Raw genomic sequence first — 98335 nt, forward strand, 5'->3', positions numbered from 1 at the left:
AGGGTGCGGCTATAAGGCCGCGCGCCAAGGCTCGCCCCTACGACGCATATAGATGCGCTACTCCACCCAATAGCATTTCGGTAGCCATCAATGGCAACCCTACGACTTTCGTGCATGGTTTTCGTAGGGTACGCATTCATGCGCACTGGGATTTAGCATTTTTCGGCATTGCGCTGAAGATATATCATAACTATTCTAACGCCTGTCAGATGAGAATGATTTTCGATAACATTTGATTCATGCGCGGACTTCTGACGTCCGGTACGGGGCAAAATTATGGATAAACAATCAGCATCGGCCAGCAGTGCGCTGGCAAACTCATACCACTCAATTTCATTGGCAGCGGCGCGAGTGGTGATTAATGCCGCCTTTGAGGCTGCCGCTGAGTATGGCTGGCATATCAGTGTGGCAGTGGTGGATCGTGCGGGCGAAATCGTGAGTCTGGATCGCAGCGACAAGGCTATAGGCATCAGTCCCACCGTTGCACTGGGTAAGGCGCGTACAGCAGCACTACTGCGCGCGCCATCGAAGGAGTTTGAGACGTTTATTAATGCAGGCAGCCCCAGTTTTCTGGCCACGCCCGGTGTGACACCGCTGGAAGGCGGTATTCCACTCTGGCTGAACGGCGAAGTCGTGGGTGCAGTAGGCGTGAGTGGGGCGCATGGTGCCAATGACTCACAGGTTGCGGAAACGGCTGCCGAAGCGCTGGCGGTATTGTAAGGACACAACAATGGCAAGTTTGCAGAATAAGCATCTGGTGGTATTTGGCGGCAGCTCTGGCATTGGGTTAAAGGTGGCACAGCAAGCAGCAGCACTTGGCGCCGAATTTACGCTGGTTGGTCGGAATGAAGAGCGTTTGCAACAAGCGCAGTCGCTGTTGCTTGAACAGGGCGAGAACGTGTCGATCCTGGCAGTGGATGCGCATGACCACGCGGCGTTGCGTGAGGCCTTTGGGCAGATCAAGCCCTTCGACCACCTGGTTTCAATGGTGGGTGATGCGATGGGGGGCGGTTTTCTCAATGCTGACATGTCGCTGATTGAGAAAGTCATTCACTCCAAATTTCTGACGAATGTATTGATTGGCAAACTGGCGGCCGAGAAGATCCGCGAGGGGGGATCGATAACCTTTACGGCGGGCACGGGTGGGCGGGCGCAGAATGCCTGTGCCAGCTATGTCGGCAATCAGGGCATCGTTTCGCTGGCACAAGGTTTGGCAGCGGAACTGGCACCGAAAGCGCGTGTAAACTGTGTTGCACCGACTTGGACAGTCACGCCATTCTGGCGACATCAGGATGAAGAGCAGGTTGAGCAAACGCGTCAGCACTTTGCTGAGATTATCCCGCTGAAGCGCACGGCAGAAATTGATGAACTCGCCAGCGCATACCTCTTTCTCATCCAAAACGACTTTATCACTGGACAACAAATTGCGGTGGACGGCGGCATTATGCTGAGCTGATCCACAGGAGATGACACTTGCGAAACACCACTAACGATCGTGCGCCGCAGCGCGTACGCAATGAATTGCGTTTTCGTCATATCACCGTGGCGAGTAAAACCTTAATCGCCGGCGTTTTCTGGCGTATCGAATTTACCGGCAGCGATCTGGCGGGCTTTAACTCGCCATCGTATGACGATCACATCAAGGTGTTTTTCCCGGAAAACGCGGGCAGTGCGCTGGCTCTGCCGCAGATGACCGAGGAAGGCATTGTCTGGCCGGGCGGGGTGCGTCCTACCGCGCGTGATTACACCCCGCTGACCTTTAACGGCGTTGATACGCTGACGCTCGACTTCTACATCCATGATGGCGGCGTGGCCAGCAGTTGGGCCAATGATGCTAAACCGGGTGACCAAATCGCCATGGGCGGTCCTCGGGGTTCCTGCGTGGTACCGGTCGATTACGCCTGCCAGATTTATGTCTGCGATGAAACCGGTCTGCCCGCGTTCAAGCGCCGTTATGCTGAAATGCAGGCGCAGCAGATTCATCTGCTGGCGTTTGCCGATGAAAACACCGGACGTGATTACCTGGGAGACTTGCCAAACGTGCAGGTGACCTGGTTAGGCAGCGGTACGATGCAGGTGGATAATTTGGGCCCGTTGATTGCGCAACTGGATAAGATCTCGCTGCCAGCAGAAGAGTATTTTATCTGGCTGACCGGTGAAGGTGAGGCGGTGAAGCTGCTTAGCGACTACTTCACGCAGCGTCGTGGTGCTCATACCGACTTCGTGCGTGCAGTGGCTTACTGGCATCAGAAATAACTGACTTCACCGCGCCCGCTGCCGCCTGTGTTGAATTTTGCCAGGCGGCAGACTACTATCAACCTCCCTTAATTGACCTCAGGGAAGGCAATGAAACATCAGCGGGATTTTCCATGGCAGTCCGAAAATGCACAGCGTGCAATCTGTGCAGGTGCGCGTAAAAAGCGACGAGAAAGGATGCTGGACGCCAGTGATATCCGTTTATTGATGTTGCACTTCCTGGCGAACGGATCGGCACATGGCTATGAGCTGATCAAGTCGGTTGAAGAGCTGTCGAAAGGGGAGTACTCGCCAAGCCCAGGCATTATCTATCCCAACTTAACGCTTCTGGAAGAGATGGATGCTATCCGCGTCGTGGATGCCCATGCGTCTCGTAAAGCCTATGCGCTTAACAACGGTGGTCGGGCATTATTAGCCGAGAATGTCGACAATGTTGCGACTATTATTGAGCGCCTGACTTCGTTAGCCATTCTGGTGAATAATCGCAGTATTCCGAAAATGGAACAGGCCATCCATAATATTCGACATACCTTGAATCATCGTCTGGCGCAGGAAGATATTTCGCCTGAAGCGCTTGAGGTGGTGATTAATGCGTTGAACGAAGCCACCGAAAAAATCGCCAATAGTTAACAGCATAACAGCGCGATTTATCGCGCTTTTTTTATTCTTTCATGTGTTAATTTTTCTGTTTTAAATTAATAAAAATAAAACAACTCAACATGAATTATTACAGCCATACCAAAAAGGTTTAGCTGATAAATATAAACGGTAGTTTCCCCCCTTTTTATTTAGCGCTACTTTTTCTCCATTGCAGTTAACGCGTTTATGGAGAGAAATATGTCTGAAACCAAAACCCCAGCCGTACACGATCTGCGCTCGGCGATTGCCTTACTGACCGGCATCAAAGGTGAGTTTGTCAGCACTGATACTGAAGTCGATCCCCACGCTGAGCTTTCGGGTGTTTATCGCTATGTCGGGGCGGGTGGCACTTGCGAACGTCCTACGCGCAAAGGCCCGGCGATGATGTTCAATAAGGTGAAAGGCTTCCCGGATGTGCGGGTGGTAACCGGATTGATGTCAACGCGTGAGCGTGTCGGCCATCTGCTTAACTGTCCGCCAGAAAAACTCGGCTTCCTGCTGAAAGATTCGGTTCATCATGCCATCGCGCCAGTGGTGACCAGCACCAAACCGGCTTGTCAGGAAGTGGTGCACTACGCCGAAGATCCTGGCTTTGATCTGCGTACTTTGTTACCTGCACCGACCAACACCGAAGAGGATGCTGGTCCGTATTTCACCATGGGCATGTGCTACGCCTCCGATCCTGACACCCATGAATCCGATATCACCATTCATCGCCTGTGCATTCAAAGCCGTGACGAACTCTCAATGTGGTTAACGCCTGGCCGCCACATTGATGCTTTCCGTGAAAAAGCCGAGCAGGCCGGGAAGCCACTGCCAATCTCCATCAGTATCGGTGTCGATCCCGCGATTGAGATCGCCGCCTGCTTTGAACCGCCCACCACGCCTCTTGGCTTCAACGAACTCAGCATTGCCGGTGCGCTGCGCGGTTATCCGGTTCAACTGGCCCCTTGCGTTAGCATCAACGAAAAAGCCATTGCTCATGCGGAGATCGTGATTGAAGGTGAACTACTGCCAAACGTGCGTGTACGGGAGGATCAGAACACCAATACCGGCAAAGCGATGCCGGAATTTCCGGGCTATACCGGCGAAGCCAAAGCCGAGTTACCGGTGATCAAAGTGAAAGCCGTGACCCACCGTAAACACCCGATCCTGCAAACCACGCTTGGCCCCAGTGGTGAACACGTCAGCATGGCGGGTATTCCAACTGAAGCCAGCATTCTCGATATGCTGGATCGTGCAATGCCTGGCAGGGTGTTGAACGTCAATGCGCACACTTCCGGCGGTGGCAAGCTGTTGGCGGTGATCCAGTTCAAAAAGTCATCGGCGGTGGATGAAGGGCGTCAGCGTCAGGCAGCCCTGATCGCTTTTGCCGCTTTCTCTGAACTCAAGCATGTGATCCTGGTGGATGACGATGTGGATGTGTTCGACACCGACGACATTCTGTGGGCAATGCAAACTCGCTATCAAGGCGATGTCGACACCCTCACCATTCCTGGCGTACGCTGCCATCCGCTCGATCCTTCCCAGGTGCCAGAGTACAGCGCGAGCATCAGCCAGCAGGGTGTGACCTGCAAAACCATTTTTGACTGCACCGTGCCGTGGCATATGAAAGCGCATTTCGAACGTTCGAAGTTCAAAGAAGTCGATGTGAAACGTTTTCTACCCGATTTTGAGTAAGTGAGGTGGCAGTGAGCAGAAGGCGGATTATCGTCGGCATCAGCGGCGCGTCAGGGTTTCAGTACGGCATGAAGGCGTTGCATCTGCTGCGCGATCAAGATGTCGAGGTGCATCTGGTGGTGACCAAGGGCGCAGAAGTGACACGCTCAATGGAAACCCACTGGCAACGGCAGGATGTGGTGGATTTAGCCGATGAGGTTCACAGCATCAGCAACCTGGGGGCTTCTATCTCCAGCGGATCTTTCAAGACTCTCGGGATGTTGATTGCGCCCTGCTCAATGAACTCGTTGGCCTCGATTGCTCATGGGCTGACCAGTAATCTACTGACGCGTGCAGCTGATGTGATTCTCAAAGAACGGCGTCGGTTGGTACTGATGGTGCGTGAAACGCCGCTCAATCTGGCACACATCCGCAATATGCAGGCGGTGACCGAGATGGGCGGCATTATCTACCCTCCGGTTCCCGCCTTCTATCAGCAGCCGCAGTCGGTGGATGAGATGGTGCATCACAGTGTGGCGCGCGCCCTTGATCTGTTCGATCTCGACGTGGGCAATCTCAAACGCTGGGGTGAAAATAACAACAATAAGTAAGGAGAAAATTATGGTAGTGGGACCCTTTGTCAACGGCAGTGCCGTGCTGATTGGCGGGCTGGTGGGCGCTTTTCTCGGCACCAAAGTGCCTGAAAGGCTGCGCGTCGCGTTGCCAATGACCTTCGGCCTGTCGTCGATGGGCCTCGGAATTGTGCTGATCGGTAAGATCCACAGTATGCCTGCGGTGATCCTGGCGCTGATCCTCGGAGCCGCCATCGGTGAACTGGTTTATCTGGAGGAGAAGATTGGCCGGTTGGGAAATCTGGCGAAAGGGCTGGTGAGCCGCTTTCAAAGCCAGCCCGCCGAAGGCGGCCTGAGCGGTGAAGCGTTCACCGAGAAGTATGTGGCGATCATGGTGCTGTTCTGTGCCAGTGGTACCGGCATTATTGGTGCCATGACCGAAGGCATGACGCACGATGCCAACATCCTGCTGGTGAAATCGATCATGGATATCTTCACGGCGGCGATTTTTGCCACGCTGCTGGGGTATGCGGTGGCGGTTATTGCTGTGCCACAGTTGCTGGTACAACTGGTGCTGGCTTCAGCTGCTGTGCTGATTATGCCGCACACCACGGTACCGATGATGAGCGACTTCACGGCGGCTGGCGGGTTTGTAATGCTGGCAGCAGGCTTCCGTATCGCGGGGATTAAATCCTTCCCGGTGGCCAACATGTTACCGGCGTTGGTGCTGGTGATGCCGGTGAGTCATTTGTGGAGCAGTTATATCCACTAAGCTTGCGTTCAGCGCGGTTGGATCGATTTTGACCATGTTAAAATAAGCGCGAATAAGGCGTGGAGGCACCATGGATCTGAAACGATTGCACTATTTTTGCACGATAGCGGAACAGGGCTCGATCAGTAAAGCCGCGAAGCTATTGAACATCGCACAACCGCCGTTGGGAAAGCGCCTGCAGGAGCTGGAAGAGGAGATCGGTTCTCCCTTATTTACCCGCACATCGCGCGCCATGGTGTTGACTGAGGCGGGCAGTTTTCTCTATCGTCGCGCCTGCGATATTCTCAGCCAGGTCAACAGTTTGCAGCGACAGACAGTGACCATCGCCACACGTAAACAGCGCCGCGTTACAATCGGTATCTCCTACCTCTATCTGCGCTACTTCACGCCGATCCTGATGGATTATTACCAAAACCGCCCCGAATGGGACATCAACGTCGTGGTATCTGATTCCAGTCATCTGGAAGCAATGCTGATCGATCACAGTGTGGATATCGCTCTGATGCAGATACCTCAAGACCGTCAACCCTGGTTTGTACGCGAGTTGCAACCTATCGATACAATTACCGTGGTTTCAGCACATTACAGCGCCATGCTGGCGGGAAAAACCCTCAATTTCGCCGATCTCAGCGGTATTCCACTGATTTTATTACACCGTATTGGCGGCGAGGGTACCTATGAAATGCTGCGCAATAAGCTGTTCAGCAGTCTGAGTCAGGTCAATATCAGCATCAAGGTGTCGGAACCCCGGCTGGTGCTGGAGATGATGGAGCAGGGGTTTGAAGGAGCGGCGTTTATGCCACGCTCAGAGTTTGTGCCCAGCCAGCAAGGTAAATACATGGTATGCCCGTTAGCGGAGTCATTTGCCATCTATCATCCCGCCATTGTGACGCTGAGTACTGCGCAGGATCGTCTGTTATGGCCGCAGAAACATGAGGCAGAGGGCTAATTTGTAGGGTCGCCATTAATGGCGACCCTACAAATGTATGGTGCGGAATGTTGTGGGCGCATTCACGCGCACCTCGATTAGCCAGGCTTCTTCTTATCCACATGCCCCAGCTCGCGGTCGGGCCAGCAGAAATCGCGCACGCGCTGCTTCAGCGCCGCCGCATCCGGGAATCCGCCTTCCTGCTTACGCTCCCAAATCACCTGACCATCGATACTGATTTCAAACACACCACCAGTACCCGGTTTTAACGTCACTGCGCTTAAGTCTTCAGCAAAAGTATGTAACAACTCCTGCGCCATCCACGCCGATCGCAGCAGCCAGTTGCACTGAGTGCAGTAGTAAATGGTCACAGCCGGTTTTTGCGACATAACATGCCTCTTCTTAATTATTGATTATAAACAAGTTAACAAATTGTGCGGTCTAAGATACATCTTAGTGTAAAGTTTATTGATAATGATTACCAATTGCATTACATTCCTGACGAAATTATTTATTACATAAAATAAGTCCACACATTTTACGGTTTTTTAACGCATATCGCGTTTTTTTGGCGGCAATCCAGTGAGCGAATACTAACAATTAACCAGGTATTTCGCGCATGTCTTCACTCTTTCAGGGAATGACCCAGCAACGTCTGTTTAAAGTTGCCATTTTGTCTTCCGCTATACACGCCGCTTGCAGCTATGCCGCCAGCGACAACACGACACTTGCCCTATCTTCTGATAAAACCACGGCTGCTGAACCCGTTATGACGGTAACTGCGCCGAAACTGGAAAAACAGGCCGGAAGCAAAAGCACCATTACCGCCGCTGATATGCAGCGCGATGGTGGCAACGATTTCGGTACTATCATGCGTTACGAACCGGGCGTCACCGCAACCGGTGCGAGCGGCGGATCTTCAGCGGGTAAAAGCGGCTTCGACCGCGCGGGTTACACTGGCTATAACATCCGTGGTCTGGAGAGCAACCGTGTCGATATCAACGTCGATGGGGTTTCGCTGCCGGATGCCACAGGACGTAGCTATGTCAGCCGCGCCGGTTTAGATACCTTTGGCATTGGCCGTGACTACATCGATCCTTACATGTTTGGTCGCGTGGATATCGATAAAGGCGCCACCTCCGTTGACCAGGCGAATACCGCTATCGGCGGCGCAGTGTCATTCCGTAACAAGACACCAGATGACTACCTGCGCCCAGGCAAAGAAACCTACTTTGGTTATCAGAGTGATTTCGACTCTTCCAACCGTAGCTGGCATAACGGCATCACAGCGGCAGCGGGCGATCAGGAGCTGCGCGGCATCTTTGTTTACAGCCGCCGCGATGGTCAGGAAACGCAGAATAACGATGCCAGCCGTGGCGCTTATCCCGCCAACTGGCACTCTGACGCACTGCTGGGCAGCGTGGTGTGGGAGCCAAATGACGCGCACAAAATTACCGGTACCGCAGACTTCTACCACAAAACCAATCACACCCATTACGACAGCTGGGATACCTCCGGCAATACCGTTTATGGCACCGCGCAGCAGCAGAGCGATACCCGTCGCTTTGGCTTGAGCCTGGCGGACGAATACACGCCGTATAACGATTTCATCGACAGCCTGAATACGCGTATCTATTGGCAGCACACCGAAGCGCATGACAACACTTACATGCCTTCCAGCGCGTCAGCCTATGAAACGGTTTATTCGGACTACAATACCGACAGCTATGGCTTCGAAACGCGTCTGGCGAAAACCCTGGGCCGCCATGAAATCAGTGCGGGCCTGAATGGTCGTCTGGAAGATACCGAACGTCCATTCCGTCAATCGCCAACGCCAAGTACTTTCAGTGTGATCATGCAGCCAGAAGCGGACAGCCGCAGCTACACGCTGGGCGGTTTCGTGCAGGATAAGATCAACTTTGATCTGGATAGCCACAATCTGTCGGTGATCCCTGGCGTGCGCGTTGCGTACCAGAATACCAAACCGCAGAACCTCAGCAGCCTGACCACCGGCAGTACCGTACTGACCGAATCAGAAGTGGAAACGCTGTACGGCTCGGGCAACAGTGATACTCAGGTATTGCCGTCACTGGCATTCCAGTACGAGCTGACGCCAAACCTGATGACCTACCTGCAATACAAGCGTGGCGCGCAGTTCCCGAACGCCAGCCAGCTGTATGGTTCATGGAACCTTGGTTCCAGCTACGCGGGCAGCCAGCAGTACGCGCTGATCGGTAATCCGGATCTGAAAACTGAAACCAGTAACAACTTCGAATGGGGCCTGAAAGGGCAGCCGACTGAAGGCGTGGTAATGAACACGGCGGTTTACTATAACGCCTATAAAAACTTCATTGCATACAACCGTTACATGCGTTCGAGCAACCCGGAGAAATTCACCAACGTTCCGAGCAACATCTACACCACTTATCAGGCAGAGAACCGCGATAAAGCCTATATCTATGGTGCAGAGCTGAGTGGAAAAGTGAACTTCGGTACCTGGTTCGAGGAAGTGCAGGGCCTGAGCGCGCGCTTCGCCTTTAGCTATAACGAAGGTAAATCGAAGTCCAGCTACCTCGGCGACCGCTATGTCGATCTGGAAAGCGTACCACCAATGAAAGCGGTACTGGGTCTGGGTTGGGATGCACCACAGAATGAATACGGTGCAGCAGTTACCGCGACCTTCGTGAAAGGTAAAAAAGCCACCGCGACCAATCGCCAGAGCTATACCAACACCGGAACTGCACTGACGGATTCCACCACCGATTACGAACGTGTGCCAGGCTACGGCATGGTTGATCTGACGGCGTACTGGCAGGTGATGAAGAACGTCAAGCTGAGCGGTGGCGTGTACAACCTGACAGATCGCAAATATTGGGATTACCTGAGCAGCCGCGAAATGACCAGCGATACTGCGCAAGATCGTAATGATATCGCGCTGGCAACTCAGCCAGGCCGCACCTTCCAGCTCGGTGTGAACGTCGACTTCTAATCACTTTTTCGCCCTGCGTTCGCGCAGGGCCTTTTCATGGAGCAAGAGCAATGAACCCACGTTACGATCACTACCTCGCACTGAAAGGCGAACATCCGAAAAAGTATGCCCGCGATCTGGCGGCATTAATGAGCATTGGCGAAGCGCAGCTGTGTGAAGCGCGCGTCGGCCAGGATGCACAAGCGTTAAAAGCGGATTTCCCGGCGTTGCTGAAAGCGCTGGAAGCTGTTGGCGAAACCAAAAGCATCACCCGCAACGAATATGCGGTGCATGAGCAGGTAGGGAAATATGAAAACCTGCATCTCGGCGAACATGCCGGGCTGATTCTTAACCCGCGCGCGCTGGATCAACGTCTGTTCCCGGCACAATGGCACAGCGCTTTCTTCCTTCGTGAGCAGACCGCGCGCGGTGAGCGTCAAAGCATTCAGATCTTTGACCGCCACGCCGATGCGGTGCTGAAAATCTATACCACGGATAATACCGACATGGCGGCATGGGATGCGCTGATCGTCGAATTCAGCGTCGAAGCGGCTGCGCCACTTGATCCGCAACCTGCGGCTGCGCCGGAATACAGCCACGCGATTGATGCCGGAAAAGTGGAAGCCGAATGGCGCGCGATTACCGATGTGCATCAGTTCTTTGGCTTACTGAAGCGTCACAATATCTCTCGTCAGCAGGCGTTCCACGCGGTGCCTGACGATCTGGCGCGCCTTGTGAGCAATGATTCACTGGCCCAGTTGCTGGATCAGGCGCAGCAGGATGGCAATGAAATCATGATCTTTATCGGCAATCGCGGTTGCACGCAGATCTTCACCGGTGCGGTGGAGAAGCTGATGCCGATGGACAACTGGGTCAACATTTTCAACCCAACTTTCACCCTGCATCTGATGGCGGATCACATTGCCGAAAGCTGGGTCACGCGCAAACCAAGCGGTGATGGCTTCGTCACCAGCCTCGAACTCTTCGCTGCTGACGGTACGCAGATCGCACAGCTGTATGGTCAACGCAGCGAAGGCACACCTGAGCAGGCGCGCTGGCGTGAGCAGGTTACCGCGTTAGGAGCCACGGCATGAAACGCTTAACGCTGCTACTGCTGGGTGCGCTGGCACTGCCGACATGGGCCGCTGAGCGGGTGATTTCGATTGGCGGCGACGTCACGCAAATCATTTATGCGCTCGATGGGCAGGCTGATCTGGTGGCACGTGACAGCACCAGCCAGCATCCCGCGCAGGCCAATAAGCTGCCGGATATTGGCTATATGCGCCAACTTAACGCCGAAGGCATTCTGGCGCTAAAACCCACGCTGGTGCTGACCAGTGAACTGGCGAAACCGTCGCTGGTATTGCAGCAGGTTGAGAGCGCGGGCGTGAAAGTGGTGGATGTCACCGGCAAAACCAGCCTTGATGCCATCCCGGAAAAAATCGCCACCATCGGCAAAGCGTTGCATCGTGAAGATGAAGCTAAAGCGCTGATTGAAAAAGTGAATAAGCAGCGTGCGCAGATTCCACAGCAGCCGTTGCCGGTGAAAGTGCTGTTTGTGATGGCGCATGGCGGCATGCGTACCCAGGCGGCAGGAAATCAAACCGGCGCAGATGCCGCCATTCGTAGTGCCGGTCTGGTCAACGCCATGGCCGCTATCCCGCATTATCAGCAACTGTCTCAGGAAGGGGTAGTGGCAGCGGCACCCGATCTGGTGGTGGTGGGTGAAGATGGCCTGCGCACGCTGGGTGGCGAGGATAAAATCTGGTCGCTGCCGGGACTGGCGTTGACGCCTGCGGGTCAGCATCATGCGCTGCTGGTAGTGGACGAGATGGCACTGCTGAGCTTTGGCCTCGACACGCCAGAGACTATCGTTAAGCTGCGCAAAGCCGCCGAAGCGGTAAAGCATGACTAATGCCGCCGTGATGCGCTGGCTGCTATTGATGGGCATCAGCATGGTGGTTTGCATGCTGATGGCCGCCAATTTTGGCGCGATGCCGCTCTCTATGCGCACCTTGTTTCATGCACCGCTCAGTGATATGGCGTGGCAGATCTGGCTCAATATTCGTCTGCCGCGCGTGCTGCTGGCGGTGCTGCTCGGTATGGCGTTGGCGGTATCTGGTGCGGTGATGCAGGGCTTGTTCCGTAATCCGCTGGCCGATCCTGGTTTACTGGGTATCAGCAGTGGAGCCGGTTTGGCGGTGGCCGTGTCGATTGTGGTACCGCTGAGCTTACCGCCGCTGCTGGCGCTGTGGTTACCCTCGATTGCGGCATTTATTGGCAGCCTGATCGTCACGCTACTGATCTTCAGTTTTAGCCGCCTGGCGTTGGGAAATCTGTCACGTTTACTGCTGATTGGTATCGCGATTAATGCCCTGTGCGGTGCGGCAGTTGGGGTGCTTTCCTGGCTCAGTAATGATCAACAGCTGCGCCAGCTGGCGCTGTGGGGCATGGGCAGTTTGAGCGCCGCGCAATGGCCGAGTCTGGCGGTGTGTGCGGTACTGATCCTTCCTGGGCTGATTGCCATCCAGACTCGTGCGCGCCGTCTCAACCTGCTGCAACTTGGCGAAGAAGATGCGCACTACATGGGGATTGATGTGAAGCGCACCCAGCGCGAGCTGCTGGTGCTGAGCGCACTGCTGGTGGGCACGGCGGTGTCGGTCAGCGGAATTATCGGCTTTGTCGGGTTAGTGGTGCCGCACGTGATGCGTTTCTGCGTCGGTAGCGATCATCGCTGGATGTTGCCCGGCTCCGCGTTAGCGGGTGCGATTTTGCTGTTACTGGCGGATACGCTGGCACGTACGGTGGTGATTCCCGCAGAGATGCCGGTGGGTTTACTTACCAGTTTACTGGGTGGTCCGTGGTTTCTCTGGCTGATTCTGCGCCAGCAAAGGGGGATGAATGAGTGATGCGATGCAGGCTCGCGGCCTGCGTTTTAGCCATGGTGCGCGTGCACTGATTGATGATGTCTCCGTCACCTTCGCGCCAGGCGAGATGATCGCCCTGATTGGCCCCAACGGCGCGGGCAAATCCACCTTACTGCGTCTGCTGACCGGGTTTCTGACGCCTGATGCGGGTGAATGTTGGCTGGGCGATCGTCCGTTGAATGAGTGGCCGCGTGAGCCACTGGCGCAACGTCGCGCGGTAATGCGTCAGCAAAACAGTGTGACTTTCCCGCTGCCTGCCGAAGAGGTGGTGGCGATGGGGCGTGCGCCCTGGCCTGCCAGTAAATCCAAAGCGGTGATTGAGGAAGTGATGCAGATAACCGGCAGCCTTGAGCTGGCAAAGCGTGATTATCGCTCGCTCTCGGGTGGGGAGCAGCAGCGCGTACAGCTGGCGCGGGTACTGGCGCAGTTGTGGCACGATGATGGCCCGCGCGGCTGGCTGTTTCTGGATGAGCCGACCTCGGCGCTGGATCTGTTTTGGCAGCAGTACAGTTTACGTCTGCTGCATAAATTGACGCGTAACGGGCGCTTCAGCGTCTGTACCGTGCTGCACGATCTCAATCTGGCTTCGCTGTGGTCCGATCGTATTTTGTTGCTGCACCAGGGCAAGCTGGTGGCGCAGGGCGCGCCGCAAGCGGTGATGACAGAAAGCACGTTAACGCGCTGGTATCAGGCGGACCTGCACGTGGTGATGCCGCAAGAGCAGGGAAGGCCGCAGATTCAGCTGCGGGCGTAATGCATGTCAGTTAAGCGACTGATAATAACGCCGTCTGGAGCCGCACCGGGGCTGGCGGTCCTCGCGCCGCTACGCGGTGCCTTCACTTCACTCGTCTGCCTTAACGGACCGGTGCCGATGTAACATCCATGTTCCAGCGCCACCTTTCGCCCGCGTCCTGCGGGCTCTCCTGGCAGACTCATTCCGTTCAGCGCTGCGGATGCCAGCCCCGGTGCGGCCCCAGCCAGCTCATTAGCTTCAGTGCGGGTTGTCAAAAAGGGCACATTGCCTGAGGCCATGACGCCTCAGCTGCCCCCTCAGGGCTATCCGCAGCGCTGAGACTTTTACGTTGGGCCAGGAGCCCCACGCGGGGAGGCGTGGGGCAGTTCGCGGCCGACCATGGATGGTCATCCGCGAACGGTCCGTCCGGCACGACGTGGAAGTCGAAGGTACCGCTTTAGCGGCGCGAGGACGGCCCAGAGGGGGCAGTAGTGGCGGCAGAGCCCGCACTGAAAAGACAGGCCACTCATTCATCAGCGGCCTGAGTCCTTAAATGACAAGCATTAAGTCATTTATGGCGACCAAAGCGTTAACGGCAATCCACAATCAATCGGCCGCGTACTTCACCTGCCAGCAGCGCTTCGGCACCTTCACGCGCTTCACTCAACGGGATCACTTTGGTTAACTGCTCCAGCAGTGCGCCATCCACCAGCTCTGCCAGCCGCTGCCACGCCTGCTGGCGCAATGGCTTGGCACACATCACGCTATCGACACCGGCCAGCACCACACCGCGCAGAATAAATGGTGCCACGCTGGTAGGCAGATCCAGACCTTGTGCCATGCCGCACGCTGTGACCACGCCATCGCGTTTGATGCCGGCCAGCACATTGGCCAGCGTATGGCTGCCAACGCTATCAATCGCCGCAGCCCAACGCTCTTTCGCCAGCGGTTTACCCGGCGCGCTCAGTTCGCCGCGATCGATAATCGAAGTCGCTCCCAAGGTATCGATCAGGTAATCACTGTCGCTGGCGCGGCCGCTGGAGGCGACGACCTCATAGCCTAAGCGCGACAGCAGGCTGACGCTAAAACTGCCCACACCACCGCTGGCACCCGTCACCAAAACGGGACCGTGCTGCGGCGTGATGCCCTGTTTTTCCAGTGCCAGCACACACAGCATGGCGGTGAAACCGGCGGTGCCAATCGCCATGGTTTGCAGCGGACTCAGTGCCGCCGGGACTTTTACCAGCCAGTCCCCGGAAACGCTGGCCTTCTGCGCCAGACCGCCCCAGTACTTCTCACCCACGCCCCAGCCAGTGAGCAGGGCGACATCATCCGGCTGCCACTCAGGGTGGCGGCTGTTGATCACGCGCCCCACAAAATCGATACCGGGCACCATGGGAAACTGGCGCACAATCGGTCCCTTATTGCAGATGGCGAGTGCGTCTTTGTAGTTGAGTGTGGAGTAGCTGACTTCGAGGGTGACATCCTGATCGGGCAACTGTTTTTCTGAGAGATCCTGCAGGGATGTGCGGTATCCCTGTTCATCATTTTCAATGACCAATGCCTTGAACATGCAGCCTCCGGCTGGTTGAGGAAAGTTACTGGCATCTTACGCCTCTCAAATAAGGGAACAACAGGCTTCTGGTAATACCTTGCATAAATTTTCATAACACAAAGATATTTAAGCGTTTTTATCATGGCTTGATCTGATAATGCATTATTAATCAAATGGTTATATATTGTTGATTATGCGTAGAAATCTCTTTGCACGGGTTGTTCCAGTAAAAAAAAGATGCCATCATTGCGCCCCAGTTCATTACCTTCCGCCTGACCACTGAGGACGCTGCCATGCTCGTAACACTGCGCATTCGCCACCCGCGTTTCTCCGTCATCTGTTGTTCGCATTTCTCGCTCACCATGCGGTGAGGCCAGCTTAACGCGCTATGCTTTTGGACATGACTAAAGACAGACGCGATCTGACTTTACTGATGTCTATCGGTTGTGGTGGTTGAACCGCCCGAAGTGACGTTATTCGCCGGGGAAATTTCCTCATTGCTGTGCCACTGGCACCCACTCATCCTTCATTACGGGGATTTGTGTTATGAATCCATTGAAAATCGCTGCCAGCGTAGCGGTAGCACCAAGCCTCAGCCTGAACACCGCACGTGATGTGGTGACGCTGGACAATACTGATTTTACGGATGTGGCGGCGGTTGTCGTCTCACTGGCGGATACGCGCAGCGGCGTGTTAACGCTGTTGCGCCAGACCGGCTTTAATTTGCCGGTGTTTGTGGCTAACGCGTTCGATGAAGAAGTGCTAAAGCTGCCGGGCGTGACCGGCGAAATCAATGGCGCTGAGGAAGAGTGGGAGGCGCTGGAAGACGCCGCGCAAGCCTATGAATCTGACCTGCTGCCGCCATTCTTCGATACGCTCACCCGCTATGTCGATATGCAGAACAGCACCTTTGCTTGCCCTGGCCATCAGGGCGGTGCGTTTTTCCGCAAACATCCGGCGGGCCGTCAGTTCTATGAATTCTATGGCGAGAACGTCTTCCGTTCCGATATGTGCAACGCCGACGTCAAATTAGGTGATTTGCTGATCCATGAAGGCTCGGCCAAAGATGCGCAGAAGTTTGCCGCTAAAGTCTTTAACGCCGACAAAACCTACTTCGTGCTGAATGGCACCTCCAGCGCCAATAAAGTGGTGACCAACGCCATGCTGACTCGTGGCGACCTGGTGTTGTTCGACCGTAACAATCACAAATCCAACCACCACGGCGCGCTGATTCAGGCGGGAGCCACGCCAGTGTATCTGGAAGCGGCCCGCAACCCGTTTGGCTTTATTGGTGGCATTGATGCGCACTGTTTCGATGAGGCTTATCTGCGTGAGCAGGTACAAAAAGTGGCGCCGCATCGTGCCAAAGAGCAGCGTCCGTTCCGTCTGGCAATCATCCAACTCGGCACCTATGACGGCACCGTGTATAACGCGCGTCAGGTGGTGGACCGCATCGGCCATCTGTGTGATTACATCCTGTTTGACTCCGCGTGGCTGGGCTACGAGCAGTTCATTCCGTTGATGGCAGGCTGCTCGCCGCTGACGCTGGAACTCAACGAAAACGATCCCGGCATTTTTGTTACGCAGTCGGTGCATAAGCAGCTGGCGGGTTTCTCACAGACTTCGCAAATCCACAAAAAAGACAACCACATCCGTGGGCAGAAACGCTTCTGTCCGCATAAGCGTTTGAACAATGCCTTTATGCTGCACGCCTCAACCAGCCCGTTCTATCCGCTGTTTGCTGCTCTGGATATCAACGCCAAAATGCACCAGGGCGATGCGGGGCGCAGCATGTGGCATGACTGCGTCACCCATGGCATTGATGCACGTAAAGCGATTCTGGAACGCTGCGAGATGATCCAACCGTTCCTGCCAGAGAAAGTGCACGGCAAACTGTGGCAATCTGCCGAAACCGACGCAATTGCTGCCGATCCTGCCTACTTTAGCTTTGAACCGGGCGCTAAATGGCACGGATTCGCGGGTTACGACGAGGGGCAATATTTAGTCGATCCCTGCAAGCTGCTGCTGACCACGCCAGGCATTGATGCCGCCAGCGGTGAGTACACCAGCTTTGGTATTCCGGCGACCATCCTGGCGAACTATCTGCGTGAAAACGGCATTGTGCCAGAGAAGTGCGACCTCAACTCCATCCTGTTCCTGCTGACCCCAGCGGAGAACACCGAGAAGATGGCGCACCTGGTGGCGATGCTGGAGCAGTTTGAAAACCACGTGAAAGAGGATGCGCTGCTGGCGGAAGTGCTGCCGAGTGTTTATCGCAAGAATATTGAGCGCTACAAAGGCTACACGCTGCGCCGCCTGTGCCAGGAAATGCACGATCTTTATGTTAGCTACGATGTGAAAGATCTGCAGAAGGCGATGTTCCGTGAGGCGTGCTTCCCGAAAGTGGAGGTGAACCCGCAGGATGCGCATCAGGCCTATATTCGTGGTGAAGTTGAGCTGGTGCCGATTGCCAAAGCAGAAGGCCGCATTGCAGCCGAAGGTGCCTTGCCATATCCACCAGGCGTGCTCTGTGTGGTGCCGGGTGAAGTGTGGGGCGGTGCGGTACAACGCTACTTCCTCGCGCTGGAAGAGGGGATAAATCTGTTGCCTGGCTTCTCACCGGAGCTGCAAGGGGTTTACACCGAGGAAGATGAGAGCGGTCGTAAGCATCTGGTGGCGAATATGATGGTGTAAACGGTGCGGTTTATTACCCTCACCCTAACCCTCTCCCGCAAGCGGGAGAGGGGACTTTTTAGGTAGTGCACATATTAACTAAGTGCTGGATCTGCCCCTTCTCCCGCTGGCGGGAGAAGGTTGGAATGAGGGCCACCAACGATTCCGTCAATACCGGTGATAACTGCGCTGCGCCTGGCTCACTTTATACAGATAACGGCGAGATTCTGCTGACGGATGGTTGGTGGTCAGCGTCTGATAAACCTGGCTCGGCGACATGCCGTTGATGGTTGAGAAGGCACGATCCTTATCACTGGAGAAGACACGCAGTACGCTTCCCGCACCGCCGTTGTAAGCGGTAATCACCGCATAACGACGTGACAGCGGATCCTGAATCCCACCTAAATAACTCTTCTGCAGCAGCGACAGATACGCGGTACCGGCATCAATGTTATTAGCTGGATCCAGCAGATAGCTGCGGCTCGGTTTGCCCCATTTCCCTTTCATACGGAACACATCCACCCCGGCCGTATGCTGAACCACCTGCATTAAGCCCAGTGCGTCAGAGTTGCTCACCGCATAGGGGTTGAAACTCGATTCGGTCTGCATAATCGCCAGAATCAAGGATGCATCAACGCCATACTCTTCAGCCGCTTTACGTACCAGCGGCAGGTATTTGTGCGCACGTTTGTCGAGGTGGTTCGGCACCATTGGAATGGTGACAGACCAGATCACATGCAGGCCAGAGGTGCGTTTTTGCAGCTTGTTCTGAATCAGGTAATCCGCAAAGCTGGCGGCGCGGCCCTGCCAGCGAATCGGTTGGCCGGTGTTATCCAATACCTGACCGTAAAGCAGCGGCTCTTTACTGATCTGGATATCGTTGGCATCGGAGTAGAGATCGACATTACCCGGATCGTCACCGATTAATAGCGTGGTAATGATCGCCTGGCGCAAGCTGGCCATTGGATCGGTACCTGCGATGGTCTCAATGGTGATGCTACCGCTGTCGAAGTTGATGTGACTGCGGGTGTAATAGCTGTCGCTGTATTTGACGTAATCCTTTGGTCCGGCGATCAGAACCTCATTGATTCCCCAAATATTTTCAATGTTGGCGGCAAACTGCCCCATCAGAATGTCGAAACCGTTGGTGTCCTTAACCCACTCTTCATGATACTGCGATTGTTTTTGTCCGGAGCAGGAAACCAAAAGTGGTGCAATCACCAACAGGGCTATCAGTTTTTTATTCATTGTAAATGCGTGCCTGATTCGAAAAAGAGGGCCTCAAAGGGAGGCCCTGAACGGTTATTTTTCCGGCGGGGTGAAACCTTCGATGTGCACATCTTTGCCTTCGAACAGGAAATTGATCATCTCCTTCTCCAGCACTTTGCGATCTTCCGGGTTCATCATGTTGAGCTTCTTCTCGTTGATCAACATGGTCTGCTTGGACATCCACTGTTGCCAGGCTTCTTTAGAAATCTCGTTATAGATGCGCTTGCCAATCTCACCAGGATAGAGCTGAAAGTCCTGACCTTCAGCGTCGCGTTGCAGAAACGTACAAAAAATGGTGCGGCTCATTACTCTTCCTCTTCGATCATGCTTGAACGCAGTGATAACTGCTGGGGATGGCGTAGTTCATGCAGTAAGCGCTCAACCGGCGCTGCCAATCCCACTGACGGTGGTTGCGCTAAGTTATACCAGAGACCGCTCACTTCATCCATCAGCGACCCGGCAGAAGGCCACGCCAGCCACATAGGCACAATATCTAAGTGGAAATGGCTAAAGGTGTGACGAAATGCCGTTAACTGCTGGGGTTTGGCATGAATACCGCGCTCGGCGAGCCAGTCAGTTAGCGCTTGCTCACTGGTGAACTGAGGAAAGCAGAACAAGCCACCCCACAGGCCCACTTGTGGGCGCTGTTCGAGGAACACTTCATCACCATGCTGAATCATCAGGAACCAGCCACTGCGTTCTGGAATGGTCACTTTGGGTTTCTTGCCCGGATACTCAGTCCAGCTGCTGTTGGCGTAAGCCACACAGCCATTGCTCAATGGGCAAATTTCACACTTAGGGCGTGAGCGAGTGCACACTAACGCGCCAAGATCCATCATCGCCTGGTTGAACTGGCTGACCCCTTCAGCGGGCGTAACCTCTTCACTGATCTGCCACAAACGTTTCTCAACGTCTTTTTTCCCCGGCCAACCGCCCACGGCATAGCAACGAGCCAGCACGCGTTTAACGTTGCCATCCAGAATCGGGAAATGCAGGCCGAGCGACAGTGACAGCACGGCTCCCGCAGTGGAGCGCCCCACGCCAGGCAGTGCGGCGACATCATCAAAATTGCGCGGAAATTCGCCACCGTGCTTATCGACCACTTGTTTCGCCGCTTTATGTAAATTGCGCGCACGGGCGTAGTAACCGAGACCGGTCCACAGGTGCAGGACTTCATCCAGCGGTGCCGCAGCCAGATCGGCGATCGTCGGGAAGCGCACCATAAAGCGTTCAAAGTATGGGATAACGGTGGCAACTTGCGTCTGCTGCAGCATCACTTCAGAGAGCCACACCTTATAAGGTGTCTTCTCTTGCTGCCATGGCAGAGTTTTACGGCCAAAGCGGTGATACCACTCCAGCACCTGTTGCGCGAACTGCGGCGCTTGCATCATTAGAAGGAAATTTTCCGTGTTTACTCTACAATCAGGCAGGAATTCCAGCACAGAGACATCAGGGTGTAAACCGGAAGATTGCAAAGGCTTGCTTCTGCTATCTAACTTTGCATAATGCCCGTTTCCCAGAATAGGCTAACCAGCAGGCTTCAACATGATAAATGACGTCATCACCCCAGAATTTGATGAGAACGGGCGGCCATTACGCCGTATCCGCAGTTTTGTGCGTCGCCAGGGGCGCTTAACCAAGGGACAGCAGCTGGCACTCGATAATTACTGGCCGGAGATGGGCGTCGAGTTTCAGCAGGAGCCGCTGGATATGGTGGCGCTGTTTGGCCGCGAAGCCCCAGTCGTGCTGGAGATTGGTTTTGGTATGGGCGCCTCGCTGGTGACCATGGCGCAGAACAATCCCCATCAGAACTTCCTCGGCCTTGAAGTGCATGCGCCGGGTGTCGGTGCGTGTCTGGCCTCGGCTAAAGAGGCGGGCGTGGAGAATCTGCGTGTGATGTGCCACGACGCTGTCGAAGTGCTGCAGCAGATGATCCCGGATAACTCGCTGCGTATGGTGCAACTGTTCTTCCCGGACCCGTGGCATAAAGCGCGCCACAACAAACGTCGCATTGTGCAGGTACCTTTTGCCGAGCTGGTGATGCGCAAGCTGAAGCTGGGCGGCGTCTTCCATATGGCAACGGACTGGGAAGATTATGCGACGCATATGCTGGAAATCATGAGCAGCGTAGACGGATATAAAAATCTGTCAGAGAGTCACGATTACGTGCCGCGTCCTGAAACGCGTCCGTTAACCAAATTTGAGCAGCGCGGGCAGCGATTGGGCCACGGCGTATGGGATCTGATGTTTGAGAGGGTGAAATAATGGCCGTACAGCGTAGCCGTCGTTTACGTAAAAAACTGCATATTGATGAGTTTCAGGAGTTAGGCTTCTCGGTTGCCTGGCGTTTTGCCGAAGGCACCACTGAAGAGCAGATTGATGCCACTCTGGATCAGTTCATCACTGAAGTGATTGATCCTAATGGCCTGGCTTATGATGGCAGCGGCTATCTGGTGTGGGAAGGTCTGGTTTGCCTGCAGGAAACCGGCAAATGTACCGATGAGCACCGCGAGTTAGTGCGTAAGTGGCTGGAAGCCCGCAACCTGACAGACGTTCAGGTGACTGAACTCTTTGACGTTTGGTGGGACTAAGTAATCGTGCCGCGAGTGGAAGGTGACCATGAATGGCCACCCTACAATTTCCGGCAGGTTATGAATATCGTAGGGTCGCCATTTATGGCGACCTTTTGCTAACTGCACACTACTGACACAGTGCAGAACATCCAGGAGATTTCATGGTTCGTAAGGCTCTTCTTACCGCACTGCTGCTGGCCGCAGCGACGCAGGCGCAGGCTGATTATCAGTGCAGCGTTAATCCTCAGGATGATGTGATTATCAAACCGCAGAGCGTACAGGTGGTGGGCACCAACGGTAACCTCGAAATCTCTCCGCAGGGTGATGTGACCTTTAACGGTCAGAAAGCCAATGTCGATAATGCGACACGCCAGAAAGCCATTGATTACCAGAACGCATTGCGCCGTGATTTACCTTGGGTTGATAACGGTGCCTCTACACGTCTGGAGCGCAGCCGTATTGCACTGGATAAAGTGATTGTGGAAAAGCTCGGGGCGAACAGCAACGTGCGTAATCGCCTCACCACTCTGGATGGTCAGCTGAAACAGCAGATGAACCGTATTATCGAGCATCGTCCCGATGGATTGACCTTCCACCATCAGGCGATTGATCAAGTGCGTGCGGACGGTGAAAAGCTGGTGCAGAGCACGCTCGGCGGCATTATGCAGGACAGTCTGAACGAGATGGGCAGCAGCCAGGCGGCGAGCGGTAGCAATCCATTGCAGGCGATTATGGGCAATTTGGGTGGCTTACAGCAGGCAGTTCAGGCGGAGTGGAAGAATCAGGAACAAGATTTCCAGAACTTCGGGCACGAGGTGTGTAACCGGGTGACGGATCTGGAAGGCCAGCGTAAAGCACTGACGCAGAGCCTTAAAGGTTAAGAAAACGTAGCGGCGCAATTTATTGCGCATCAGTCAGCAGCTTAGCTGCTTCAGGTCAGCACGATAAAGCGCGCCGCTACGTCTCAATCATTACTCGCTTTTGGCTTCTTCTGATGTCGCTTTGTTGCTGGCGACATAGTTATAAATAACCAACAAGGCGAAGCAGCCGGTGATGATCATCATGATCATCCCTTTATCCAGGTAGCGTGCCATATTGCCGAGGATGATGCCGGTGACGCCAAAATCGGTGTCAGAGAAGGTGGTATTGGTCAGCCCAATCGCACCCAGAACCGGCAACAGCGCCACTGGCAGGAAGGTGATGAGGATACCGTGCGCAAAAGCACCCAGCATCGCACCGCGTTTCCCGCCGGTCGCATTACCAAACACGCCCGCCGTCGCACCACAGAAGAAGTGCGGCACCACACCTGGCAAAATTAGCACCCAGTGCAGTTGTCCGAGGAAGAACAGCCCGACCAAGCCACCAACGAAGCTGGAGATAAAGCCCACCAGTACCGCATTAGGTGCATACGGGAAGACGATTGGGCAGTCCAGAGCCGGGCGTGCATTCGGCACCAGTTTTTCCGAGAAGCCGGTGAAGGCCGGGACGATTTCCGCCAGAATTAAGCGCACACCCTGCAGGATAATAAACACACCCGCTGCAAAGGTAATCGCCTGCACGAACGAGTACACCAGATAGTTCTGACCATGGCTAAACTGACTCTCTACATATTCCCGGCCAGCAGACACCGACAGAATAAAGTAAATAATCATCATCGTCAGTGAGATGGAGATGGTGCTGTCACGCAAAAAACTGAGGTTTTTTGGCATGTTCATCTCTTCAGTGGATTTCGAACCTTTACCCACTAATGAACCAATCCAACCTGACAGCACGTAGCCCACGGTTCCGGTATGTGCTAACGCAACCTGGTCGTGGCCGATGATTTTACGCATATGAGGTTGCGCGATGGCCGGGAAGATCGCCATCAGCATGCCGAGAGTGAGCGAGCCGGTATAAATCAGCTGCACACCTTCGAAACCCGCCACCGACAAAATAATGGCAATCATACAGGCCATATAGAATGTCACGTGACCTGAAAGATAGATGTATTTCAGGCGAGTGAAGCGCGCCACAATGATATTGGCCACCATACCAAACGCCATAATCAGCGTGGTGGGTGCGCCGTACTTCTCTAAAGCAATGGAAACCATCGCCTCATTATTTGGAATGATTCCCTGTACATCAAAAGCGTGTTTGAAGATATCGCCGAGCGGGGTTAACGAACCCACCAACACCGTTGCGCCACCTGCCAACACCAGAAAACCCAGGATAGTTTTTACCGTGCCCTTGATGATGTCCGGGAACGGTTTTCTTTGTGCAATCAGTCCAAACATCGCCACCAAACCAACCAGAATGGAGGGGACTTTCAGCACGTCGACAACTACCAGTAAAAGGTTTTGTATAAACATAATAACCTCAGCGGTAAATGTTCTATACCCAAAATAATTCGAGATTCAGGAAGGCGGCAAGTGCATGAATCCTCAGGAGCTTACCGAAGTAAGTGACTGAGGTGAGTGCACGTAGCCAACGCACCTGAAATTTGAAGTATGAAGGGTATATTTTCAGTAGGTTGAGAGGGCTATTTATTAAAGTAACTACGAACTTTTTGCTCAATCTCTTTCAGATCAATGATGTTGTTGATGATGATCACTTTGTCTTCTGGAAGATTGGCGCTATAGGCAATGTCTTTTGCCATCACAAACACATCTGCTACATCAGGCGTCACCGAACCCAAATCGGAATGCTCGACGTCGGCGGTGACATCAATCATCTTCAGCACTTTTTTGATGTTCATTTCCATCATGAAGCTGCTTCCCAGGCCGGAGCCACAAACTGCCATTATTTTCATCGTTGACCTCGTTGATTTTTAAACGGAATGATTAATTGTCTGATAACAAATGGGTGCTGAGTTCAGCTTGATTGGTGCTGCTGAAGATCTGTGCCATTTTTTCCTCATCGGAAAGGACTTCAGCCAGCTGAGAAATCATTTCGATATGGCTGTTGCTGTCCGGTGCGGAGAACATAAAAAGGATGTCTACCGGGTCGTTTTCATCCGCATCAAAAGAGACCCCCTGCGCCAGTTTGAGCACGGATAACGCCAGCTTTTTAGCCCCTTGCTCGGGTCGGGCATGCGGCATGGCGATGCGCGGCGCAATCACAAAATAGGGTCCAATTTCCAGCTTCTGCTGGATGATGGTGTCAATGTAATCCTGCGTAATCGCCCCTTCCTGCAGCAAAGGACGTCCTGCCACCTCAATCGCCTCTTGCCAGTTTGAGACGTTATCGAGGTACTGAATTTTTTCTTCATTCAGCCATTTAGCGAGATGCGCCATGGTGATCTCCTGAAGTCAATGTGACTGAAGCTGTCATCATTTCCATGATGAGATGTACAGTCATGTTTGAATGAAATTCCCTGGTATTGGTGGTGTTTTTAATCGTCAGTCTTGGCTTCTCTGTGCTGATGAGAAGATTTTTTTCCTTAACTTACTAATAATTATTGTTATTAGTTAAGCGAGTAAAAAACTCATTAGTTAAAGATGTCTAGTCATCTTGATAATGCTCCTCGACCTGTACAGATACAATATGTAATATTGAAATCTGGCTGGACAGGTTGCTATTGAATGCAAAAGCGTTAACTGGATCACATCCATAAGCGGTGGAGGTGGCGCAATGAAAATAAATTCAGGCATACGTGTTGAGTCACCGAGCGCAACTTTGCACTCGCACACTTATTGGGAAGCATGTTGATGGCCGATGGCATTACCGAGAAGCAAAAAGAGGTGGTCGATTACCTCCTGCAAAAAATCAAAGATGACGGGCTGCTGCCGGGTGACAAACTGGACACCGAAATCGCTATTGCCAAAAACATCGGTATCACGCGGGCAACGGTGCGCGAAGCCACACGCATTCTCATTGAGCAGCAGCGCATTTATCGGGTGAAGGGCTCGGGGCTGTTCGTCGGCTCGACCGGAAAAAGCGATCACGTTGGCCGATTTCACGCATTGTCCCCCTTTGATTTTCAGGCGCAAAAGAAAGGGTACAAAGGGGTTCGAAAAGTTATCACCGTCAGCATCATGCAAGTCCCTACCGCTGACATGGCTCAGGCGTTGCGCATCAAACCTAACGATCAAATTTATAAAGTGGTGCGTCTGATGAGCTTCGACGATATTCCGGTGGCGCTGGAATATAACCACTTTCCGGTCAGCATGTTTAGCAGCATGGAATTCAGCAAGCTGGAAATATCCAAATACTCCTACATTGAGCAGATCACCGGTAAGAAGGTGCAGCGCAGGGAACAGCACTTAAATGCCATCAATGTGACGGATGAAGAGCAGATTAGATTGCTGAATTTCAATCAGAATGGTGCGGCGTTAGAGATTTATGAAACGGTCTATCTTGATGATGGCGCACCTTGTGAGGTGAACATCGCCATTATTAATACGCAGTTGCTGCAGCTCAGACAAAATACCGAAAGGCCATAACGGATAACCCAGTATTCACTGGGCCATCCGCATATCATTACTTCTCTTCAGGCAGGAACAGCTCTAACAGAGAGTTCAGGAACAGCTTCCCTTTCTCCGTGATTTGCCAGTGTTCAGCAGTTTCATCCACGTAACCGGCGGCAATCGCCTGGTCTATCTGTGGTCGAATCTCCTGCTCATCCAGCCCGGTGTAGCGGCGGAAATCGGCGCGCGGTGCCGCTTCCAGCAAGCGGAATCGGTTCATGAAGAATTCAAACGCTTTATCTTCGTTCTCGACGTCGTGCTGTTTATCGAGGTAGTTACCCTTCATAAATCCGCGTGGATGGCGGGTTTTCACCGTGCGCACAATCCGGCCGTCTGGCTGGGTGAGTTTGCCATGAGCGCCACAGCCAATGCCGAGGTAGTCACCGAAACGCCAATAGTTGAGATTGTGTTCGCAGCGATAGCCCGGTTTGGCGTAAGCCGAGGTTTCATACTGCTGATAGCCCGCGGCGCTCAGCAACTGATGACCTTGCTCAAAGATGTCCCACAGCGCATCGTCATCGGGCAGTTTCGGCGGACGCGAGCCAAATAGCGTGTTGGGTTCAATGGTCAGCTGATACCACGACAGATGTGGCGGATTGAGCGCAATTGCCTGGCGCAAATCGTCCAGCGCCTCTTCCAGAGACTGATCCGGCAAGCCGTGCATCAGGTCGAGGTTGAAACTGCGCAGGCCCAGCCCGGCCGCCAGGTGCGCCGCGCGGACCGCTTCCTCTGGTCCGTGAATACGACCCAGACGCTCCAGCTTCTGTGGGCTAAAACTTTGCACGCCAATCGAAATACGGTTGATGCCGGCTTTCTGGTAGCCGCTGAAACGGTCCGCTTCAACGGTGCCCGGATTGGCTTCCATGGTGATTTCTGCATCGGCTGCTAACGGCAGGCGCGCACGCACGCCATCCATTAGCATCTGCATCGCATTGCTGCTCAGCAGGCTCGGTGTACCGCCACCAATAAAAATGGTGCGCACTTCACGTCCGGCGGTGAGCGGCAAATCCTGTTCGAGATCGCTAAGCAGGTGCTGCACATACTCGATGTGCGGCACCTCGCCTTTTAACGCGTGAGAGTTGAAATCACAGTATGGACACTTCTGCACACACCACGGAATGTGGATGTAGAGGCTTAACGGAGGTAACTCAGGCATTGCGCATCGCTTCCAACAACAGCGTCAATGCTTTGCCACGATGAGAAACGGCACGCTTCTCATCTTTCGTCAGCTCACCGGCGGTTTTGCCCAGTTCCGGCACGTAGAAAATCGGGTCATAGCCGAAGCCGCCTTCACCGGCCGCCGCACGGGTAATCTCGCCCGCCCAGCTACCGTGAAACACCAGCGGCGTCGGATCCGCCGCGTGGCGCACATATACCAGCACGCAATGAAACTGCGCCTGACGTTGGCCATCTGGCACATTTTCCAGCGCGACCAGCAGCTTTTCCAGGTTCTGCTGATCGCTGGCGTCGAGGCCGGCGTAGCGTGCAGAGTAGATGCCCGGCGCACCGCCGAGTGCATCCACCGCCAGACCGGAGTCATCGGCAATCGCAGGCAGGCCAGTAATCTGCGCCGCATGGCGTGCTTTGAGGATGGCATTTTCAATGAAGGTCAGGCCGGTTTCTTCCGCTGACTCCACGCCCAACTCGGTTTGCGCCACGATATCCAGGCCAAAAGCCGCTAACAAATCGGCCAGTTCACGAACTTTGCCCGGATTACCGGTGGCGAGTACAACTTTTTGCATAACAGTTCCAGATTAACGAATTACAGCAGGTACCAAAGGCCTGGGAACAGGTCCATGCCGAGGAAATTCAGCGCGTACAGCACCAGAATCACAATCATGGCAGAGAAATCGATGCCGCCCATAGCAGGCAGAATGCGGCGAATCGGTGCCATCAGCGGCTCGGTCAACTGAATTAGAACGTAATCAATCGGGCCGCGACCCTGGCTGATCCAGCTCATCAGTGAACGGATGATGATGACCCAGAACACCAGATATCCGGCAGATTTTACTAATGACAACAAGCCCACCAGCAGGTTAGTCGGGTCAACGGAGAACACCCCGACCTGAATCAGTAGCAGCACCGGATATTTAAGCGTAGTCAGGACAAACGCCAACACCAGTGAGGCGGTATCAATCGGGCCCAGCGCCGGTAACACGCGGCGCAGCGGCTTAATGATTGGCTGTGTAATCTTCACCACAAACTGTGACAGCGGGTTATAGAAGTCACAGCGTGACCACTGCATCCAGATACGCAGCAGCAGTACCATCACGTACAGGTCGATCAGCGTTTTGACTAAAAACGTCATTGTTAACATGAGGTTCCTCAATTATTGTTGTGAAGGTCGCGCATAATCCCGCGCGCCAAAAACGGCGGTTCCAATGCGCACCATGGTGCTGCCAGCGGCGATTGCCGCATCCATGTCGTCGCTCATTCCCAGAGAAAGCGTATCGACGTCAGGGTAATCCTGTTTGAGGGCGTGAAACGCGCTCGCCATCTGCTGGCAGACGGCCAACTGACGATCATAGTCTGATTCTGGTGCCGGAATTGCCATCAATCCCCGCAAGCGCAAATGCGGCAGTGCCGCGATCTGCTGAGCCAGCTCTGAAACGGCCTCCAGCATGATGCCAGATTTGCTGTTCTCGTCACTGATATTTACCTGAATTAACACGTTAAGCGGTGGCAGTGCTGCCGGACGCTGGTCGTTAAGACGCTGTGCAATACGCAGGCGGTCAACGGTGTGGCACCAGGCAAAGTTTTCCGCCACCAGGCGACTCTTATTGGATTGTAGCGGCCCGATAAAGTGCCATTGCAGATCAGGATGTGCGGCCAGCTCAGCCACTTTTTCAACCCCCTCCTGCACGTAATTTTCACCGAAGGCGAGCTGCCCGGCAGCGATAGCATCTGCGACGGCGCTCGCAGGTTTGGTTTTGCTCACTGCAAGCAGGGTAATTTCTTCTGGCGCGCGACCGCAACGTGCGGCAGCGGCGGCGATGCGCTCACGCACTTGCTGTAAGTTGTGCTCAATGGAAGTCATAGTCAGGAGAAGTTAAATGGATTTGGATGAAGTAGTGGCCCTTAGTGTAAAGCATAACGCCGCCGATCTGCACCTTTGCAGCGGACATTTGCCTCACTGGCGACGACAAGGCGTACTGGAGCCGATTCCCCAGCAGGGCGAACTGGCTGCTGACTGGCTGGAGGCGTTTATCGAGCAGTGGATGAGTGGTGTGCAACAAGAAGAGTTGGAAGAGAACGGACACGTCGATTTCGCCATCACCCTACAAAGCGGCGTGCGACTGCGTGCCAATATCTTTATGCAGCGGCAGGGCTTATCGCTGGCTCTGCGTTTGATTGCCAGCCGTGCGCCCAATCTACACAGCCTGCAGCTTCCTGAGGTGGTGCAGCAACTGCTGCAGTTGGAAGAAGGGCTGATTTTAATTACCGGCGCCACCGGAAGCGGCAAATCCACTACGCTTGCGGCGATGGTGGATGCCCTTAACCGCGAACAAGCGCGACACATCATCACGCTGGAAGACCCGATTGAGTTTGTGCATCACAGCCAACGCTCACTGATTCAGCAACGGGAAGTCGGCACGCACACCGCCTCGTTTCAAAAGGCGTTGAAAGCGGCGCTGCGTGAAGACCCGGATGTGATTCTGTTAGGGGAGTTGCGCGACAGTGAAACGATTCGTCTGGCGCTGACCGCTGCTGAGACCGGGCATCTGGTGTTGGCAACCTTGCATACGCGCGGAGCGACACAGGCGGTGGATCGTCTTGTTGATGTGTTTCCTGCAGAAGAGAAGAATCTGGTGCGTACCCAACTGGCGGGGAGCCTGAAAGCGGTACTGGCGCAGCGACTGGTGCCAGCCATCGAGGGCGGACGAATAGGGCTATTTGAGGTGTTGGTGGCGACGCCTGCGGTGGTGAATTTGATTCGTGAAGGGAAGATGCATCAGCTACCCGGCGTGCTGCAAACCGGCGCGCAATCGGGTATGCAGACTTTTGCGCAAAGCGAACAGGAACGGCGGCAGTCGGGACTAATTTAGATGGGATGGTCGCCATGAATGGCGTAATGCCGCTCAATTAAGCATTAATTTGCATATGTATGCAGGTGCGCATGAATGCGCACCCTACGTAAAACGCGCCAATGCATTGTAGGGTGCGCATTTATGCGCACTGAGTCCATTAATGCGTACCGAGTTTTGGCTCAGTGCGTATCGAACCAATCTTCCAGAATAATCACTGCTGATTGTGAATCTACCTGACCTTTTTGCAGGGCACGAAAACCGCCACGTTCAAACAGGTCGGCGCGGGCTTCAACGGTGCTCAGCCGCTCGTCCTGCAGTTCAACGCGCACACCGAAGCGGCCATGCAATCGATTTGCGAACTTACGTGCGCGCACCGTCAACGGCTGTTCGGTGCCATCCATATTCAGCGGTAAACCCACCACCACATAATCTGGCTGCCACTCTTTCAGCAGTTTCTCGATCAGGTTCCAGTCTGGTGTGCCATCCTGCGCTTTAAGCGCCGTCAACGCGCGTGCGGTGCCGGTTAGCTGCTGGCCCACGGCAACACCGATGCTTTTGGTGCCAAAATCAAATCCCAGCAGAGTTTCACTGGCCATCAGGCGTGTCCTGCATCGCTGGTCATATTGTGGATATCCACACCCATGCTGCGCGCGGCTTCACGCCAGCGTTCGGCAATCGGCGTCTGGAACAGAATGTTGCTGTTAGCAGGCGTGGTCAGCCAGGCATTTTCCAGCAGCTCGTTTTCCAGTTGATCCTTCTCCCATGCACAGTATCCCAACGCCACCAGCACGTTGTCTGGCTGCGATGAAGTTCCTATGGCTTCCAGCACATCACGCGATGTGGTGATCACGGTGTTATCGGAAATACGGATGCTGGAGGAGTAAACTTTCTGGGCAGAGTGCAGGATAAAGCCACGATCTTCCGCCAGCGGACCACCGGAAAATACCGGCTTGTCCAGTTTGATGGCAGGATCGCGATCGGTCGCGCTGATTTTGAGCTTCTTCAGGATGCCTTCGACAGTCAGATTTTCCATCGGCTTATTCACAATCAAGCCCATGGCACCGTCCTCATTGTGCTCGCAGATATACACCACCGAGCGTTTGAAGAGCGGATCCTGCAGCGACGGCATCGCAATCAAAAAATGGTGCTGTAAATTCATTATCACTCGTATACCAAAAATAACCGGCGTAGCCGCAGCCACGTCGGTTTTGGGTTCTCACGACGCTTACACGCCGTTGACATCAGCCCAAACGTTTCTCGATGGCATCCATCAGCATGCCCGTGATCGAAATTGGGAAAGCCGCTTCGATTTCACGCACGCAGGTTGGGCTGGTAACGTTAACTTCGGTGAGTTTATCACCAATGATGTCCAGTCCGACAAAAATCAGCCCTTTGGCTTTCAAGGTGGGGCCGACACGACGGGCAATTTCCCAGTCGCTGTCACTTAATGGGCGCGCTTCACCACGGCCACCCGCAGCAAGGTTACCACGGGTTTCGCCGCCCTGCGGAATACGCGCCAGGCAATATGGCACCGGTTCGCCATCCACTACCAACACACGCTTATCGCCGTCTTTAATGGCAGGCAGATAGTTCTGCGCCATGCAGAAGTTCTGGCCGTGGTTGGTTAGGGTTTCGGTGATCACACCAAAGTTAGGATCGTCCTGCTTCACGCGGAAGATTGATGCGCCGCCCATGCCATCTAATGGCTTGAGGATCACATCACCGTGCTCCTGCCAGAAAGCGCGCAGCTGCTCTTTATTGCGCGTGACCAGCGTATCAGGCGTCAGATCGGCAAACCAGGCGGTATAGAGCTTCTCGTTACAGTCACGCAGGCTCTGCGGTTTGTTGACGATCAGCGTACCTTGCTCTTCCGCACGTTCCAGTAAGTAGGTTGCATAGATGAATTCGGTGTCGAACGGCGGATCTTTACGCATCAGTACCACGTTCAGGTCAGCCAGCGGGATCACCTGCTCGCTGCCAAACTCGTACCATTTGTCATAGTTATGCTCGACGCTCAGCAGACGCGTGCGGGCATAGGTCACACCGCCACGCAGGGAGAGATCGCCCATCTCCATGTAATGAATTTCGTAACCACGGCGCTGTGCTTCCAGCAACATGGCGAAGCTGGTGTCTTTTTTAATGTTAATGGACGAAATTGGGTCCATAACGATGCCAAGCTTAATCATTATTCTCTCCTAAAAGGGGGACTGCCCGTCATACTTCAAGCCGCAGGTGCGTTGGCTGCTTTCATTCACCCGAATCACTGACTCAGTTAGCGATTCAGGACTCTCTCGTTTGCCGCCTTCCCGCAACATGGATTATTTAGGGCAGCCAATTAAATTAAATTATCGCTTAACCAAGGTCGCCAAACCTCACCTGAAGTGCCGTAATCGCGGTGAGAGCCGTGGTTTCGGTGCGCAGCACGCGCGGACCGAGCAGGATATCGGTGAAACCCTGCTGAGCGGTCATGGCAATTTCATCAGCGGACAAGCCGCCTTCTGGCCCAATCAGCAGACGAACACGCTCCACAGGTTGCGGCAGCGTGTTAATGCTGTGGCTGGCACGCGGATGCAGATTCAGCTTCAGACCGCTGTCTTCCTCGGCGCACCACGCCTCTAATGTCATCGCTTCGCGGATTTCTGGCACACGATTACGACCGCACTGCTCACAGGCGGCAATCGCGATTTTCTGCCATTGCTGAATCTTTTTCGCCAGCCGTTCGGCATCCAGCTTTACGCCGCAGCGCTCAGAAAACAAGGGTGTAATCACGTTCACACCGAGTTCGATCGATTTCTGGATGGTGAATTCCATTTTCTCACCGCGCGACATCACCTGTCCGAGGTGTAAATGTAGTGGAGATTCACGGTCATCAGGCTGACTGGCAAGGATGTTTACTTTTACACGCTTTTTATCCGCTTGGGTGATTTCAGCGCGAAAAGTCAGATTACTGCCATCAAACAGCTCAATTTGTTGACCGGCGGTCATGCGCAGCACGCGCCCGACGTGGTTGGCGGCGTCTTCGTCGAGGAAGACTTCGCTGTTAACTTCAAGAGATTCGGGATGATAAATGCGAGGTATACGCATGCGGTTCCTGCCAGCGTTATGCCGTGTCATTGGACACGGCGCAATCGGAAAAAAAGCTAGTGTAGGGTAGCGCTTTTAGCGCTGGCAAGCCTGTTGTACATAGGGGTTGTGATTTCCCTGTACCTGCGCAATGCGGTTATCGCGTTCGCACTCCCACTTTGTCACTGGGTACTGCTTGTTCCAGGCGGTGAACAGCTGCGTTTGCTGGCGTGATAAACGCAGCTGATACTGGTCACGCATATAGAAGTAGGTTCGGGCGATGGCGCCGCGTGCGCGCTCCGGCGGCTGCGCCAGCTTCTGTTTAAAATCGATCTTCATTGAGCACTGACCATATTGCGGGTCGCCGCCGTTCCACTGGCTGTACTGGAAGTTATTGCGATCGCCATTCACTTCGCCAATCGCCGGTTGCAGGTTATGTAAATCGCTTTCGATGCGGCGGTAATCGGCATCTTTACTGCAGTTTTTGCGCCCGCCGTTTTGCCAGCACTGGCGCTGATGGCCAAACTCCCACGCCGGCATCACATGTTCCCACTCAATGCGATCGGCGCGGTTGGCATTTTTGCGCACGTTGTAGCCGCAGCTGCTGAGATCGGGCACGCCTTTCTTGCCATGCCAGTTGATTTTACAGCCGCAGTAAAAATCAGCCGGGGCATCCGTATTGATCTGCGCGGCGACGACTTTGGCCTGCTGGAAGTTGTTCTGATGGTAGTTGGAGAAACTCAGGCTGAATGCACTGATGGGCGCGACTAATAAAGAGAGTAACAACAGCGTTTTGCGAGACATATTCCAAAAATTAACCTGGTGCAGAAAAAGGCGGCAGGGTAACAGAATGGCAGGGGAGGGGATATCAGATTTGCGGACTAACGTGCTGTAAATTCACCGGGTTGCAGTAATGTACCGCACTGCACGCAACGATATTCGCTCTCACCGCGCAGCACGCGGTTATGACGACGCACCGTGAGCTGATGTTGCTGGCAGCCACAGCGATAGGGGAAGGTGTTACTGCGCACTGAGGCGATTTCAAACTTGTGTGTGCGGCGTGCCGGCACACCGAGCACGCTCTCCATCATCCATTTCCACTCTTTGCCGTGCGGGGGCACGCGACCAAAGGTTTTCCACACCAACAGGTGCGCCAGTTCGTGTGGCACCACTTCATCGATAAAAGGCTGCTGATTTTCCAGCAATAAAACCGGGTTGAGACGGATTTCCCATTTCTCCAGCCAGGCGGTGCCCGCCGCGGTTCCGCGCTGCTGATAAACCAGCTTTGGCTCGTCATAGTGACGTTCCAGTTTTTCATTGGCAAGCTGCAAAAAGTGGCGCAGTGAGCGCATCACGGCTTGCTGGAGCGCGATGGGGAGGCGAGGTGTTTTCATGTTGGGGAGGATAAGGGGTTGTCATCGTCGAATCAACTGAGCGCGATAAATCGCGCCGCTACAAATGCGTGCAATACCTGCCACGCCAGCGCTTTTCGGTCACCATAAATGGCGACCCTACGATAATGTTGAGCGGTTTTCGTGTGCCAAAAATGGCGATCCTGCGATGATGGTATGCGGTACTCGTAGGGTGCGCATTCATGCGCACTGGCACAAAAAAAAGGGCCGCCATCCGGCAGCCCTTTCTCAGCTCAATCAGCCTTATTTCTGGCCGATATCACGCAGTTTTTTACCTGACATCAGGTTACGCTCAATGTGCTCCAGCGACACACCTTTGGTTTCTGGAATCAGCGCCACGGTCAGCAGGATAAAGAACACGTTCAGGCCTGCATACACCCAGAAGGTCGGTGCATTACCCAGGGTGTTCAGCATGGTCAGGAAGGTGGCACCGACAATCATGTTCGCGATCCAGTTAGTCGCGGTAGAGACGGTGATACCAAAATCGCGGCCTTTCAGCGGCTGAATTTCAGAACACAGTACCCAGATCAGCGGGCCAGCAGACATCGCAAAACCAACGATGAACATCAGCAGCATCGCAACCGCGAAGTACTGTGCAGCAGCCGAGTTGATGCCGATGTGCAACATGGTCCCGAGGATGCCCATACCCGCAGCCATCACGATAAAGCCCAGCACCAGCGTTGGTTTACGACCCCAGCGATCCACCAGACCGATGGCGATAAAGGTGGCTAACACGTTCACCAGACCCACAATCACCGTGCCCCACATTTGCTGCGTGGTGTTGGCGAAGCCAGCAATCTCAAAGATTTTTGGCGCGTAGTACATGATGACGTTCATACCGGTGAACTGCTGCATCACCTGCAGCAATACGCCGAGGAACACCGCACGGCGGAAGTTGCCGTTGCTCTGGAACAGCTGCCAGCCAGACTGTTTGATCTTCAGGCTTTCACGAATTTCATCCAGCTCACGTTTGGCCTGCTCGCTGGTGTCACGCAAACGCGCTAATACGCGTTCTGCGCTGCGGAAATCGCCTTTCGCCGCCAGCCAGCGTGGGCTGTTGGGCAGGAAGAACACACCGACCAGCAGCAGAATCGCCGGGATGGTGATTACGCCCAGCATCCAGCGCCATGCGCCTGCATCGCTGAAGGCGGTATCAGACAGATAGGCCGCCAAAATACCGATGGTGATCATCAATTGGTACAGCGAAATCATGCTGCCACGAATTTTTTCTGGCGCGATTTCAGACAAGTACAGCGGTGCGGTGTAAGACGCGACGCCCACGGCCAGGCCGAGAACCACACGTGCTGCAATCAGCATCTCAGGATTCGTTGCCATGGCTGACCACAGCGAACCGATGACGAACAGGATGGCACCCGCCATCAGGCTCTTTTTACGACCCAGATGAGATGACATCCAGCCGCTACCCACAGCACCCACGGCGGCACCAAACATCATGGAACTTACAATCCACTCTTGCTGGTGCGCGGTGACGTTGAAATCTTTTGCGATGAAGGGCAGGGCACCAGCGATAACGCCGATATCCAGGCCAAACAGCAGGCCGGCCAGAGCCGCTAAGAAGCAGACAAACAAGGTCATCATCTTGTTCGATGTTCTGCTGTTATGAGTATTACCAGGCATAATGCCTCCGAAGTTTATCTATCATTGTTTTTATCAATGTTATGAAACCTGCCGACAGAAAAAAGTGAGAGCGATCACATCAGTGTAATCGGTTACACACGCTGAAACCCTGCAATTCAGCATTTTCCGCCTGAAATAGTTACGTAACCAGTAAGGTATAGCACCCTATAAGTTTCTGACATCACTCTAAATATCGGCTATCAGACGACGCTGAAAATAACGCATTTTAATAGGAATGACTACGCTGAAAAATCTCTAAATAACCGAAAATAAAAGAATTTCAAAATGTAATCGTTAACATAGTGTTGTAAATGGACGCAAAAAAAAAGCCCGCACAATGTACGGGCATCTCTTCAACCTCTCCCGTAGGAGAGGGAATATGCAGATTACAGGCCAGCCGCTTCGCGCAGTTGAGCAGCTTTATCAGTCTGCTCCCATGGGAAGTGTTCACGACCAAAGTGACCGTAAGCGGCAGTCTCTTTGTAGATTGGCTTCAGCAGATCCATCATCTGAATCAGACCGTATGGACGCAGGTCAAAGAACTCGCGCACCAGCAGGGTCAGCTGTTCGGTAGAGACTTTCTCAGTACCGAAGGTTTCCACCATGATGGAGGTCGGCTCAGCAACGCCAATGGCGTAAGACACCTGAATTTCGCAACGATCGGCCAGGCCTGCAGCAACGATATTTTTCGCGACATATCGCGCAGCGTAAGCGGCTGAACGGTCAACTTTCGATGGATCTTTACCTGAGAAAGCACCGCCACCGTGACGTGCCATACCGCCGTAGGTATCAACAATGATTTTACGACCAGTCAGACCGCAGTCACCCATTGGGCCACCGATAACGAAACGGCCAGTTGGGTTGATGTGGTACTTGGTGCTGGCGTTGACCCACTCAGCAGGCAGAACCGGCTTGATGATCTCTTCCATTACCGCTTCACGCAGATCGGCGGTGGTCACCTCTTCAGCGTGCTGAGTTGACAGCACCACGGCATCAATACCGACAATTTTGCCGCCATCGTACTGGAAGGTGATCTGGCTTTTCGCATCCGGGCGCAACCATGGCAGTGAGCCATTTTTACGCACTTCAGCCTGGCGCTGCACCAGACGGTGTGCGTAGGTTACTGGTGCTGGCATCAGCACATCGGTTTCGTTAGTCGCATAACCAAACATCAGGCCCTGGTCGCCTGCGCCCTGCTCCAGCGGATCGCTACGGTCAACACCCTGGTTGATGTCAGGAGACTGCTTACCAATTGCACTCAGTACTGCGCAAGAGTTCGCATCAAAGCCCATATCGGAATGGACATAACCGATTTCACGTACGGTATTACGGGTGATCTCTTCGATATCAACCCATGCGCTGGTGGTGATTTCACCGCCAACCAGCACCATACCGGTCTTCACGTAAGTTTCGCAGGCCACGCGTGCTTTCGGATCCTGTTCGAGGATCGCATCCAGCACTGCATCGGAAATTTGGTCTGCAATTTTATCAGGATGTCCTTCTGATACGGACTCAGATGTAAATAGGTGTTTAGCCATTCTGTTCTTTACCTTACAAATGGTTTGAATTCGACTGCATAGCGTAAGTGGACCAGGCCGACTCGACGCCCCTTCAGGCAAAGCCGCGAGCAGTAGGGAGTGTTGATATATGTCATCGACACCGCCTGGATGTTAACCAGTTTAGATGGAAAACCATCTGGACGGCTATTCTAGGTTACTCAGTGAGCACTTTTCCAGTGCTTTTTCAGATACCGCACGTTTACTCAAGCGCCTCAGTGGAATAAATTCCTGACACCTTCCACATATTCCAGACAAAGATTTTGCATTTTTACCTGTCAGGCTGTATAAAACGCCGCTGCTTCCCCAATCCAGTTCTGTTCTTTTCTCTCGTCGATGTTTTGTGTGTTGTGGTCATTATCCCGACACGAGCGCCGGCTAAGCTATTCCCACATTCCCGTTGCTGTGTTTCACTCGACATGCGTCTTGAAAATTCCTGGCTTTACGGCCGGTTTTTTACTGACGTCGGCGCAGTGTTTTACACTTAGAGTCAGCAACGTACTGGGTTACCCGATACCCGGAGTTCAGTAGGATGGGGAAATGTTTACCCGGAATGACCACAGCAAAACCCGGCAACTGTTTCATTTTTCAACGGAAAATTGAGGTTCGTGATGTCTGACGACATGAAGAATATCAAGGGTTCGTCAGCTGGCGAACAGGGTGTACTCCGCTCAATGCAGGAGGTGGCGATGAACGATCAGGAAGCGAGCAGAATGCTGCGTACCTACAATATTGCCTGGTGGGGTAATAACTATTATGACGTCAACGAGCTGGGGCACATCAGCGTGTGCCCCGATCCGGACCAACCGGAAGTGCGCGTTGATTTGGCGAAGCTGGTAAAAGAGCGCGAAGCCGATGGCCAGCGTTTGCCTGCGTTGTTCTGCTTCCCGCAGATCTTGCAGCACCGCCTGCGTTCGATTAACGCCGCTTTTAAACGCGCACGTGAATCTTACGGCTATAAAGGTGACTACTTCCTGGTTTACCCGATAAAGGTGAACCAGCATAAACGTGTTATCGAATCTCTGGTCAACTCGGGTGAGCCGCTGGGTCTGGAAGCCGGTTCTAAAGCCGAGCTGATGGCCGTGCTGGCGCACGCCGGTAAAACCCGTTCGGTGATCGTGTGTAACGGCTACAAAGACCGTGAATACATTCGTCTGGCGCTGATTGGTGAAAAGCTTGGTCACAAGGTTTATCTGGTGATCGAGAAGATGACTGAAGTGCGTCTGGTACTGGAAGAAGCCGAGCGCCTCAACGTAATCCCGCGCCTCGGTATCCGTGCTCGTCTGGCTTCGCAGGGTTCCGGTAAATGGCAGTCAAGCGGTGGCGAAAAGTCCAAATTTGGTCTGGCTGCCTCGCAGGTATTGCAGCTGGTGGACATTATGCGCAAAGCGGGCCGCCTCGACAGCCTGCAGTTACTGCATTTCCATCTTGGTTCGCAGATGTCGAACATTCGCGATATCGCCACCGGCGTACGTGAGTCGGCGCGTTTTTATGTCGAATTAGCCAAGCTGGGTGTCAACATCAAGTGTTTCGATGTCGGCGGCGGTTTAGGTGTCGATTACGAAGGCACACGCTCGCAGTCTGATTGCTCGGTCAACTATGGTCTGAACGAATACGCCAATAACGTCATTTGGGCAATTGGCGATGCCTGTGAAGAGCATGGTCTGGAGCATCCTACGGTAATCACTGAATCGGGCCGTGCGGTTACCGCGCACCACACCGTACTGGTTTCCAACATCATTGGTGTAGAGCGCAACGAATTCAGCACGCCTGTGGCGCCAGATGTGGATTCGCCGCGTCCGATTCAAAGTCTGTGGGATACCTGGCAGGAGATGCATGAGCCAAACGTGCGTCGCTCGCTGCGTGAATGGCTGCACGACAGCCAGATGGACTTGTTTGATATCCATACCGGTTACTCTTCCGGTACTTACGATTTGGGTCAGCGTGCCTGGGCAGAGCAGCTCTATCTCAGCATCTGCCACTATATCCAGCAGCATCTTGACCCCAGCAACCGTGCCCACCGTCCGATCATCGACGAGCTGCAGGAGCGTATGGCGGATAAGATTTACGTCAACTTCTCGCTGTTCCAGTCGATGCCGGATGCATGGGGTATCGACCAACTGTTCCCGGTACTGCCGCTGGAAGGACTGAATAAGATTCCTCAGCGTCGTGCCGTATTGCTCGATATTACCTGTGACTCGGATGGCACCATCGATCACTACGTGGATGGCGACGGTATTGCTACCACCATGCCGATGCCAGAGTACGACATCGATAACCCACCGATGCTTGGCTTCTTTATGGTGGGGGCATATCAGGAAATCCTCGGCAACATGCACAACCTGTTTGGTGATACCGAAGCGGTCGATGTGTTTGCTTTCCCTGACGGCAGCGTAGAAGTGCAGCTGTCGGATGAAGGCGATACGGTGGCCGATATGCTGCAGTATGTACAACTGAACCCGAACGATCTGATGACCCTGTTCCGCGATCAGGTGACGCAGCAAAAGGACATCGAAGAAGGTCTGCGTGCGCAGTTCCTTGAAGAGTTCGAAAGTGGGTTATATGGCTATACTTACCTTGAAGATGAGTAAGGTTTAATCCTCTCGAAACGGGCCCTTTTTAGGGCCCGTTTTATTTTCCTTCATTTAATTTTCTTATTGCCCTGATCTTTTATTTAAAATGTGACAAGCATCACCCTCAATAAATCTTAACCTGCCCGATTAAACACGCCTTTCAAATGCGTTTATATATCTCCTTCATTTTTTTAATAAAGAAAAAATGCCGCTGCGCTTTGGCGCACAATAACCCTGCTTTAACTACTGATTTCTGAGGGATTAGCCTGTCAAACTGTTATGTTTTCTTTGCTATGTATAATCAAAATTTAAACATTAAGATTTTAATAGTACCCTGGTGTAACTATATTTTCTGGCGCTTATTGGAACCATGCATTCTGAATGAAATAAAATGCATTTTAGGGTAAAAATAAAAAACAACTTCGTTGACTTCTTATAAATTGTTTAAAATCAATGAATTCATTATTTTTTGATATGTCAAGGAAGACCTTAACTTAAATTTTTCTAGGAATTATCTGATCGCTTTGTGAAACTAAAAGAAATTTACGTGAGTTATTGATAGCTTTTGTCTATTGAAGTTTCATCTTTGGTTCACTGAAATCTATTTTTCAAAGTGTAAGTTGTACGTTAGGCTTCAGTTAACGTGTTAAGTTTTATCGATGTTTCCCTTACTTCTTTCATGAGAAAACCTGACATTTCAGGCGTGTCAGCCAGTTGCGGAGGGGGAGGTGAAATGAGCGCTCAACCACAATACATTTTCTTGCTGGAACCTGTTCACAGTATATCCGGCGAGTTGATTGCGTGGGAGTTGTTAACACGTTTTGCAGATGATGCAGATATTAATAATAAACGTAACCCAAACAGGGATGCAGGGTTCTTCAGTCGGCTTCCTGCTGACGAAAAATGGCAGTTATTCCTCCACCAGATCGGAAAACTTATTCAGCTATACCAGAAAGGATTTCAGCAGGTCATTAGTGTCAATGTGGATAGAGATATCGTCGCCAGTATTTTCAAAGATACTGAAATACAAGAGAAACTGGCTCAACTAACGCTGATGCGTTTAGAGATATCCGCATTTTTCACCGCGCGATTTAACAGCGCCGATCTCCTGATATTAAAAGGTGTCGCGAAGGTGACATCCGCCCCTTTATGGCTTGATGACTTTGGTCCGGGTTATTCCAACCTGACCATGCTTGATAGCGGAATATTTGAAATCGTCAAGATTGACAAAGATTTTTTTTGGCAATTTGGCGACGGTCACATCTTTGACACGCTGCTCAACCACCTAAACGAATTATGCGATGGCGTCATCGTCGAGGGAGTTGAAAACCAGTCGCACATTGACCTGCTGGCACACAAGAAGATTTACGGCATGCAGGGCTATCACTGGAGTAGTGTCTATTTATCTGATTTGCTTGAAAAATCCTGAAGTGGCTCTGGTTCAGCCTATTTCATCGGGGAAGCAAAAATGTCTAAAAAAGGGTTTGTCGCATTCCAACTGATTTGTGCTCGCCCAATCGAAAATAAAGACGTTTTCCCTATTGTGCTGCTCAGAAATAAAAACAGTCCACTCTCCGGATGGAGGCTTAACTCGGCTCAGCGTGACTTCATCATCAGCCTGTATGAGGTCACCCCAGAGAAAAGGTGAATAATCGCATCGATTATTCGCTATTGAAGCCGGTATCCACGGATGCCGGGCGTTTTTATGGAATTTAATAACTGCGCGGGATTTCAATAACATGAATAATATCTCTATCACTCCTAAAGGTGGGACGGTTGACACAGTCGTCAATGGCAGCCAAGTCAATTTAACTGCGCCAAGCGTGGTTAAACTTCACCTTAATCAATCTGATATTAAGTCTTTCACACGCAATGGTAATGATTTAGTCGTCACCACAAAGTCTGGTGAAGTGGTTGTTATTCATAATTTTTACTCTGCCAATGGCGACAGCGATCTGGTCTTGCAGGACGATAAAGGCGCGCTGTGGTGGGTTGAGGATCCGGGCACAGAAGGTTTCCAGTACGTCAACATTGACACCACTGAAGGGCTGTTAGCCGAAAACACCACCAATGACGGCACTATCGCGGCCTTCGGTATCGGTGGTGCGGCGCTGGCGGGCTTGGGTGCCATGTTTGCTGGTTCTTCGGGCGGTGGAGGCGGAAATGCACCGGTCAATGATGGCAACACCGGTGGTGGCGATAACGGTGGTGGCAACAACGGTGGCGGAAATAATGGTGGTGGTAACAACGGCGGCGGGAATAACGGTGGGGGTGATACTACCGCTCCCGGCATCGCGACCAGCCTGGTGCTTACCGACAACGTGGGTACCATCCAGGGCGCCATTGTTAATGGCGTCACCACTGACGACAATACCCCAACCTTAAGTGGTACTGCTGAAGCAGGTGCCACCGTTAATATTTACGATGGCGGTACATTAATTGGTACAGCCGTTGTTGGCGCAAATGGCACCTGGAGCTTCACCTCTTCGGCGTTAGCTGATGGCCAGCACAGTTTCACCACTACCGTCACGGATGCTGCTGGTAATACCAGTGCAGCCAGCGATCCGATCACCTTTACCGTTGATACCATTGCGCCGGTAGCGGCAGCAGGGTTAACCGTCAGTGATGATGTCGGCGGCACACAAGATCCCTTAACTGCCGGTTCAACGACGGATGACAATACGCCAACGTTGAGTGGCACAGCAGAGCCTGGCACTTACGTCAGCGTGTATGACGGCACCACGCTGCTGGGTACGGCCACCGTGGGTGCCGATGGCACCTGGAGCTTTACCACACCGGCGTTAAGTAATGGCGCGCACAGCCTGACTGTCACCGTGACCGATGCGGCAGGCAACGTCAGCCCGGCAACCGATCCATTCAACTTCAGCGTGACGGCCGATTTGCCTCCCGCGACCACCACGCTGGAAATCACCGATGATACTGGCAGCACTTTGGTGCAACTGAGCAACGGAGCCTATACCCACGACAGCACACCTGTTCTCAGTGGCCTGGCGACCGCAGGCGCGGTGATTACCCTGTATGACGGAGATACCGTATTAGGTAGCGTGGTCGCTGGAGCGGATGGTCAGTGGGTGTTTACCCCTGGCGCACTGGCCGATGGTTCTCACGCCATTTATGCCAGCATCACGGATGCCTCAGGTACGACCCAATCCGCGACTATCACCATCAACATTGATACCGTCGCACCTGATGCGGCAAGCGATCTGCAACTCAGCAACGATGATGGCAGTACACTTGTGCCTGTTGCGGCGGGTGGCAGCACCAACGACAACACGCCGACACTAAGCGGCACCGCAGAGCCAGGCAGCGTGGTGACCATTCGTGATGGGGATACCGTGCTAGGTACTGTCACCGTGGGCAGTAACGGAAGCTGGCAATTCACCAGTCCAACCTTGACGGACGGGGACCACAGCCTCACTACGACCGTGACCGATCCAGCAGGTAATGTCAGCGCAACTTCCGATCCCATTACCTTCACCGTGGATACGGCGGTGCCTGCGGCTGTAACCGGCCTGAGCATAACGGATAACGTCGGTGATAGCACCGGTCCACTGGTAACTGGCGCGACCACCGATGACAGCACGCCAACACTGGCGGGACAGGCAGAGCCGGGCACGGTTATCAGTGTTTACGATGGTACAACCCTGCTAGGCACCGCGACCGTAGGTACTGATGGTGCCTGGAGCTTTACCACTGCGGCATTAAGCAATGGGGCGCATAGTCTGACAGTGACCGTCACTGATGCGGCGGGGAATGTCAGCGCGCCGACAGCGGCGTTCGAATTGAATGTCGACGCAGATCTACCGCCAGCGACCAGTTCCCTGGAGGTGACAGATGACACCGGCAGTACACTGGTGCAATTAGCGAATGGCGCTTTCACTCACGACAGCACGCCGACCTTAAGCGGACTGGCGGGTGCCAATAACATCATCACGCTGTATAACGGCGATATTGTGTTGGGAAGCACCACTGCTGATGCCAATGGCCAGTGGCAGTTTGACACCTCTACGCTTCCAGACGGTACCTATGCGTTTCGCGCTACCGCGACGGACGCAACGGGCAACACTACTGATTCCATCACTATCACCGTTACCATTGATACAACGGGTCCCGCTGCTGCAACAGACCTGCAATTGACCAATGACGAGGGTAATTCGCCAGTAAACGTGGTGGCGGGTAGTGCCACTAATGACGCTACACCAGTGCTGAGCGGCACAGCAGAACCGGGCAGCACGGTCACCATTTTGGATGGCACAACTGTGCTGGGTACGGCTACCGTAGGAGAGGATGGCAGCTGGAGTTTCACTGCACCATCCCTTACCGATGGCAGCCATAGCCTGACCACCACTGTGACCGATCCGGCTGGCAACACTGGCCCAGCCTCAAATCCCTTCACCTTCACCGTTGATACTCAGACTCCGGCTGCGGCGGGTGACCTCCAACTCAGTAACAACAGTGGCACGACCGTTGAGCCGATTGCATCTGGCGGCACGACCAATGTGGCCACGCCGGTACTGAGTGGTACAGCAGAGCCGGGTAGCACGGTGACCATCTCGGATGGCACCAATGTGCTGGGCACTGTCACTGTGGGAGCGAATGGCAGTTGGAGCTTCACCTCTCCAACATTAGATGACGGCACTCATAGTCTGACGACGACGGTCACTGACCCCGCAGGTAACACGGGTCCCGCTTCGACGCCGATCACTTTCGAAGTGGATACTACAGCCCCAGATGCGGTAAATGATTTGATCGTGGCGGACGATGCCGGCGATGTTCAGGATCAGTTGGTCTCAGGGGATACCACCGATGACAACACGCCAACGCTGAGCGGTACGGCTGAGGCAGGAGCACTGATTAATATTTACGACGGCAGCGTACTGCTGGGTAATGTCACAGTGAATCAGGATGGTAGTTGGTCATTCACAACGCCAGCACTCAATAACGGTCAACATACTTTTACGGTAACCGTGACCGATGCGGCGGGGAATGTCAGCACAGCGACCGCTGATTTTGTGCTGAATATTGAAGCCGGTCTGCCGCCCGCGACCACGACGTTACAAATCACCGACGACAACGGTAACACGCTGGTTCAACTGGCAAATGGTGCCAGCACCAATGATACTTCGCCGATCCTCAGTGGGCTCGCTCAGGCCGGGGCGGTCATCACACTGTTTGATGGCACCACGTCTTTAGGCACGGTTGTCGCAGATAGCAATGGGCAGTGGAGCTTCCCAACCACAGGCCTGACTGAAGGGCAACACACCTTCTACGCCAGTATTACTGATGTGACAGGCAACACCACCAACTCTCCGTCTATCACTATTACGGTTGACACCGGTGTGCCTGACGCCGCATCGGGCGTTCAACTCAGCAATGATGCGGGCAGCACGCCAGTGCCGATTGCCGCAGGTGGCGTCACCAATGACAGCAGCCCACTGCTGAGTGGCTCAGGCGAGCCTGGGGCAACCGTTAGCGTGTATGACGGCACTACATTGCTGGGCACGGCTACGGTAGGCAGTAACGGTAACTGGAGCTTCAGTACTCCGGCGTTGGGTGAGGGTAACCACAGCTTGATCACCACGTAACCGATGCAGCCGGTAACGTGAGCCCGCCATCTGATGTCATCGCTTTCAGCGTGGATACCGTGGCACCCGCGGCGTCCAGCGTTGAAGTCGGCGCAGCATCTGGCGCTCTGACCTCTGGCGCGACCACTGATGACAACACCCTGGATCTCAGCGGTCAGTCTGAAGCCAATGCGGTGATCCGCGTTTATGACGGCACCGTATTGTTGGGAACGGCGGTTGCCAATGCCGACGGTGCATGGAGCTTCAGCACGGCGGCACTCACCAATGGCAATCACAGCCTAACGGTCACCGCTACCGATACGGCGGGCAATCTTGGTCCTGCCACTTCACCGTTTGTGGTCAATGTCGAAGCCGACTTGCCAGCCGCCACCCTGACTCTGGAGGTGACGGATGACAGTGGCAGTACCTTGGTTGCACTGGCCAGTGGTGACAGCACGCAAGATACCACGCCAGTACTGAGTGGCCTGGCGATACCTGATGCCATCGTGACGCTTTATGACGGTAGTACCGTATTGGGCACTGTGATTGCGGACGGCACTGGGCAGTGGAGTTTCACACCGACTGCACTGCCGGATGGTGCGCATGCCTTCCAGTCTAGCTTTAATGATGCAGGTGGTGATGCAGTGCTTTCACCGGTCATCACCATCACTATTGATACCGTTGCACCGGCACCTGCTGGGGGGATTGGACTGACAAATGATGATGGCCAGACCATCCCTGCGGGTGGCTCAACCAATGATACCAGCCCAACACTGAGCGGCAGCGCAGAACCGGGCAGCACCGTTACCGTCTCGGATGGCACGACGGTACTGGGCACCACAACAGCGGATCAGGATGGTAACTGGAACTTCACCACACCGCCGCTCACTGATGGCGATCACAATATCACCACCACCGTGACCGACCCGGCTGGCAACACCAGCCCAGCGTCTGACCCGATTGCGGTGACCGTGGATACTCAGCCACCAGCGGCTCCAGGCAATGTGCAGTTGAGTAACAACGAGAGCGGCACGCCGGTTCCAATTACCAACGGCGCGACCAATGACACCACGCCAGTGTTGACCGGTACAGGTGAGCCAGGCAGCACCGTTATCGTTTCTGATAACGGCACACCATTGGGCACAGCTACGGTGGGCACAGATGGCACCTGGAGCTTCACGCCAACCCTGGATGCAGGCGACCACAGCCTGACTGCCACGGTCACGGACCCAGCAGGCAACGTCAGCAATCCTTCTGCGCCAATCGTGGTGACAGTGGATACCACCGCACCGGCAGCACCAAGTACTGTGATCATCAGCAACGATCAAAGTGGAACGCCAGTACCTATTACCAACGGCACCACCAACGACACGACGCCCGTGCTGAGCGGTTCGGCTGAACCGGGCAGTACCGTGACCGTTTCCGACGGCACAACCGTTTTAGGCTCTGTCAGCGTAGGTTCTGATGGCAACTGGAGTTACACCACACCGGCGCTGAGTGAGGGCGACCATACTCTGAATGCCACAGTGACCGATGCAGCAGGTAACAGCAGCACCACCGCGACCTCCGTCACCATTGTTGTTGATGTCACGCCACCTGCCGTTGCCACAGGCGTCACTGTCAGCAATGATGCCGGCACGGCCATCAACTCCGGCGGTGCGACCAATGACGCCACACCTGTGATCAGTGGCAGCGCGACGGCGGGCAGCACCGTAAACATTTATAACGGTACTGAGTTGCTGGGCACCGCTACCGTGGGTGACGGCGGCACCTGGACCTTTACCCCAACCACGGGGCTGGGCGAAGGTCAGCACAGCATCACTGCTACCGTGGTCGATCCTGCGGGCAACACCAGCGCGCCGACGACTCCGGTTATTGTTAACATCGATCTCACTCCTCCAGCCGCCGCTGGCGAACTGGTACTGAGCAATGACAGCAGTGGAACAGCGGTGCCGATCACCAATGGCATCACCAATGACACTACGCCGGTATTAAGCGGTACAGCTGAGCAGGGGAGTCTTGTCACCATCACCGATACCGTTGACGGGGTCGAGACGATTATTGGTTCAGCAACCGTGGGCGCAGATGGTAGCTGGACATTTACGCCACCAGAGCCACTGGAGGCTGGTGCTCACAGCTTAACCACCACGGTCACCGATCCTGCGGGCAATACCGGGGACGTGTCCGATCCGGTCAACTTCACCGTTGATTTGACACCACCGGATGCTGCGGGCGATGTCGTACTCAACAACAATAATGGCTCTGCGCTGGTTCAGATTCTGGACGGTGGCGCAACCAACGACACGACGCCGGTGCTGAGCGGTACTGCGCCTGAAGGCAGCGTTATCACCGTTTATGACGGCGACAATGTGCTGGGTACGGTAGTGGTGGATGCCAGCGGAGAGTGGAGTTACACCACCACCGCGCTGAGCCAGGGTGACCATAGTCTGAGTGCGACGGTGACCGATCCGGCGGGCAACGTCAGCGATCCGTCTGCAGCTATCGGCTTCACGGTGGATACCGTAGCACCAGCAGCCGCGACCGAATTGCAACTGGCGAATAACGCGAGTAACCCGATCGCGACAGGCGGTGCCACCAATGACACTACACCGACCTTAACCGGTACGGCCGAAGCGGGCAGCACTGTGACCGTCACCGATACCGTTAACGGAGTCGTTACCACGCTCGGCACAGCCACTGTTGATGGTGACGGTCGCTGGACATTTACACCGACCGACGCATTACCTGCGGGTGAACATAGCCTGGCAGCGACAGTGACCGACCCGGCAGGCAACAGCAGCACTGCGTCCAGCCCAATCAACTTCACAGTGGATTTGACTGCACCAGGCGAAGCTTCTGAACTGCAGCTGAGCAACAATCAGGGGAGCACCCCTGTTGATGTGGCGTTGGGCGGCTCAACCAATGACAGCACGCCAGTGTTCAGCGGTATCGCAGAGGCGGGCAGTGTGGTGACCATCACAGATACCGTCAATGGCACAGCGACGGTGCTGGGGTCAGTGACAGCGGATGCCGATGGCAACTGGAGCTTCACTTCTCCTGCTCTCGCGGCTGGCGATCATAGCCTGACCACCACCGTTACCGATCCTGCGGGTAACGTAAGCGATCCATCTGATGCCTTCACCTTCACAGTTGATCTCACACCGCCAGCGCAAGCAGGCGAGGTGTCGTTGGCCACGGATGGTGGCACGGCGATTACCGGTGGCTTCACCAATGACAGCACACCAGTGCTCAGCGGTACAGCTGAAGTGGGCAGTGTCGTCACGGTACGAGACGGCACAACCGTGTTGGGCAGCTTTGTTGTAGACGACAGTGGCGAATGGAGTTACACCACGCCAACCCTGAGTGAAAGCAGCCACAGCCTGACAGCCACCGTCACGGATGCAGCAGGTAACAGCAGCGATCCGTCTACGCCAATTGTGTTCACGGTGGATACGACACCGCCAGCCGCCGCAACAGGGCTGGTGATCAGCAACGACAGTAGCGGTACACCTGTTGCCATCACCAACGGCATCACCAACGACAATACGCCAGTGTTGACGGGTACGGCTGAAGCGGGCAGCACCGTGACCATTTTGGATGCGGACGGTGAGCTGGGCACCGCGGTGGTGGGTGATGACGGCACCTGGACCTTCACTTCACCACAACTGGCAGATGGCACTTATAATCTGACCACCACCGTGACCGATGCGGCAGGCAATATCGGGCCTGTCTCTTCACCGGTCACCATTACCGTGCTGGCTACGCCACCAGTGGATGCCACCAACTTGCAGCTCATCAATAATGAGGGCAGCTCGGCGGCGGCTATTGCCAATGGTGGGGTGACCAATGATGCCACACCAGTATTGACTGGTACGGCAACGGGCGGCAGCTATGTCACCATCTATGATGGTGGGCAGCCGCTGGGTACGGCGATTGTAGGCTCGAACGGCAACTGGAGCTTCAACGTACCGACATTGAGCGATACCGCGCCGCACACGCTGACCACAGTGGTCACTGATGCCGCAGGAAATCAGAGCCCTGGCACCGGTGACAGCTTCACTGTCAGCATTGATGTGACACCGCCTGCAGATGTCACTGAGCTGGTGATTGCCAACGATGCCGGCGTGGCGCTGACTGGCCCAACCAATGACACCACGCCATTGTTGAGTGGTAATGCTGAACCAGGCGGCTTGGTCACGATCTATGATGGTGACACGGCTATCGCTTCGGTTGTGGCAGATGCCACCACGGGGGACTGGAGCTATAACTTCGCCGATATGCCGTTGACCGAAGGGGCTCATACGCTCAGCGCAACAGCTACCGATGCAGCAGGTAACGTGAGTGGTGCCGGTAACACGGTGACAGTGAACGTTGATCTGACTCCGCCGGCGGCTTCCAACCTGGTGGTCACCAACGATAATGGCAACAACGATATCGTGATTGGCAATAATGGTGTCACCAATGACACCACGCCAGTGTTGAGTGGTACGGCGGAGCCAGGCAGTACCGTCACGATTTATGACGGTACGACGCCACTTACCACGGTTCAAACCGATCCTGACACCGGAGCATGGAGTTACACCGCTGACTTTGCATCAGGCACTTCCCATGCATTGAGTGTGCAGGTCACAGATGCGGCCGGTAACACCGGACCAGCATCTGATGTGGTGAACATCACCATCTCTACGGTTGCCCCGGATGCGGTGGTTGATCTCACAGTGAGTAACAACAATGGCAGCACGTTAGTTACGATTCCGGAAAACGGTTCAACCAATGACACCACGCCAGAGTTGAACGGGACCTCCAATGTGATTGGTGGCATCATCACCATTACGGCTGTTTCTGGAGGCGTGACGGAAGTGCTCGGCACCGCCACCGTGGGTGCGGATGGGAACTGGAGCTTCACCACCGATACCTTGTCAGCGGGCGATTACAGCATCAGCGTGACCGTCACCGATGCGGCGGGCAACGTCAGCCTTGCGTCCAACGTGGTCGACTTTACTGTGGATGTGACGCCACCGGCAGCGGCAAGCAACTTGCAGTTCAGTAATGACAACAATGGCACAGGCGCACCAGAAGCGATTGCAGCAGGCACGCCGACCAACGACACCACGCCGTTGTTAACCGGTGATGCAACCGACGCACCGGATGGTTCAGTGGTGACCATCTCGGAAAACGGCACCGTATTGGGCACAGCAACGGTTACCGATGGTGCCTGGAGCTTTAGTTCCCCAACGCTGGGCGATGGATCACACACCTTTAGTGTCACGGTGACCGATCCTGCGGGTAACGTGAGTCTCAATAATCCGACCATCACGGTTGAGATCGACACTCAGGCGCCTCCTGCTGCAACCGAGGTCACTGTCACCAACGATCTGGACAGCACCACGCCAGTGGTTATCCCGAACGGCGGCCTGACCAATGACAACACGCCAGTTCTGACAGGTTCAGTAGAAGAAGGTAATACCGTCAGCGTTTCTATCAATGGCGGTACCCCGGAAGCTGCCACGCTGAATGGCGATGGCACCTGGACTTACACGCCTTCAGCGTTGCTGGATGGAACCTATACCTTCAGTGTGGTGGTGACGGATGCCGCGGGTAACGTCAGTCCAGCTGTGACCACTGTGGTTGAAATCGATGCCACTCCGCCTGCGGATGCGACCGATGTCATCTTTACTAATGACAACGGCACCACACCACTCACCACTGGAGGGGTCACTTTCACCAGTGACAGCACGCCAGTGATTTCGGGTAACGCGACGGCGGGCACCATTGTCAATATTTATGACAACGACGAGTTAATCGGCACCACTACCGTGGGTAGCGATGGCGCGTGGAGCTTTATTCCGACCACTGCTCTATCCGATGATCCACACAGCATTACGGCAAGAGTGGTGGATGCGGCAGGTAACCTCAGTGAACCGACAACGCCAGTGGTGTTTACTGTCGATACTGTGGCACCTGAAGCGGCAACGGTGTTGATTACTAATAACAATGTCACGCCAAATACCACCGTGGCGGATGGTGGATCCACCAACGACACAACCCCGCTGTTGTCAGGTTCTGGCGCTGAAGAAGGTAATATCGTCAGCGTTTACGATACCAACCAGCAGTTGTTGGGTTCCGCTGTGGTGTTGGAGGATGGTAGCTGGAGCATTCAACTGCCTGCGCTCTCTCCAGTTGAACATACGTTAACTGTCACCGTAACGGATGAGATTGGTAACAGCGCCAGCACCACCGTGGGTATCACCATCGACACTACGGCACCTGAACCGGTTGCCGATGTGACGATTGAAAGCGATGTCGTACCCACAACCCCAGTCACGGTGGCAAACGGTGGTTCCACCAATGACACCACGCCAACCATCAGTGGTACGGCGGAGCCGGGCAGTACGGTCACGCTCACCAATACGGTTACAGGGCTGGTATTTGGTACGGCTCAGGCCGATCCAGATACGGGGGTATGGACCTTCACACCAACCACCGCACTGACAGATGGCACGACTTATTCGTTGAGCATCACGGCAACGGATGCGGCGGGCAACGTCAGTGTCGGATCTAACGTCAGCTTCACCATTGATACCGATGCACCAACGTTGGGCGCATATACCGTCAGCAACAACAACGGCGCAACGCCGGTGACGATTGCCAGCGGTAGCCTGACCAACGACGATACGCCAGTACTGCGTGGCACGGGTGAGACTGGGGCGATCATTACTATCACGGATACCACCACGAACGGCACCGTAACATTGGGCACCGCGATTGTGGCAGACAATGGCCAGTGGCGCTTCGTTACCGATACGCTGTCTCAGGGGCAGCATACGTTTACCGTTACCGCCACGGATGCGGCGGGCAACGTCACCACCAGTCCAACCAACACTGTCATTAATGTTGATACTACTGCGCCAGTCCTGTCCGGTGTTGCACTCTACGATGATTCCACTGGGATTCAGGTCCCTATTGTGCTCGGCCTGACAACAGATAACACGCCTGTTGTCAGCGGTACGGTGGATTCGGCAAGTATTATTTCAGTCTATGACGGCAGTACCTTGCTGGGCACGGTCACCGTTACAGCTGCAGGCACCTGGAGCTTCACCACACCGAACGCCTTGTCAAATACCACACACAGCATCACTGTGACCGCCACTGATGCAGCTGGTAATGTCAGTGCGGTGACCGGACCGATCAGTCTGGAGGTCACCGGTGCGCTGCCAACCACGGATGAGCTGCTGCAAATTACTGATGACAGCGGTGCAACCTTAGTAGAGGTGACCAATAACAGTTACACCAAGGACGAAACACCTATCCTGAGCGGTTCAGCTGCAGTGGGTGATGTCATCGTCATTTATGATGGTGGAACTGAAATAGGCCGCATCACTGTTACTAACTTAGATGGGAGCTGGAACTACCAGCCAACACTGACTGAAGCCACGCACACCGTTAACGTTGAAGTACAAACGCTGACTGGAACGGTTTTAGACACGTCTAATACTATTACCTTCACTGTAGATGCGACACCGCCTGTTGCTGTGACCGATCTGGTCGTTAACAACAACAGTACCGGCACTAACGTCCCGGTTACTTCCGGCTCAACCAACGACAATACCCCTGTATTGACCGGTACAGCCGAAGCAGCGGGTGATGTCGTGTCCGTTTATGACGGCACGACGTTACTTGGGACGGCCATCGCAGGTACAGGAGGGGCGTGGACGTTCACCACTCCAACCCTCACCAGTGGTGCTCACTCCTTTAGCGTCACGGTCACAGATCTCGCGGGGAATGTCAGTGCGAATTCCACTGCGATACCTATCACCATCGATACTATCGCGCCAGCGGCAGCCACCCTGGTAGTAACCAATGACGATGCTAACCCTGATCTGACTGTGCCAAATGGTGGCAGCACTAACGACACCACTCCTGTTCTAAGTGGTACGGCAGAAGCGGGCGCGTTGATTCGTATCTACCAAAACAACGTTGAGGTGGGTTCAACGGTTGCAACGGGCGGAAACTGGAGTTACACCTCTGCGTTGCTGGCGGAAGGCACCTATAACTTCACCGTCAGAGCAACCGATGCGGCCGGTAACACCAGCGTGGCTTCCAGCACAGCAACGGTTGTCATTGATACCACCGCGCCAACTGGCCTGACGGCGAGTGCCAGCAACAACAACGGCACAACGCCAGTGGCGATCGCTAACGGCGGAACCACCAACGACAGCACCCCAGCCCTGAGCGGTTCCGCGGAGCCGGGCAGTGTGGTGACCATCAGTGAAGGCGCAACGGTACTGGGTTCCGTCACCACCGCAGCAAATGGTACCTGGAGCTTCGTCACGGGCTCCTTGGGTGACGGCCTGCATACCCTGACCATCACCGCGACCGATGCGGCGGGTAACACGGGTACAGCAGCAACAGTGGCCTTCACCGTCAACACGGCGGCACCGACCACACCAACGCTGGTGGTGACCAACGATGTCACCTCGGCTGTTGTCGCCAACAACGGTGCCACTAACGACAACACGCCTACCCTGTCGGGTACGGCGACGGCTGGCAACATTATCACCATCTACGATGGCACCACGGTGCTGGGTTCCACCACGGCAGTGGCGGGGAACACATGGAGCTTTACCTCTCCAACCCTGAGTAACGGTAGCCATACCTTCACCATCAAAGCCACTGATACGCTAGGCAACGCGACGGCACAGGTGGGCAACACCACGGTCACCATCGACACTGTGGCGCCTGTCGCTTCGACGCTGGTGATTGCCAACGATAACGGCACTAACCCAGTGACGGTGACCAATGGCGGTTCTACCAACGACACCACACCACGCCTGAGCGGTGTGGTGAGCGCGGCGGAAGCGGGCGATATTGTTCGTGTGTACGACAACATCAGCGGCACTGCGGTATTGGTCGGATCGGCGGTGGTGCAGGCAGATGGTAGCTGGAGCACCAACAGTTCGGTGCTGGCGCAAGGCACCCATCCGCTGAGCGTCACGGTCACGGATGCTGCCGGTAACGTCAGCGGTTCCACTACTGCCAGCGTGATTATCGATACCACAGCCCCTGCTGTTCAGTTGACCAATACCGTCAACAACAACGGCACCACGGCGGTGACCATCGCCAACAATGGCAGCACCAACGACACCACGCCAGCACTGAGCGGTACGGCAGAAGCGGGCAGTGTGGTTGTCGTCAGTGAGGGTGGGGTGGCATTGGGATCGGTGGTGGCAGGCGCCAACGGCACCTGGAGTATTACCACCAGTGCGTTGCAGGATGGCACCCATACCCTGACTGTCACGGCAACGGATGCCGCAGGCAACGTGGGCACGGCGACCAATACCATTACCTTCACCGTATCCACCGCGACAGTGGCTGCGCCAACGCTGGTAGTCAACAACGACGCCAACAATACGCTGACGCCAGTCGCCAATAATGGTTCGACCAACGACAGCACCCCAACCCTGACGGGTACGGCGACCGCTGGCAACGTCATCACCATTTACGATGGCACCACGGTGCTGGGTTCCACCACCGCAGTGGCGGGCAACACCTGGAGCTTTACGTCACCGACGCTGAGCAATGGTAGTCATTCACTGAGCGTGACAGCCACCAACGCGGCGGGGACAGTAAGCTCTGCGGTCAGTTCAAACGTGTTGATTGATACCGTGGCCCCGGTTAGCTCAACGCTGGTGATTGCTAACGACAACGGCACCACGCCGGTGACGGTAGCGAACGGCGGTTCCACCAACGACACCACGCCACGTCTCAGCGGTGTGGTGAGCGCGGCGGAAGCGGGCGATATTGTCCGGGTGTACGACAACATCAGCGGCACTGCGGTATTGGTCGGATCGGCGGTGGTGCAGGCAGATGGTAGCTGGAGCACCAACAGTTCCGTGCTGGCGACGGGTACCCATCCGTTAAGCGTCACGGTCACTGACGCCGCAGGTAACGTCAGCGGCACGACCAGTGGAAGTGTCATCATTGACACCACCGCGCCAACCGGTCTGACGGTAGCCGCAGCCAACAACAACGGCAGCACACCAGTGACGATTGCCAATGGTGGCACCACCAACGACAACACCCCAGCGCTGAGCGGTAATGCTGAGGCTGGCAGTCTGGTGATTATCCGTGAAAACGGCACGGCGATTGGTTCGGTTGTCACCGCGGCAAACGGTACCTGGAGCATAACACTGGGTACACTTACTGACGCCACCCACACCCTCAGTGTGACGGCGACGGATGCTGCGGGCAACGTGGGTGCGGCTTCAACCTTCACCCTGACCGTGTCTACCGCCGCGACAACAACACCAACGTTGGTGGTCAACAACGACGCCAACAGCACGCTGACGCCAGTCGCTAACAATGGCACCACCAACGACAGCACCCCAACCCTGACGGGTACGGCGACCGCTGGCAACATCATCACCATTTACGACGGCAGTACGGTGCTGGGATCCACCACGGCAGTGGCGGGCAACACCTGGAGCTTTACGTCACCGACGCTGAGCAACGGCAGCCATTCACTGAGCGTCACGGCCACCAATGCGGCGGGTACGGTGAGTTCTCCGGTGGCATCAACGGTGATTATCGATACCGTGGCTCCGGTTAACTCAACGCTGGTGATTGCCAACGACAACGGCACCACTCCGGTGACGGTGGCGAACGGCGGTTCCACCAACGACACCACGCCACGCTTGAGCGGTGTGGTGAGCGCGGCGGAAGCGGGCGATATTGTCAGGGTTTACGACAATATCAGTGGCAGTGCAGTGCTGGTGGGTTCAGCAGTGGTGCAGGCAGATGGTAGCTGGAGCACCAACAGTTCGGTGCTGGCGCAAGGTACGCATCCGCTGAGCGTGACGGTGACGGATGCCGCCGGCAACGTCAGTGGCTCTACCAGCGCGAGTGTCATCATTGACACCACCGCGCCAACCGGGCTGACGGTAGCGGCGGCCAACAACAACGGCAGTACCCCGGTAACCATTGCCAACGGCGGTTCGACCAACGACAACACACCAGCGCTGAGCGGTACGGCAGAAGCGGGTAGTGTGGTGATCGTCCGTGAAAATGGTGTGGCGATTGGATCGACCACGGCCACTGCTGGCGGTACCTGGAGCCTGACGCTGGGCTCGCAGTCTGATGGCGTGCATAACTACAGCGTCACGGCGACGGATGCAGCGGGTAACGTGGGTACGGCATCAACCATCGCGTTGACCATTGATACCGGTACACCAGCAGCAGCCACTGGCTTGACGGTCACTAACAATGACGTCACGCCTAACGTGACGGTCGCTAATGGCGGTTCAACCAACGACAACACGCCAGTGTTGAGCGGTTCGGCGGAAGCCAATGCGATTGTGACGGTATACGACGGCACGACGGTGTTGGGTTCAACTACCGCCAACGGCAGCGGCGCATGGAGCTTCACATCACCGGTATTGACCAACGGCAGCCATCCACTGAGCGTGACGGTGAAAGATGCGGCGGGCAACACCAGCCCGGCCTCTGGCACCTATACAGTGGTGGTGGATACGGTTGCGCCAGTGGCCTCAACATTGGTGATCACCAACGACAATACCGGTGTGGTAGTGGCGAACGGTGGTTCAACCAATGACACCACACCGACGCTAAGTGGTACGGTCAGTGCGGCGGAAGCGGGTAGCCGAGTCAGCATTTATGACAACGGTAGTCTGTTGGGCACCGCGATTGTGCAGGCCAACGGAACCTGGACCTACACCACCGTGACACTGGGTACGGGAACGCATCCTATCAGCGTCACCGTCACGGATGCAGCAGGTAACGTCAGCGGCACCACTTCAGCTTCTGTCGTCATTGACACCACGGCTCCGGCGGCGGTCACGCTGGTTGCCAACAACAACAATGGCAGCGCGAACGTAGTCATACCGAACAATGGTTCGACCAATGACAACACGCCACTGTTGACCGGTACTGGGGAAGTCGGTGCACGTGTTAGCGTGTATGACGGCACAACCCTGTTGGGTACCACCACAGTAGGAAGCGGCGGCACCTGGAGCTTCACCACTTCGACACTGACTGACGGGACACATACGCTCAATGTGCGTCAGACCGATGCGGCGGGTAACACCAGTGCTAACGTATCTACCATCCTGACGGTGGATACCGTGGCACCTGCGGCGAGTACGCTCACCATCACCGATGATGCTGGCACCACGCCAGTGACGTTGGCGAACGGTGCGTACACCCGAGATACCACACCAACGCTGAGCGGTACGGCACAGGCAGGCGCGATTGTGACTATCCTGGATGGCGCAACCATTCTCGGATCGGTCACTGCTGGTACCGGGGGAGCGTGGACCTTCACCACCGCAGCCTTGACCAACGGTGCGCATACGTTGAGCACCACCGTGACGGATGCGGCAGGAAACGTCAGTACGGGTAACACCACGGCAACAGTGAACGTTGATACGGTCGCTCCGGTTGCGGTAACTAATCTGGCGATTAACGCAGCGGGTACCACCGTCACGGGTAGCGGTGAAGTGGGTGATACCGTTACCGTCCGTGATGCCAGTGGTAACTCGCTGGGTACCGCGACTGTGGGGGCGGCAGGAACCTGGTCTGTGACCTTAAGCACGGCGCAAACCACCGGTGCCTCGCTGTCGGTTATCCAGACGGACCGTGCAGGCAACGTGTCGCCTTCGGCATCGTTGACCGGGGCTATCCGCATTGTTGCAACCAACGACACCAACGAAGTGGACTACAGCACGACCAATGCCACAGTAAGCAACGGAACCACCAGTGTTTCACACACAGCTCTGGCTAACGTTGGGTTGGGTACGATTTTGAATGCTAGCGTGTTGTCGAATGGTAACGCCTATGTGTTCAGCGTGGGCACTGACGATACACGTACCATTACACTCAATGGTTCTGTAAGTGGTATCAGTCTGATCTCTACTTACTCACTCTACCTGTATGAGCAACAAACCAATGGTACTTGGTTGCTGATCAATACTCGTAGCAGCTATCTGTCTACAGGCCTGATTTCGCTGGGTACGCAAACCGGTGCCAACGTGACCTATACCAACCTGGGCACAGGTACTTATGCGGTGGTGATTGGTTCTAACGTCAGCGTGAGTCTGTTGCCAACCACCACTATCAGCACGGTGTCGGATTACACCACGATGGCGGTGACCGTAGCGGCAACGGTTACTGGCAATCTGCTGACCAATGACACCAGTTCTGTGGCGGGCACGGTTCCAACCGGCACGTTGGTGACAACGGTATCGGGTAGTGCAGTCAGCACCACGGGTAACACAGTGATCAATACCACTTACGGTACTTTGACCATTGATTCGCACGGTGACTACACCTACACACTGAAGGCAGGTCTGAATATTGATACCTTGCCAACAGCCGATACGTTTACCTACTCGGTAAGGGATGCGAGTGGTGCCGTCACCTCAGCCACCTTAACCGTTACATTACATAACGGTGCGGTAACGTCTCTCACAGTGAACAGCCTGTTTGCTGAGACAACCACGGCAGAGCACGATGCCAGCGGCAGTATCTACAGCGATTCCAGCACTACCCATACCGGAACCTTGAGTATTACTAATGAACATGGTGATACCACCACCGTGAGCAGTACCGGTTCTACTCTGGTAGCGGGCGACTACGGTACGTTGAGTATTGCGGCCAACGGTAGCTATACCTACACCCTGACTGCGGGTCTGGATGCGCAGACCATCACGCATAAAGAGGTGTTTACCTACAGCCTGGCGGCAACCAACGGCACCATTACCACCAACACCTTCACCATCGAGCTGCACCCAACCATTACAGGAACGGCGGGCGCTGATACGCTGACGGGCAGTGCCTACGACGACACCATCACCACCGGTGCCGGCGCAGACACTCTGGTGTATCACCTGTTGGCAACCGCAGATGCCACTGGCGGTAACGGTCACGACACCTGGACCGACTTTAATGTTGCGCAAGGCGACAAAATTGATGTCAGTAACTTGCTAATTGGTTGGAATGATTCCACAAGTAATATTAATGATTTCGTGAAAGTGGATCATACTTCAGATGGCAACACCGTGCTCTCGATTGACCGTGATGGGACAGGTACGGCGTACAGCAGTACTCAACTGGTTACGCTGGAAGGCGTGAACGTTTCACTGGAGGAGTTGCTGCAACAACCGCACCAAAACACCACGGTTTAATAAGACCGGTGACAGGAAGCAGGGAAGCAGTATGGGCGCAGGGATGCGCCCCTTTCTCTTTTTTGACTGGTGGATTATCGATGGATTTGATGCAATCAGGCACTACTACGCGCCGTTATTCTAAGCTCAGCGTCTTCTGTGCTGGCATCGCTTTATTTCATTGTTCTCAACTTATGGCTGCCAGTGACGCGATCACCGCAGCAGGCACAATAACTTCAGCAGGCCTGGCGCAACAGCAGCAGGACTTGCCCTCATTAACCGGCGAAGTGGCTGAACCCGCGTTGGCCCACGTCCCGGACTCCCTCACCATTAACCAGGCCGTTCAGCGTGCCATTCAATGGCATCCCGATATCGCAGAAGCGGTCGGCAAAATGCTGGAACAGGCAAATCAGGTGGATGTGGCCAAAGCCAAATACTATCCGCAGATTAGCGGGGGGATGAACAACGGCTACACCAACGCCTATACCGAAAAGGGCTTCAGCCCATCATTTGTATTGTCGGTGTCGCAGATGCTGTACGACTTCGGCAAAGTCAGCAGTTCAGTGCGTTCCGCTGAAGCGGGTGTCGCGATGGAACAAGCCAACGTGCTGGTGAGTATTGATACGGTGGCACATGACACCGCCTCTGCGCTGGTGGAAGTGCAGGGGTATCAGCAGTTGGTCAAGATTGCTCAACAGCAATTGGATGCGCTGAGTAAGATTGGCGATCTGGCGCGTCAGCGTAACGATGAAGGCGCTGCCTCACTCTCTGATGCCACGCAAACCGATGCGCGTATCGAAGGGGCGCGCACTACGCTGATCCAGTATCAAGCCAACCTTGACCGCTGGCGTGCCACGCTGGCGACCTATCTTGGCTGGCCGCTGGTTAAAAAAGTGAATGATGATTTCCCGGTCAACCTGACGCGCGCCTGCGCGGTGGGCAAAGCCGATGACAAACTTAACCCTACCGTGTTGTCCGCGTGGGCGCAGGCCAACCAGGCGCAAGCCAAGCTGGATAACGCCAACGCGCAGAATTTGCCGACCATCTCACTGGAACCGCAGGTCACGCACTATCTTAATGACCACTATTCCGGCAGTGAAACCCTGGATCGCACCCAGTATCAGGCGTTCGTGAAAGTGGAGATGCCGATTTATCAGGGTGGGGGGATCACCGCAGCCCGTGACGCGGCGGCCAACGCCTTACAGGCGGCAAATGCAGCCGTTAACTCGGCCCGCTTAAAAGCGCGCCAGCAGCTGAGTGAATCACAAAGTGCCGCGCTGAGTCTGTCGCAGAGCCTGGCAATCATGGGGCGGCAACAGACGTTGGGTGAGAAAACGCAGCAACTGTATCAGGACCAGTATCTGCAACTCGGCACGCGTCCGCTGCTGGACGTGCTTAACGCCGAGCAGGAAGTGTTTCAGACGCGCTTCACCCTGCAGCAAACCATTAGCCAGTTACGATCGTTGCAACTCGACTGCTTATACAGCACCGGGCATATCCGCTCGGCCTTCGCGTTGAATAATCAGCGGATCCAGAATGTGGAGATCCAGCCATGACACAATTACAAATTCCTGATGCTCCCAACGGTGATGCCAATAGCGCCACAGGGGGCAACGTTCCTTTGCACGGCTGGGCCACTGCCATCATTTTGATTGCTGCCCATTATCGCTTGCCTTGTTCACCGGGCATGATCATGGCGGCAGCCGAATGGCAGGGTAAGCAAACGCGTGATAAAGCACTGCGTCATCTGGCGCGTCAGGCGGGCTTGTCGCTGCAACTGTACGACGATAATAAGTGGGAAATCACCAGTTGGCGCTTGCCGCTGGCGGTAGAGCTGTCCGATGGGCAGGTTGGGGTCATCACCAGTTTCGATGGTGAGGATGAGGTGCGCGTGCACTTTGCCGGGGACGAACAACCGGCGCCCGTCGCGCTGGAAACGCTTTTACCGGAGATCCGCTTTGCGGCGGCGCTGCGCCCGGTGACGGCAGCAAAAGACAGCCGGGTTGATCGCTATCTGGCGACGGTGAAACCGAACTGGCTGATGAAGCTGGTGCTGCGGGATATGCGGCCTTACACCCACGTCATGCTGGCTTCGTTTTTGATTAACCTGATGGCGCTGGTCGGCATTGTGTTCTCGATGCAGGTGTATGACCGCGTCATTCCGGCGCAATCTTACCCGACGCTGTATGTGCTCTACATTGGCGTGATCATCTCCGTGGTGTTCACCTATGTGCTGCGCGTCGGACGCGATCACGTGACGGACCTGCTGGGGAAACGTGCGGATATGCGCGTCTCCGATCGGGTGTTTGGCCATGCTTTGCGCTTGCGTAACAGCGCGGTGCCTCGCTCCACCGGGACGTTCATCTCACAACTGCGCGAGTTAGAGTCGATCCGCGAGATGGTGACCTCCACCACCGTTTCCGCGATTGTCGATATGCCGTTCTTCCTGCTGTTCCTGCTGGTGATGGCGATTATTGCACCGCAGCTGGCATGGATCGCCCCCGTTGCGGTGGTGATGATGGTACTGCCAGGACTGTTTGCGCAGAAAAAGCTGGCGAAACTGGCGCAACAGGCGATGAAAGAGTCAACGTTGCGCAATGCGGTGCTGGTAGAGAGCGTGCAGGGGCTGGAAGATATCAAACTAATGCAGGCAGAAGACCGCTTCCTGCAGCAGTGGAACAGCTATATCCGCATTACGGCGCAGTCCGGCGTGGAGATGCGTAAGGTGATGCATTCGCTGATCACCTGGGGCGTGACGGTACAAGGCCTGGTTTATGCCAGCGTGATCGTGGTGGGTGCGCCGATGGTCATTAATGGTGACATCTCGACGGGTGCGATTGTGGCGGCGTCGCTGCTCTCCTCACGAATGATTGCGCCGATGGCGACATTGTGCGGCGTGCTGGCGCGCTGGCAGCAGGTCAAAGCGGCAAAAATCGGTCTGGATGCATTGATGAATTTGCCGGTGGAAAACAGCAAAGACGAGACGCGTATTCACTGCCCGGTGCTGTTCGGTCACTACCAGTTCAACGATGCGATGTTCCGTTACTACACCGATTCCCTCACCGTTGCGTTACGCATCAAAAGCCTGACCATCAAACCGGGTGAACGTATTGCGGTATTAGGGCGCAATGGGTCGGGTAAATCGACGCTGCTGCAAGCCATGGTCGGCGGCATGGATTTAGTCGCAGGTGAGTTGCGTCTGGATAACCTCAGTCTGCCGCATATCGATTTGGCCGATGTGCGTCGTAACGTGGGCCTGCTGACGCAAAACGCGCGTCTGTTCCACGGCACATTGCGTGAAAACCTTACCTTGGGCGCGGCGCATGCCACCGATGACGCTATTTTTGGCGCACTGACGGTGAGTGGCGGGGCCGATTTTATTCGTCGTCTGCCGCTGGGGTTGGATCATCCGATTATGGAAGGTGGGGTGGGGCTGTCGGGTGGTCAGCGACAATCACTGCTGCTGGCGCGTATGTTGCTGCGCGACCCCAATATCATCCTGTTGGATGAGCCGACCGCTGCGCTGGACGATCATACCGAGAAAGAGTTTATTGAGCGTCTGGGTGCCTGGCTGAATGGACGCACTCTGGTGGTGGCGACACACCGTGCGGCGATCCTCGCGCTGGTGGATCGAGTACTGGTGTTGAAAGACGGACAGCTGGTGATGGACAGCCCTAAAGAGAATGCGTTACCTGCGCCGCGTGCTGGCGGTAACAATCAGCCGGAGGCGCAATCATGATGAAGCAACTTCCTGGCAAACTGCGGCTGGTGACGGCGGCGGAAGTCGATTCCTCTGACGATCTGTTGGGGGAGCTGAAATCGGAAACCCACTACACCGGCGCGGTGCGTTTGATCACCATCAGTACTGTTCTGATGCTGGTGGCACTGGTGTGGGCATGGTTTGGCGTGCTGGATGAAGTTTCTACCGGCACCGGCAAGGTTATCCCTAGCTCGCGTGATCAGGTTATCCAGTCCCTTGAAGGCGGCATCCTGACCGAACTGTATGTGCACGAAGGGGACCGGGTGAAAGCCGGACAGGTGGTGGCCCGGCTTGATGCTACGCGTTCTGAATCTAACGTGGGTGAAAGTGCGGCGCGCTATCGTGCAGCACTGGCGGCCGCTGCGCGACTCAGTGCCGAGGTGAACGATCAGAAACTCGTTTTCCCCGCTGAGTTGGATAAGTACCCGGATCTGATCGCCTCAGAAACCCGCTTGTATAAAACCCGCCGCGCCCAGCTCACAGATGCCACGGCGCAGTTTAATCAATCGTTGGCCTTGGCCAACAAAGAACTGGCCATCACCCAGCGACTGGCGAAAACCGGTGCAGCCAGTAGTGTCGAAGTGCTGCGTTTGCAACGTGACAAGTCAGATCTGGAGCTGAAGCTGACCGATATGCGCTCGCAATACTACGTGCAGGCGCGTGAGGAGTTGGCGAAAGCCAGTGCCGAAGCCGACAGCCTGGCGCAGACCATCAGAGGGCGTGAGGACACGGTGACGCGCTCAACGATTCGTGCGCCGATGAATGGCATTGTGAAAAACATCAAAGTTTCCACCGTAGGCGGGGTGATCCCACCAAACGGTGAATTGATGAATATCGTGCCGTTGAATGACCGACTGCTGATTGAGGCGCGCCTGTCACCGCGTGACATCGCCTTTATCCATCCTGGCCAGCGTGCGGTGGTGAAGATCTCGGCGTATGACTATGCCATTTACGGCGGATTGAACGGCGTGGTGGAGAGCATTTCACCGGATACCATTCAGGATGAAGTGAAACCGGAAATCTACTACTACCGTGTGTATATCCGCACTGATAACGACTATGTGCAGAACAAAGCCGGTAAACGCTTCGCGATCAGTCCGGGGATGGTTTCTACGGTGGATATCAAAACCGGTGAGAAGACCATTATGGATTATCTGATCAAACCGTTTAACAAAGCCAAAGAGGCGATGCGCGAACGGTAATCGCTGTGAGTCGCACATGATTAAGCCGCAGTTTGTTATGGAAACAGCGGCTTTTTTTATGCTTAAAGTTTATGAGATATAAGTTGTTTTTATGTTTAAGTCAGAAAGTAAGGACGATGCACAACTACAGATAAGGCGCGTTATTGACTGTTTTATGGGGGGCATGGGTTACGTAATGAGATGAGCTTATTCTTCGAACTTTTTGGGTGAATTTTAAACATCTCTACACGTATTCTAAGGTCGTGGCAGGCAGGGTTTCATTTATTGGAAGCTTTTTGAAATCTTTTGAAAATTTTAGAGCATTTAAGAGAGAAGTGCTGTGGGTTTGGCTTATTTGTACGATTTAATTTATTTAAATTAGCAATTAACGTCATTTTTAACTGATGTTAGATTGAAAATTAACCACTCGCATACTAAGGATTCAATAAGAATATGCTTAAAATTCTTGTGCCGTCTATTACTGTATGTTACATAGAGTGTCGAATTTCTATCCCTTGCTCACTCCAGATTTTTCCGTGAGCGCCGTAGTGCCAAATAATAAAAAGAGCAGACTTCACTACCCCTTTAGCGGACGCTTTTGCTCACGCTTTGACTTGTCACGCAGCGTGATAAAACCGTCTGGTTACTGATTGAGATAGAAAAGAAACGTTAATACAACTCGTCGTGATGCTTTTAGTGATTTAAAAGCGTGGCGATAGCATTTGCTACAACACCCATGCAAAGGAACTGACATGACCCAGGTGGTAATTCAGGAGCAACAACGCGGCGTTATTGAGCCGGAGTTAATTGAATCCGTACGTCAAACGCTAGCGGAACAAGGTGCCGCGCTGCAAAATCTTGCGCAGCAGTTGGATAGCCAGCAATACCAGAATGCTCTGCACCTGATCATGAACTGCAAAGGTCATGTGATCCTGTCCGGGATGGGCAAATCGGGCCATGTTGGACGCAAAATGTCTGCCACCCTGGCTTCAACGGGCACACCCAGCTTCTTTATTCATCCTGCTGAAGCCTTCCATGGCGACCTCGGCATGATCACGCCTTATGATCTGCTCATCCTGATCTCTGCCAGTGGCGAAACCGACGAAATTCTCAAGCTGGTGCCTTCGCTCAAGAATTTTGGCAACCGCATTGTGGCGATTACCAATAAAGGTGACTCCACGCTGGCTAAAAATGCGGATGCGGTGCTGGAACTCAACATGACGAGTGAAAGCTGCCCGAACAATCTCGCACCTACCACATCCACGACCTTAACGATGGCGATTGGTGATGCGCTGGCGATTGCCATGATTCACCAACGTAAATTCATGCCTGATGACTTCGCTCGCTATCACCCCGGGGGTTCGCTGGGACGCCGTCTTTTGACGCGCGTAGTGGATGTGATGCAACGCGATGTACCAACAGTGAAAACGGATGCGCCATTCAAAATTGTCATTCAGCGTATCACCAGTGGCTGTCAGGGCATGGTGGTGGTCGAAGATGCGACAGGAAATCTGGCAGGCATCATCACGGATGGCGATTTACGCCGTTTTATGGAAAAAGAGGATGAGTTAGGCACAGCCACTGCCGAACAAATGATGACGCGTGAGCCTCTGACTTTGCCAGAAGAGACCATGATTTTCGAAGCTGAAGAAAAGATGCAAAAGCATCGTGTTTCTTCGCTTTTAGTGACTGATAAAACAAATAAAATTACCGGGCTAGTGCGAATTTTCGACTAACCGAATATCACTGGGTGTGTCGCGCGGTGAGCCGCAAGTCGTACCTCAATATGTGCCTGAGCACCCAAATAAAAAATTTGATGATAGTTCCATGTTGATGAAAGTGAAGTCCGCCGCATCTACGATGCGTACGCGTTTTTCTGCTGTTTCGCTGGCGGAAGTCCAGAAGCACCTGGCGAAAATTATCATTCTATTGCCGATGGCGCTGTTGCTGATCTACCTCGTGATCTTCAGCCAGCCACGCTATATGAGTGAATCTAAAGTCGCGATCAAACGTTCGGATGACCTGAACAGTAGTAGCCTCAATGTCGGTTTACTGTTGGGGGCATCAAACACCAGTTCAGCAGAAGATGCGCTCTATCTGAAAGAGTACATCAACTCGCCAGATATGCTGGCAGCGCTGGATAAACAACTAAATTTCCATGAGGCCTTTAGCCATAGTGGGCTGGATTTTCTGAATCATCTTGGTAAAGACGAGACGGTTGAACGCTTCCTGCAATATTACCTCAGCCGCATCAGTGTTTCTTACGATGACAAAACCGGTTTGCTCGATATTCAAACTCAGGGTTTCACGCCCGAATTTGCACTGAAATTTAACCAGGCAGTGCTGAAAGAGTCCGAGCGTTTTATCAATGAAATGTCACACCGTATCGCGCGTGATCAGCTCACCTTTGCTGAAGAAGAAATGCAGAAAGCGCGTACTCGCCTGAACGCCAGTAAGGCTGACCTGCTTGCCTATCAGAACAGCAATAACATGCTGGACCCAGAAGCACAGGCACTGGCCGCCACGACCTTGATTAACACGCTGGTTGGGCAAAAGATCCAGATGGAAGCGGATCTGCGTAACCTGCTGACCTATCTACGTGATGACGCGCCGCAGGTGGTGAGTGCGCAAAACGCCATTAAATCCCTGCAAGCCCAGATTGACGATGAAAAGGGCAAAGTCACCGCACCGCAAGGCCACAAGTTGAACCGTATGGCGGTGGATTTCGAAGAGATTAAATCGAAAGTCGAGTTTGATACCGAGCTGTACAAGCTGGCGCTGACTTCGATTGAGAAAACCCGCGTGGAAGCGGCACGCAAGCTGAAAGTATTGTCGGTGATTAGCTCACCGCAGCAGCCGCAGGAATCCACTTTCCCTAATACACCGTATTTGATCGCCTGCTGGTTGCTGGTGTGCTGCTTACTGTTCGGCACCTTGAAACTGCTGCTGGCTGTTATTGAAGATCACCGGGATTAATAGAGTTTGTCATGAAATTATTAAAGTCACTTTTACTGATTGCTGCGTGGCAGGCTGCCTCTGCTAACGCTGCGCTGGATATTAATGCCGATCCCAATCTGACGGGCGCGGCTCCATTGCCAACGTTCCTGACAGGCCAACAAAACCAGACGCAAAACAACAGCGGTTTTGATAACACGCCACCACCGGCGGCACCCGTTGCGATGAGCCGCATGTTCGGCGCGCAGCTGTTTAACGGCACCAGTGCCGATAGCGGCGCCACCGTCGGCTTCAACCCTGGCTACGTGCTTAATCCTGGTGACAGCATTCAGGTGCGTTTGTGGGGGGCTTTCACTTTCGATGGTGCGTTACAGGTTGATCCGAAAGGCAATATCTTCCTGCCCAATGTTGGTCCGGTGCAGGTGGCAGGTGTCAGCAACAGCCAGCTTAATGCGCTGATTACCACCAAGGTAAAGCAGGTGTATCAGGCTAACGTCAGTGTGTATGCCTCACTACTGCAAGCGCAGCCGGTCAAGGTCTACGTCACTGGCTTTGTGCGCAGCCCAGGCTTATATGGCGGTGTGACCTCAGATTCACTGCTCAACTACCTGATCAAAGCGGGTGGCGTTGATCCGGATCGCGGCAGCTACGTTGATATCGTGGTGAAGCGTGGCAACCGCGTCCGCTCCAGCATCAACCTATATGACTTCCTGCTCAACGGTAAGCTGGGTCTTTCACAGTTCGCCGACGGTGACACCATCGTTGTCGGGCCGCGCCAGCACACCTTTAGCGTGCAGGGTGACGTGTTCAACAGCTATGACTTTGAATTCCGTGACAGCAGCATTCCGGTGACTGAAGCCTTGAGCTGGGCACGTGCCAAACCGGGTGCCACTAACATCACCATCATCCGCCAGCAGGGCTTGCAGAAACGCAGCGAGTATTACCCGCTTAGCTCTGCCCCGGGTCGTATGTTGCAGGATGGCGATACGCTGATTGTCAGCACCGATCGCTATGCGGGCACCATTCAGGTACGCGTAGAAGGGGCACACTCCGGCGAACACGCCATGGTACTGCCATACGGTTCAAGTATGCGTGCGGTGCTGGCGAAGATTCGCACCAACAGCATGTCGGAAATGAGTGCGATCCAACTTTATCGCCCATCTGTGGCACAGCGTCAGAAAGAGATGCTGGATCTGTCACTGCAGAAACTGGAAGAGGCTTCGCTCTCTGCCCAGTCCTCCACCAAAGAAGAAGCCAGCCTGCGTATGCAGGAAGCGCAGTTGATCAGCCGCTTTGTGGCGAAGGCCCGCACCGTTGTGCCGAAGGGTGAAGTGATCCTCAACGAGAAGAACCTCGATTCCATTCTGCTGGAAGACGGCGACGTCATTAACATCCCGCAGAAAACCTCGCTGGTTATGGTGCATGGCGAAGTGCTGTTCCCGAATGCGGTCAGCTGGGAAAAAGGCATGAGCCCGAAAGATTACATCGAGAAGTGCGGCGGTCTGACACAGAAATCGGGTAACTCGAAAATTGTCGTGATTCGTCAGAACGGTGCTGCCGAGAACGGTGAGGATGTCGATACCCTTAACCCAGGTGACGAGCTGATGGTACTGCCTAAGTACGAATCGAAGAACATCGAAGTGACACGCGGTATTTCCACCATCCTCTACCAGCTGGCGGTGGGTGCGAAAGTGATTCTGTCGATCTAATTTTTCAGGGGGATACATGAAAGTTCATGATTTAGGTGTTAATAATAAAATTGTCCTGTCAAACATCCCCCCTGTATTTAAAAGGGATGTTGAAGTAACCATTAAGGGTAATAATAACAAAATTGTTTTTGGTGAAGGTGTAACCGGAAAGAAATTAACAATTGACATCAATGGTGATGATAACAGGATTTTAATTGGAAAAAAATGCGTTGTTAACGGTTCATTATCAGCTAAATCCAATAGAAATATGATTTCCATAGGAAAGTTTACGACCATTGGTGATGCTAGGATAGAGTGTGAATATGAAACGGAAATTATTTTAGGCAGTGACTGCATGCTGTCGAGAGATATCGTTATTCGTTCAGGAGATAGCCACTCCATTATCGATATCAACACAGGTAAAAGAATTAATCATGCTAAATCCGTGAACATTGGCGACCATGTATGGATAGGTTATAACGCTAATGTAGGTAAGGGTAGTGTGATTAAGAAAAATACCATTGTAGGGTTGGGAAGCTATGTAAATAAGGCATTTAGTACAGGGAATGTAATCCTCGCTGGAGTGCCAGCTAAGATTGTTAAAGAAAATGTGATTTGGGATAGAAGAAGTTTATCCGAAGTGATCCCCGAATCACATTTAGAATCATTGAAATTGAATTATTTATATTCAGAAGAAGTTAACGGCGATTAAAATGCATATTAAAAATGTGGTTATCGTAATCCCCGCTCGCTATGGTTCCTCGCGTTTGCCGGGTAAGCCCTTGCTGGATATTGTCGGCAAGCCGATGATCCAGCACGTCTATGAACGTGCGCTGCAAGTGGTGGGTGTGTCTGAAGTGTGGGTTGCCACTGATGATGAGAGAGTGATGCAGGCCGTCGCTGGCTTTGGCGGTAGAGCGGTGATGACACGTGACGATCATCAATCGGGCACTGACCGTTTGGTGGAAGTGATGCAGAAGGTGGATGCCGATATCTACATTAACTTGCAAGGTGATGAACCGATGATTCGCCCGCAGGATGTAGCCCACCTGGTGCAGGGAATGCGTGATGATGCAGAGCTGCCTGTGGCAACGCTGTGCCATGCCATTTCGGCAGAAGAAGCGCTGGAAGCCAGTACAGTAAAAGTCGTGGTGAACACGCGCCGTGATGCACTTTACTTCAGCCGCTCGCCGATTCCTTATCCGCGAAATGCCGATAAAGCACGCTACCTGAAGCACGTCGGTATCTATGCCTATCGCCGTGATGTGTTGCAGAACTACAGCCAGTTGCCGGAAGCGATGCCGGAACAGGCTGAATCGCTGGAACAGCTGCGTTTAATGAATGCAGGGATTGCGATTCGTGCTTTTGAAGTGGCCGCAACCGGGCCAGGCGTGGACACGCCTGCCTGCCTGGAGAAAGTGCGTAAGCTGATGGCACAGGAGCTAACAGAAACCACATGATAGGTATCTTCTCTTCGGGTATCTGGCGCATCCCGCATCTGGAAAAGTTTCTGGCACAGCCGTGCCAGAAACTCTCTGCACTGCGTCCGATTCCGCAAGAGATAGATGCTGTTGCGGTGTGGGGTCATCGACCAAGTGCAGCCAAACCGGTTGCGCTGGCTAAGGCTGCAGGAAAGCCCGTTATTCGTCTTGAAGATGGGTTTATCCGTTCGCTGGATCTCGGTGTCAACGGTGCGCCACCGCTCTCTATCGTGATAGACGACATTGGCATTTACTACGATGCCAACCAGCCAAGTACGCTGGAGCAGCTCATTCAGGATAAAGCGGGTAATGCCGCTTTAACTGAGCAGGCGCGTGAGGCGATGCAAACCATCGTCACTGAAGACCTGTCGAAATATAACCAAGCGCCGTCGTTTGTGGCGGGCGAAGCGCTGAACCCCGAACTGGTGCTGGTGGTTGACCAGACCTTCAATGATATGTCAGTGACCTACGGCAATGCGGGTGCTGATGATTTCGCAGCGATGTTAGATGCCGCCATTAAAGAAAACCCTCAAGCCATCATCTGGGTCAAAGTTCACCCTGATGTCTTGCAAGGCAAGAAAGCCGGTTATTTCGCTTCATTGCAATCGACGCATCGTGTTCATCTGATGGCCGATAATGTCAGCCCTCAGTCACTGTTACGACACGTATCTCGCGTTTATGTGATGACGTCGCAATACGGCTTTGAAGCGCTCATTGCGGGCAAACCTGTCACCTGTTTTGGTCAGCCTTGGTATGCCGGTTGGGGGCTGACTGACGATCGCCATCCTCAATCCGCGCAGCTTGCTGAGCGTCGCGGTTCGGCGTCACTAGTTGAACTGTTCGCTGCGGCATACCTGCGATATTGCCGGTACATCGATCCGCAATCTGGCGCGGCAACAGATCTGTTTACTGTGCTGCAATGGATGCAATTACAGCGTCGGCACCAGCAGCAGCGAAGCGGTTACTTGTGGGCGCCAGGATTAACGCTGTGGAAATCCACTATCCTCAAACCCTTCTTGCGCACCACGGCAAACAGAGTGCGCTTTTCACGCCGCTGTTCTGAAGCTACCGCGTGTGTGGTGTGGGGTGTCAAGGGCGAACAACGCTGGCGTGACGAAGCGAATCAACGTCTGCTACCTGTATGGCGGATGGAAGATGGCTTCTTGCGGTCCTCTGGTTTGGGATCTGATCTATTGCCGCCGCTGTCTCTGGTGCTGGATAAACGCGGTATCTATTACGATGCGACACGCCCAAGCGATCTCGAAGTGTTGCTGAATCATAGCCAACTGACGTTGGCGCAGCAGTTGCGGGCAGAAAAACTTCAGCAGCGTCTGGTTGAGAGCAAACTCAGCAAATATAACCTTGGCGCAGATTTCAAATTACCCCATGCAGCACAGGGTAAGACAGTTATTTTGGTGCCGGGCCAGGTGGAAGATGACGCTTCGATCCTCACTGGCACAGTTTCCATCAATACCAATCTGGGATTGCTGCGTACCGTGCGTGAGCGTAACCCAAACGCATTCGTGATTTATAAGCCACATCCTGATGTGCTGGTGGGGAATCGTAAAGGCGATATCCCGGCTGAGCAGGTGCAGCAGTTAGCCGATTTTCAGGCGCTGGATGCAGACATTATCCAGTGTATTCAAGTGGCCGATGAGCTGCACACGCTGACCTCACTTTCAGGATTTGAAGCCTTACTGCACGGCAAGAAAGTCTGTTGTTACGGCCTGCCTTTCTATGCTGGCTGGGGAGTGACCACCGATGAACATCGCTGTAAGCGCCGTGGGCGTTCACTCTCATTATTAGACCTGATTTATCAGGCTTTGATTGTCTATCCAAGTTACATCCATCCTCTGCGCCTGGAACCGATAGCGGCTGAAGAAGCGGCTGAATATCTGATCCAGACTCCGCGCCGACAGATGTTTATTACAAAAAAGAAAGCGGGGCGGATCATTCGCCATTACCGCAAGTTGATGATGTTTATTAAGGTCAAATTCGGCTGAGCACAGCCGGTTACGGACAATAATGAATAACCATGAAGGTTGAATATGCACAGTAATGCATTGACCGTTTTGCTGTCTGGGAAAAAATACCTGCTATTACAGGGGCCGATGGGACCGTTCTTCAATGATGTCGCCGTTTGGCTGGAATCATTGGGACGTGAAGCCGTGAATGTCGTATTCAACGGTGGCGATCGGTTTTACTGTCGCCAGCGTGAATATCTGACGTATCAGGAAACCCCAAAAGAGTTTCCCCGCTGGCTGCGTGACACTCATGCGAATTATGACTTCGATACCATTCTGTGTTTCGGGGATTGCCGTCCTTTGCATCAGGCGGCGAGTCGCTGGGCCAAGTCGAAAGGCATACGCTTCTTGGCATTCGAAGAAGGCTATCTAAGACCGCATTTCATTACGGTGGAAGAGGGCGGGGTCAACGCACACTCTTCACTGCCACGCGATCCGGAGTTTTATCGTCAGTTGCCGGAAATTCCCGCTCGCGATGTTGAACACCTCAAGCCCTCTGCGGCGAAACGCATCGGCCATGCGACTTGGTACTATCTCGTAGGGTGGCGTCACCGACATGAGTTCTACAAGTACCGTCATCACAAGTCTTTCTCACCGTGGTACGAGGCACAGTGCTGGATTCGCGCTTACTGGCGTAAACAGCTGTATGGCGTAATGCAACGCAAGGTGTTGCCACGTTTGCAGTCTGAACTTGACCAACGCTATTACCTGGCGATCTTGCAGGTTTATAACGACAGCCAGATTCGTAACCACAGCCGCTATGAAGATGTGCGTAATTATATTAATGACGTGATGTTTTCGTTTGCGCGTAAAGCGCCCAAGGACAGCCATCTGGTGATCAAGCATCATCCAATGGATCGCGGACACCGTTTGTATGGGCCGCTGATTAAGCGCTTAGGGAAAGAGTTTGGTGTGAGTGACCGCGTGATCTATGTGCATGATTTGCCAATGCCGGAGCTACTGACGCACGCTAAAGCGGTGGTCACGATTAATAGTACGGCAGGGATTTCAGCGCTGATTCACAACAAGCCCCTGAAGGTGATGGGCAATGCCCTGTACGACATCAAAGGATTGACGTATCAAGGACATTTGCACCAGTTCTGGCAGGCTGGATTTAAGCCGGATATGAAGCTGTTTAAGCAGTTTAGGGGGTATTTGTTGGAGAATACTCAGGTTAATGCGGTTTATTATTATAAAAAAAGAGAAGTGAGTATCACAATCTCGAAATCTTTCGATGTGAAAAATAATATTCGGCAAATTATAACATAATATAAATATCTTCTAATGCTGCATTGTCTCACATACCATGAGTTATAATTTAGAAGTTAACTTGATGAGTTTCATGGCTGACTTTGAATGTGAGGAGTAAGAATGGTAAGCAGAAGGAAGCTTTTTAACTTGGCGATGCCGGCAGTCTTAACAACTTTTCTTATGTCAAGCAAGAAAAGTTTAGCTGAAGTAGGTGAATATCAATCGACTAACGTTAATGATGGGGATGAACCAAAGGATTCGAAAAATGAGATGGTTCAAGATTTTAGGGTTAGATATAAGCAGCCCTATAACGCATCTATTGAAAGAAACCAACACCAAAAGAATTTAGAATCTCTATCTGCACTCGATTTTAAAAATATAAAAGGTGATGGTTTAAATAATGATACTCAAGGTTTTGAATTACTGGAATCAAACATCGTAGGTAAAAAAGTTTATTTGGCTGGTGGTGTTTATTTAGTCGACGAAGTCCCATCTAAAAATGAATATGTAAACGGATATTTTTTGACTAAGTCGCTTGATGACAATTCAACGGTTAAGTTGGGTGTATTTAATAATACTTTTATATCAGACAATAAAGATACTGGTGGATACGAAGGAAAATATAAAAATCCTTTAAGTAATGATTATCAGATTTCAGGTCGAAGCAATTTAAATCTCTTTCTTCTAGCTGCATCGCAAAATTCTCGTTCTTTTGGCCCAGCAAGAGCTGTAAATGTTGGGTCAATATATAGTTATGCTTCAGGGAATACCTCTGGAAATTATTCGTCTCGTCAATGCAGAGCTTTATCACCTCAATCAATTAACTTGGGCTCTGAGGACTCTAGGGTTAGTAATGGATTTAGAGGTGCGAATTTAGTCTCAATAACATCCCACGTTACCGGTGAGACAGGTGCGAATATTTCATCTCGTAGAAGTTGGTCTACTTCTAAGCATAATACAAACATTTCTTCGGTGGATGTTATAGCGGGTGGCGGGTTTGGGGCAGTGCTTAAGCCTTCAGTGAGTTCAGAAGGAAGTATTGAGAGTATTGAAATTGTAAATGGTGGAGCGGGTTATCATAAAGAAGGAGAGGTAATCTTCTATGATCGTTTAAACCAGCCAAAAAAAATAGCGAAGGCCAGATATAGTGTAAGTGGTCAAGGAGCAATAGATAAAATAACAATAATTGATTCTGGGTCTGGATACTCTATCGAGAAAAGTTCTGACTATGAAGTTGTGCAAGCAAATGCTTTAACTGAGGGGACGTACTCCGTTAATATAGCCTCTGCAAACCAATCAATCACGTATGGTCAATTAAGTTTCAATCTAGGGGCAAATAAGTCAGTTGCTAAGTCAGATATATCAGGGAATATAGCAACAGATAAATGTATATCTGCAGGGAAAAATTCAATAAACATTGGATCTAGAAATAGTATTACAAAAGGGGATCTTTCCTTCAATTACGCCTCTCTTCAGTGTTCTTCTAAAGGAATGCATGCAGGTTGCTTAGGCGCTATTGCATCTGAAGCGAATGAAGTACAATCTTTGGTTGTCTCAGGAAATAACACTGAATCTTCTGCAGTAGGAGCATTAGCTATCGGCAGAAGAATAATCAATAATTCCCCGCGAAGCATTGCTTATGGAGACAGCCCTTCTGGAGATAAAAGTGCTTCAAATATAAAGTTGAAGGTATCTCCAGATGGTAACTTGGACATTTCAGGTACATTATCTCAAAATGTTGCATTTTCAGACTTGGCAAAAATGTTTGAAAATTTAATTCCTGAAGAAATAAAAGTTGGCAGTATTGTCGCATGGGAAGGTCGTAAAATTAGACTTGCAAACGAGAATGACACTGACTTCAGTGTTCACTCCCGAACATATGCAATATTATTTGGGGACACACCTTTTACATGGGCAGACCGTTATAAAAGGGATGAGTTTGGAGAGATTATTAAAGGTCGTGTCTGGGATGAGGATGCAGGGGGATGGGATGAATTAAAAAATGAGGGAGTTGGTGGATTTAGGGGAGCTTTTGTAGATATACCCTTAGAAAATGAAAGTTTTGATATAAAATTAGAGCAATTAAAACGCTCAGAGCGAAGAACTGAATGGACGCCAGTCGCTTTGATCGGTGAAGTTCATGTGCGTGTGGATGCATCTGTAAATGAAAACTCTTTTGTTAGGCCTTCATCTTCGAACGGTATTGGCACTTTATCAGTCAAACAAACTAGATTGAAATGCATGGAGTTAAGAACTCAGTTTGATAAAGAGAAAGGTTATGCTGTAGCTCTATGCCTAATTAGATGATTTTAAAATAGTGGATGGCGAAATAAATTCGCCATCCACTATTAAATCTAAATTTTAGGATATTCTACGAGTGGATATTTTATACCATTTTTGCATGCTCTTTGCTTTTGAGTCTAAAAAGAAGTTATCCCTATCTTTGGTGTATTTTTTGTATTTTTTCTCACTGGAAAATCTTTTAAGGACGAAGGATTCAACAATTCTATAAAATCGTGGAACAACAGTTATTTCGTCTGGTTCCAAATTTACACTAGGCTTTGGTTTTGCGACGGTATTTTGTACTTGAGATGCTTGCTTTACTAATGGTTGAGGTTTGGACTTGGCGTAATAAACGTCTGCTCCTTTAGCAAAAACAGAAACTTGGTCTGATTTATTAGCAATAACAAACTTTTTACTGACGCCTCCAAATGAATCCTCAAATGCATATCCAACAAACATTGAAGCATCGCGTTGATGAGGGTTATTCAAAAACTCAGAAAATACTTTTTCACCTAATGACCAGTCACAGTATGCTTGAGCAGATAAATGGCCAAAACGTTTATAAACATCTCGTGAATAACTTATTGCTCCACTATGAATTTCATCAATAAGAGAGCTTCTCATTGCGTGATTAGGCTCGTCCCTAAAGTTTTTCACTATAAGTCCAGAGCTGTCCTTGCTCATTGAAATAAGGCTACGTTCACTATGACAAATTAAAAATTCCGTTAGATGTCTATTGTTAACAGCTGAGCTTGAATGTTCTAAAGTGACAAAGTCACCAATGAAACCTTTAATTTCATGTCCATGTTTCAGCCAACACTCTGCCCCTTGAAGAGTGGCATAATAGTAACCATTTAACGGTCTATTTATTAAGTTTCCCAGTGATGCTTGCATATTTGCTTTCCAGCCAATATCTATAATTCCAGGTTTTGATTCATCTAATAGTCCTGAGTTTTTAGCATACTCAAGATATACTTCTCTCTCTTTCTCACTTTGTTCTAGAATTTTTTCTTCAAGTGCAAGGCACAGTTTTGAAAATCTAACTTTCGTCACTGCATCTGACTCTAATTCTTCATTTTGAGATGTAAAACCAAAACTAATTGCTAGTTCGTTAGTGATCTCTTTACTATCTAGCCCGAAACGATAATCTAACAATTTGGAAAGTGTTATGCCTGAACTGAAAGGCTGAGATGCGAGATTAAGAATGTCATTTTTATTCTTTATCGAGGCGACTCGGACGGCACGACGAGAGCAATACAAATAGGTACTTGGTGCGGCTTTATCGTCATCTTTTACAATAACATCATATATTTGCTTTAAGAGCCAGCCTTCACGAGACAAGAAAAATAGTCGACTGATACCATCTTCTTTGGCTTGCCTGCTCACCCATTGCATGTAACTTGTAAGCATCGGGCCCAAAGCCGAATACCCAAGATTGAATGGACGACCCATAAATAATGAATTGTCTTCAGCTGAAGTTAGTTGGCTGTCAAATAGTTTTGTGGCAATTAATCCTGCTATAATGCTTCGAGGCTTCTCTCCAGCTCCTCTGCGAGGATTGAATATTTTTTTATACGCCGTATGGTTACGCATCCTGTCAAGAGCCCGTAATATACGGAATGTCAGCATCCCTTTTGATTTTGGCATGCTAATGTCAGCAGCTACGTTATCCCCAACATGCAAAACTTTTTCGCTAGGTATATTCAGCTCATCCAAGACAATATCAAATAACCCACCCTCTTTTTTCCTTACTCCATAGCTGCTGGATACATAAAGTTTTTTATAACCTGAATACCCGGCTTTATCTAGCATCTTTTCAACGACGCAATGAGGTAAATACATGTCGGAAATTATTGATATTGGTTTCCCACATCTAACTGCAGCCTCCCACAGTTTTTTTCCAGCTGGTCTTGATTCAATTAATGATATTTCAAGTTCAATTTCTGCTTTTTTTATTTTCTCTAATGTTTCTATATTTATCTGATAGTGATCTTGAATTTTTTCATATATTTCATCAAGAGTGATTTCGCCTTTGTCAGAGTTTCTTCTTGTTTCAACCTCAGAAGTAAGTCTTACCTTAAAGAAATCCTCAGTTAAGCCATTTGATAAATTTAAGGCTATTGTTTCAAGGAATTTATATGCATCAGATGGACTTTCAACAGGTCTATTTATTAATGTGTCGAAAACATCGAATGTGATGTGCTCTACACCTTCTCTTCTTACTATTCTTTCTAGTTTAAAAGCATCTGCAGTCATCAATGATATTGATTCATCAGCATTTTTTATATCACGCGCAGCTCTTTCAACGGTGAAGCTTTCTAAAACAGAGTTGCTATAATTTGGATCAATTGAAGTGAAATCTGCATATAACTCAATGCCCGACTTCCCTTCCATTTTGTTCTTGATTAGTTTCTTGATTAAACTATCTAAGAAGTGGCCATCTGATAATATTTTACTGGCAAGAATTTGTTGGTTGTTTAATATAAAATCCAGCACAGAACTATAAACTTCTTCTTTACTCCATTTTGATCTGTTGATTTCATCTAGACTTAATTTCCTCATGAACGTATCATGAGGTACTTTTATATCTCTATTCCAGATCATGGACTGTAAAGCTATAGATGATGAGCAGCTTACTACTTCGCTAACATGAGGGATTAAATATTGAGAAATGCTATTTATTTGATCAAATTTTTCATCGTAAATAATATTTCCCCAATTGCCTTTAATTGCACTAACCACTTCACTGTTAAGAACAGTATCTTTTACCTTAGGTGTGACATATTGCGTCACCACTAAACCAGTTTCTTGATCTGTGTTCTGTAAAGTTTCAACTAGATAGTCTGCCTGTGAAATATATGGTGTATCTGCTTGGAATGCATAATGACCACTTGTTTGCAATGGTAAAAGCGTTAACTTCTTGAATTTAGATGTTGGATCTAGTTCATTGCTTGTAAACGTTGAAAGCTTAGAAATTGAATCTTTTACTTTAAAACCAAAGTCAGTGACAAAATTATTTTCATTTGTTTCTTTTCCAATTATTTCTTCGAAGTGTTTATAAAGAGGGCCGTGTTTATATAGCCCAATCGGATCAAACGTAACCATATGAGGATAAGGTGCCCGGCAAAAAGCACCAGGCATTTGATGAATTATCAATGATTCTGAATATAGGTTATCAAGGAATGGAACTGGTGTTTCCCAAAGCAGAATTACATCATAATGGGTTGGTAACTTCGATCTCAAAAACTCTTCAATTTTTTTGAGATAGCTCCCCATTAGGTTTTTCATATAAATCTCTAGATGGGTCAGATAATAATCCCACAACGTTTTTAATTTCACTTAAAGTGAAGTTAATAGTGTTTATGTTTTTATTCAGTTTAGAGGATTCATCTTTGATTAAATCGTGAGTTATTACATCTACCTCATACCCCATACTATCAAGTAAGTTTGCCTGAGGGAGAAGGTGTTTTGAGTAACAATTTTTATAAAAAAGAATGTCTCCTTGCGCAAACCAAGGTGAATTCCATATCAATGCTTTCATTTATATTGCCTTTTGAATTATTTGTGCGAATTAGTGTTAGGTTCTTTCTTTTCTTTTTCTAAGTAATTGAATATTGCATGTTCGATGTCGTCATAATATGAAACCATGTTATTTTTCTCGAAGCATATAGCAACATCACAAAACTCTTTTAATGAATTAAGGCTGTGAGAAACCATTAGGAAACTTGACTCTAGGTGTCGAGATTCGAATAACTCAGAGCATTTTTGTTTGAATCTTGCATCGCCAACTGCAGTTACCTCATCAACTAGGTAATAATCAAATTTAAAAGCCATGCTCAGCCCAAATCCTAATCGAGATTTCATCCCGGAAGAATAAGTTTTAATTGGCATATCGAAATATTTACCCAGTTCAGAAAACTCTTCAACAAAGGCTATTTTTTCTGGTAGTTCATTTTTTTCAGAATAGAGGCGAGCAACAAACTTGACGTTTTCACGCCCTGTTAAACTACCTTGGAAACCTCCAGAAAGACCTACAGGCCAAGATATTGATTTGTTTGTAATGATACTTCCACTGTCGGGGCGGTCAATTCCTCCTATCATGCGTAATAGTGTTGATTTACCAGCGCCATTACGGCCAATTAATGCTACGCTTTTACCTGTAGGTAGTTCGATATTTAAATCTTTAAAAACATAATGACGTCCAGCGGGGGTACGATAGGACTTAGTTAAATTTTCAATTTTTATCATGATGTGAGCATTGCCTCCTCGCGAGTTCTATAAAGAGCCAAGCCAATAAACAATACAGCTAATGCACAAAATGCAAGATATTCTAGGCTAACACCTTCACTAATATACCCAGGCATAACTGCTTCACGGCTCAGTTCAACAGCATGAACTATAGGGTTCCACAATAAGTATGGCCAATAATCTTTTGGGATTGTGTGTAACGGAAACATTATGCATGAAATGAAATAAAGTGGTTTCAGTAGAATGGGGAGGAATTTTTGGGTTTCAGGAATAGATTTTCCTACAACCATAAATATTAACCCTATTCCAAATGAGAAAATCACCAGTAACGTCCAGGTAGCTATAAGTTGCAGTAAATTTGTGATTTCAAAATATTCACCTGACAACCATACGACAACCATCAATAAAATATAGACTGCCACATAAATCAATGTTTCAAGGAGAGCGCGAGATATAATCGTATCAATTGGCTTGACTGGTCGATAATTAAATAGCCCCTGATTTGCCTCAATTGCACCCACTGATCGATTACTAATATTACTGAAAATAAAGTAAGGGATAATTCCATTTAGCAAAAAAACCGGAAATGATATGTCAGGCATTGTACGATGCATAATAAAACCGAAAATACCTAACAAAACTAATAAATGCGCAGCTGGCTCCAGTATCGCCCAAAAATACCCTAGACGATATTTTCCAAATCGTGTTCGTATTTCGCGTAGAAAAAGTGCCTTAACGGCAGCTTGCTGGACTTCAAATCCACTTCTGGCCATTTCAAAAACTCATTATCGTTGGGTTGAATTTGTGCACGCTACCGCCCTTGGCTTAAGAGCTACCAATGCGCTGGATAGAACGAGGGCGGTGTAGGGGAGAGTGTGGGGTTTTCAAGACGAGAGGGTGTGCTGAATAATTCAGCATATTTACGCAAATTCAGATTATGAGTTCTGATCAATACGTGGAAATGGTGATGCTAATGCGTTCAATAAGATGCTTTCTTGACGGAATTATTGCACCTGACAGAATCGCCATTCCCTGCTTGTCTGTAAGAATTTCCCTAATTTAGGTGTCGTACGTTACAGAGCATGTCAAAATAATCCTAAACGTTTTCCTCTATTAATATTCTGCAAATAATTTGTAAATCCTATTAAACATGCTTATTACATGATTTTTCTTTAGCGCATTGATTTTACTAACATAAATTACACGTTCTGATCTTATTCTTTTGAATCCAGACATAATTGCCATCAATTCGGCTAATGAATTTAATGGCGATACAATTCACTGTTTTTTACAAAATTTGGTAGTTGCTTGATTCGACACAGCCGATTGCAGATTGCGGGAATCTCCGCGATAATCGCCCTCAATAAATCCCTTCCTCGTCGGGCCTAACGACGCGGAGGGGATTTTTTTTTGAGTTTTACCTGGCTGCATTCATGTTCCAGATGCGTTGGCTGCTCTCGTTTAGCTCGATCACTGTCTACAGTAAGCACATCGGGTTTCATCTGTTTGCCGCCTTTTTGCAGCATGAATAATTCACGGTAAAACCTGACTGACTAACCGACTCACGGATCTAAAGAGGACAAGTTATGTATAACACCCTGGGCAATCAGTACGATAACTCCCTGGTTTCCAATGCCTTCGGTTTCATGCGCTTCCCGGTGAACTTTCAACCTTACGACAGCGATGCTGAGTGGGTGATCACCGGTGTACCTTTCGATGCGGCCACTTCTGGTCGTCCGGGCAGCCGTTTAGGGCCAGGCGCGATTCGTCAGATCTCCACCAACCTTGCCTGGGAAGGCTGCCGCTGGCCGTGGGATTTCGATCTGCGTCAACGTTTGAACGTAGTGGACTGCGGTGATCTGGTTTATGCGTTCGGTGATTCTCAGGATCTCTCAGACAAACTGCAGGCGCACGCTGAAAAGCTGCTGGCTAATGGCAAACGTATGCTGACCTTTGGCGGTGACCATTATGTCACGCTGCCGTTGCTGCGTGCTCACGCTAAGCATTTCGGTAAGATGGCGCTGGTTCACTTTGATGCGCATACCGACACCTACTCTAATGGCCCGACGTTTGACCACGGTACTATGTTCTTCACCGCGCCGAAGGAAGGATTGATCGATCCTAACCATTCAGTGCAGATAGGTATTCGTACCGAGTTTGATAAGAGCCTCGGCTTTAACGTGCTGGATGCGGCGCAGGTTAACGATCGTAGCGTTGACGATATTCTGGCTGAAGTGAAGTGCACCGTGGGTGACTTGCCGGTGTACCTGACCTTTGATATCGATTGCCTCGATCCGGCTCATGCGCCGGGTACCGGTACGCCAGTGATTGGCGGCCTGACCAGCGATAAAGCCACTAAGTTGATTCGTGGTTTGCAGGGCATGAATATTGTCGGGATGGATCTGGTGGAAGTAGCGCCAGGTTACGATCACGCAGATCTCACTTCTCTGGCTGCGGCTACGCTGGCGCTGGATATGCTGCATGTGCAGGCGGCGAATAAAGGTTAATCCTTAAAGAGGGCAGGGCCTTCGCCTTGCCCTTTACATTCCCGATGCCTCAATAATCATCGTTGATGTCCTGCGCTGCAGAGCGTATCACCAGATACACGCCCAGCAGCACAATCGCGATGACAACGGCGATGATGATCAGAATGGTCAGCATAGTATGTGATGCTCCTGTGACTCTCTCTGATGTCGCCTGCTAGCTAGAAAAAACACATTGTAGACCATGCTGAATATGACATGGCCCGGCCTGCTTTGTTCCAACCATTATCACGTTCCTTACATCAACGCTTCGACAATTGAATAGTGTCAAATCGTTATCGGCGGTGTGTGGCTATACTTTGGGGCGGTAAGCAAATATCGCGTGCGTCGCACTGTATAGGGCGCGCCAAGGCATTCCCTTGCGAGGCAGACAGCTATTTCGCAGGGGAAACAGTTACATAATCTTCGGAGGTCACCATGGGCTTTCTGGATGAATTAGTCGGTTCGCTGGGGAACAGCAACGGTAACGGGCAGGGCAATCAGTTGGGTCAACTGGCGGCTATCTGGACGTGGGTGCAGGAGCAGGGCGGGGTTGAAGTGCTGCTGCAGAAGTTTCAACAGGGCGGGCTGGGTGAAGTGCTGAGTTCGTGGATCGGCACAGGCGGCAACCAGCCGGTCGGTGGCGGTGAGATTCAGAATACGTTTGGCCAGAATGAGTTGCAGTCGTTAGCCGATAAGCTGGGCACCGATGTGAATGGCGCGTCGGGTACGCTGGCGGCGCTGTTGCCACAGCTGATTGATAAGATGTCGCCGCAAGGGCAGTTGGATGAGCAGAGTGTGAATAACAGCCAGATGGATTTGGGATCGATGGTGGACGGGTTGTTTAAGCGGTAAGGGATCGGGGCGGCCTGAAAAGCCGCCCCTGCAACATCTAAACCGCTATTTCCCATCTTGCGCAATACGGTCGCGGATATGCTGCGCACGTGCGGCGGAGTCGGGATGTGAATCAAACATCGAGCTGGTTTGGCCCTGCTGCATTTTCGCCAGCTTTTCGAAACTGTTGGCTAAGCCCAACGGATTGATGCCGCGTTTCTTCATCAGGTCATAAGAGTAGTCATCGGCCTGCGATTCCTGCGTCTGCGAGAACTGCGCATTGACCAGCTTCTCACTTAAATCACCCAACTGGGACTGCGAAAGCTGGCCAATCACACCGCCCACCGATGCTGCTGCGGTTCGCGCTGCCGTGGTAGCGTAGGCGACCTGCATCGCTTTGCGCGTGTGGCCGAGCGCCACGTGGCCCATTTCATGGCCGAGCACGCCTTCCACTTCGTTATCCGTCATCATATCCATCAAGCCGCTGTAGACGCGGATACAGCCGTTCGCCATCGCCCACGCGTTCACATCTTTGGTCAGATAGACTTTGTAGTTGGCCGGAACACCGTTGATGTTGTCGCCCAGCGCGGCGGCGATTTTGTTCAGGCGCTGCTGATATTCGCTGTTAGCCGGGGCAACCTGATTGTCTTTGTCCATCTGGGCACAGGACTGGTCGCTCAACTGCTTCACCTGTGAATCATTCAAGGTATAAGCCTGATAAGCCTGCGCGCCCGATTGCAGCAGCGCGTTATTGTCCATCCCTTCGCAGCCGCTCAGCAGCGAAGCGATTCCCACAGCAAGTATGGTGGCTTTGATTTTCATTTAGAGGTCCTTTGCGTAACAAGGTAGAGAAAACAAACACCTGAAATTGAGATCGGTGTTCAAACGCTTTGGTTATAGCCTGCATCTTGTTCACTGGCTAGCAGACAAGCCCCGAATTGCAACCGTTTACCCGCTATTTAGCACGTCGACGCATGTACTTTTGCCCCGATTTTCATGTACATTGATGTGCGACTTTTTTCTCGCTTCGCCTGATAACTGATTAATTACAATAAGTTAAGTGCGGCGGAGCATTAATCCGACCTGGAGTAGAAGATGCCCTCTCGTAAAGAGCTTGCCAACGCCATTCGCGCGTTAAGTATGGATGCAGTACAGAAAGCCAAATCGGGACATCCGGGTGCCCCTATGGGCATGGCGGACATCGCTGAAGTGCTGTGGCGTGATTTCCTGAACCACAATCCGACTAACCCGCTGTGGGCAGATCGTGACCGCTTCGTGCTGTCTAACGGTCACGGCTCCATGCTGATCTATAGCCTGCTGCACCTCACCGGTTACGACCTGCCGATGAGCGAGCTGCAGAACTTCCGTCAGCTGCACTCTAAAACTCCAGGCCACCCGGAATACGGCTACACCGCCGGCGTTGAAACCACTACCGGTCCACTGGGCCAGGGTATTGCTAACGCTGTGGGCTTCGCGATTGCAGAGCGCACTCTGGCGGCACAGTTCAACCGTCCAGGCCATGACATCGTCGATCACAACACCTATGTGTTCATGGGCGACGGCTGCATGATGGAAGGCATCTCACACGAAGTGTGCTCTATCGCCGGTACCCTGAAGCTGGGCAAACTGGTTGCTTTCTATGATGACAACGGCATCTCTATCGACGGTCACGTTGATGGCTGGTTCACCGATGACACCGCGATGCGTTTCGAATCCTACGGCTGGCACGTGGTGCGTGGCGTAGACGGTCACGATGCTGAAGCGATTAAGAAAGCGGTAGAAGAAGCGAAAGCGGTTACCGACAAACCTTCACTGCTGATGTGCAAAACCATCATCGGTTTCGGTTCACCAAACAAAGCAGGCACCCACGATTCACACGGCGCACCGCTGGGTGATGACGAAATCGCACTGACCCGTAAGCAACTGGGCTGGAACCACGCGCCGTTTGAAATTCCTTCAGACATCTACGCGCAGTGGGATGCCAAAGAAGCTGGTCAGGCAAAAGAATCCGCTTGGGATAAGAAATTTGCCGCGTATGCCGCTGCACATCCTGAACTGGCTGCTGAGTTCACCCGTCGTACTAACAACGAGTTGCCAGCAAACTGGGAAACCGAGTCGCAGAAGTTCATCGAACAGCTGCAGGCTAACCCAGCTAAAATCGCCAGCCGTAAAGCCTCTCAGAATGCTATCGAAGCCTTCGGTAAGATCCTGCCAGAGTACCTGGGTGGATCCGCTGACCTGGCACCAAGCAACCTGACCATGTGGTCTGGCTCTAAGCCGATCAACGAAGATGCTGCCGGTAACTACATCCATTACGGCGTGCGCGAATTCGGTATGACCGCTATCGCCAACGGCCTGGCGCTGCACGGTGGTTTCCTGCCGTACACCGCAACCTTCCTGATGTTTGTTGAATACGCGCGTAACGCCGCTCGTATGGCTGCACTGATGAAGATCCGTCAGATCATGGTCTACACCCACGACTCAATCGGTCTGGGCGAAGATGGCCCAACGCACCAGCCGGTTGAGCAGATGGCCAGCCTGCGCGTAACGCCAAACATGAGCCTGTGGCGTCCATGTGACCAGGTTGAATCTGCTGTGGCGTGGAAATACGCGATTGAGCGCGTAGACGGCCCATCAGTGCTGGTGTTCTCACGTCAGAACCTGGCACAGCAGGATCGTACTGCTGAGCAGCTGGCTAACGTGGCACGCGGTGGTTATGTGTTGAAAGACAGCGAAGGTACGCCAGAACTGATCCTGATCGCGACCGGTTCAGAAGTGGAACTGGCTGTCGCCGCTTACGAGCAACTGACCGGCGAAGGCCGTAAAGTGCGCGTGGTGTCTATGCCATCTACCGATGCCTTCGACAAGCAGGACGCGGCCTACCGTGAGTCTGTGCTGCCGAAAGCGGTGACTGCACGTGTCGCCATTGAAGCCGGTATCGCCGATTACTGGTTCAAATACACCGGCCTGAACGGCGCTATCGTCGGCATGACCACCTTCGGTGAGTCTGCTCCGGCAGAGCTGCTGTTCAAAGAGTTCGGCTTCACCGTAGAAAACGTCGTGAAGACCGCGAAATCGATTCTGTAATGCATGGTCGCCATGAATGGCGACCCTACAGATTCCGATAGCCGTAAGGTGCGCATTTATGCGCACCTTTATTTTATCCGACTCTCCATCTCCCACCTGAAACGCTTCAATTATTCCTGCAGTAATAATTTTTTATCGCGAAATTTGTGACGTAGATCCAATAATCAGCAGCGCAATTGATCGCAATCATTCCTGTTATTCCTTGCATGCTTTATTCTGGCTGAACCGTTTCAGTTGTAATGCAGTGGCATCATTTTGCAACGTTAAGCGGGCAATAATTCCCTGTACAAAACGCAGCGAAACGCTCAAGGTATTTGGCACGTTTTTTTGGGTGTTGTTGCAGGAAGTGAGATGACCATTCGCATCGCAATTAATGGTTTTGGCCGTATCGGACGCAATGTGCTGCGTGCGTTGTATGAAACCGGTCGCCGCGCGGAGATTACCGTGGTGGCCATCAACGAACTGGCGGAAGCCACCGGCATGGCGCATTTGCTGAAGTACGATACCAGCCATGGCCGTTTTGCCTTTGATGTGCGCCAGGAGCGCGATCAACTGTTCGTCGGCGATGACACCATCCGCATTCTGCATCTGGCCGAGATTGATGCGCTGCCGTGGCAGGAATTGAACGTCGATATCGTGCTGGATTGCACCGGCGTCTACGGCAGCCGCGCAGACGGTGAAGCCCATCTGCAAGCGGGCGCGAAGAAAGTGTTGTTCTCGCATCCGGGCGGTAACGATCTGGATGCCACCGTGGTGTTCGGCGTGAACGAACAGGCTCTTAAACAAACTGACCGCATTGTCTCCAACGCATCCTGTACCACCAACTGCATTATTCCGGTGATCAAGTTGCTGGATGACGCCTTCGGCATTGAGTCGGGCACTGTGACCACGATTCACTCGGCGATGCACGACCAACAGGTGATTGACGCCTATCACAGCGATCTGCGTCGTACCCGTGCGGCCAGCCAATCGATCATCCCGGTGGATACGCGTCTTGCTGCTGGCATCACCCGTATTTTTCCGAAATTTAACGATCGTTTTGAAGCCATCGCTGTCCGTGTGCCCACTATCAACGTGACAGCCATTGATTTGAGCGTTTCGGTACGTGAAGCGGTGAAGGCCTGTGAGGTCAATGCGTTGCTGCAAAACGCGTCAGAAGGGGCGTTTCGTGGTATAGTTGACTATACGGAATTACCGTTAGTCTCAGTAGATTTTAACCATGATCCGCACAGTGCCATTGTGGACGGCACACAAACGCGGGTCAGTGGTCACCACCTGATCAAGACCTTGGTCTGGTGTGATAACGAATGGGGCTTTGCTAACCGCATGATCGACACCACGTTAGCAATGGCCGCAAGCGGTTTCAGGTAAGACGCGGACTGCGTCTGGCAAAACTTATGAGAATCAACGAGAGGGTTCACCATGTCTGTAATTAAGATGACCGATCTGGATCTTGCTGGTAAACGTGTTCTGATCCGTGCCGATCTCAACGTGCCAGTAAAAGAAGGGAAAGTGACGTCAGATGCACGTATTCGTGCTTCTCTGCCTACCATCGAAGCGGCGTTGAAACAGGGCGCGAAAGTGATGGTTACCTCTCACCTGGGTCGTCCGACCGAAGGTGAATACAATGAAGAGTTCTCCCTCCTGCCTGTTGTTAACTACCTGAAAGCCAAACTGAGCGGCACGACTGTGACCCTGGCCAAAGACTACCTCGACGGCGTTGAAGTCGGCGCGGGTGAGTTGGTGGTGCTGGAAAACGTGCGCTTCAACAAAGGCGAGAAGAAAGACGAAGAGACCCTGTCGAAGAAATATGCCGCCTTGTGCGACGTCTTCGTCATGGATGCCTTCGGCACCGCGCACCGCGCGCAGGCTTCTACCCACGGTGTCGGCAAGTTCGCGCCTATCGCCTGTGCCGGTCCGCTGCTGTCAGCGGAGCTGGAAGCACTGGGCAAAGTCATGAGCAACCCGCAGCGCCCACTGGTGGCGGTGGTGGGTGGTTCTAAAGTGTCGACCAAATTCGACGTGCTGCAGTCTCTGGTGAAAATCGCGGATACCGTGATCGTCGGTGGCGGTATCGCTAACACCTTCGTGGCTATCGACAATAACGTCGGTAAATCACTGTACGAGCCAGATTTCGTTGAAGCGGCAAAAGGCCTGCGCGATCAGTACGGTATTCCGGTTCCAACCGACTCTCGCGTCGGAACGGAATTCTCTGAAACTGCACCGGCAACCGTGAAAAAGGCTTCCGAAGTTGCAGATAACGAAGAGATTATGGACTTCGGTGACGAAACCGCACTGGCGATGGCAAAACTGCTGAAAGATGCAAAAACCATCCTGTGGAACGGTCCAGTTGGCGTGTTCGAATTCCCGAACTTCCGTAAAGGTACCGAAATCATCGCTAACGCGATTGCAGACAGCGAAGCGTTCTCTGTAGCGGGTGGCGGCGATACTCTGGCAGCGATTGATCTGTTCGGTATCGAAGACAAGATCTCCTACATCTCTACCGGCGGTGGCGCATTCCTCGAGTTCGTGGAAGGCAAAAAACTGCCAGCAGTAGCGATGCTGGAAGAGCGCGCTAAGCAGTAATTTTTGGGGGCGGCGCTTCGGCGCCGTCTGAAGGCTTGCCCATCCTGGGCAAAAAATCGACGTCCCTTATGGGATGAACGGTAACGAAACAGGACACAACCATGTCTAAAATTTTTGATTTCGTAAAACCCGGCGTTGTCACTGGTGATGACGTTCAGAAAGTTTTCCAAGTAGCGAAAGAAAACAAATTCGCTCTGCCTGCAGTTAACTGCGTCGGCACGGACTCCATCAACGCGGTACTGGAAGCTGCGGCCAAAGTTAAAGCGCCGGTCATCGTTCAGTTCTCCAATGGTGGTGCTGCCTTCATCGCCGGTAAAGGTTTCAAAACCGACAAGCCACAGGGCGCGGCAATCTTCGGCGCTATCGCCGGTGCGCATCATGTGCATCTGATGGCTGAACAGTACGGCGTGCCAGTGATTCTGCACACCGACCACTGCGCCAAGAAACTGCTGCCGTGGATCGACGGTCTGCTGGATGCCGGTGAAGAGCACTTCAAGAAAACCGGTAAGCCACTGTTCTCTTCTCACATGATTGACCTGTCTGAAGAGTCACTGGAAGAGAACATCGAGATCTCTTCTAAGTACCTGGCGCGCATGGCGAAAATCGACATGACCCTGGAAATCGAACTGGGTTGCACCGGTGGCGAAGAAGACGGCGTGGACAACAGCCACATGGACGCTTCTGCGCTGTACACCCAGCCAGAAGACGTTGATTACGCGTACACTGAGCTGAGCAAAATCAGCCCACGTTTCACCATCGCGGCTTCTTTCGGTAACGTTCACGGCGTGTACAAGCCAGGTAACGTGAAACTGACCCCGACCATCCTGCGTGATTCTCAGGAATACGTAACCAAGAAACACAACCTGGCGCACAACGCGCTGGACTTCGTGTTCCACGGTGGTTCTGGTTCTTCTGCGGCAGAAATCGAAGAGTCTATTGGTTACGGCGTCATCAAGATGAACATCGATACCGATACCCAGTGGGCAACATGGGACGGTATTCTGCAGTACTACAAAAAGAACGAAGACTATCTGCAAGGCCAGTTGGGTAACCCAAATGGCGTAGATAGCCCGAACAAGAAATACTACGACCCACGCGTATGGCTGCGTTCTGCACAGGCTTCAATGGTTGTGCGTCTGGAGCAGGCTTTCAAAGAGCTTAACGCTGTCGACGTGCTGTAATTTTTCCTTACAGTACAAAAAAGGCCCGAAAGGGCCTTTTTTTATGCGTTTAATTCAGAATAGTGAGTAAATTCAGGCCATCTTTGGCGCTTCGTCACATTTTTGTTTACCCTTGTACACGGGAGTGCCGGATTAAATCTGGCCGTTTTTGCATTTTCCTGCGGGAAACTCAACAACAGGGCTAACAAATGGAAGACTTAAATGTCGTTGACGGCATTAGTAATGCCAGCGGCTGGCTGGTAAGAAATCAGGCGCTGATCCTGAGCTACGCGGTCAATATCGTTGCCGCAATCGTCACCATCATCATCGGGATGTTCATTGCGCGTATCGTTTCAAATACGATAAATCGCGTGCTCCAGGCGCGTCATATCGACGCCACCGTAGCCGATTTCCTCTCAGCGCTGGTGCGTTACGGCATCATCGCCTTCACCTTAATTGCTGCGCTGGGCCGCGTGGGCGTACAAACCGCATCGGTGATCGCCGTGTTGGGTGCCGCCGGTTTAGCCGTGGGTCTGGCATTGCAGGGTTCACTCTCCAACCTGGCTGCGGGTGTGCTGTTGGTGACCTTCCGTCCGTTCAAAACCGGTGAGTTTGTCGATTTGGGTGTGATGGGAACCGTGCAAAACGTACAGATTTTCTCGACTACGCTGAAAACCGTGGACGGTAAAATTGTCGTTATCCCTAACGGTAAAATCATCGCCGCCAATATCGTGAACTTCTCGCGTGAACCGATTCGTCGTAATGAGTTTATTATCGGCGTGGCCTATGAAGCGGATGTTGATGAAGTCATCGCGCTGCTGAAAGAAGTGGTAGAGGCTGATGAGCGTGTGCTGAAAGAGATGGGGATTCAGATCGGTCTGAACGAACTGGCCGCTTCTTCGCTGAACTTTGTGGTGCGCTGCTGGAGTAAGAGCGGTGACCTGCAAAACGTATATTGGGACCTGCTGAAGAACTTTAAGCGTGCACTCGACGCGAAAGGTATCGGCATCCCATACCCGCAGATGGATGTGCATCTGCATCAGGTGAAAAGCGAGCAGCAGGCAGCAGGCAGCGAATAGTGCGTCGGAGCTTAACGTTATAGGTAGTGCGCATGAATGCGCACCCTACAAAAAGTAGCGTTCGCATGAATGCCCCCTACGAAACAGCGTTCGTGCCATCTAAGGTCGCCATTTATGGCGACCTTATTACTTTCTCTAATGCCAAATTAAATCTTTCAATTTCCTCTAATAACCTCGCGTCACTATACTGCATCGCATTACCTCGTTATTCAGGACTATCGCTGTGTTATCTGTTTACTTACAAGGGCTTGCCCTCGGGGCGGCACTCATTCTGCCATTGGGCCCACAAAACGCCTTCGTGATGAATCAGGGCATTAAACGCCATTACCACTTAATGACGGCAGGATTGTGCACCCTCAGCGATATTGCGCTGATCTGCGGCGGCATCTTCGGCGGCAGCGCGTTACTGAGTCAGTCGCCGATTCTGCTGATGCTGATCACCTGGGCAGGCGTGGCGTTTCTGCTGTGGTACGGCTGGGGCGCACTGCGCAGTGCCTGGCTGGGCGATGTCACCTTGGGGACTGAGGCGGCGATGAAGCAGGGTCGCTGGCGCATTATTGCCACCATGCTGGCGGTGACCTGGCTCAACCCACATGTCTATCTCGATACCTTTGTGGTGCTGGGCAGCCTGGGCAGCCAGTTGCCTTCAACCGAAGCACGGCAGTGGTTTGCTTTGGGCACGGTCAGCGCCTCGATTATCTGGTTCTTTGGTCTGGCACTGCTGGCCGCATGGCTGTCGCCACGGCTGCGCACGGTGCGCGCACAGCGCATCATCAATCTGCTGGTGGGCGGCGTGATGTGGTTTATCGCTATCCAACTGGCGCGTCAGGGCATCGCTGCTTTCTGATGCAGATGCAGGCCGTACAGTGCGGGCACCGCGCCCGCACTGGCAATCAGTTCTAAGCGTATTTGCCGAAAACTCACGCCTGGCGGCACCGGGTGATGGCAAAGCGAGTGATGGTTATCCGTTACTTCATCTAACAACATCTCATCCAGCCAGAGCCGATAATGCGTGGTACAGTGCGGCGTTACCGCCTGCGCATGGCCCATCTGCACCGTCTCCATCGCATGATCGAAATCGTTATCGAACATTAGCGTGATTTGCTGCGTTTGCTGCAGCTCATCCCAACGCCAGGTGACGTTCGGCTGCACATCATCCAGTGCCGGAACCCAGCAGTTGGTGTGCCGCTCAGGGCGCAGTTTGCCGTTGAGCAGATAGTCGCGATGCCAAAGTTTCAGCGGCGTTTCCAGCGCGAAGGCCAACAGGATCTGATGCGGTGCTCGGCGCGGCAGCCAAAAATCAAACTCATCCACGCCGTAATCGCCATCGTTAATCTGGCGGGTGCGTTTGGCTACGCGCGGGTTGAGGCTGTTAAACACCATCATCACCCCCGGCAGGCGTTGACGCGTCAGCGCCACTTCAATCGCAGGATTCTCCTCAAAGGCGATAAACAGGTAGCGATCGACATCAGCCCGATAATCAAAACTCAGGCGATAGTTGCCCTGTTCATTCACGGTAATGGTCTGGCTGGCGAGCAGACGATCGCCGCAGGTATTCGCCGGGTTGTCACTGGTGAGCAGCGAAATCTGCAATTTCTGCGCCTGTGCCGCACGCAAAGAGAGCGACAGGGCAGGGAGACGTTCACCTGCTTTTAACGGCAGCAGCAGGGCGCAGCGTGACTGTAAGGCGTGCCAGCCGGCATCGGCGGGCAGGGCGCTCAGTTGCAGCGTGCTGCTGACGTCAATGCGCGCGTCATTAACCGGATTCTCTAACACCTGTCGCGGGATAAATGCACCCTGGCGCAGCAATTGCTGTTGCAGCTGCGGCACACGTTCCGGCTGCGCAAGTTGTGCTGGCGTGAGCTGTTGCTGGTGGCAGATGGCGGCGGCACGTCCCACCACTTCGCCCAATACGCCGCAGGTGCACATCACCCGTGCGCTGCCAAAGGCGACATGGGTGGCAGAGATCAAACGGCCGGTCAGCAGCAGGTTATCCAGTGACTGACTGTAAAGCGCGCGGAACGGAATGGTGTAAGTGCCTTTGCTGTGAAACTGGCGGCAGCCGTCGTGCTCGCTGTAGACGCCATCGGCCGGATGCAGGTCAATCGACCAGCCGCCATAGGCCACCGCATCGTAGTGATCGCGCTGTTCGATGATGTCCTGTTGGCACAGCAAAGTATCGCCGAGGAAGCGGCGGCTCTCGCGCTTGCCGGGGATCAGGCCCACCCACTCAATAGTCAGCGTATCCGCATCCGGGAATTCACCGGAGTTTTTGATGTAATCCCACACCCCCCAAACGATTTTCCACAGCTCCCATTTGATGGTTTCACTTTCGTGCACCGTATCCAGCCGTCCACCCCATTCCAGCCACCACAGATCGCAGCCGTTAAGATCGGAGGTCAAACGTTTGTAGCGGGGAATGGCAGTGATCTCTTTCAGGGCGAAAGAGGGCGGCACGAAGCGCACCGGCTGCGTGGTGCGTTTGGTGTAGAAGTAAATCGAGTGGCCGAGTTTGTGACCGAAATGCTCGCCTGGCGCCATCTTCTCGCCAAACTCCTCCACGGTTTCAGCACCTATGCGGTGCGCCGCACCGGCCAGATAACCCAGCACCCCATCGCCGCTGGCATCGATAAACTGGCTCGCCCGCACGTGATAGCGCGTCTGGTTGATGGCGTTGAAAGCCTGCACCGCGTTGAGTCGTCGGCCGGATTTCTCCACATCGCTCACCACGGTGTTCAGCAGCAGCGTTAAGCCGGGCTGAGCCTGTACGATATCCAGCAGCACCATATCGAACAGCACCGGATTGCCCTCCTTGTTGCGCCACAGGTTCTCTTCCATGATTTCGCCCATGATGCCGCCTTCACGCGCCCAGCGATTGTTGTTGCCCATATGCGAGGTGGCACCGTTGGCCCATAACCGCACTTCGCTGGAGGCATTCCCGCCCAGCACGGGACGATCCTGAATCAGTACCACCTGAAGCCCGTCACGTGCCGCCGCCAGTGCTGCGCACACGCCAGCCAGACCGCCGCCCGCCACCAGTAAATCGGCCTGAAGCTGCTGTTGTGGGAAGTGGCGCGCATTTTGCGAGGAGAAATTCTGCATCATTTGCTTCCTGTCATGCTGGAGCTAAGATTGGTGTTTTGAGCGCCACAGGGTGAACTATGTCTTCTCAACCCAACCAAAGCCTGATTGATGGGATTCGCTGCCTGCAGTATCTGGTTTCCAGCGATAAAGCCGTTGGCTGCCGTGAACTGGCGCGACAAATGGGAATGAACAGCACACGCGTTAACCGTTTGCTGATGACCATGGCATCGATTGGCCTGACGATTCAGGATGAGCATCGGCGCTACTTGCCCGGTCCGGGTATTCATGCGCTGGCGGCGCAGGCTATCCGTGGTTCTTCGCTGTTTGCTCAGGCACTGCCGCAACTGGAAGTCCACGCGCCGCGCGATATCGTGGTGGCCTTGGGCGTGCTGTGGGAGGATCAGGTGATCTATATCTGGCACTCCGAGCCGGGAGAGCGCACCAATGCCAGCCAGGCACTGGCAGGGTTCCGTATGCTGCCCGCCTGGCAGTCGGTGATTGGTGTGTCGCTGCTGGCCGCCGAGAGTGATGAGGCACTGCGCCCGCGTTTTAGCGACGAACAGTGGGCGCAGATTGCGCCGCTGCTGACGCGCAAACGTGAAGAGAGTTATTTGATCTGGCATCGCGATGACGGGGAAGTGAGTATGGCGCAGCCGATCAACAACAACCGTGCCGCCATCGCCTTTGCCAAAATCTGGCAGGCCGATGACGCCCATCTGCAACAGCGTTTGAAGCAGTTGCAGGCACTGGCGAAGATCTTGCTCAGCGCGCGCTGACATGCTCAATTTTCCCAACGATAAACAGATAACTACAGATGCCAATCGCCGCCAGTACGGCGATAAAGCCGAGGGCCGGGGCGAAGTTGTCGCCATCGATTAACGCACCAATCGCGATGGGCACCACAATCGCGGAGAGCGCGCCGGTAAAGTTGAATACCCCACCGGCGAGGCCAATCAAATGACGTGGCGCCAGTGCGGTGACAAACACCCAGGTAATGGTCGCCAGCCCGTTGCCAAAGAAGGCCAGCGACATAAACAGGATGATCAGCGTGGCGTCGTCAGTGTAATTCGCGCCGAGGATAAACAGCGTCAGGAACAGGCCGAGGATCACCGGCAGTTTGCGTGCCACGCTGGCTGACACGCCGCGTCGGATCATGCGGTCGGAGGCAAATCCCGCCAGTAACACGCCACAGAATGCCGCGAAGTAGGGCACCGAGGCGACATAGCCGCTTTTGATAAAGCCCATATGGCGATATTCCACCAGGTAAGTGGGGAACCAGGTCAGGAAGAACCAGAAGGTGGCGGAGATGGTGAACTGGCCGATGTAGATCCCTACCAGTTTGCGGCTGCGGAACATCTGCGCGAGGTCGCGCCAGCGGGCCTTGGGCTGTTGATGGTTTTTCAGCAGGGCACCGTTGCTGTTTAGGTATTTCAGCTCGGCCTCTGACACGCCCTTGTGTTCATGCGGTTCGCGATACAGCAGATACCACACCAGTGCCCAGATCATCCCGGCGATGCCGGTAATCAAGAACAGTCCACGCCAGCCCCATGCATCCTGCACATGAAACAGCAGCGGGGTCATGCAGGCGAGGCCAACAAATTGGGCAGACGAATAAATGCCGATGGCACTGGCACGTTCCTGCTCGGGGAACCAGCTGGAGATCACGCGGTTGTTGGCGGGCATCACCGGGGCTTCAAAGGCACCGACTCCCAGCCGCAGGCCAAACAGCGCACCAAAACTGCTGGCCAAAGCATGTAAAGCGGTGATCAACGACCAGGCAAACAGCCCCACGCCATACACCAGGCGGGCACCGAGTCGATCGATCAGAAAGCCGCCAGGAATTTGCAGCGCGGCGTAGATCCAGCCAAATGCGGAGAAGATCAACCCCATCTCCATCGGCGTGAATCGCAGTTCGCCAGCCATTTGCGTGGCGGCCACCGAAAGATTGGTGCGATCCATGTAGTTGATGATGATGTTGATAAACACCAGGCCCAGCATGAGGAAACGCGTGCGCCCTGCGCGGACGCCCATAGCGGTTTGGCTAAGTGGCTGTTCTGTCATTGACAACTCCCCCAGAGGCTAGAATTGTTTCTTTAATAGAAACATCAAGGCATGTTTTGATCGAATCTGTCAGCATCGTTTTGCGATCGCGGATACGTTAAAACATCCCTTAATCCGAACTTTTTGGTGATTTCAAACTCAGACCATCACGCATAGTAATGTGTTTTAGGTTTAGCCATAGTGGCGACCTGCAAATTGAACCCTCAAGGAGGACTTTCGTGAAACTGAAAGCACTGGCGCTGGCCGCCTTAATGAGCACGGGCGCTCTGTCCGCCATGGTACAGGCGGGTGAAGTCCCGAATGGCCCACATGTTGTGACTTCAGGACAGGCCAGCGTAGACGCCCGTCCAGATATCGCGACGCTCTCAATCGTGGTGAATGTTTCGTCGAAAGACGCGGCCGATGCGAAAAAGCAAGCGGATGACCGCGTGGCGCAATATTTCGATTTCCTGCAAAAGAACGGTATCGAGAAGAAAGATATTGATGCGGCAAACCTGAGTACGCAACCGGAGTATGACTACACCAAAGAGGGTAAGTCGGTACTGAAAGGTTATCGCGCGGTGCGTCAGGTGCAGGTGACACTGCGTCAGTTGGATAAACTGAATGAGTTGCTGGATGGTGCGTTGAAGTCCGGCCTGAACGAAATCCGTTCCGTCGAGTTGGGCGTGGCGAATGCGGATAACTACAAAGAGCAGGCACGTAAAGCAGCAATTGCCAATGCAACGCAGCAAGCCAATGCTTTAGCCGAAGGCTTTAACGCCAAGTTAGGTTCGGTGTACAGCATCCGCTACCACGTGGCCAACTATCAGCCGATGCCAATGGCGCGCATGTATAAAGCCGCTGCGGCACCAGCGGATACCACCGCGCAGCAGACCTACGAACAGCAGAGCATTCACTTCGATGACCAGGTGGATGTGGTGTTCGAGATCAAGCCGAATACGCCTTGATGTTCCCAGGTGCGCATCAATGCGCACCCTACGAAACCACGCACGATCGGTGTAGGGTCGCCATTTATGGCGACACATTTGCAGGCCCGGTGCGCATCAA

73 protein-coding genes are annotated in these 98335 nt (G+C 52.8%); 44 read left to right on the plus strand and 29 right to left on the minus strand.

Features of this window, described 5'->3' with window-relative positions; genetic code table 11:
- The first annotated feature begins 276 nt into the window (after positions 1 to 276).
- The 8 genes from PSSD_RS01705 (at position 277) to PSSD_RS01740 (ending at position 6847) form a co-directional block, all read left to right on the plus strand.
- Entirely contained in the window at positions 277 to 720 is a 444-nt protein-coding gene (locus tag PSSD_RS01705) for a GlcG/HbpS family heme-binding protein (RefSeq protein WP_058969050.1), read from the plus strand.
- Between the two features lie 10 nt (positions 721 to 730).
- The gene (locus PSSD_RS01710; protein WP_058969052.1) at positions 731 to 1456 is read left to right on the plus strand and encodes an SDR family NAD(P)-dependent oxidoreductase; all 726 of its coding nucleotides are present in this window, start codon (positions 731 to 733) and stop codon (positions 1454 to 1456) included.
- A 17-nt stretch (positions 1457 to 1473) separates the two neighbouring features.
- Positions 1474 to 2256, plus strand: coding sequence for a siderophore-interacting protein (locus PSSD_RS01715; RefSeq protein WP_058969054.1), 783 nt, complete (start codon positions 1474 to 1476; stop codon positions 2254 to 2256).
- Positions 2257 to 2346: 90 nt separating this feature from the next.
- Positions 2347 to 2886: a PadR family transcriptional regulator gene (locus tag PSSD_RS01720; protein ID WP_058969056.1), complete on the plus strand. Its 540-nt coding sequence runs from the start codon at positions 2347 to 2349 to the stop codon at positions 2884 to 2886.
- Between the two features lie 207 nt (positions 2887 to 3093).
- A complete protein-coding gene (locus PSSD_RS01725; protein WP_058969058.1) occupies positions 3094 to 4575 on the plus strand; it encodes a UbiD family decarboxylase in 1482 nt (493 codons plus the stop codon).
- A gap of 11 nt (positions 4576 to 4586) precedes the next feature.
- Positions 4587 to 5165: a UbiX family flavin prenyltransferase gene (locus PSSD_RS01730; RefSeq protein WP_072214933.1), complete on the plus strand. Its 579-nt coding sequence runs from the start codon at positions 4587 to 4589 to the stop codon at positions 5163 to 5165.
- Positions 5166 to 5175: 10 nt separating this feature from the next.
- Positions 5176 to 5898: a DUF554 domain-containing protein gene (locus tag PSSD_RS01735; protein ID WP_058969063.1), complete on the plus strand. Its 723-nt coding sequence runs from the start codon at positions 5176 to 5178 to the stop codon at positions 5896 to 5898.
- Between the two features lie 70 nt (positions 5899 to 5968).
- Positions 5969 to 6847 (plus strand): LysR family transcriptional regulator, encoded by an 879-nt coding sequence (locus PSSD_RS01740; protein ID WP_058969065.1) that lies wholly within the window; start codon positions 5969 to 5971, stop codon positions 6845 to 6847.
- A gap of 77 nt (positions 6848 to 6924) precedes the next feature.
- Here PSSD_RS01740 and PSSD_RS01745 read toward each other — a convergent pair whose 3' ends face one another.
- The gene (locus tag PSSD_RS01745) at positions 6925 to 7215 is read right to left on the minus strand and encodes an Rdx family protein (RefSeq protein WP_058969066.1); all 291 of its coding nucleotides are present in this window, start codon (positions 7213 to 7215) and stop codon (positions 6925 to 6927) included.
- A gap of 230 nt (positions 7216 to 7445) precedes the next feature.
- Between PSSD_RS01745 and PSSD_RS01750 the strand changes: the two genes are divergently transcribed.
- The 5 genes from PSSD_RS01750 to PSSD_RS01770 are packed head-to-tail and all read left to right on the plus strand — an operon-like array spanning position 7446 to position 13475.
- Entirely contained in the window at positions 7446 to 9815 is a 2370-nt protein-coding gene (locus tag PSSD_RS01750; RefSeq protein WP_058969068.1) for a TonB-dependent hemoglobin/transferrin/lactoferrin family receptor, read from the plus strand.
- Positions 9816 to 9865: 50 nt separating this feature from the next.
- Positions 9866 to 10888 carry a hemin-degrading factor gene (locus tag PSSD_RS01755; RefSeq protein WP_058969070.1) on the plus strand — a complete coding sequence of 341 codons (1023 nt, stop codon included), beginning with the start codon at positions 9866 to 9868 and terminating at the stop codon, positions 10886 to 10888.
- Entirely contained in the window at positions 10885 to 11709 is an 825-nt protein-coding gene (locus PSSD_RS01760; protein WP_039327223.1) for a heme/hemin ABC transporter substrate-binding protein, read from the plus strand. Before PSSD_RS01755 ends, PSSD_RS01760 begins: the two co-directional genes overlap by 4 nt.
- On the plus strand, positions 11702 to 12703 hold the full coding sequence (locus tag PSSD_RS01765) for a FecCD family ABC transporter permease (RefSeq protein ID WP_058969072.1): 1002 nt from the start codon (positions 11702 to 11704) through the stop codon (positions 12701 to 12703). The genes PSSD_RS01760 and PSSD_RS01765 overlap by 8 nt, the downstream gene beginning before the upstream one ends.
- Complete coding sequence (locus tag PSSD_RS01770; protein WP_058969074.1) at positions 12696 to 13475, plus strand: heme ABC transporter ATP-binding protein; 780 nt, start codon at positions 12696 to 12698, stop codon at positions 13473 to 13475. Before PSSD_RS01765 ends, PSSD_RS01770 begins: the two co-directional genes overlap by 8 nt.
- On the opposite strand, the gene PSSD_RS01775 is transcribed toward PSSD_RS01770, so the two are convergent.
- From PSSD_RS01775 to PSSD_RS27690, 3 genes are all read right to left on the minus strand, one after another.
- Positions 13460 to 13729, minus strand: coding sequence for a hypothetical protein (locus tag PSSD_RS01775; protein ID WP_235589172.1), 270 nt, complete (start codon positions 13727 to 13729; stop codon positions 13460 to 13462). The two genes, PSSD_RS01770 and PSSD_RS01775, sit on opposite strands and share 16 nt — an antisense overlap.
- 314 nt (positions 13730 to 14043) lie before the next feature.
- Positions 14044 to 15027 (minus strand): acrylyl-CoA reductase (NADPH), encoded by a 984-nt coding sequence (acuI, locus tag PSSD_RS01780; protein WP_058969079.1) that lies wholly within the window; start codon positions 15025 to 15027, stop codon positions 14044 to 14046.
- A 173-nt stretch (positions 15028 to 15200) separates the two neighbouring features.
- The gene (locus PSSD_RS27690; RefSeq protein ID WP_167347651.1) at positions 15201 to 15359 is read right to left on the minus strand and encodes a hypothetical protein; all 159 of its coding nucleotides are present in this window, start codon (positions 15357 to 15359) and stop codon (positions 15201 to 15203) included.
- A gap of 196 nt (positions 15360 to 15555) precedes the next feature.
- Here PSSD_RS27690 and PSSD_RS01785 point away from each other — a divergent pair, with 196 nt between their 5' ends.
- Positions 15556 to 17703 (plus strand): ornithine decarboxylase, encoded by a 2148-nt coding sequence (locus PSSD_RS01785; RefSeq protein WP_039327238.1) that lies wholly within the window; start codon positions 15556 to 15558, stop codon positions 17701 to 17703.
- A 147-nt stretch (positions 17704 to 17850) separates the two neighbouring features.
- Here PSSD_RS01785 and mltC read toward each other — a convergent pair whose 3' ends face one another.
- The 3 genes from mltC to mutY are packed head-to-tail and all read right to left on the minus strand — an operon-like array spanning position 17851 to position 20342.
- Entirely contained in the window at positions 17851 to 18930 is a 1080-nt protein-coding gene (gene mltC / locus PSSD_RS01790) for a membrane-bound lytic murein transglycosylase MltC (protein ID WP_039327242.1), read from the minus strand.
- 54 nt (positions 18931 to 18984) lie between these two features.
- Positions 18985 to 19257, minus strand: coding sequence for an oxidative damage protection protein (locus PSSD_RS01795; protein ID WP_034823278.1), 273 nt, complete (start codon positions 19255 to 19257; stop codon positions 18985 to 18987).
- On the minus strand, positions 19257 to 20342 hold the full coding sequence (mutY, locus tag PSSD_RS01800; protein ID WP_058969081.1) for an A/G-specific adenine glycosylase: 1086 nt from the start codon (positions 20340 to 20342) through the stop codon (positions 19257 to 19259). The genes PSSD_RS01795 and mutY overlap by 1 nt, the downstream gene beginning before the upstream one ends.
- 154 nt (positions 20343 to 20496) lie before the next feature.
- On the opposite strand from mutY, the gene trmB reads away from it, so the two are divergent.
- From trmB to PSSD_RS01815, 3 genes are all read left to right on the plus strand, one after another.
- Entirely contained in the window at positions 20497 to 21216 is a 720-nt protein-coding gene (gene trmB / locus PSSD_RS01805; protein WP_039327249.1) for a tRNA (guanosine(46)-N7)-methyltransferase TrmB, read from the plus strand.
- Positions 21216 to 21542 (plus strand): YggL family protein, encoded by a 327-nt coding sequence (locus PSSD_RS01810; RefSeq protein WP_039327253.1) that lies wholly within the window; start codon positions 21216 to 21218, stop codon positions 21540 to 21542. The genes trmB and PSSD_RS01810 overlap by 1 nt, the downstream gene beginning before the upstream one ends.
- A gap of 143 nt (positions 21543 to 21685) precedes the next feature.
- On the plus strand, positions 21686 to 22405 hold the full coding sequence (locus PSSD_RS01815) for a YggN family protein (protein WP_039327258.1): 720 nt from the start codon (positions 21686 to 21688) through the stop codon (positions 22403 to 22405).
- Positions 22406 to 22495: 90 nt separating this feature from the next.
- Here PSSD_RS01815 and ulaA read toward each other — a convergent pair whose 3' ends face one another.
- The 3 genes from ulaA to PSSD_RS01830 all read right to left on the minus strand — a co-directional run bounded on the left by ulaA (position 22496) and on the right by PSSD_RS01830 (position 24796).
- Positions 22496 to 23872, minus strand: coding sequence for a PTS ascorbate transporter subunit IIC (gene ulaA, locus PSSD_RS01820; protein WP_039327261.1), 1377 nt, complete (start codon positions 23870 to 23872; stop codon positions 22496 to 22498).
- 170 nt (positions 23873 to 24042) lie between these two features.
- Positions 24043 to 24312, minus strand: coding sequence for a PTS sugar transporter subunit IIB (locus tag PSSD_RS01825; protein ID WP_039327264.1), 270 nt, complete (start codon positions 24310 to 24312; stop codon positions 24043 to 24045).
- A 31-nt stretch (positions 24313 to 24343) separates the two neighbouring features.
- Positions 24344 to 24796 (minus strand): PTS sugar transporter subunit IIA, encoded by a 453-nt coding sequence (locus tag PSSD_RS01830; RefSeq protein WP_058969082.1) that lies wholly within the window; start codon positions 24794 to 24796, stop codon positions 24344 to 24346.
- 414 nt (positions 24797 to 25210) lie between these two features.
- Between PSSD_RS01830 and PSSD_RS01835 the strand changes: the two genes are divergently transcribed.
- On the plus strand, positions 25211 to 25945 hold the full coding sequence (locus PSSD_RS01835; RefSeq protein ID WP_039327270.1) for a GntR family transcriptional regulator: 735 nt from the start codon (positions 25211 to 25213) through the stop codon (positions 25943 to 25945).
- Positions 25946 to 25982: 37 nt separating this feature from the next.
- Here the strand turns inward: PSSD_RS01835 and hemW are convergent, their stop codons facing one another.
- The 4 genes from hemW to PSSD_RS01855 are packed head-to-tail and all read right to left on the minus strand — an operon-like array spanning position 25983 to position 29006.
- Positions 25983 to 27125, minus strand: a complete 1143-nt coding sequence (hemW, locus tag PSSD_RS01840) for a radical SAM family heme chaperone HemW (protein ID WP_058969084.1) — start codon at positions 27123 to 27125, stop codon at positions 25983 to 25985.
- Positions 27118 to 27711, minus strand: a complete 594-nt coding sequence (locus PSSD_RS01845; RefSeq protein ID WP_058969086.1) for an XTP/dITP diphosphatase — start codon at positions 27709 to 27711, stop codon at positions 27118 to 27120. Before PSSD_RS01845 ends, hemW begins: the two co-directional genes overlap by 8 nt.
- A gap of 20 nt (positions 27712 to 27731) precedes the next feature.
- Positions 27732 to 28286 (minus strand): YggT family protein, encoded by a 555-nt coding sequence (locus PSSD_RS01850; protein ID WP_039327279.1) that lies wholly within the window; start codon positions 28284 to 28286, stop codon positions 27732 to 27734.
- Between the two features lie 12 nt (positions 28287 to 28298).
- Positions 28299 to 29006 (minus strand): YggS family pyridoxal phosphate-dependent enzyme, encoded by a 708-nt coding sequence (locus PSSD_RS01855; protein WP_039327282.1) that lies wholly within the window; start codon positions 29004 to 29006, stop codon positions 28299 to 28301.
- Between the two features lie 16 nt (positions 29007 to 29022).
- Here PSSD_RS01855 and PSSD_RS01860 point away from each other — a divergent pair, with 16 nt between their 5' ends.
- A complete protein-coding gene (locus PSSD_RS01860) occupies positions 29023 to 30015 on the plus strand; it encodes a type IV pilus twitching motility protein PilT (RefSeq protein WP_058969089.1) in 993 nt (330 codons plus the stop codon).
- A gap of 161 nt (positions 30016 to 30176) precedes the next feature.
- Here the strand turns inward: PSSD_RS01860 and ruvX are convergent, their stop codons facing one another.
- From ruvX to metK, 8 genes are all read right to left on the minus strand, one after another.
- Positions 30177 to 30593, minus strand: coding sequence for a Holliday junction resolvase RuvX (gene ruvX, locus PSSD_RS01865; protein ID WP_058969090.1), 417 nt, complete (start codon positions 30591 to 30593; stop codon positions 30177 to 30179).
- Positions 30593 to 31156, minus strand: coding sequence for a YqgE/AlgH family protein (locus PSSD_RS01870; protein WP_058969092.1), 564 nt, complete (start codon positions 31154 to 31156; stop codon positions 30593 to 30595). The genes ruvX and PSSD_RS01870 overlap by 1 nt, the downstream gene beginning before the upstream one ends.
- 82 nt (positions 31157 to 31238) lie before the next feature.
- On the minus strand, positions 31239 to 32183 hold the full coding sequence (gshB, locus tag PSSD_RS01875; protein WP_058969093.1) for a glutathione synthase: 945 nt from the start codon (positions 32181 to 32183) through the stop codon (positions 31239 to 31241).
- A 166-nt stretch (positions 32184 to 32349) separates the two neighbouring features.
- On the minus strand, positions 32350 to 33081 hold the full coding sequence (gene rsmE, locus PSSD_RS01880; protein ID WP_039327297.1) for a 16S rRNA (uracil(1498)-N(3))-methyltransferase: 732 nt from the start codon (positions 33079 to 33081) through the stop codon (positions 32350 to 32352).
- A gap of 75 nt (positions 33082 to 33156) precedes the next feature.
- The gene (gene endA / locus PSSD_RS01885) at positions 33157 to 33864 is read right to left on the minus strand and encodes a deoxyribonuclease I (protein ID WP_058969095.1); all 708 of its coding nucleotides are present in this window, start codon (positions 33862 to 33864) and stop codon (positions 33157 to 33159) included.
- A gap of 77 nt (positions 33865 to 33941) precedes the next feature.
- Positions 33942 to 34454, minus strand: a complete 513-nt coding sequence (locus tag PSSD_RS01890) for a SprT family zinc-dependent metalloprotease (RefSeq protein WP_058969097.1) — start codon at positions 34452 to 34454, stop codon at positions 33942 to 33944.
- Between the two features lie 261 nt (positions 34455 to 34715).
- Positions 34716 to 36110, minus strand: coding sequence for a sugar porter family MFS transporter (locus PSSD_RS01895; RefSeq protein WP_058969099.1), 1395 nt, complete (start codon positions 36108 to 36110; stop codon positions 34716 to 34718).
- A gap of 386 nt (positions 36111 to 36496) precedes the next feature.
- Positions 36497 to 37648, minus strand: a complete 1152-nt coding sequence (gene metK / locus PSSD_RS01900) for a methionine adenosyltransferase (RefSeq protein ID WP_039337079.1) — start codon at positions 37646 to 37648, stop codon at positions 36497 to 36499.
- A gap of 629 nt (positions 37649 to 38277) precedes the next feature.
- On the opposite strand from metK, the gene speA reads away from it, so the two are divergent.
- The 15 genes from speA (at position 38278) to PSSD_RS27105 (ending at position 76651) form a co-directional block, all read left to right on the plus strand.
- Positions 38278 to 40257 carry a biosynthetic arginine decarboxylase gene (gene speA, locus PSSD_RS01905; RefSeq protein ID WP_072214935.1) on the plus strand — a complete coding sequence of 660 codons (1980 nt, stop codon included), beginning with the start codon at positions 38278 to 38280 and terminating at the stop codon, positions 40255 to 40257.
- Positions 40258 to 40972: 715 nt separating this feature from the next.
- Positions 40973 to 41668, plus strand: coding sequence for an EAL domain-containing protein (locus PSSD_RS01910; protein WP_058969101.1), 696 nt, complete (start codon positions 40973 to 40975; stop codon positions 41666 to 41668).
- A gap of 310 nt (positions 41669 to 41978) precedes the next feature.
- The gene (locus PSSD_RS01920; protein ID WP_058969105.1) at positions 41979 to 45845 is read left to right on the plus strand and encodes an Ig-like domain-containing protein; all 3867 of its coding nucleotides are present in this window, start codon (positions 41979 to 41981) and stop codon (positions 45843 to 45845) included.
- Between the two features lie 17 nt (positions 45846 to 45862).
- On the plus strand, positions 45863 to 60025 hold the full coding sequence (locus PSSD_RS27100; RefSeq protein WP_058969107.1) for an Ig-like domain-containing protein: 14163 nt from the start codon (positions 45863 to 45865) through the stop codon (positions 60023 to 60025).
- Positions 60026 to 60105: 80 nt separating this feature from the next.
- The gene (locus tag PSSD_RS01930; protein ID WP_058969108.1) at positions 60106 to 61560 is read left to right on the plus strand and encodes a TolC family outer membrane protein; all 1455 of its coding nucleotides are present in this window, start codon (positions 60106 to 60108) and stop codon (positions 61558 to 61560) included.
- Complete coding sequence (locus tag PSSD_RS01935; protein WP_058969110.1) at positions 61557 to 63743, plus strand: type I secretion system permease/ATPase; 2187 nt, start codon at positions 61557 to 61559, stop codon at positions 63741 to 63743. Before PSSD_RS01930 ends, PSSD_RS01935 begins: the two co-directional genes overlap by 4 nt.
- Positions 63743 to 64966, plus strand: a complete 1224-nt coding sequence (locus PSSD_RS01940; protein WP_439654582.1) for an HlyD family type I secretion periplasmic adaptor subunit — start codon at positions 63743 to 63745, stop codon at positions 64964 to 64966. Before PSSD_RS01935 ends, PSSD_RS01940 begins: the two co-directional genes overlap by 1 nt.
- 731 nt (positions 64967 to 65697) lie before the next feature.
- Positions 65698 to 66681 (plus strand): KpsF/GutQ family sugar-phosphate isomerase, encoded by a 984-nt coding sequence (locus PSSD_RS01945; protein ID WP_058969115.1) that lies wholly within the window; start codon positions 65698 to 65700, stop codon positions 66679 to 66681.
- Between the two features lie 91 nt (positions 66682 to 66772).
- A complete protein-coding gene (locus PSSD_RS01950) occupies positions 66773 to 67921 on the plus strand; it encodes a capsule biosynthesis protein (protein ID WP_058969117.1) in 1149 nt (382 codons plus the stop codon).
- 11 nt (positions 67922 to 67932) lie between these two features.
- Positions 67933 to 69609 carry a polysaccharide biosynthesis/export family protein gene (locus tag PSSD_RS01955; RefSeq protein WP_058969119.1) on the plus strand — a complete coding sequence of 559 codons (1677 nt, stop codon included), beginning with the start codon at positions 67933 to 67935 and terminating at the stop codon, positions 69607 to 69609.
- A 16-nt stretch (positions 69610 to 69625) separates the two neighbouring features.
- Complete coding sequence (locus PSSD_RS01960) at positions 69626 to 70300, plus strand: acyltransferase (RefSeq protein WP_058969120.1); 675 nt, start codon at positions 69626 to 69628, stop codon at positions 70298 to 70300.
- A 7-nt stretch (positions 70301 to 70307) separates the two neighbouring features.
- Positions 70308 to 71048, plus strand: coding sequence for a 3-deoxy-manno-octulosonate cytidylyltransferase (gene kdsB, locus PSSD_RS01965; protein ID WP_153011397.1), 741 nt, complete (start codon positions 70308 to 70310; stop codon positions 71046 to 71048).
- Positions 71045 to 73072 (plus strand): capsule polysaccharide biogenesis protein, encoded by a 2028-nt coding sequence (locus tag PSSD_RS01970; RefSeq protein WP_058969124.1) that lies wholly within the window; start codon positions 71045 to 71047, stop codon positions 73070 to 73072. Before kdsB ends, PSSD_RS01970 begins: the two co-directional genes overlap by 4 nt.
- A gap of 45 nt (positions 73073 to 73117) precedes the next feature.
- A complete protein-coding gene (locus PSSD_RS01975; RefSeq protein ID WP_058969126.1) occupies positions 73118 to 74362 on the plus strand; it encodes a capsule polysaccharide biogenesis protein in 1245 nt (414 codons plus the stop codon).
- Between the two features lie 162 nt (positions 74363 to 74524).
- Complete coding sequence (locus PSSD_RS27105) at positions 74525 to 76651, plus strand: peptidase G2 autoproteolytic cleavage domain-containing protein (protein ID WP_167347652.1); 2127 nt, start codon at positions 74525 to 74527, stop codon at positions 76649 to 76651.
- A 54-nt stretch (positions 76652 to 76705) separates the two neighbouring features.
- On the opposite strand, the gene PSSD_RS01985 is transcribed toward PSSD_RS27105, so the two are convergent.
- The 4 genes from PSSD_RS01985 to PSSD_RS01995 are packed head-to-tail and all read right to left on the minus strand — an operon-like array spanning position 76706 to position 81648.
- Positions 76706 to 79915 (minus strand): HAD family hydrolase, encoded by a 3210-nt coding sequence (locus tag PSSD_RS01985; RefSeq protein ID WP_058969130.1) that lies wholly within the window; start codon positions 79913 to 79915, stop codon positions 76706 to 76708.
- Entirely contained in the window at positions 79878 to 80168 is a 291-nt protein-coding gene (locus PSSD_RS27320) for a hypothetical protein (RefSeq protein ID WP_153011394.1), read from the minus strand. Before PSSD_RS27320 ends, PSSD_RS01985 begins: the two co-directional genes overlap by 38 nt.
- Before the next feature lie 17 nt (positions 80169 to 80185).
- Positions 80186 to 80875: an ABC transporter ATP-binding protein gene (locus PSSD_RS01990; RefSeq protein ID WP_058969131.1), complete on the minus strand. Its 690-nt coding sequence runs from the start codon at positions 80873 to 80875 to the stop codon at positions 80186 to 80188.
- On the minus strand, positions 80872 to 81648 hold the full coding sequence (locus PSSD_RS01995) for an ABC transporter permease (RefSeq protein ID WP_058969133.1): 777 nt from the start codon (positions 81646 to 81648) through the stop codon (positions 80872 to 80874). The genes PSSD_RS01990 and PSSD_RS01995 overlap by 4 nt, the downstream gene beginning before the upstream one ends.
- 813 nt (positions 81649 to 82461) lie before the next feature.
- On the opposite strand from PSSD_RS01995, the gene speB reads away from it, so the two are divergent.
- A complete protein-coding gene (gene speB / locus PSSD_RS02000; RefSeq protein WP_058969135.1) occupies positions 82462 to 83382 on the plus strand; it encodes an agmatinase in 921 nt (306 codons plus the stop codon).
- Between the two features lie 453 nt (positions 83383 to 83835).
- Entirely contained in the window at positions 83836 to 84252 is a 417-nt protein-coding gene (locus tag PSSD_RS02005; protein WP_058969137.1) for a YidB family protein, read from the plus strand.
- A 45-nt stretch (positions 84253 to 84297) separates the two neighbouring features.
- On the opposite strand, the gene loiP is transcribed toward PSSD_RS02005, so the two are convergent.
- On the minus strand, positions 84298 to 85053 hold the full coding sequence (gene loiP / locus PSSD_RS02010) for a metalloprotease LoiP (protein WP_058969138.1): 756 nt from the start codon (positions 85051 to 85053) through the stop codon (positions 84298 to 84300).
- A gap of 273 nt (positions 85054 to 85326) precedes the next feature.
- Here loiP and tkt point away from each other — a divergent pair, with 273 nt between their 5' ends.
- The 6 genes from tkt (at position 85327) to argO (ending at position 92990) form a co-directional block, all read left to right on the plus strand.
- On the plus strand, positions 85327 to 87318 hold the full coding sequence (gene tkt, locus PSSD_RS02015) for a transketolase (RefSeq protein WP_058969140.1): 1992 nt from the start codon (positions 85327 to 85329) through the stop codon (positions 87316 to 87318).
- A 351-nt stretch (positions 87319 to 87669) separates the two neighbouring features.
- Positions 87670 to 88689, plus strand: coding sequence for an erythrose-4-phosphate dehydrogenase (epd, locus tag PSSD_RS02020; RefSeq protein WP_039331888.1), 1020 nt, complete (start codon positions 87670 to 87672; stop codon positions 88687 to 88689).
- A 51-nt stretch (positions 88690 to 88740) separates the two neighbouring features.
- Positions 88741 to 89904 carry a phosphoglycerate kinase gene (pgk, locus tag PSSD_RS02025; protein ID WP_058969142.1) on the plus strand — a complete coding sequence of 388 codons (1164 nt, stop codon included), beginning with the start codon at positions 88741 to 88743 and terminating at the stop codon, positions 89902 to 89904.
- 101 nt (positions 89905 to 90005) lie between these two features.
- The gene (fbaA, locus tag PSSD_RS02030) at positions 90006 to 91085 is read left to right on the plus strand and encodes a class II fructose-bisphosphate aldolase (protein ID WP_058969144.1); all 1080 of its coding nucleotides are present in this window, start codon (positions 90006 to 90008) and stop codon (positions 91083 to 91085) included.
- Between the two features lie 188 nt (positions 91086 to 91273).
- Entirely contained in the window at positions 91274 to 92143 is an 870-nt protein-coding gene (mscS, locus tag PSSD_RS02035; RefSeq protein WP_058969146.1) for a small-conductance mechanosensitive channel MscS, read from the plus strand.
- A 223-nt stretch (positions 92144 to 92366) separates the two neighbouring features.
- Positions 92367 to 92990 (plus strand): arginine exporter ArgO, encoded by a 624-nt coding sequence (argO, locus tag PSSD_RS02040; protein WP_058969147.1) that lies wholly within the window; start codon positions 92367 to 92369, stop codon positions 92988 to 92990.
- Here the strand turns inward: argO and PSSD_RS02045 are convergent.
- A complete protein-coding gene (locus PSSD_RS02045) occupies positions 92969 to 95245 on the minus strand; it encodes an FAD-dependent oxidoreductase (RefSeq protein WP_058969149.1) in 2277 nt (758 codons plus the stop codon). The two genes, argO and PSSD_RS02045, sit on opposite strands and share 22 nt — an antisense overlap.
- A 59-nt stretch (positions 95246 to 95304) precedes the next feature.
- On the opposite strand from PSSD_RS02045, the gene PSSD_RS02050 reads away from it, so the two are divergent.
- Positions 95305 to 96003 (plus strand): IclR family transcriptional regulator, encoded by a 699-nt coding sequence (locus PSSD_RS02050; protein WP_058969151.1) that lies wholly within the window; start codon positions 95305 to 95307, stop codon positions 96001 to 96003.
- On the opposite strand, the gene PSSD_RS02055 is transcribed toward PSSD_RS02050, so the two are convergent.
- On the minus strand, positions 95990 to 97288 hold the full coding sequence (locus PSSD_RS02055; protein ID WP_058969153.1) for an MFS transporter: 1299 nt from the start codon (positions 97286 to 97288) through the stop codon (positions 95990 to 95992). The two genes, PSSD_RS02050 and PSSD_RS02055, sit on opposite strands and share 14 nt — an antisense overlap.
- Before the next feature lie 218 nt (positions 97289 to 97506).
- Between PSSD_RS02055 and PSSD_RS02060 the strand changes: the two genes are divergently transcribed.
- A complete protein-coding gene (locus tag PSSD_RS02060; RefSeq protein ID WP_039331875.1) occupies positions 97507 to 98235 on the plus strand; it encodes an oxidative stress defense protein in 729 nt (242 codons plus the stop codon).
- Positions 98236 to 98335 lie beyond the last annotated feature (100 nt).

Origin of the sequence: Type-D symbiont of Plautia stali, from assembly GCF_001485335.1 — a bacterium.
GTDB classification, from domain to species: Bacteria; Pseudomonadota; Gammaproteobacteria; order Enterobacterales; family Enterobacteriaceae; genus Pantoea; species Pantoea vagans_C.

What these genes read in the sequence shown, in the direction of transcription:
- loiP (WP_058969138.1), bottom strand. Translation starts at nt 85,053, where the DNA reads ATGAAAATCAAAGCCACCATACTTGCTGTGGGAATCGCTTCGCTGCTG.
- PSSD_RS01935 (WP_058969110.1), top strand. Translation starts at nt 61,557, where the DNA reads ATGACACAATTACAAATTCCTGATGCTCCCAACGGTGATGCCAATAGC.
- speA (WP_072214935.1), top strand. Translation starts at nt 38,278, where the DNA reads ATGTCTGACGACATGAAGAATATCAAGGGTTCGTCAGCTGGCGAACAG.
- PSSD_RS01810 (WP_039327253.1), top strand. Translation starts at nt 21,216, where the DNA reads ATGGCCGTACAGCGTAGCCGTCGTTTACGTAAAAAACTGCATATTGAT.
- PSSD_RS27105 (WP_167347652.1), top strand. Translation starts at nt 74,525, where the DNA reads ATGTCAAGCAAGAAAAGTTTAGCTGAAGTAGGTGAATATCAATCGACT.
- PSSD_RS01940 (WP_439654582.1), top strand. Translation starts at nt 63,743, where the DNA reads ATGAAGCAACTTCCTGGCAAACTGCGGCTGGTGACGGCGGCGGAAGTC.
- PSSD_RS01760 (WP_039327223.1), top strand. Translation starts at nt 10,885, where the DNA reads ATGAAACGCTTAACGCTGCTACTGCTGGGTGCGCTGGCACTGCCGACA.
- PSSD_RS27320 (WP_153011394.1), bottom strand. Translation starts at nt 80,168, where the DNA reads ATGAAAGCATTGATATGGAATTCACCTTGGTTTGCGCAAGGAGACATT.
- PSSD_RS01895 (WP_058969099.1), bottom strand. Translation starts at nt 36,110, where the DNA reads ATGCCTGGTAATACTCATAACAGCAGAACATCGAACAAGATGATGACC.
- PSSD_RS02045 (WP_058969149.1), bottom strand. Translation starts at nt 95,245, where the DNA reads ATGCAGAATTTCTCCTCGCAAAATGCGCGCCACTTCCCACAACAGCAG.
- mscS (WP_058969146.1), top strand. Translation starts at nt 91,274, where the DNA reads ATGGAAGACTTAAATGTCGTTGACGGCATTAGTAATGCCAGCGGCTGG.
- PSSD_RS01955 (WP_058969119.1), top strand. Translation starts at nt 67,933, where the DNA reads ATGAAATTATTAAAGTCACTTTTACTGATTGCTGCGTGGCAGGCTGCC.
- endA (WP_058969095.1), bottom strand. Translation starts at nt 33,864, where the DNA reads ATGTCTCGCAAAACGCTGTTGTTACTCTCTTTATTAGTCGCGCCCATC.
- metK (WP_039337079.1), bottom strand. Translation starts at nt 37,648, where the DNA reads ATGGCTAAACACCTATTTACATCTGAGTCCGTATCAGAAGGACATCCT.
- hemW (WP_058969084.1), bottom strand. Translation starts at nt 27,125, where the DNA reads ATGCCTGAGTTACCTCCGTTAAGCCTCTACATCCACATTCCGTGGTGT.
- pgk (WP_058969142.1), top strand. Translation starts at nt 88,741, where the DNA reads ATGTCTGTAATTAAGATGACCGATCTGGATCTTGCTGGTAAACGTGTT.
- PSSD_RS01995 (WP_058969133.1), bottom strand. Translation starts at nt 81,648, where the DNA reads ATGGCCAGAAGTGGATTTGAAGTCCAGCAAGCTGCCGTTAAGGCACTT.
- PSSD_RS01920 (WP_058969105.1), top strand. Translation starts at nt 41,979, where the DNA reads ATGAATAATATCTCTATCACTCCTAAAGGTGGGACGGTTGACACAGTC.
- PSSD_RS01890 (WP_058969097.1), bottom strand. Translation starts at nt 34,454, where the DNA reads ATGAAAACACCTCGCCTCCCCATCGCGCTCCAGCAAGCCGTGATGCGC.
- gshB (WP_058969093.1), bottom strand. Translation starts at nt 32,183, where the DNA reads ATGATTAAGCTTGGCATCGTTATGGACCCAATTTCGTCCATTAACATT.
- rsmE (WP_039327297.1), bottom strand. Translation starts at nt 33,081, where the DNA reads ATGCGTATACCTCGCATTTATCATCCCGAATCTCTTGAAGTTAACAGC.
- PSSD_RS01735 (WP_058969063.1), top strand. Translation starts at nt 5,176, where the DNA reads ATGGTAGTGGGACCCTTTGTCAACGGCAGTGCCGTGCTGATTGGCGGG.
- mutY (WP_058969081.1), bottom strand. Translation starts at nt 20,342, where the DNA reads ATGATGCAAGCGCCGCAGTTCGCGCAACAGGTGCTGGAGTGGTATCAC.
- PSSD_RS01750 (WP_058969068.1), top strand. Translation starts at nt 7,446, where the DNA reads ATGTCTTCACTCTTTCAGGGAATGACCCAGCAACGTCTGTTTAAAGTT.
- PSSD_RS01710 (WP_058969052.1), top strand. Translation starts at nt 731, where the DNA reads ATGGCAAGTTTGCAGAATAAGCATCTGGTGGTATTTGGCGGCAGCTCT.
- PSSD_RS01930 (WP_058969108.1), top strand. Translation starts at nt 60,106, where the DNA reads ATGGATTTGATGCAATCAGGCACTACTACGCGCCGTTATTCTAAGCTC.
- PSSD_RS01720 (WP_058969056.1), top strand. Translation starts at nt 2,347, where the DNA reads ATGAAACATCAGCGGGATTTTCCATGGCAGTCCGAAAATGCACAGCGT.
- mltC (WP_039327242.1), bottom strand. Translation starts at nt 18,930, where the DNA reads ATGAATAAAAAACTGATAGCCCTGTTGGTGATTGCACCACTTTTGGTT.
- PSSD_RS01870 (WP_058969092.1), bottom strand. Translation starts at nt 31,156, where the DNA reads ATGAATTTACAGCACCATTTTTTGATTGCGATGCCGTCGCTGCAGGAT.
- PSSD_RS01770 (WP_058969074.1), top strand. Translation starts at nt 12,696, where the DNA reads ATGAGTGATGCGATGCAGGCTCGCGGCCTGCGTTTTAGCCATGGTGCG.
- PSSD_RS01835 (WP_039327270.1), top strand. Translation starts at nt 25,211, where the DNA reads ATGGCCGATGGCATTACCGAGAAGCAAAAAGAGGTGGTCGATTACCTC.
- epd (WP_039331888.1), top strand. Translation starts at nt 87,670, where the DNA reads ATGACCATTCGCATCGCAATTAATGGTTTTGGCCGTATCGGACGCAAT.
- PSSD_RS01975 (WP_058969126.1), top strand. Translation starts at nt 73,118, where the DNA reads ATGCACAGTAATGCATTGACCGTTTTGCTGTCTGGGAAAAAATACCTG.
- PSSD_RS01815 (WP_039327258.1), top strand. Translation starts at nt 21,686, where the DNA reads ATGGTTCGTAAGGCTCTTCTTACCGCACTGCTGCTGGCCGCAGCGACG.
- PSSD_RS01910 (WP_058969101.1), top strand. Translation starts at nt 40,973, where the DNA reads ATGAGCGCTCAACCACAATACATTTTCTTGCTGGAACCTGTTCACAGT.
- PSSD_RS01725 (WP_058969058.1), top strand. Translation starts at nt 3,094, where the DNA reads ATGTCTGAAACCAAAACCCCAGCCGTACACGATCTGCGCTCGGCGATT.
- ulaA (WP_039327261.1), bottom strand. Translation starts at nt 23,872, where the DNA reads ATGTTTATACAAAACCTTTTACTGGTAGTTGTCGACGTGCTGAAAGTC.
- acuI (WP_058969079.1), bottom strand. Translation starts at nt 15,027, where the DNA reads ATGTTCAAGGCATTGGTCATTGAAAATGATGAACAGGGATACCGCACA.
- PSSD_RS27690 (WP_167347651.1), bottom strand. Translation starts at nt 15,359, where the DNA reads ATGCGAACAACAGATGACGGAGAAACGCGGGTGGCGAATGCGCAGTGT.
- PSSD_RS01755 (WP_058969070.1), top strand. Translation starts at nt 9,866, where the DNA reads ATGAACCCACGTTACGATCACTACCTCGCACTGAAAGGCGAACATCCG.
- PSSD_RS01785 (WP_039327238.1), top strand. Translation starts at nt 15,556, where the DNA reads ATGAATCCATTGAAAATCGCTGCCAGCGTAGCGGTAGCACCAAGCCTC.
- tkt (WP_058969140.1), top strand. Translation starts at nt 85,327, where the DNA reads ATGCCCTCTCGTAAAGAGCTTGCCAACGCCATTCGCGCGTTAAGTATG.
- speB (WP_058969135.1), top strand. Translation starts at nt 82,462, where the DNA reads ATGTATAACACCCTGGGCAATCAGTACGATAACTCCCTGGTTTCCAAT.
- PSSD_RS01860 (WP_058969089.1), top strand. Translation starts at nt 29,023, where the DNA reads ATGGATTTGGATGAAGTAGTGGCCCTTAGTGTAAAGCATAACGCCGCC.
- PSSD_RS01765 (WP_058969072.1), top strand. Translation starts at nt 11,702, where the DNA reads ATGACTAATGCCGCCGTGATGCGCTGGCTGCTATTGATGGGCATCAGC.
- PSSD_RS01850 (WP_039327279.1), bottom strand. Translation starts at nt 28,286, where the DNA reads ATGTTAACAATGACGTTTTTAGTCAAAACGCTGATCGACCTGTACGTG.
- PSSD_RS01745 (WP_058969066.1), bottom strand. Translation starts at nt 7,215, where the DNA reads ATGTCGCAAAAACCGGCTGTGACCATTTACTACTGCACTCAGTGCAAC.
- PSSD_RS01740 (WP_058969065.1), top strand. Translation starts at nt 5,969, where the DNA reads ATGGATCTGAAACGATTGCACTATTTTTGCACGATAGCGGAACAGGGC.
- PSSD_RS01705 (WP_058969050.1), top strand. Translation starts at nt 277, where the DNA reads ATGGATAAACAATCAGCATCGGCCAGCAGTGCGCTGGCAAACTCATAC.
- PSSD_RS01990 (WP_058969131.1), bottom strand. Translation starts at nt 80,875, where the DNA reads ATGATAAAAATTGAAAATTTAACTAAGTCCTATCGTACCCCCGCTGGA.
- fbaA (WP_058969144.1), top strand. Translation starts at nt 90,006, where the DNA reads ATGTCTAAAATTTTTGATTTCGTAAAACCCGGCGTTGTCACTGGTGAT.
- PSSD_RS01830 (WP_058969082.1), bottom strand. Translation starts at nt 24,796, where the DNA reads ATGGCGCATCTCGCTAAATGGCTGAATGAAGAAAAAATTCAGTACCTC.
- PSSD_RS01970 (WP_058969124.1), top strand. Translation starts at nt 71,045, where the DNA reads ATGATAGGTATCTTCTCTTCGGGTATCTGGCGCATCCCGCATCTGGAA.
- PSSD_RS02005 (WP_058969137.1), top strand. Translation starts at nt 83,836, where the DNA reads ATGGGCTTTCTGGATGAATTAGTCGGTTCGCTGGGGAACAGCAACGGT.
- PSSD_RS01950 (WP_058969117.1), top strand. Translation starts at nt 66,773, where the DNA reads ATGTTGATGAAAGTGAAGTCCGCCGCATCTACGATGCGTACGCGTTTT.
- PSSD_RS01795 (WP_034823278.1), bottom strand. Translation starts at nt 19,257, where the DNA reads ATGAGCCGCACCATTTTTTGTACGTTTCTGCAACGCGACGCTGAAGGT.
- PSSD_RS02055 (WP_058969153.1), bottom strand. Translation starts at nt 97,288, where the DNA reads ATGACAGAACAGCCACTTAGCCAAACCGCTATGGGCGTCCGCGCAGGG.
- PSSD_RS01985 (WP_058969130.1), bottom strand. Translation starts at nt 79,915, where the DNA reads ATGAAAAACCTAATGGGGAGCTATCTCAAAAAAATTGAAGAGTTTTTG.
- PSSD_RS01855 (WP_039327282.1), bottom strand. Translation starts at nt 29,006, where the DNA reads ATGACTTCCATTGAGCACAACTTACAGCAAGTGCGTGAGCGCATCGCC.
- trmB (WP_039327249.1), top strand. Translation starts at nt 20,497, where the DNA reads ATGATAAATGACGTCATCACCCCAGAATTTGATGAGAACGGGCGGCCA.
- PSSD_RS02050 (WP_058969151.1), top strand. Translation starts at nt 95,305, where the DNA reads ATGTCTTCTCAACCCAACCAAAGCCTGATTGATGGGATTCGCTGCCTG.
- ruvX (WP_058969090.1), bottom strand. Translation starts at nt 30,593, where the DNA reads ATGGCCAGTGAAACTCTGCTGGGATTTGATTTTGGCACCAAAAGCATC.
- PSSD_RS01945 (WP_058969115.1), top strand. Translation starts at nt 65,698, where the DNA reads ATGACCCAGGTGGTAATTCAGGAGCAACAACGCGGCGTTATTGAGCCG.
- PSSD_RS01845 (WP_058969086.1), bottom strand. Translation starts at nt 27,711, where the DNA reads ATGCAAAAAGTTGTACTCGCCACCGGTAATCCGGGCAAAGTTCGTGAA.
- PSSD_RS01825 (WP_039327264.1), bottom strand. Translation starts at nt 24,312, where the DNA reads ATGAAAATAATGGCAGTTTGTGGCTCCGGCCTGGGAAGCAGCTTCATG.
- PSSD_RS01960 (WP_058969120.1), top strand. Translation starts at nt 69,626, where the DNA reads ATGAAAGTTCATGATTTAGGTGTTAATAATAAAATTGTCCTGTCAAAC.